This window comes from Streptomyces sp. BK79 (assembly GCF_044142145.1).
Taxonomy (GTDB): domain Bacteria; phylum Actinomycetota; class Actinomycetes; order Streptomycetales; family Streptomycetaceae; genus Streptomyces.
The window spans coordinates 1-115343 of record NZ_JBHVOC010000002.1 but is presented as its reverse complement, the minus strand read 5'-3'; the positions used below and the strand labels follow the sequence as shown (position 1 = coordinate 115343).

95 protein-coding genes, 1 tRNA gene and 1 pseudogene (1 of these 97 running past the window's edge) are annotated in these 115343 nt (G+C 74.0%); 49 read left to right on the top strand and 48 right to left on the bottom strand.

Annotated features, from left to right (window positions below; all coding sequences use genetic code 11):
• A protein-coding gene (locus tag ACFIF2_RS02560; protein ID WP_395570788.1) for an RNA polymerase sigma-70 factor crosses the window boundary here: on the top strand, positions 1–27 show its end. It extends 879 nt beyond the left edge of the window; only the last 27 of its 906 coding nucleotides appear in the window; its start codon lies beyond the left edge, outside the window; its stop codon occupies positions 25–27.
• A gap of 10 nt (positions 28–37) precedes the next feature.
• Here the strand turns inward: ACFIF2_RS02560 and ACFIF2_RS02555 are convergent, their stop codons facing one another.
• Both ACFIF2_RS02555 and ACFIF2_RS02550 read right to left on the bottom strand, forming a co-directional pair.
• Positions 38–832: an ArsR/SmtB family transcription factor gene (locus ACFIF2_RS02555; protein ID WP_395570787.1), complete on the bottom strand. Its 795-nt coding sequence runs from the start codon at positions 830–832 to the stop codon at positions 38–40.
• A gap of 242 nt (positions 833–1074) precedes the next feature.
• Complete coding sequence (locus ACFIF2_RS02550) at positions 1075–1485, bottom strand: ATP-binding protein (protein ID WP_395570786.1); 411 nt, start codon at positions 1483–1485, stop codon at positions 1075–1077.
• 217 nt (positions 1486–1702) lie between these two features.
• On the opposite strand from ACFIF2_RS02550, the gene ACFIF2_RS02545 reads away from it, so the two are divergent.
• Together ACFIF2_RS02545 and ACFIF2_RS02540 are read left to right on the top strand one after the other, a co-directional pair.
• Complete coding sequence (locus ACFIF2_RS02545; protein WP_395570785.1) at positions 1703–2539, top strand: helix-turn-helix domain-containing protein; 837 nt, start codon at positions 1703–1705, stop codon at positions 2537–2539.
• Complete coding sequence (locus tag ACFIF2_RS02540; protein ID WP_395571036.1) at positions 2536–2733, top strand: DUF397 domain-containing protein; 198 nt, start codon at positions 2536–2538, stop codon at positions 2731–2733. Before ACFIF2_RS02545 ends, ACFIF2_RS02540 begins: the two co-directional genes overlap by 4 nt.
• Here ACFIF2_RS02540 and ACFIF2_RS02535 read toward each other — a convergent pair.
• Positions 2730–3083 carry a Uma2 family endonuclease gene (locus ACFIF2_RS02535; protein WP_395570784.1) on the bottom strand — a complete coding sequence of 118 codons (354 nt, stop codon included), beginning with the start codon at positions 3081–3083 and terminating at the stop codon, positions 2730–2732. The two genes, ACFIF2_RS02540 and ACFIF2_RS02535, sit on opposite strands and share 4 nt — an antisense overlap.
• A gap of 66 nt (positions 3084–3149) precedes the next feature.
• On the opposite strand from ACFIF2_RS02535, the gene ACFIF2_RS02530 reads away from it, so the two are divergent.
• Positions 3150–5402: an ATP-dependent RecD-like DNA helicase gene (locus ACFIF2_RS02530; RefSeq protein ID WP_395570783.1), complete on the top strand. Its 2253-nt coding sequence runs from the start codon at positions 3150–3152 to the stop codon at positions 5400–5402.
• Between the two features lie 243 nt (positions 5403–5645).
• A complete protein-coding gene (locus ACFIF2_RS02525; RefSeq protein WP_310873321.1) occupies positions 5646–6935 on the top strand; it encodes a citrate synthase in 1290 nt (429 codons plus the stop codon).
• Positions 6936–7559: 624 nt separating this feature from the next.
• Here ACFIF2_RS02525 and ACFIF2_RS02520 read toward each other — a convergent pair.
• Both ACFIF2_RS02520 and ACFIF2_RS02515 read right to left on the bottom strand, forming a co-directional pair.
• Entirely contained in the window at positions 7560–9902 is a 2343-nt protein-coding gene (locus ACFIF2_RS02520; RefSeq protein ID WP_395570782.1) for a heavy metal translocating P-type ATPase, read from the bottom strand.
• Between the two features lie 84 nt (positions 9903–9986).
• Entirely contained in the window at positions 9987–10226 is a 240-nt protein-coding gene (locus tag ACFIF2_RS02515; protein WP_395570781.1) for a heavy-metal-associated domain-containing protein, read from the bottom strand.
• A 171-nt stretch (positions 10227–10397) separates the two neighbouring features.
• On the opposite strand from ACFIF2_RS02515, the gene ACFIF2_RS02510 reads away from it, so the two are divergent.
• Positions 10398–11435 carry a zinc-dependent alcohol dehydrogenase family protein gene (locus ACFIF2_RS02510; RefSeq protein WP_395570780.1) on the top strand — a complete coding sequence of 346 codons (1038 nt, stop codon included), beginning with the start codon at positions 10398–10400 and terminating at the stop codon, positions 11433–11435.
• Positions 11436–11453: 18 nt separating this feature from the next.
• Here ACFIF2_RS02510 and ACFIF2_RS02505 read toward each other — a convergent pair whose 3' ends face one another.
• A complete protein-coding gene (locus ACFIF2_RS02505) occupies positions 11454–11645 on the bottom strand; it encodes a helix-turn-helix transcriptional regulator (RefSeq protein ID WP_395570779.1) in 192 nt (63 codons plus the stop codon).
• Positions 11646–12556: 911 nt separating this feature from the next.
• On the opposite strand from ACFIF2_RS02505, the gene mmsA reads away from it, so the two are divergent.
• The gene (mmsA, locus tag ACFIF2_RS02500) at positions 12557–14059 is read left to right on the top strand and encodes a CoA-acylating methylmalonate-semialdehyde dehydrogenase (protein ID WP_395570778.1); all 1503 of its coding nucleotides are present in this window, start codon (positions 12557–12559) and stop codon (positions 14057–14059) included.
• Positions 14060–14123: 64 nt separating this feature from the next.
• Here the strand turns inward: mmsA and ACFIF2_RS02495 are convergent, their stop codons facing one another.
• The gene (locus ACFIF2_RS02495; RefSeq protein WP_395570777.1) at positions 14124–15008 is read right to left on the bottom strand and encodes a hypothetical protein; all 885 of its coding nucleotides are present in this window, start codon (positions 15006–15008) and stop codon (positions 14124–14126) included.
• A gap of 227 nt (positions 15009–15235) precedes the next feature.
• Here ACFIF2_RS02495 and ACFIF2_RS02490 point away from each other — a divergent pair, with 227 nt between their 5' ends.
• The 4 genes from ACFIF2_RS02490 to ACFIF2_RS02475 all read left to right on the top strand — a co-directional run bounded on the left by ACFIF2_RS02490 (position 15236) and on the right by ACFIF2_RS02475 (position 22643).
• Positions 15236–17887: an alpha/beta fold hydrolase gene (locus tag ACFIF2_RS02490; protein WP_395570776.1), complete on the top strand. Its 2652-nt coding sequence runs from the start codon at positions 15236–15238 to the stop codon at positions 17885–17887.
• On the top strand, positions 17884–18765 hold the full coding sequence (locus ACFIF2_RS02485; RefSeq protein ID WP_395570775.1) for an ABC transporter permease: 882 nt from the start codon (positions 17884–17886) through the stop codon (positions 18763–18765). Before ACFIF2_RS02490 ends, ACFIF2_RS02485 begins: the two co-directional genes overlap by 4 nt.
• A gap of 255 nt (positions 18766–19020) precedes the next feature.
• Entirely contained in the window at positions 19021–20613 is a 1593-nt protein-coding gene (locus ACFIF2_RS02480) for a von Willebrand factor type A domain-containing protein (RefSeq protein ID WP_395570774.1), read from the top strand.
• Between the two features lie 101 nt (positions 20614–20714).
• Positions 20715–22643: an AMP-dependent synthetase/ligase gene (locus ACFIF2_RS02475; RefSeq protein WP_395570773.1), complete on the top strand. Its 1929-nt coding sequence runs from the start codon at positions 20715–20717 to the stop codon at positions 22641–22643.
• 95 nt (positions 22644–22738) lie between these two features.
• Here ACFIF2_RS02475 and rdlB read toward each other — a convergent pair whose 3' ends face one another.
• Positions 22739–23143 (bottom strand): rodlin RdlB, encoded by a 405-nt coding sequence (rdlB, locus tag ACFIF2_RS02470; RefSeq protein ID WP_395570772.1) that lies wholly within the window; start codon positions 23141–23143, stop codon positions 22739–22741.
• A gap of 263 nt (positions 23144–23406) precedes the next feature.
• On the opposite strand from rdlB, the gene rdlA reads away from it, so the two are divergent.
• The 3 genes from rdlA to ACFIF2_RS02455 all read left to right on the top strand — a co-directional run bounded on the left by rdlA (position 23407) and on the right by ACFIF2_RS02455 (position 25209).
• Entirely contained in the window at positions 23407–23811 is a 405-nt protein-coding gene (gene rdlA, locus ACFIF2_RS02465; RefSeq protein WP_395570771.1) for a rodlin RdlA, read from the top strand.
• 287 nt (positions 23812–24098) lie between these two features.
• Positions 24099–24326 carry a chaplin ChpD gene (gene chpD / locus ACFIF2_RS02460; protein WP_395571035.1) on the top strand — a complete coding sequence of 76 codons (228 nt, stop codon included), beginning with the start codon at positions 24099–24101 and terminating at the stop codon, positions 24324–24326.
• Between the two features lie 148 nt (positions 24327–24474).
• A complete protein-coding gene (locus ACFIF2_RS02455) occupies positions 24475–25209 on the top strand; it encodes a chaplin (RefSeq protein ID WP_395571034.1) in 735 nt (244 codons plus the stop codon).
• Between the two features lie 494 nt (positions 25210–25703).
• Here ACFIF2_RS02455 and ACFIF2_RS02450 read toward each other — a convergent pair whose 3' ends face one another.
• Positions 25704–26996 (bottom strand): ATP-grasp domain-containing protein, encoded by a 1293-nt coding sequence (locus tag ACFIF2_RS02450; protein WP_395570770.1) that lies wholly within the window; start codon positions 26994–26996, stop codon positions 25704–25706.
• 144 nt (positions 26997–27140) lie between these two features.
• Between ACFIF2_RS02450 and ACFIF2_RS02445 the strand changes: the two genes are divergently transcribed.
• Entirely contained in the window at positions 27141–28370 is a 1230-nt protein-coding gene (locus ACFIF2_RS02445; RefSeq protein WP_395570769.1) for a glycoside hydrolase family 26 protein, read from the top strand.
• Positions 28371–28398: 28 nt separating this feature from the next.
• Here ACFIF2_RS02445 and ACFIF2_RS02440 read toward each other — a convergent pair whose 3' ends face one another.
• The 8 genes from ACFIF2_RS02440 to ACFIF2_RS02405 all read right to left on the bottom strand — a co-directional run bounded on the left by ACFIF2_RS02440 (position 28399) and on the right by ACFIF2_RS02405 (position 38319).
• On the bottom strand, positions 28399–29547 hold the full coding sequence (locus ACFIF2_RS02440) for a GNAT family N-acetyltransferase (RefSeq protein WP_395571033.1): 1149 nt from the start codon (positions 29545–29547) through the stop codon (positions 28399–28401).
• A 32-nt stretch (positions 29548–29579) separates the two neighbouring features.
• Positions 29580–30320, bottom strand: a complete 741-nt coding sequence (locus ACFIF2_RS02435) for a lipopolysaccharide biosynthesis protein (RefSeq protein WP_395570768.1) — start codon at positions 30318–30320, stop codon at positions 29580–29582.
• A complete protein-coding gene (locus ACFIF2_RS02430; RefSeq protein ID WP_395570767.1) occupies positions 30317–31477 on the bottom strand; it encodes a glycosyltransferase in 1161 nt (386 codons plus the stop codon). The genes ACFIF2_RS02435 and ACFIF2_RS02430 overlap by 4 nt, the downstream gene beginning before the upstream one ends.
• Before the next feature lies 1 nt (position 31478).
• On the bottom strand, positions 31479–32168 hold the full coding sequence (locus tag ACFIF2_RS02425; RefSeq protein WP_395571032.1) for a polysaccharide deacetylase family protein: 690 nt from the start codon (positions 32166–32168) through the stop codon (positions 31479–31481).
• Between the two features lie 109 nt (positions 32169–32277).
• Positions 32278–34155 (bottom strand): murein biosynthesis integral membrane protein MurJ, encoded by a 1878-nt coding sequence (murJ, locus tag ACFIF2_RS02420; protein ID WP_395570766.1) that lies wholly within the window; start codon positions 34153–34155, stop codon positions 32278–32280.
• Positions 34152–35495 carry an O-antigen ligase family protein gene (locus ACFIF2_RS02415; RefSeq protein WP_395570765.1) on the bottom strand — a complete coding sequence of 448 codons (1344 nt, stop codon included), beginning with the start codon at positions 35493–35495 and terminating at the stop codon, positions 34152–34154. Before ACFIF2_RS02415 ends, murJ begins: the two co-directional genes overlap by 4 nt.
• A gap of 5 nt (positions 35496–35500) precedes the next feature.
• Positions 35501–36928 carry an exopolysaccharide biosynthesis polyprenyl glycosylphosphotransferase gene (locus ACFIF2_RS02410; protein ID WP_395570764.1) on the bottom strand — a complete coding sequence of 476 codons (1428 nt, stop codon included), beginning with the start codon at positions 36926–36928 and terminating at the stop codon, positions 35501–35503.
• A complete protein-coding gene (locus ACFIF2_RS02405) occupies positions 36925–38319 on the bottom strand; it encodes a glycosyltransferase (RefSeq protein ID WP_395570763.1) in 1395 nt (464 codons plus the stop codon). The genes ACFIF2_RS02410 and ACFIF2_RS02405 overlap by 4 nt, the downstream gene beginning before the upstream one ends.
• Before the next feature lie 418 nt (positions 38320–38737).
• Between ACFIF2_RS02405 and chpG the strand changes: the two genes are divergently transcribed.
• The 6 genes from chpG (at position 38738) to ACFIF2_RS02375 (ending at position 42645) form a co-directional block, all read left to right on the top strand.
• Positions 38738–38977 carry a chaplin ChpG gene (chpG, locus tag ACFIF2_RS02400; RefSeq protein ID WP_361215037.1) on the top strand — a complete coding sequence of 80 codons (240 nt, stop codon included), beginning with the start codon at positions 38738–38740 and terminating at the stop codon, positions 38975–38977.
• A 274-nt stretch (positions 38978–39251) separates the two neighbouring features.
• Entirely contained in the window at positions 39252–40013 is a 762-nt protein-coding gene (locus ACFIF2_RS02395; RefSeq protein ID WP_395570762.1) for a hypothetical protein, read from the top strand.
• Between the two features lie 226 nt (positions 40014–40239).
• Complete coding sequence (locus ACFIF2_RS02390) at positions 40240–40521, top strand: hypothetical protein (protein ID WP_395570761.1); 282 nt, start codon at positions 40240–40242, stop codon at positions 40519–40521.
• An 83-nt stretch (positions 40522–40604) separates the two neighbouring features.
• Entirely contained in the window at positions 40605–41120 is a 516-nt protein-coding gene (locus ACFIF2_RS02385; RefSeq protein ID WP_395570760.1) for a hypothetical protein, read from the top strand.
• 150 nt (positions 41121–41270) lie between these two features.
• The gene (locus tag ACFIF2_RS02380) at positions 41271–41795 is read left to right on the top strand and encodes a tyrosinase family oxidase copper chaperone (protein WP_395571031.1); all 525 of its coding nucleotides are present in this window, start codon (positions 41271–41273) and stop codon (positions 41793–41795) included.
• Positions 41779–42645, top strand: coding sequence for a tyrosinase family protein (locus tag ACFIF2_RS02375; protein WP_395570759.1), 867 nt, complete (start codon positions 41779–41781; stop codon positions 42643–42645). The genes ACFIF2_RS02380 and ACFIF2_RS02375 overlap by 17 nt, the downstream gene beginning before the upstream one ends.
• Before the next feature lie 78 nt (positions 42646–42723).
• On the opposite strand, the gene ACFIF2_RS02370 is transcribed toward ACFIF2_RS02375, so the two are convergent.
• Entirely contained in the window at positions 42724–43029 is a 306-nt protein-coding gene (locus ACFIF2_RS02370) for a chaplin (protein WP_395570758.1), read from the bottom strand.
• A 289-nt stretch (positions 43030–43318) separates the two neighbouring features.
• Here ACFIF2_RS02370 and ACFIF2_RS02365 point away from each other — a divergent pair, with 289 nt between their 5' ends.
• Positions 43319–43894 carry a DUF2087 domain-containing protein gene (locus tag ACFIF2_RS02365; RefSeq protein WP_395571030.1) on the top strand — a complete coding sequence of 192 codons (576 nt, stop codon included), beginning with the start codon at positions 43319–43321 and terminating at the stop codon, positions 43892–43894.
• A 52-nt stretch (positions 43895–43946) separates the two neighbouring features.
• Here ACFIF2_RS02365 and ACFIF2_RS02360 read toward each other — a convergent pair whose 3' ends face one another.
• The gene (locus tag ACFIF2_RS02360) at positions 43947–44978 is read right to left on the bottom strand and encodes a D-2-hydroxyacid dehydrogenase family protein (protein ID WP_395570757.1); all 1032 of its coding nucleotides are present in this window, start codon (positions 44976–44978) and stop codon (positions 43947–43949) included.
• 31 nt (positions 44979–45009) lie between these two features.
• Positions 45010–45085, bottom strand: a tRNA-Arg gene (locus ACFIF2_RS02355).
• A 331-nt stretch (positions 45086–45416) separates the two neighbouring features.
• Here ACFIF2_RS02355 and ACFIF2_RS02350 point away from each other — a divergent pair.
• The 7 genes and pseudogenes from ACFIF2_RS02350 to ACFIF2_RS02320 form a co-directional block, all read left to right on the top strand.
• Positions 45417–47024: a dynamin family protein gene (locus ACFIF2_RS02350; RefSeq protein WP_395570756.1), complete on the top strand. Its 1608-nt coding sequence runs from the start codon at positions 45417–45419 to the stop codon at positions 47022–47024.
• 3 nt (positions 47025–47027) lie between these two features.
• Positions 47028–49445 (top strand): GTPase, encoded by a 2418-nt coding sequence (locus ACFIF2_RS02345; RefSeq protein ID WP_395570755.1) that lies wholly within the window; start codon positions 47028–47030, stop codon positions 49443–49445.
• Positions 49446–49824: 379 nt separating this feature from the next.
• Positions 49825–50292 (top strand): single-stranded DNA-binding protein, encoded by a 468-nt coding sequence (locus ACFIF2_RS02340; protein ID WP_395570754.1) that lies wholly within the window; start codon positions 49825–49827, stop codon positions 50290–50292.
• A 267-nt stretch (positions 50293–50559) separates the two neighbouring features.
• Complete coding sequence (locus ACFIF2_RS02335; protein WP_395570753.1) at positions 50560–51963, top strand: TQXA domain-containing protein; 1404 nt, start codon at positions 50560–50562, stop codon at positions 51961–51963.
• Positions 51964–52170: 207 nt separating this feature from the next.
• Positions 52171–52596 carry a hypothetical protein gene (locus ACFIF2_RS02330; RefSeq protein WP_395570752.1) on the top strand — a complete coding sequence of 142 codons (426 nt, stop codon included), beginning with the start codon at positions 52171–52173 and terminating at the stop codon, positions 52594–52596.
• A 768-nt stretch (positions 52597–53364) separates the two neighbouring features.
• The gene (locus ACFIF2_RS02325; protein ID WP_395570751.1) at positions 53365–54138 is read left to right on the top strand and encodes a hypothetical protein; all 774 of its coding nucleotides are present in this window, start codon (positions 53365–53367) and stop codon (positions 54136–54138) included.
• 410 nt (positions 54139–54548) lie between these two features.
• Positions 54549–54875 (top strand): annotated as a pseudogene (locus ACFIF2_RS02320) (UTRA domain-containing protein); the annotation flags it as partial.
• Positions 54876–54915: 40 nt separating this feature from the next.
• Here the strand turns inward: ACFIF2_RS02320 and ACFIF2_RS02315 are convergent.
• Positions 54916–55677 (bottom strand): DUF6928 family protein, encoded by a 762-nt coding sequence (locus tag ACFIF2_RS02315; RefSeq protein ID WP_395570750.1) that lies wholly within the window; start codon positions 55675–55677, stop codon positions 54916–54918.
• Positions 55678–55959: 282 nt separating this feature from the next.
• Here ACFIF2_RS02315 and ettA point away from each other — a divergent pair, with 282 nt between their 5' ends.
• Genes ettA through ACFIF2_RS02300 form a run of 3 tightly spaced genes read left to right on the top strand, consistent with a single transcriptional unit; the run spans position 55960 to position 58727 of the window.
• Entirely contained in the window at positions 55960–57624 is a 1665-nt protein-coding gene (ettA, locus tag ACFIF2_RS02310) for an energy-dependent translational throttle protein EttA (RefSeq protein WP_395570749.1), read from the top strand.
• Positions 57625–57630: 6 nt separating this feature from the next.
• Entirely contained in the window at positions 57631–58041 is a 411-nt protein-coding gene (locus tag ACFIF2_RS02305; protein ID WP_395570748.1) for an acyl-CoA thioesterase, read from the top strand.
• Positions 58038–58727: a hypothetical protein gene (locus ACFIF2_RS02300; RefSeq protein WP_395570747.1), complete on the top strand. Its 690-nt coding sequence runs from the start codon at positions 58038–58040 to the stop codon at positions 58725–58727. Before ACFIF2_RS02305 ends, ACFIF2_RS02300 begins: the two co-directional genes overlap by 4 nt.
• 28 nt (positions 58728–58755) lie before the next feature.
• Here the strand turns inward: ACFIF2_RS02300 and ACFIF2_RS02295 are convergent, their stop codons facing one another.
• The 4 genes from ACFIF2_RS02295 to ACFIF2_RS02280 form a co-directional block, all read right to left on the bottom strand.
• Entirely contained in the window at positions 58756–59745 is a 990-nt protein-coding gene (locus ACFIF2_RS02295) for an ABC transporter ATP-binding protein (protein WP_395570746.1), read from the bottom strand.
• A gap of 138 nt (positions 59746–59883) precedes the next feature.
• Positions 59884–62604 carry an FtsX-like permease family protein gene (locus ACFIF2_RS02290; RefSeq protein WP_395570745.1) on the bottom strand — a complete coding sequence of 907 codons (2721 nt, stop codon included), beginning with the start codon at positions 62602–62604 and terminating at the stop codon, positions 59884–59886.
• The gene (locus ACFIF2_RS02285) at positions 62601–66098 is read right to left on the bottom strand and encodes an FtsX-like permease family protein (RefSeq protein WP_395570744.1); all 3498 of its coding nucleotides are present in this window, start codon (positions 66096–66098) and stop codon (positions 62601–62603) included. The genes ACFIF2_RS02290 and ACFIF2_RS02285 overlap by 4 nt, the downstream gene beginning before the upstream one ends.
• A 198-nt stretch (positions 66099–66296) precedes the next feature.
• Complete coding sequence (locus tag ACFIF2_RS02280; RefSeq protein WP_395570743.1) at positions 66297–66710, bottom strand: globin; 414 nt, start codon at positions 66708–66710, stop codon at positions 66297–66299.
• 65 nt (positions 66711–66775) lie between these two features.
• On the opposite strand from ACFIF2_RS02280, the gene ACFIF2_RS02275 reads away from it, so the two are divergent.
• Positions 66776–67750: a methyltransferase domain-containing protein gene (locus ACFIF2_RS02275; RefSeq protein WP_395570742.1), complete on the top strand. Its 975-nt coding sequence runs from the start codon at positions 66776–66778 to the stop codon at positions 67748–67750.
• A gap of 15 nt (positions 67751–67765) precedes the next feature.
• On the opposite strand, the gene ACFIF2_RS02270 is transcribed toward ACFIF2_RS02275, so the two are convergent.
• The 11 genes from ACFIF2_RS02270 to ACFIF2_RS02220 form a co-directional block, all read right to left on the bottom strand.
• Positions 67766–69430 carry an FHA domain-containing protein gene (locus tag ACFIF2_RS02270; RefSeq protein ID WP_395570741.1) on the bottom strand — a complete coding sequence of 555 codons (1665 nt, stop codon included), beginning with the start codon at positions 69428–69430 and terminating at the stop codon, positions 67766–67768.
• Between the two features lie 46 nt (positions 69431–69476).
• Positions 69477–70823, bottom strand: a complete 1347-nt coding sequence (locus ACFIF2_RS02265) for a VWA domain-containing protein (protein WP_395571029.1) — start codon at positions 70821–70823, stop codon at positions 69477–69479.
• A 117-nt stretch (positions 70824–70940) separates the two neighbouring features.
• Positions 70941–72365 (bottom strand): PP2C family serine/threonine-protein phosphatase, encoded by a 1425-nt coding sequence (locus tag ACFIF2_RS02260; RefSeq protein ID WP_395570740.1) that lies wholly within the window; start codon positions 72363–72365, stop codon positions 70941–70943.
• 3 nt (positions 72366–72368) lie between these two features.
• On the bottom strand, positions 72369–75083 hold the full coding sequence (locus tag ACFIF2_RS02255) for a tetratricopeptide repeat protein (protein ID WP_395570739.1): 2715 nt from the start codon (positions 75081–75083) through the stop codon (positions 72369–72371).
• 33 nt (positions 75084–75116) lie between these two features.
• Positions 75117–76445 (bottom strand): hypothetical protein, encoded by a 1329-nt coding sequence (locus ACFIF2_RS02250; protein ID WP_395570738.1) that lies wholly within the window; start codon positions 76443–76445, stop codon positions 75117–75119.
• A gap of 56 nt (positions 76446–76501) precedes the next feature.
• Positions 76502–77542: a glutamate ABC transporter substrate-binding protein gene (locus tag ACFIF2_RS02245; RefSeq protein ID WP_395570737.1), complete on the bottom strand. Its 1041-nt coding sequence runs from the start codon at positions 77540–77542 to the stop codon at positions 76502–76504.
• 251 nt (positions 77543–77793) lie between these two features.
• Positions 77794–79272 (bottom strand): hypothetical protein, encoded by a 1479-nt coding sequence (locus tag ACFIF2_RS02240; protein ID WP_395570736.1) that lies wholly within the window; start codon positions 79270–79272, stop codon positions 77794–77796.
• A 164-nt stretch (positions 79273–79436) separates the two neighbouring features.
• A complete protein-coding gene (locus ACFIF2_RS02235; protein ID WP_395570735.1) occupies positions 79437–80408 on the bottom strand; it encodes an N-acetylglucosamine kinase in 972 nt (323 codons plus the stop codon).
• The gene (locus ACFIF2_RS02230; RefSeq protein WP_395570734.1) at positions 80399–81664 is read right to left on the bottom strand and encodes a 6-phospho-beta-glucosidase; all 1266 of its coding nucleotides are present in this window, start codon (positions 81662–81664) and stop codon (positions 80399–80401) included. The genes ACFIF2_RS02235 and ACFIF2_RS02230 overlap by 10 nt, the downstream gene beginning before the upstream one ends.
• 45 nt (positions 81665–81709) lie before the next feature.
• Positions 81710–82927 (bottom strand): ROK family protein, encoded by a 1218-nt coding sequence (locus ACFIF2_RS02225; protein WP_395570733.1) that lies wholly within the window; start codon positions 82925–82927, stop codon positions 81710–81712.
• A gap of 153 nt (positions 82928–83080) precedes the next feature.
• Complete coding sequence (locus tag ACFIF2_RS02220; RefSeq protein WP_395570732.1) at positions 83081–84175, bottom strand: mechanosensitive ion channel family protein; 1095 nt, start codon at positions 84173–84175, stop codon at positions 83081–83083.
• Between the two features lie 304 nt (positions 84176–84479).
• On the opposite strand from ACFIF2_RS02220, the gene ACFIF2_RS02215 reads away from it, so the two are divergent.
• Positions 84480–85016, top strand: coding sequence for an HNH endonuclease (locus tag ACFIF2_RS02215; protein ID WP_210962055.1), 537 nt, complete (start codon positions 84480–84482; stop codon positions 85014–85016).
• A 174-nt stretch (positions 85017–85190) separates the two neighbouring features.
• Here ACFIF2_RS02215 and ACFIF2_RS02210 read toward each other — a convergent pair whose 3' ends face one another.
• From ACFIF2_RS02210 to ACFIF2_RS02200, 3 genes are read right to left on the bottom strand one after another with little or no spacing between them, the layout of a single operon-like run.
• On the bottom strand, positions 85191–86552 hold the full coding sequence (locus tag ACFIF2_RS02210) for an FtsX-like permease family protein (protein ID WP_395570731.1): 1362 nt from the start codon (positions 86550–86552) through the stop codon (positions 85191–85193).
• Positions 86549–87256: an ABC transporter ATP-binding protein gene (locus ACFIF2_RS02205; protein ID WP_395570730.1), complete on the bottom strand. Its 708-nt coding sequence runs from the start codon at positions 87254–87256 to the stop codon at positions 86549–86551. Before ACFIF2_RS02205 ends, ACFIF2_RS02210 begins: the two co-directional genes overlap by 4 nt.
• Complete coding sequence (locus tag ACFIF2_RS02200) at positions 87253–87786, bottom strand: PadR family transcriptional regulator (protein ID WP_395570729.1); 534 nt, start codon at positions 87784–87786, stop codon at positions 87253–87255. Before ACFIF2_RS02200 ends, ACFIF2_RS02205 begins: the two co-directional genes overlap by 4 nt.
• Positions 87787–88074: 288 nt before the next feature.
• On the opposite strand from ACFIF2_RS02200, the gene ACFIF2_RS02195 reads away from it, so the two are divergent.
• The 3 genes from ACFIF2_RS02195 (at position 88075) to ACFIF2_RS02185 (ending at position 90846) form a co-directional block, all read left to right on the top strand.
• Positions 88075–88380 (top strand): hypothetical protein, encoded by a 306-nt coding sequence (locus ACFIF2_RS02195; RefSeq protein ID WP_019325427.1) that lies wholly within the window; start codon positions 88075–88077, stop codon positions 88378–88380.
• Between the two features lie 9 nt (positions 88381–88389).
• Entirely contained in the window at positions 88390–90492 is a 2103-nt protein-coding gene (malQ, locus tag ACFIF2_RS02190) for a 4-alpha-glucanotransferase (protein ID WP_395570728.1), read from the top strand.
• 72 nt (positions 90493–90564) lie between these two features.
• Positions 90565–90846, top strand: coding sequence for a hypothetical protein (locus ACFIF2_RS02185; protein ID WP_395570727.1), 282 nt, complete (start codon positions 90565–90567; stop codon positions 90844–90846).
• Between the two features lie 152 nt (positions 90847–90998).
• Here ACFIF2_RS02185 and ACFIF2_RS02180 read toward each other — a convergent pair whose 3' ends face one another.
• Complete coding sequence (locus ACFIF2_RS02180) at positions 90999–91511, bottom strand: MarR family winged helix-turn-helix transcriptional regulator (protein ID WP_395570726.1); 513 nt, start codon at positions 91509–91511, stop codon at positions 90999–91001.
• Between the two features lie 103 nt (positions 91512–91614).
• On the opposite strand from ACFIF2_RS02180, the gene ACFIF2_RS02175 reads away from it, so the two are divergent.
• The 3 genes from ACFIF2_RS02175 to ACFIF2_RS02165 are packed head-to-tail and all read left to right on the top strand — an operon-like array spanning position 91615 to position 94499.
• Positions 91615–92565, top strand: coding sequence for an EamA family transporter (locus ACFIF2_RS02175; protein ID WP_395570725.1), 951 nt, complete (start codon positions 91615–91617; stop codon positions 92563–92565).
• A 33-nt stretch (positions 92566–92598) separates the two neighbouring features.
• Positions 92599–93537, top strand: a complete 939-nt coding sequence (locus ACFIF2_RS02170; protein ID WP_395570724.1) for a DMT family transporter — start codon at positions 92599–92601, stop codon at positions 93535–93537.
• Positions 93538–93566: 29 nt separating this feature from the next.
• Complete coding sequence (locus ACFIF2_RS02165) at positions 93567–94499, top strand: LysR family transcriptional regulator (protein ID WP_395570723.1); 933 nt, start codon at positions 93567–93569, stop codon at positions 94497–94499.
• Here ACFIF2_RS02165 and ACFIF2_RS02160 read toward each other — a convergent pair.
• Entirely contained in the window at positions 94475–94801 is a 327-nt protein-coding gene (locus ACFIF2_RS02160) for a putative quinol monooxygenase (RefSeq protein ID WP_395570722.1), read from the bottom strand. The genes ACFIF2_RS02165 and ACFIF2_RS02160 overlap by 25 nt on opposite strands.
• Positions 94802–94864: 63 nt before the next feature.
• Between ACFIF2_RS02160 and ACFIF2_RS02155 the strand changes: the two genes are divergently transcribed.
• Positions 94865–95218, top strand: a complete 354-nt coding sequence (locus tag ACFIF2_RS02155; RefSeq protein ID WP_395570721.1) for a MerR family transcriptional regulator — start codon at positions 94865–94867, stop codon at positions 95216–95218.
• 53 nt (positions 95219–95271) lie between these two features.
• Here ACFIF2_RS02155 and pepN (ACFIF2_RS02150) read toward each other — a convergent pair whose 3' ends face one another.
• Positions 95272–97845, bottom strand: a complete 2574-nt coding sequence (gene pepN / locus ACFIF2_RS02150) for an aminopeptidase N (RefSeq protein WP_395570720.1) — start codon at positions 97843–97845, stop codon at positions 95272–95274.
• Positions 97846–97958: 113 nt separating this feature from the next.
• On the opposite strand from pepN (ACFIF2_RS02150), the gene ACFIF2_RS02145 reads away from it, so the two are divergent.
• A complete protein-coding gene (locus ACFIF2_RS02145) occupies positions 97959–98435 on the top strand; it encodes a DUF1203 domain-containing protein (RefSeq protein ID WP_395570719.1) in 477 nt (158 codons plus the stop codon).
• On the opposite strand, the gene ACFIF2_RS02140 is transcribed toward ACFIF2_RS02145, so the two are convergent.
• Positions 98432–99448, bottom strand: a complete 1017-nt coding sequence (locus tag ACFIF2_RS02140) for an aspartate-semialdehyde dehydrogenase (RefSeq protein ID WP_395570718.1) — start codon at positions 99446–99448, stop codon at positions 98432–98434. The genes ACFIF2_RS02145 and ACFIF2_RS02140 overlap by 4 nt on opposite strands.
• Positions 99449–99798: 350 nt before the next feature.
• On the opposite strand from ACFIF2_RS02140, the gene ACFIF2_RS02135 reads away from it, so the two are divergent.
• Positions 99799–100335: an RNA polymerase sigma factor gene (locus ACFIF2_RS02135; protein WP_395570717.1), complete on the top strand. Its 537-nt coding sequence runs from the start codon at positions 99799–99801 to the stop codon at positions 100333–100335.
• 1 nt (position 100336) lies between these two features.
• Positions 100337–101074, top strand: a complete 738-nt coding sequence (locus ACFIF2_RS02130) for a hypothetical protein (RefSeq protein WP_395570716.1) — start codon at positions 100337–100339, stop codon at positions 101072–101074.
• Positions 101075–101140: 66 nt separating this feature from the next.
• On the opposite strand, the gene ACFIF2_RS02125 is transcribed toward ACFIF2_RS02130, so the two are convergent.
• Positions 101141–104434: a S8 family serine peptidase gene (locus tag ACFIF2_RS02125; protein WP_395570715.1), complete on the bottom strand. Its 3294-nt coding sequence runs from the start codon at positions 104432–104434 to the stop codon at positions 101141–101143.
• Positions 104435–104684: 250 nt separating this feature from the next.
• Here ACFIF2_RS02125 and ACFIF2_RS02120 point away from each other — a divergent pair, with 250 nt between their 5' ends.
• A complete protein-coding gene (locus ACFIF2_RS02120; protein ID WP_395570714.1) occupies positions 104685–105170 on the top strand; it encodes an NUDIX hydrolase in 486 nt (161 codons plus the stop codon).
• Between the two features lie 95 nt (positions 105171–105265).
• On the top strand, positions 105266–106405 hold the full coding sequence (locus ACFIF2_RS02115) for a serine hydrolase domain-containing protein (protein WP_395570713.1): 1140 nt from the start codon (positions 105266–105268) through the stop codon (positions 106403–106405).
• A 103-nt stretch (positions 106406–106508) separates the two neighbouring features.
• On the opposite strand, the gene ACFIF2_RS02110 is transcribed toward ACFIF2_RS02115, so the two are convergent.
• Together ACFIF2_RS02110 and pepN (ACFIF2_RS02105) are read right to left on the bottom strand one after the other, a co-directional pair.
• Positions 106509–107573 (bottom strand): hypothetical protein, encoded by a 1065-nt coding sequence (locus ACFIF2_RS02110; protein WP_395570712.1) that lies wholly within the window; start codon positions 107571–107573, stop codon positions 106509–106511.
• A gap of 206 nt (positions 107574–107779) precedes the next feature.
• On the bottom strand, positions 107780–110362 hold the full coding sequence (pepN, locus tag ACFIF2_RS02105; protein ID WP_395570711.1) for an aminopeptidase N: 2583 nt from the start codon (positions 110360–110362) through the stop codon (positions 107780–107782).
• Positions 110363–110508: 146 nt separating this feature from the next.
• Between pepN (ACFIF2_RS02105) and ACFIF2_RS02100 the strand changes: the two genes are divergently transcribed.
• Positions 110509–111147 (top strand): DsbA family protein, encoded by a 639-nt coding sequence (locus tag ACFIF2_RS02100; protein WP_395570710.1) that lies wholly within the window; start codon positions 110509–110511, stop codon positions 111145–111147.
• A gap of 101 nt (positions 111148–111248) precedes the next feature.
• Positions 111249–112034, top strand: coding sequence for an SAM-dependent methyltransferase (locus tag ACFIF2_RS02095; RefSeq protein ID WP_395570709.1), 786 nt, complete (start codon positions 111249–111251; stop codon positions 112032–112034).
• Positions 112035–112157: 123 nt separating this feature from the next.
• Here the strand turns inward: ACFIF2_RS02095 and ACFIF2_RS02090 are convergent, their stop codons facing one another.
• Positions 112158–112799, bottom strand: coding sequence for a superoxide dismutase (locus ACFIF2_RS02090; RefSeq protein ID WP_395570708.1), 642 nt, complete (start codon positions 112797–112799; stop codon positions 112158–112160).
• Between the two features lie 177 nt (positions 112800–112976).
• Positions 112977–114359 carry an amino acid permease gene (locus tag ACFIF2_RS02085; protein ID WP_395570707.1) on the bottom strand — a complete coding sequence of 461 codons (1383 nt, stop codon included), beginning with the start codon at positions 114357–114359 and terminating at the stop codon, positions 112977–112979.
• Positions 114360–114699: 340 nt separating this feature from the next.
• On the opposite strand from ACFIF2_RS02085, the gene ACFIF2_RS02080 reads away from it, so the two are divergent.
• A complete protein-coding gene (locus ACFIF2_RS02080; RefSeq protein WP_395570706.1) occupies positions 114700–115281 on the top strand; it encodes a biotin transporter BioY in 582 nt (193 codons plus the stop codon).
• Positions 115282–115343 lie beyond the last annotated feature (62 nt).

Here is a 115343-nt window from a genome sequence, read left to right as displayed (position 1 = left end):
CGCCGGGAAACGGCCCTGCGCCGGTGAACTGGATGGTTTACCGGGGGTCCGGAAGCGTCTCACCGGTCTCCAGCAGCGTCTTGAGGCTGGACAGGAGGGCGGGCCAGCCGTGCTGAACCATCTCACGGGCGGTGCTGCCGGGCTCGAACCCGTCGTGGACGACGGTCAGCTTCACCGATCCGCCGCCGAGGTCCTCGATGTCGAACGTGACCTTCGACCGCCGCTCGGCGGAGAGCTTGGCGAGGGTCTCGTCGTCGATCCCGTTCGCCTCGGCCCATTGTGGCGTGAAGGTGTGCCAGGTGTACGACAGCCGCCGGTGCGGGTCGGACTCGAGCACGACCTGCTCGGGGTCGGCGGTCTCGGCCGCCCGCTCCTTCCACACCACGGGCGACCCGGCCGCCCAGTCGGTGGCGAACTCCAGCCCCCAGTAGCGCCGGGTGAACGCCGGGTCGGTCAACCCCTGCCACAGCTTCTCCGGCGTGGTCCTGATGTAGGTCGTGTAGACGAAGGCGTCGCTGTCCATGGCGGTGTCCTCCAGCGCCTGCTTGAGGTCGGCGAGTGCGTGCACCCGCTCCCGGTCGTAACGGCTGATCCAGCGTTCGGCGATGGCGTTGATCGGTTCGGCGTTGAGGTAGTGCAGCTTCTCCCGGCCCCGCCGGACGGTGGTGACCAGGTGGGCCGCCTCCAGCAGCGCCAGGTGTTTGCTGACCGACTGCCGGGCCATGTCCAGCCCGGCGCACAGCTCACGCAGGCTCTGCCCGTTGCGCGCGTTCAGGCTGTCCAGCAGCCGCCGCCGGCTGACGTCGGCCAGTGCCTTGAAGACCTCGTCCATCTCCGCCCCTCTGACATGCAGCCCATCGGCTGCCTATAACGTTAGGCAGCCGACAGGCTGCCCGTCAAGCGGGCGAAGTCGCGACGTGCGTGGCCGTCTAGGCCGGGCGGGAGGAGTGCGTCCTGTCGCTCAACCGCGAACATCTGGAGCGATGCTGTACTTGGCCCGCTCGGATGAGCGGGAGGTGGGCGGTTGGCCGGTGAGTGTCATCGCGCTGCGAGGGGCGGGGGTCTCTGGTGCGGTCAGGCGGCGGTCAGCTCGCACCATACGTACTTCCCCCGGTTGCCGTGCCGGGCCAGCGGATGCCACCCCCACACGTCCGCGCAGGCCCGCACCAGCGCCAGCCCCCGCCCCTCCTCCAGCTCTTCCACCCGCTCGAACCGCGCCGGCGGCTCGGGCGGCTCCGGGTCCGCGTCCCACGCCCCGATCCGCAGCGTCCCCGGCGGCGACCACCGGATGCGGAGGGCGGCGGGCCCCTTGGTGTGCCGTACGGCGTTGGAGACCAGCTCCGTCGCGAGCAGCTCGGCGACATCGACCAGCCGGATCAGTCCGTGCATGGTCAGGATCAGCCGCAGGGTGCGACGACTGACGGTCACCGCGCGGAGGTCGTTGGGGATGTACAGGGAGTACTCCCAGGACTCGGTCTCGGGCATGCGGAACTCCGTTTCGAAGGAGGGGAGTCGAAGGCGGTCCCGGTGTCATTGCCGCAGCCGTCATGGCAGGACGGGGCGGTGCGCTTCCGGTGACCCGGTGTCGCACGGTGTGCGTCGCGTCACTGACGGTAAATCTAAATTTAGGGACGCTGCAAGTCGATCGCGTAATCTGACGTCAAATGAGTCGCATCAACGAACGTGTGGAGAGGGCGAGTCGATGGTGAAGAGGCGCGAACCGACGGCGCGCCAGCTGCGGCTGGCAACCGAACTGCGCCGACTCCGCGAGGCGGCAGGGCTCAACTCCCGCCAGGCGGCGGAACTGCTCGGTGTGGCGCCCGCTCAGATCACTCACATCGAGTCCGCCCTCGCGGGTGTGAGTGAGCAACGGGTCCGTCGCCTCGCATCCCACTACGCCTGTACTGATGCGGCGTTCGTCGACGCACTCGTAGCGATGGCCGTCGAGCGGACGAACGGCTGGTGGGAGGAGTATCGGGGCTTGCTGCCCACGTCGTTCCTGGATCTCTCCGAGTTGGAGCACCACGCCCGCTATCTCCGCCACGTGGCAATCCTGTATGTGCCGGGGTTGCTCCAGACCGAGGACTACTCGCGCGCTGTCTTCTCCGCCAGGCTTCCGGAACTGACCGCTGAAGAGATCGAGTTGCGTATCCGGCATCGTGAAGCGCGCCAAAGATCCGTCGTCCCCTACGAATCGGTGATCCATGAGGCGGCACTCCGCATCAGAGTCGGCGACCGTGCCACCTCCAGGGCCCAACTCGCGAGGCTCCTGGAACTCTCCGAGGCGGACCACGTCACCGTGCGCGTCATCCCCTTCGACCTGGACGGTTTCGCGAGCGCCTCCAGCGCGATGACGTACGTGGGCGGCCCCCTGCCCAAGCTGGACACCGTGGTCCGTGACGCGCTGCACGGCTCGGCCTTCATCGACTCCGAGGCTCAGCTCACTACCTATCGAACGAGCTTTCGTAAGGTGGAGTCCGCATCACTCGACCCCGGACAGTCGCGTGACTTCATCCACCGGCTGACGAAGGAGCTCTGAGCAGCGTGGACACCTGGCGCAAGTCGTCCTACTCCGGCCCGGGCGACGGCAACGAGTGCGTGGAGATAGCGACGTCGACCACTCACGTAGCCGTCCGCGACAGCAAGGCCCCCACCCGAGCCACCCTCACCTTCCCGGCGAAGACGTTCGTCACCTTCCTAGAGGTACTCAAGGCGCAGTCGCCCCGCGACTAACCCTCCTTGCCGTACCTGCGGAACTCCGACGTCTCCACCGTCCACGGCCCGAAGGGCACCGTGTCGCCGAAGATGTACGGCTCCTTGCGGCTGTAGCGACCCTGGCACGGCTCGGAGTGCACCTGGATCGTGCCGGTGCGGGGGTCGACGATCATGTGGAGCGGGATGCCCATGGCCGGGTAGTCGGACAGCTTCTCGTCGTAGTCGTTGCCCGGGTTGGACGGTGAGACGATCTCGACGCAGGCCAGGACCTGTGTCGAGTCCCCGATCTCGCCCAGCCAGGTTCCATCGAGCCGCTCCGCGTACGCCCCGAGGTCTGCGGCGATGGCGCGCATCCTGGCGTAGTCCATGGCGCAACCCTACGGAGAAGCCGCTCCCGGCTGCCCCCTGTCACACCCCACCGGTACCGTCGGATCATGCCCAACCAGTCCGAGGCCGCCCCCGGTGAGCGGCGGCTCGCCACCCTCGAAGGCGTCCTGGAGCGGATCACGTACGCCAACGAGGAGAACGGCTACACGGTCGCCCGCGTCGACACCGGCAGAGGCGCCGGCGATCTGCTGACCGTCGTCGGCGCGCTGCTCGGCGCGCAGGCGGGGGAGTCCCTGCGCATGGAGGGCCGCTGGGGCTCGCACCCGCAGTACGGCAAGCAGTTCCACGTGGAAAACTACACGACCGTCCTCCCGGCCACCGTCCAGGGCATCCGGCGTTATCTCGGCTCGGGTCTGGTCAAGGGCATCGGGCCGGTCTTCGCCGACCGGATCACCCAGCACTTCGGTGTGGACACGCTCCAGATCATCGAGGAGGAGCCCAAGCGCCTCATCGAGGTGCCCGGCCTCGGTCCCAAGCGGACCAAGAAGATCGCCGACGCGTGGGAAGAGCAGAAGGCGATCAAGGAGGTCATGCTCTTCCTCCAGACCGTCGAGGTGTCGACGTCCATCGCCGTGCGCATCTACAAGAAGTACGGCGACGCCTCGATCTCCGTCGTGAAGAACCAGCCCTACCGCCTCGCCGCCGACGTCTGGGGCATCGGCTTCCTCACCGCCGACAAGATCGCCCAGTCCGTCGGCATCCCCCACGACAGCCCGGAGCGGGTGAAGGCGGGCCTCCAGTACGCCCTGTCGCAGGCCACCGACCAGGGCCACTGCTACCTCCCCGAGGAGAAGCTCATCGCCGACGCGGTGAAGCTGCTCCAGGTGGTCACCGGCCTCGTCATCGAGTGCCTCGCCGAGCTGGCCGCCGAACCGGAGGACGGCGAGGACCCCGGCGTCGTGCGCGAGAAGGTCCCCGACCCGCAGGGCGGCGACCCCGTCACCGCCGTCTACCTCGTCCCCTTCCACCGCGCCGAGCTGGCCCTGGCCGCCCAGCTGCGCCGCCTCCTGCGGACGGACGAGGACCGGATGCCCGGCTTCCGGGACGTGGCCTGGGACAAGGCACTCGGATGGCTCAAGGGCCGTACGGGCGCCGACCTCGCGCCCGAGCAGGAGGCCGCGGTGAGGCTCGCCCTCACCGAGAAGGTCGCCGTCCTCACCGGAGGTCCCGGCTGCGGCAAGTCTTTCACCGTGCGCTCCATCGTGGAGCTGGCCCGCGCGAAGAAGGCGAAGGTGGTGCTCGCCGCCCCGACCGGCCGCGCCGCCAAGCGCCTCGCCGAGCTGACCGGCGCCGAGGCGTCCACGGTCCACCGCCTGCTGGAGCTCAAGCCCGGCGGTGACGCCGCCTACGACCGGGACCGGCCGCTCGACGCCGACCTCGTGGTGGTCGACGAGGCGTCCATGCTGGACCTGCTCCTGGCCAACAAGCTGGTCAAGGCCGTACCGCCGGGCGCCCACCTGCTCTTCGTCGGGGACGTCGACCAGTTGCCGAGCGTCGGCGCGGGGGAGGTGCTCAGGGACCTGCTGGCCCCCGGCAGCCCCGTCCCCGCCGTCCGCCTCACCCGCGTCTTCCGCCAGGCCCAGCAGTCGGGGGTCGTCACCAACGCGCACCGGATCAACGCCGGGCAGCACCCGCTCACCGACGGCATGAAGGACTTCTTCCTCTTCGTCGAGGACGACACGGAGGAGGCGGGCCGGCTCACGGTGGACGTCGCGGCCCGCCGCATCCCCGCGAAGTTCGGGCTGGACCCGCGCCGGGACGTGCAGGTGCTCGCCCCCATGCACCGGGGCCCCGCCGGCGCCGGCGCGCTGAACGGGCTGCTCCAGCAGGCCGTCACCCCCGGCCGCCCGGACCTGCCGGAGAAGAGGTTCGGCGGTCGTGTCTTCCGGGTCGGCGACAAGGTCACCCAGATTCGCAACAATTACGAGAAGGGTGAGAACGGCGTCTTCAACGGCACCGTCGGCGTGGTCACCTCACTCGACCCGGTGGACCAGCGCCTCACCGTACTGACGGACGAGGACGAGGAGGTTCCGTACGAATTCGACGAACTGGACGAACTGGCTCACGCCTACGCGGTGACCATCCACCGTTCCCAGGGGAGCGAGTACCCGGCCGTGGTGATCCCGGTGACGACCGGAGCCTGGATGATGCTCCAGCGGAACCTGCTCTACACGGCGGTCACCCGGGCCAAGAAGCTGGTCGTCCTCGTCGGTTCCCGCAAGGCGATCGGACAGGCGGTGCGCACGGTGTCCGCCGGACGCCGCTGCACGGCGCTCGACTTCCGGCTGGCGGGCTCCTGACCCACAGGCTTTCCGGTGAACCTCGTGACCCCTGTGAAAAAAATGATCGATCAAACGAGTCGCAAAGGTCACAGAGCACTTCCGGAAGGGAAGGGGAGGGGGCAGGATGAGGAAGTTGGCGGCACTGAGTGCCGCCGATAGGCCCGATGGTCGACCCCGAGTGCACTCTCCTGAGCCAAGTGGGGGATGGTAGAGACAGTCAGGGCACCTCGAAGATGAGGCACTACGTCGGTGAGGGAAGACGTGAGCGACAACTCTGTAGTACTGCGGTACGGCGATGGCGAGTACACCTACCCGGTGATCGACAGCACCGTCGGCGACAAGGGCTTCGACATCGGGAAGCTCCGCGCCCAGACCGGTCTGGTCACGCTGGACAGCGGTTACGGCAACACCGCCGCCTACAAATCCGCCATTACGTATCTGGACGGCGAGGCGGGCATCCTCCGCTACCGCGGCTACCCGATCGAGCAGCTGGCCGAGCGCTCCTCGTTCGTGGAGGTCGCCTACCTGCTGATCAACGGCGAGCTGCCGACCGTCGACGAGCTCACCGCGTTCAAGAACGAGATCACGCAGCACACCCTGCTGCACGAGGACGTCAAGAACTTCTACAAGGGCTTCCCGCGCGACGCCCACCCGATGGCCATGCTGTCGTCGGTGGTCTCGGCCCTGTCGACGTTCTACCAGGACAGCCACAATCCGTTCGACGAGCGTCAGCGCAACCTCTCCACGATCCGGCTGCTCGCGAAGCTCCCGACGATCGCGGCGTACGCGTACAAGAAGTCGATCGGCCACCCGTTCGTCTACCCGCGCAACGACCTCGGCTACGTCGAGAACTTCCTGCGCATGACGTTCTCGGTGCCGGCCCAGGAGTACGAGCTGGACCCGACGGTCGTCGCGGCGCTCGACAAGCTCCTCATCCTGCACGCGGACCACGAGCAGAACTGCTCGACCTCCACGGTCCGCCTGGTCGGTTCCTCGCAGGCGAACATGTTCGCCTCGATCTCCGCCGGCATCAACGCCCTCTGGGGCCCGCTGCACGGCGGCGCCAACCAGTCGGTGCTGGAGATGCTGGAGGGCATCCGCGACGCCGGCGGTGACGTCGACTCCTTCATCCGCAAGGTGAAGAACAAGGAGGACGGCGTCCGCCTGATGGGCTTCGGCCACCGGGTCTACAAGAACTTCGACCCGCGCGCCAAGATCATCAAGGCCGCCGCGCACGACGTGCTCTCCGCCCTCGGCAAGTCCGACGAGCTGCTGGACATCGCCCTGAAGCTGGAGGAGCACGCGCTCTCCGACGACTACTTCGTCTCGCGCAGCCTCTACCCGAACGTCGACTTCTACACCGGCCTGATCTACCGGGCCATGGGCTTCCCGACCGAGATGTTCACGGTCCTGTTCGCCCTCGGCCGGCTGCCGGGCTGGATCGCCCAGTGGCACGAGATGATCAAGGAGCCGGGTTCCCGCATCGGCCGCCCGCGCCAGATCTACACGGGCGTCGTCGAGCGCGACTTCGTGCCGGTCGAGGAGCGCTGAGCGCCCTCTTCGAGGCTGGTGGGCCCCGTACGCGACGGCAACGGCGTCGCGTACGGGGCCTTCGCGCGTGCCGCGTCCCGGGGCGGAACAGCGAAAGGCGCCCTGGCGCCGGTCCCCCCACGGGCCGGCGAACCAGGGCGCCTTCCCATGTCCCGGTGCGGATTCCCCCCACGGGATCCGGCCGGGCGTCTGTGAGGACAGCGCCTGAATCGCTGTGTTGAGCACAACGAGCAGAACTCGCCGTACTACTGGGTGGTGCTGGTTACCGCTGTTGGTCACTGCTGTGGTGTGCGGTCTGCCGGGACAGCGCACGACCGGGAGGGCCGCTCAAAGCTTCCCGGTGTACGTGCCCCGGCAACGCAGCTCTGGGAAAGTCCCCCAAGACATCCCCAGACGCCAGGTGGCGCCCCCCAAGACGCTGCCTGACATCGCCAACTTAGACCTTCGAGCCCCTTCGATGGTTACGTTCGCATCACTGTGATCTGCGTCTCTTGCATATGTCCGTTAGGTGCGCAAGAGCCCCGATACGCCGACCGGGACCCAAGCGTAAGGAAGATGCGCGAGCCTTGTGAAGAGCTTATGTGAGGGACGTGCCGGACTCCAGAGGCTCCGGGCATCGAGACCTCAGCGAAACGCGCGCAGCCGCAGGCTGTTGGTCACCACGAACACCGAGGAGAAGGCCATCGCCGCCCCCGCGATCATCGGGTTCAGCAGCCCGGCGGCGGCCAGCGGCAGCGCCGCCACGTTGTAGCCGAAGGCCCACACGAGATTGCCCTTGATCGTGGACAGGGTCCGCCGGGACAGCCGGATCGCGTCGGCAGCCACCCGCAGGTCGCCGCGCACCAGCGTCAGGTCGCCCGCCTCGATCGCCGCGTCCGTCCCCGTGCCCATCGCCAGCCCCAGATCGGCGGTGGCGAGCGCGGCCGCGTCGTTGACGCCGTCGCCGACCATGGCGACGGTGCGGCCCTCGGCCCGCAGCCGCTCCACCACGGCGACCTTGTCCTCGGGCAGCACCCCGGCGATCACCTCGTCGATGCCGACCGCCGCCGCGACGGCCTCGGCGACGCGCCGGTTGTCCCCGGTCAGCAGGATCGGGGCCAGACCCAGCCGGCGCAGCTCGGCCACCGCCTCGGCGCTGGTCTCCTTCACCGCGTCCGCCACGGCCACGACACCGCGCGCCGCGCCGTCCCAGCCGACGACGACGGCCGTCCGGCCGGCCCTCTCGGCCGCTTCCGCGGCGCGGGACACCTCGGGCGGCAGCACGTCGTAGAGGCGCCCCACGGCCACCTCACGGCCCTCCACGCGCCCGCGGACGCCCCGTCCGGGGATGCTCTCGAAGTTCTCGACGCCGGGCAGCGCGCCTCTCCGCTCCTCGGCGCCGGTCGCGATCGCGCGGGCGACGGGGTGCTCGGAGGCGTGCTCGACGGCGCCCGCGAGCCGCAGCAGTTCCGCCTCGTCGGTGCCCTCGGCGGCGTACACCTCGTGCAGGGTCATGCGGCCCGTGGTGACGGTGCCGGTCTTGTCCAGGACGACCGTGTCGACGCGCCGCGTGGACTCCAGCACCTCGGGTCCCTTGATGAGGATGCCGAGCTGGGCGCCCCGGCCCGTGCCGACCATCAGCGCGGTCGGCGTGGCCAGGCCCAGCGCGCACGGGCAGGCGATGATCAGTACGGCGACGGCGGCGGTGAACGCGGCGACCGTGTCGCCGGTGGCGCCCAGCCAGCCGCCGAAGGTGGCGGCCGCGATCAGCAGGACGACGGGCACGAAGACGCCGGAGATCCGGTCGGCGAGCCGCTGCACCTCGGCCTTGCCGCTCTGCGCGTCCTCGACCAGTTTCGCCATCCGCGCCAGCCGCGTGTCGGCGCCGACCCGGGTCGCCTCGACGACCAGCCGGCCACCGGCGTTGACCGTGGCCCCGGTGACGGTGTCGCCGACGCCGACGTCCACCGGCACCGACTCGCCGGTCAGCATCGAGGCGTCCACGGCACTGGCGCCCTCGACGACGGCGCCGTCGGTGGCGATCTTCTCCCCGGGCCGTACGACGAACCGGTCGCCGACCGCCAGCCGGGCCACCGGCACCCGCACCTCGCGCCCGCCCCGCAGCACCGCGACGTCCTTGGCGCCCAGCTCCATCAGCGCCCGCAGCGCGGCCCCGGCGCTGCGCTTGGAGCGGGCCTCCAGCCAGCGGCCGAGGAGGAGGAAGGCGGTGACCCCGGCGGCGGCCTCCAGATAGATCGCGGAGGCGCCGTCCGCGCGGGAGACGGTGAGGTCGAAGCCGTGCCGCATGCCCGGCATGCCCGCGTCCCCGAAGAACAGCGCCCACAGCGACCAGCCGAACGCCGCGAGCGTGCCCAGCGAGACCAGGGTGTCCATGGTGGCGGCACCGTGCCGGAGGTTGGTCCAGGCGGCGCGGTGGAAGGGCAGGCCGCCCCAGACGACGACGGGCGCGGCCAGGGTGAGCGAGAGCCACTGCCAGTTGTCGAACTGGAGCGCCGGGACCATCGCGAGCAGCACGACCGGCGCGGCGAGCAGGGCGGAGACGGTCAGGCGCCCGCGCAGGGCGGACAGTTCGGCGTCGCCGGCGTCGCCGGCGTCCTCGCGGGGCACGTCCGCCGCGTCGGGTTCCGGTGGCGGCGCCGGTTCCTCGGCGGTGTACCCGGTCCGGACGACGGTGGCGATCAGATCGGCGACCGGGGTGGTGGCCGGGTGGCTGATCCGGGCCTTCTCCGTCGCGTAGTTCACCGTGGCGGTGACGCCGTCCATGCGGTTGAGCTTCTTCTCGACGCGGGCCGCGCACGAGGCGCAGGTCATCCCGCCGATGAGCAGCTCGACCTCGGCGAGGCCCGGCCCGGCGGCCGGGCCCCCGTCCGCGGGTGCCGCCGCGCCGGTGCCGGACGTGGTCGGGCCGCTGGACGGGGTGGTGCCGCTGGACGCGGTGGTGCCGCTGGACGCGGTGGTGCTGGTCATGGTCCGGACTCCAGACGGTCCGGCCGGACCGCGCGGCCTGGCCGGAGGGGCTGTGGGTGCTGCTGAGGCGCCGGGCGCCGGGGCTCAGGCCCTGCCGACGAGCTCGAAGCCCGCCTCGTCCACGGCGGCGCGCACGGCCTCGTCGTCGAGGGGCGCCTCGGAGACGACCGTGACCTCGCCGGTCGAGGCGACGGCCTGGACGGAGCCGACGCCCGCGATCTCGGAGATCTCGCCGGAGACGGCGCCCTCGCAGTGTCCGCAGCTCATTCCGCTCACCTTGTAGACGGTGGTGACGGAGCCCTGGGTGTCGGTCTGGGCGGTCATGTCGTTACTCCTCGTCGGGGCGTACGGTGCGGGTACCCCTGATCCGCCGGGGACTCCGGGGACTGGGACCCTTCACCCCCACTGTACCCCTAGGGGGTATGACTTCAGCTGGGCCTGCCGTGAGATGAGGGGCGGGAGGCGGAAACTCCGCTCCGGAAGTGAGGGTGACGGATGCGCGCGGTGGTGTTCGAGCGGTACGGGGAGCCCGCCGAGGTGCGGGAGGTGGCCGACCCGGAGCCCGCGCCGCACGGCGTCGTGGTCCGCGTCGAGGCCACGGGACTGTGCCGCAGCGACTGGCACGGCTGGCAGGGCCACGACCCCGGCATCACGCTCCCGCACGTGCCCGGTCACGAACTCGCCGGTGTCGTCGAGGCGGTCGGCGACCGGGTGGCCGGGTGGCGGCCCGGCGACCGGGTCACCGTGCCGTTCGTCTGCGCCTGCGGGAGCTGCGGGGCGTGCGCGGCGGGCGATCAGCAGGTGTGCGAGCGCCAGACCCAGCCGGGCTTCACTCACTGGGGCTCCTTCGCCGAGTACGTCGCGCTGGACCACGCCGACGTCAACCTCGTCGCCGTCCCCGAGGACATGTCGTACGCGACGGCCGCCTCGCTCGGCTGCCGGTTCGCCACCGCGTTCCGGGCCGTGGTGCGGCAGGGCCGCGTCGCGCCGGGGGAGTGGGTGGCGGTGCACGGCTGCGGGGGCGTCGGCCTGTCCGCGGTGATGATCGCCGCGGCCTCGGGCGCGCGGGTCGTCGCCGTGGACGTGTCGCCCCGGGCGCTGGAGCTGGCGCGGGCGTTCGGCGCGGCGGAGTGCGTGGACGCGGCCGGTGTGCCGGACACGGCGGGCGCCGTCCGCGACCTCACCGGCGGCGGCGCCCACCTCTCCCTCGACGCCCTCGGCTCGCCCGTCACCTGCGCCGCGTCCGTGAACGGCCTGCGCCGCCGCGGCCGGCACGTCCAGGTCGGGTTGCTGCCCTCGGCGGAGGGCACCACGCCGGTGCCGATGGCCCGCGCCGTCGCCCTGGAGCTGGAACTCCTCGGCAGCCACGGCATGGCCGCGCACGCCTACCCGCCGATGCTGGAACTGGTCCGCACGGGAGCGCTCCGGCCCGACCTGCTGGTGACGTCCACGATCGGACTGGACGCGGCCCCGGCGGCCCTCGCGGCGATGGGGTCCGCACCCGGCGCGGGGGTGACGGTCGTCCGGCCGTGAGACCGCCACCCGGACGGGCTACCGGTTCCGGTTGCGGGGGCGGGACGCCACCCAGGCGCGGATCGTGTCCGCGTACCAGTAGGGCTTCCCGCTCTCCACGTGGTCGGGTGGGGGCAGCAGCCCGTGCTTGCGGTACGACCGGACGGTGTCCGGCTGGACCCGGATGTGGGCCGCGATGTCCTTGTAGGACCAGAGCCTTCGGTCGGTCACGAACTGCACCTCCCCGCGCGCGCCGCGGCGGCGACCGGGGACGGCCGCCGGGGGGAGCCGGGCGCTGCGCTGGCGATCACCAAGCCTGTTCCGGGTGAACGACCCGGGGTGCGGGGCGGTCAGGGGCCGTTCCCGCGTGTGACGGAAGACCCGCGTGCGTGTGACACGCGTGACAGGACGGGGCTCTTTGTGACACGAGTGCCACGAAGGCGTACGCCGGAGTTCAGGCGCGGCGCGTTGACTTCCGGGGCGGGACGTGACCCGCGAGGGCGGAAGGACGGCCATCCGGAGCTTGTCGTCCGAATGTCCGGACAAAACATTGACAGTCCGCACGCGCGGGGCTAGAAACCGGGGAGACGCCTCGGCGGACAGCCACCACGGGCTCTACGGCTCTACGAGCTCCACGGGCTCGGCGGGCTCTACGGGCTCGGCGGGCTCGAGCGTGACGACGGCAGCACGGGTACGAAGGGGAACGCGATGGCGCACGACCCGGTCGCAGGGAGCCCGGAGTCCGCTCCCGCGGGCCCGAGGGCCGCTCCCGCCGTCGCCGGTTCCCCCACGAAACGCCTCCGGCGCGGGAAGGCCGCTTCGCCCTGGCAGGAGCGAAGCGCGAGTGCCCACTCCCCGCTCGCACCGGCCCCGCGCCGGAGGTTCCCGCGTCCCGTCCCGTCGCCGGCCGCCGACACTGCCCCACGTGTCTACGCGGACACCCAAACCGCAGACACAGTGTCGGGCCCGCCCGGAGCGCCCGGCTGGTGGGATGGACCCATGGCCGTCACCGCGACCCGATCATCGCCGACCGCGATCCGATCGACATCGACCGCGACCCGATCGTCGCCGGTCACGGCCCGTGAGCTGGACCAACGGCACGTGTCGACCCGTCGCCGCCATCTGTGAAGGAGTTCTCGGTCATGACGAACATCGTCAACCACTGGATCGGCGGCAAGACCGCCGAAGGCGCCTCGGGCACGTACGGACCGGTGACGGACCCCGCGACCGGCGAGGTCACCACCAAGGTCGCCTTCGCCTCGGTCGACGAGGTGGACGCCGCGGTCGCCGCGGCCAAGGAGGCGTACCTGACCTGGGGTCAGTCCTCGCTGGCGCAGCGCACGTCCATCCTGTTCAAGTTCCGGGCGCTGCTGGACGCGCACCGCGACGAGATCGCCGCGCTGATCACCGCCGAGCACGGCAAGGTGCACTCCGACGCGCTCGGCGAGGTCGCGCGCGGCCTGGAGATCGTCGACCTGGCCTGCGGCATCACCGTGCAGCTCAAGGGCGAGCTGTCGACGCAGGTCGCCACCCGCGTCGACGTGTCCTCGATCCGCCAGCCGCTCGGCGTCGTCGCCGGCATCACGCCGTTCAACTTCCCGGCGATGGTGCCGATGTGGATGTTCCCCCTCGCCATCGCCTGTGGCAACACCTTCGTGCTCAAGCCGAGCGAGAAGGACCCGTCGGCCTCGATGCGGATCGCGGAGCTGCTCGCCGAGGCCGGGCTGCCGGACGGCGTCTTCAACGTCGTGCACGGCGACAAGGTGGCCGTGGACCGCCTCCTGGAGCACCCGGACGTCAAGGCGGTCTCCTTCGTCGGTTCCACCCCCATCGCCCGCTACATCCACACCACCGCCTCCGCCAACGGCAAGCGCGTGCAGGCCCTCGGCGGCGCCAAGAACCACATGCTGGTGCTGCCGGACGCCGACCTCGACGCGGCGGCCGACGCGGCGGTGAGCGCGGCCTACGGCTCGGCCGGCGAGCGCTGCATGGCGATCTCCGCGGTCGTCGCCGTCGGCGCGGTCGGCGACGAGCTGGTCGAGAAGATCCGCGAGCGCGCCGAGAAGATCAAGATCGGCCCCGGCAACGACCCGGCGTCGGAGATGGGTCCGCTCATCACCAAGGCGCACCGCGACAAGGTGGCCTCCTACGTCGAGGGCGCGGCGGCCGAGGGCTGCGAGGTCGTCCTGGACGGCACCGGGTACACGGTCGACGGCCACGAGGACGGCCACTGGATCGGCATCTCCCTGCTGGACCGGGTGCCGACCACGGCCAAGGCCTACCAGGACGAGATCTTCGGCCCGGTGCTGTGCGTGCTGCGCGCGGAGACGTACGAGGAGGGCCTGGCGCTCATCAACGCCTCGCCGTTCGGCAACGGCACCGCGGTCTTCACGCGGGACGGCGGCGCGGCCCGCCGCTTCCAGCTGGAGGTCGAGGCCGGCATGGTCGGCGTGAACGTCCCGATCCCGGTCCCCGTCGGCTACCACTCCTTCGGCGGCTGGAAGGACTCCCTCTTCGGCGACCACCACATCTACGGCAACGACGGCACGCACTTCTACACCCGCGGCAAGGTCGTCACCACCCGCTGGCCCGACCCGGCCGACGCCCCGGCGGGCGTGGACCTGGGCTTCCCCCGCAACCACTGAGACCCCGCGCCACGTACGCACGGTGCCCGCGTCCCGGCCGGGACGCGGGCACCGTCACGCGCTCTCAGCCCTGCTGCGCCCCGGCGTCCTTCACTTCCTCCGTGAGGTCGCCGGTCTGCGCGGCGGGCGGGGCCACGATGTCCTTGGTGGCGCCGAACTTGTCGAAGTCCATGGTGACCTTCATCGCGCCGAACTCCTGCTTCAGGCGGACCGGAAGGTCCTTGCCGTCCACCCAGATGTCCATGGTGATCGAGTCGCCGCCGGCGGCGTTGAGCATGCTGTCGGCGCCGCTGAAGGCCTCCTTGAACTTGCCCATGTCCGCCTGGTCGAGCACCGCCCGGTAGTGGGTGGTGGACTTGCCGTTGACGGTCTCCTCGCCGAGGTCGTCGACGTCGCTCGCGTACTTCAGCCCCTTCATGGAGTCCGCCGGGCTGGCGCCACCGCCACCGCTCATCGCGGCGGCCCCCGCCTCGCCGAACACGGCCGACCCGTCGATCCTGATCCACTCCTTGCCCGCGAGCGGGCCGGAGGGCTGCGGATCGATGTCGTAGTAGTAGGCGCCGTCCACGAACAGGGTGCGCACGGTCGGGGAGTCCGTGAGCTCCTGCATCTGCACGGCCTCGGCGTCCATCTCGACGTCGAGGGCGTAGCCGTCGCCCCAGGAGTACGTGCCGTCCATCGCGACCGGCTCGCCGGTGCCGAGATCGGTCGTCGTCCTGACCTCGGCGGAGCCCAGCTCCTCGGTGCGGTCGGTGGCCCGCGAGAGCGCCGCCATGATGGCGTCGGCCGTGTCCGCGGTGCCGGCCTCCTTGTCGGCGGTCTCCGCGGCCGTCTCGGCGGTCTTCTCGGAGCTCTGCGAGCCCTCCGAGCCCCCCGAACCGCACGCGGTCGCCGCCACCATCGCCGCCGCCGTCAGCCCCACCCAGGCCGCCGTGTACCTCAGCTTCATGAGTCCCCACCCGTAGCTGTGATCGTGTGATGCGTCTGTGCCCAGGACTCTACCGGGCCCCACCGACAGCGGTCGGCGTCTCGGCGAGGCTCCCACCGACCCGGCGCACGCGACCGGCCCTACCGCGCCCGTGGTACGCGCCACCGGCCCCGTACTCCCGTGGGAGGGGCGGAGGTTCGGTCCCCGGGCTGCCCCGGTTGTCGGCGGCGGCCCGTACCGTTGTCGCCATGGATCTTCGACTGCCCCGCGTGCGAGGGCTGCTACGGGGGCCGCGGCGGACGCTCGCCGCCGCGGCCGCCGTCGTCGTGCTCGCCGGCGCCGGGACCTGGACGGCCGTCGCGGGTGACGACCCGGCCCCGGTCCGCCGCGCCGACCGGACCATGGCCGTGGGCGACGGGGTGCGCCTGGACACCTCGTACTTCACCGCGGGTTCCGGCGGCGACCGCCCGGCCGTCCTGCTGGCGCACGGCTTCGGCGGCAGCAAGGCCGACGTCCGCGACCAGGCCGAGGACCTCGCCCGGGACGGATACGCGGTCCTGACCTGGTCGGCGCGCGGCTTCGGCAAGTCCACCGGGAAGATCGGCCTGAACGCCCCGGACGGCGAGGTCGCCGACGTGTCCCGGCTGATCGACTGGCTGGCGAAGCGGCCCGAGGTCCGGCAGGACGGCGAGGGCGACCCCCGGGTGGGTGTGGCCGGCGGCTCCTACGGCGGCGCGGTCGCGCTGCTGGCCGCGGGGCACGACGACCGGGTGGACGCGGTCGCCCCCGCCATGACGTACTGGAACCTGGCGGACGCCCTCTTCCCGAACGGCGTCCTCAAGAGGCTGTGGGCCGGCATCTTCGTCAACCTGGGCGGCGGGTGCGACCGGTTCGAGGCCGAGCTGTGCCGGATGTACGAGCGGGTGGCCGAGTCCGGGGAGCCGGACCCCGCAGCCGTGCGACTCCTGGAGGAGCGCAGCCCGCAGGCCGTCGGGGAGCGCGTCGACGTGCCCACGCTGCTGATGCAGGGCCAGACCGACTCCCTCTTCCCGCTCGGCCAGTCCGACGCGGCCGCGCGGGCGATCCGCGCCAACGGCGCCCCCGTGCAGGTCGACTGGATCGCGGGCGGCCACGACGGCGGCGACAAGGAGACGGACCGCGTCGAGGCCCGCATCGGGGCGTGGTTCGACCGCCACCTGAAGGGCGACGAGTCGGCCGGCACCGGCCCCGCCTTCCGCGTCACCCGCACCGTCGGCACCGGCAGCGGCGACGGCGAACCCCGCCTGGAGGGCGTGAGCGCCGACTCCTACCCCGGCCTGACGAGCGAGCCCCGCGCGATCGCACTGCGCGGCCGCGAGCAGACCGTCGACAACCCGGCCGGCGCCAGCCCGCCCGCCGTCTCCGCCCTGCCCGGCATCGGCGGCGCGGGCGGCCTCTCCCAGCTCTCCTCCCTCGGCGTCGGAGTCTCCCTCGACTTCCCCGGCCAGCACGCCGCCTTCGAGTCGGCGCCCCTCCGGGAGGACCTCCGGATCACCGGCTCGCCGACCGCGACCGTCCACGTGAAGTCCACCGGCGACGACGCCGTGCTCTTCGCCAAGGTCTACGACGTCGGCCCGGGCGGCGCCCAGCAGGTGCTCCCCTCCCAGCTGGTGACGCCCCTCAGGGTGGAGGACGCCAAGGCCGGCAAGGACGTGACGATCACCCTCCCCGCCGTCGACCACGAGGTCGAGCGCGGCCACCGGCTGCGCCTGGTCCTGGCCTCCACCGACCTCGGCTACGCCTCCCCGGCCGCCCCCGCCACGTACACCGTCTCCCTCAAGGGCGACCTCCGCGTGCCGACGGCACTCGGCGACAGCGGCCAGGTGGCCGGGCTGCCCGCCTGGGTGTGGTGGGCGCCCCTCGGAGGCGCGGCCGTGGCCGCCGCCCTGCTGCTGACCGCCCGCCGCCGCACCACCGCGCCCCCGCCCGACCCGGCGCTGGCCGGCGTCCCGCTCCAGATCACGGACCTGACCAAGCGGTACGCCAGGTCCAGCGACCGGTACGCGGTGCGGGACCTGTCCTTCCGCGTGGAGCAGGGCCAGGTGCTCGGCCTGCTCGGGCCCAACGGCGCGGGCAAGACGACCACCCTGCGCATGCTGATGGGCCTGATCACGCCGGACGGCGGCGAGATCCGCGTCTTCGGCCACGCCATCGCGCCCGGCGCCCCGGTGCTCTCGCGGGTCGGCGCGTTCGTCGAGGGCGCGGGCTTCCTGCCGCACCTGTCCGGCCGCGAGAACCTGGAGCTGTACTGGCGGGCCACCGGACGCCCGCCCGAGGACGCCCACCTCGACGAGGCCCTGGAGATCGCCGGCCTCGGCGACGCGCTCGCCCGCGCGGTGCGCACCTACTCCCAGGGCATGCGCCAGCGCCTCGCCATCGCCCAGGCCATGCTGGGCCTGCCCGACCTGCTGATCCTGGACGAGCCGACCAACGGCCTGGACCCGCCGCAGATCCGCGAGATGCGCGAGGTGATGATCCGCTACGCCGCGGCCGGCCGCACGGTGATCGTCTCCAGCCACCTGCTGGCCGAGGTCGAGCAGACCTGCACCCACCTGGTGGTCATGGACCACGGCCGACTGGTCCAGGCCGGCCCGGTCGGCGAGATCGTCGGCTCCGGCGACACGCTGCTGGTGGGCACGTCCGCGCCCGTGGACGCCCCCCTCGTCGAGAAGGTCGCCGCCCTGCCGGGCGTGGCCTCGGCGGCGGCGGCCGACGGCGGCCTGCTGGTCCGGCTCGGCGCCGGGGGAACGGCCCGGGACCTGATCCCCGAACTGGTCCGCCTGGACGTGCCCGTGGAGTCGGTCGGTCCGCACCGGCGGCTCGAAGACGCCTTCCTCACCCTGATCGGAGACCCGGCATGAGCACGCTGGCCGACCGCGCCGCGCCCGCCGGCCCCCAGGAGGCCGCCGCCGGCTACCGCGCGGGCCGCACGCTGCCGCTGAGGGTGGAGCTGGTCCGGCAGCTCAAGCGGCGGCGCACGCTCGTCATGGGCGGCATCCTGTTCGCCCTGCCGTTCGTGCTGCTGGTCGCCTTCCGGATCGGCGGCGAGCCGGGCGGCGCCGGCAACCAGCTCAGTTTGATGGACTCGGCCACCGCGTCGGGCGCGAACTTCGCCGCGGTGAACCTGTTCGCCTCCGCGGGCTTCCTGCTCGTCGTGCCGGTCGCCCTGTTCTTCGGGGACACGGTGGCCTCGGAGGCCGGCTGGTCCTCCCTGCGCTACCTGCTCGCCGCGCCCGTGCCCCGCGCGCGCCTGCTCTGGTCCAAGCTGGTCGTCGCCCTCGGTCTCAGCCTCGCCGCGATCGTCCTGCTGCCGCTGGTCGCGCTCGCCGTCGGCACGGCCGCCTACGGCTGGGGGCCGCTGGAGCTGCCCACCGGCGGCAGCCTGCCCACCGGCACCGCGGCCGAGCGGCTGGCGCTGACGGTGGCGTACGTCTTCGTCTCCCAACTGGTCACCGCCGCGCTGGCGTTCTGGCTGTCCACCAAGACGGACGCGCCGCTCGGCGCGGTCGGCGGCGCGGTCGGCCTGACCATCATCGGCAACGTCCTCGACGAGGTGACCGCCCTCGGCGACTGGCGCGCCTTCCTGCCCGCGCACTGGCAGTACGCCTGGCTCGACACGGTCCGCCCCGAGCTGGACTGGACCCGCCTGATCCAGGGCACGTCGCTGTCGGTGACGTACGCGCTCGTGCTGTTCGCCCTGGCCTTCCGGGGGTTCGCCCGCAAGGACATCGTGTCCTAGGGGCCGCCCGGCGGGCAGCCTCGGGCCGCGGATCAGCAGCCCCTCACGACACCGGCCGCCTGACCGGCCACGCCTCCCGGACCCGCCTTCGCGCGAGGCTTCGACCAGGTCACCGGAGGGTCACCCACCGGTCTCGGCCGGCCGTCGCCGTGTCTGCTTCGAGACCCACCCGTGACGCCACCCGCCGCACGTTCCACCCCGCCGCGCCGTCACAGTCACGTACACCGGCGTCAAGGGAACCAGGGGGAACGGACGATGAAGCGGTACCGGACACGGCGGCCGGTCGGCGCGCTGCTCGCGCTCACGGCGGCGGGCGGCCTGCTGCTCACCGGCTGCGCGGGCGGGGGCGACGCGAGCGGCGGGACCAAGGACACCGCGGTCGACTCCCGGGGCGGCGGCCCGGCGCCGGTGCCGGCGCCCGACCGCCCCCGGGGTGAGGGCGGGCAGCGCCACGGCGGCGGCACGGCGACCGGGGAGGCGGGGGAGTCCGGGGACTCCCGCGAGGTGGCCCCGGACCCCGGCCGACTCTCCACCTTCGCCCTCGACGTCGACACCGCCTCCTACGGATACGCCCGGCGCACCCTGGCCGAGGGCCGCCTGCCCGACCCGTCGACGGTCCGTCCCGAGGAGTTCGTCAACAGCTTCCGCCAGGACTACGACCGTCCCGACGGCGACGGCTTCACGGTGACCGTGGACGGCGCCCGCACCGAGGAGGAGGACTGGTCGCTGGTCCGCGTGGGCCTGGCCACCCGCAGCGCCGGGCAGGAGGGCGAACGCCCGCCCGCCGCGCTGACGTTCGTCATCGACATCTCGGGCTCCATGGCCGAACCCGGCCGCCTCGACCTCGCCAAGGAGTCCCTGGGCACGATGACCGACCGGCTGCGCGACGACGACTCCGTCGCGCTCGTCACCTTCAGCGACGAGGCCGAGACCGTCCTGCCGATGACCCGGCTCGGCGACCGCCGCGGCCGCGTCCACGACGCGATCGACAGCCTGGAGCCGACCGACTCCACCAACCTCGGCGCGGGCGTCGAGACCGGTTACGACACCGCCGTCGAGGGCCGCCGCGAGGGTGCCACCAACCGCGTCGTCCTCGTCTCCGACGCCCTCGCCAACACCGGCGACACCGACGCGGACGCCATCCTCGAACGCATCGCGGACGAGCGCCGCGAGCACGGCATCACCCTCTTCGGCGTCGGCGTCGGCAGCGACTACGGCGACGCCCTGATGGAACGCCTCGCCGACAAGGGCGACGGCCACACCGCCTACGTCTCGGACACCGAGGACGCCCGCGAGGTGTTCTGCGAGCAGCTCCCGCGCCACGTCGAGCTGACCGCCCGCGACGCCAAGGCCCAGGTCGCCTTCGACCCCGAGACGGTCGCCGAGTTCCGTCTCGTCGGCTACGACAACCGCCGCCTCGCCGACGACGACTTCCGCGACGACCGCGTCGACGGCGGCGAGGTCGGTCCCGGCCACACCGTCACCGCCCTGTACGCCGTCCGCGTCCGGCCCGGCGCGGACGGCCACCTCGCCACGGCCACCGTCCGCTGGCTCGACCCCCGCACCCGGGCCCCGCACGAGGAGTCGGGCGACGTGGAGACCGGCGCCCTCGCCGGCTCCGTGTGGGACGCGGACCACGGCCTGCGGGTCACGGCGGCCGCCGCCTACTTCGCCGACGCCCTGCGCGCCCCGTACGGCGACGAGGGCGCCCCCTACGAGGGCGCCCTGCCCGGCGCACCGCGCCTCGGCGAACTCGCCGACCGTACCGACGCGCTGGCCGACCGCACGGAGGACCCGGACGTCGGGCGGCTCGCCGAGGCGGTCCGCCAGGCCGACCGGCTGAGCTGAAGCGGGGTCCGTTGACCCCTTACGCACAAGTAAGTTTACTCTCAAGTAAGTAACGGGAAGAGGCAGCTCAACACCACTCCGATCCGCGACCGGGAGCCGACATGGGCGTACGCAGGGACCTGAAACGGGCGAAACAGCGCGGCGGCCTGGCGTCCCGCACCCGGACCGAGACCGTCAGGGACGCGGACGGCACCGTCCGCGAGGCCCGCACCGAACCCCTCGCGCCCCGCCCCACCACGGGCAGCACCGCGGACATCCCGTTCACCAACGCGGCCGAGGCGCCCGACGCGGTCGTCCTGCGCCGCGAGGTGAACGGCGTCTGGCGGCCCGTCACCGCGGCGGAGTTCGCCCGCGAGGTGACCGCCGTCGCCAAGGGCCTGATCGCCGCCGGCCTGGAACCCGGCGGCCGGGTCGCCGTCATGTCCCGCACCCGCTACGAGTGGACGGTCCTCGACTTCGCGATCTGGACGGCCGGCGGTCAGACCGTCCCCGTGTACCCCACCTCCTCCGCCGACCAGGTCGAGTGGATCGTCCGCGACTCCGGCGCCCGCCACGTCGTCACCGAGACCGCCGCCCACACCGCCACCGTCGTGACCGGCACGGCCTCCCACCCCGAGCACCCGCGCGCCTGGGAGATCGACGCCGGCGCGCTCGCCGACCTCACCGCCCTCGGCCTCGGCGTGAGCGACGAGGAGGTCACCAAGCGCCGCACCGCCCTGACCCCGGACACGGTGGCGACCGTCTGCTACACCTCCGGCACCACCGGACGCCCCAAGGGCTGCGTCCTCACCCACGCCAACCTGCACGCCGAGGCCGCCAACACGGTCGAACTGCTGCACCCGATCTTCAAGGAGGTCACCGGCCAGAAGGCCTCGACCCTCCTCTTCCTGCCCCTCGCCCACATCCTCGGCCGCACGATCCAGATCGCCTGCCTGCTGGCCCGCATCGAGATCGGCCACTTCCCGAGCATCAAGCCCGACGAACTCCGCCCGGCCCTCAAGGAGTTCCGCCCGACCTTCCTGGTGGGCGTCCCGTACCTCTTCGAGAAGATCCACGACACGGGCCGCGCGACCGCCGAGAAGCTCGGCCGCGGCGCCTCCTTCGACCGCGCCCACCACCTCGCCGTCCGCTTCGGCGCCGCCCACCTGGAGCGCTTCCTCGGCCGCGGAAAGGGCCCCGGCCCCGCCCTGTGGGCCGGCTGGGCCCTGTACGACCTGCTGGTCTACCGCCGGGTCCGCAAGGAACTGGGCGGCCGGATGCGCTACGCCATCAGCGGCGGCTCCCCGCTCGAACGCGACCTCAACCTGTTCTTCTACGCCGCCGGAATCATGATCTACGAGGGCTACGGCCTCACCGAGACCACCGCCGCCGCCACCGTCATCCCGCCGCTCGGCCCCCGCCCCGGCACCGTCGGCCCGCCGATCCCCGGCACGTCCGTCCGCATCGCCGACGACGGCGAGGTCCTCATCAAGGGCGGCATCGTCTTCGGCGCCTACCGGAACAACCCCGACGCCACCGCCGCCGCCCTCGCCGACGGCTGGTTCGCCACCGGCGACCTCGGCTCCCTGGACGACGACGGCTACCTCACCATCACCGGCCGCAAGAAGGACCTCCTGGTCACCTCCGGCGGCAAGAACGTCTCCCCGGCCGTCCTGGAGGACCGCCTGCGCAGCCGCCCGCCCGTCGCCCAGTGCCTGGTCGTCGGCGACAACCGGCCCTACATCGCCGCCCTGGTCACCCTCGACCCGGACGCCGTCGCCCACTGGCTGGCGGTCCGGAAGCTACCCGCCGACACCCCGATGTCCGAGGTCGTACGGGACGAGCGGATGCGCGCCGACGTCCAGCGGGCCGTCGACCACGCCAACGCGGCCGTCTCCCGCGCCGAGTCGATCCGCGCATTCCGCATCGTCGAGGGCGAGTTCACCGAGGAGAACGGGTTGCTCACCCCGTCCCTCAAGGTGAAACGGCACGCGGCGGTGACGGCGTACGCGGACGAGATCGAGGCGCTGTACGCCACGCGGGGGCAGTGACACGAGGGCACTGAAAGCGGCGGCCTCGGCCCGGAGGACGGCACGCGAAAGGGGCGGGCCGCCGATGCGCTCGGCGGCCCGCCCCTCGGCGGGTGTCAGCCCTTGCCGCCGCCCTCCCCGTTGGAGGACAGGATCGAGACGTCCTCCAGGAGGTGCGCCAGCGCGCCGTCCCGCTTGGCCTGCGTGGAGTTCTCGGCGCACTGCTGGTTCAGGTCGTCCGACAGGATGTTCAGGTCCTGGATCGGGACCAGACCGATGACACTGACCGGGATGTCACTGACGGCGATGCAGGGCTTGTTGAACGAGCCCTGGATGAGCGCCATCTGCGGGCTCATGTTGCCGTGGGTCGCCGAGTTGCCGAAGTACTGCGACGCGCCGTTGCCGTTGGCGGAGACGGGGCCGCTGTCGTCGCCGATCGCCATCGCCTGCGGGGCCGCGGCAGCGGAGGCGCCCATGACGGAGGCGGCGATCGCCGCGTAGGCGACTACCTTCTTGATCATTTGGCCAGTCCTTTCTGAAGAAACCCCGTCCACCGGAGCGCTCTGGTCAACTCCGTGCACGCGGCCGGGTTTCTCCCGTTCACTCCGACGGCGGACAACGGCAAATGTGTACGGGTTCGCGGTCCGCCGCGATTTCCCGGCGAATTTCCCGGGTGCCCGGAGATCCCGTGCGGGCCAACCGGGTGAACGCCCGCAACCAATCCCCGCACACCGGGTTGATGAGGCCGTAGGACAGTGCGTCGCTACGACGAAAGGAACGCGAAGTGCTCAAGAAGGCAATGGTCGCCGCGGCGGCTGCCGCTTCTGTGATCGGCATGTCCGCTGCTGCCGCCCCCCAGGCCCTGGCCATCGGGGACGACAACGGGCCGGCCGTGGCCAACGGCAACGGCGCCTCGTCGTCGTTCGGCAACTCGGCGACCGACGGCGACATGAGCCCCCAGCTCTCGCTGGTCGAGGGCACGCTGAACAAGCCGTGCCTGGGTGTCGAGGACGTCAACGTCGCCGTCATCAACCTGGTCCCGATCCAGGACATCAACGTCCTGGCGGACGAACTGAACCAGCAGTGCGCGGACAACTCCACGCAGGCCAAGCGGGACGGTGCGGTCTCGCACGTCCTGGAGGACCTGTCGGTGCTGTCGGCGAACGGCGAGGGCGGCGGCAAGGGCTGAGCCCCGTCCGGCCCCGTCCGGGCGGCCCGCTGACTTCCCCGTGGGCCGCCCGGTCCTGTCTGGGCCGGGATCTCGCCGGGCGAGCGGAATGACGTCGTCGCTCTCCTGGGGGAACGGCCGTACCGATTCGTGTGGCATGCGAGTGACATTCTCGGGTTCCCGCGTTCGGTGGTTTCCCGGCCGTCAATTCCTCGTTTGCAGGCTGCAGGTCATGGTGCGAGCCGTCAATGCTGTGCTCGCGCGGTTTCGGCCGTCATTCAGGCATGACCGCAGAGAAGGGAAAGTTCATGAAGAAGAGCGCTGCTGTCGTCGCGGGCGCCATCCTGGCCCTCGGCATGGCCACCCCGGCTTTCGCCGACGCGGACGCCCAGGGTGCCGCCGTCGGCTCCCCGGGTGTCCTGTCCGGCAACGTCATCCAGGTTCCCGTGCACGTTCCCGTCAACGTGTGCGGCAACAGCATCAACGTCGTTGGTCTGCTGAACCCGGCGTTCGGCAACGAGTGCGAGAACGACTGACGTCGTTCCGCACCGACCGGCTGCGTCATGGCCGGCCTTGGCCAACTCGTTTGGTTCAGGGCCGGCTTTTCCCCTTTCCCGCAGCCGTTCTCCAGCCACCTCTACCAGCAGGAAGACAACCAGAGTGCGACAGACCCTGAGCAGGGGGATGGTCGCGGCAGCCGCCGCGACGGGCATCCTGTCCCTGTGCGGCAGCCCCGCCCTAGCCGATTCGCATGCGGACGGAGCCGCCAAGAACTCGCCGGGCGTCGCGTCCGGCAACGCCCTCCAGGTTCCGGTCGACGTACCGGTGAACGCCTGCGGCAACACCGTCGACGTGATCGCCGCGCTGAACCCGGCCTTCGGCAACGAGTGCGAGAACACCTCGGACGCCCCGGCCGGCGGCGGATACGGCAAGGACGGCGAGACCACGTCCGGTTCCTCCGCGGACGGCGCGGCCGTCGGCTCGCCCGGCGTCGGATCGGGCAACAACGCGCAGGTTCCGGTCGACGTACCGGTGAACCTCTGCGGCAACACCGTCGACGTGGTCGCCGCGCTCAACCCCGTCTTCGGCAACTCCTGCGATCAGGCCGAGGAGGCACCCCCGGGTTACGGCGAGGAGGAGCCGCCTCCCACCACGCCGCCGCCCGGCGAGGAGGAGCCCCCGCCCCCGGGCGAGGAGAAGCCGCCGCCGCCCGCCGAGGAGGAGGAGCCGCCGCCGCCCGCCGGGGAGAAGGAGACCCCGCCGGCCCCGCCCGCCCCGCCGACCCCGCAGGTGGAGCAGCCCCCGGTCCTCGCGGAGACCGGCGGTGAGGGCACGGCGTCCGCCGCGGCCGCCGGTGCCGTGCTGATCGCCGGCGGCGCGATCCTGTACCGCCGGGGCCGGGCCGCCGTCGGCCGCTGACCCCGGCCCACCCAGCCCCCTACGCCCCACCCCGACGCCCCCGGCCGACCCGTACGGTCCACCGGGGGCGCCGTACTGCCCGGCACGAGCGTCGGCACGGGCCACGGGGCCCCGGCCGTGACGTCCGGCCCCGGGCCCCCGCCCCCGGGCCCTCGGCCCCCGGGCCCTCGGCCCCCGGGCCCTCGGCCCCCTCGGCCCCCTGGGCCCCCGACCCCCTCGGTCCCCTGGGCCCCCGGGTCCCCTGGGCCCCCGGGTCCCCTGGGCCCCCGGCTCCCTGGGCCCTCGGCCCCCCGGGCCCTCAGCCCCCTGGACCCTCGGCCCCCCCGGACCCCCGGACCCCCCCGGGGGCCCCGGGCTGGCCCCCGCCGTGACGCCTTGCCGGATCCCCGCGTCAGCGGGCTCGCGGACGCTCGGGCGCTCGGGTCCCGGCCGTGGTGGGGGGCTCGCACGTGACCGCCGGGCGCGGCGCCGTGGCGGTGCGGGTGGGTGGCGGGTCAGTGGCTGCCCGCCCGGTCGTCCTCCGCCGGGCCGGGGCGGGCGGCGTGGTCGGGGGCGGCCGCCTGGCGCACCACGCGGGGCCGGGCCGGCCCGGCGGTGCCCTGCCGGGCGGCCCTGTGGCGCAGGCGGTCCAGCAGCCGGGCGGTCACATGGCGCCCCCACAGGGGCCACAGGGCCCGCCCCGGCGCCCGGTCGTCCGGGGCGTGCCAGGCCAGCTCGCGTCCGTCCGGGGCCCGGCGCAGGGCGCTCAGCGGCGCGTAGTTCTCCACCACGAACGCCCGCCCCGGCCGCGGGGCCCCGTCCGGCAGCGGGCGGTGGGTCAGGTCCAGGTGCAGGGCGCGTACGACGTCCAGTCCGGCGGTGTCCGTGAACAGCCGGAACTGGGCGCCGGGGCGCGGGTTGAAGTCGAGCAGGTGGTAGTCGCCGGTCGTGCCGCAGCGGCGGAAGTCGAGGTCGAGGACGCCCCGGTAGCCCAGCTCCGCGCAGAGCCGCTCGGCCAGTGCCTGGACCCGCGGGTTCGGCGTCCAGCGGCCGACCGCCGTCAGACCGGCGCCGCGCGGCCTGGCGCGGGTCTTGCGGCCGGGACCGCCCGCCCGGACCGCGCCGAAGCGGTCGGCGTACCCGTGGAAGAACCAGTCGCGGTCCGGACCCGGCGGCAGGAACGCCTGGAGCAGCAGCCGGCTGCCCGCCTCCTCCGCCCGCCGGTACAGCTCCCGCGCCTCCCCCGCCGAGCGGACCAGCACGGTGCTGCGCAGTCCGCCGCCCGGGGGCACCAGCCAGGGCCGGCTCCACTTGGCCACCACCGGCAGCCCCAGCCGCCACGCGGCACGGGCCGCCTCCTGAGGCCCGTCCGGGACCAGCGTCTCGGGGTGCGGGATGCCCAGGGACGCGCACACGCCGGCCAGCTCGGCCTTGTCGGCCACCCGCCCGGGCAGCGCGCCGGCCAGGTCCGGCAGCAGGTAGGACGGTGCCAGCTCCGCCCGCATCCGGCCCACGGCCACCGCGCACGCGTCGTCCATCGGGATCAGTACGGCCGGACGCGCGACCCGGGTGGCGACGCGGCGCAGGACCGCCGCGATGTCGGCGGGTGACGCGCCGGGCGGCGGGGGCGTGTGCAGCCGGGTCACGTAGCGGGACACGCCGACCGGGCTCTGCGCGCAGTCGGCGACCACGTGCACCTCCACGCCCGCGCGGCCGAGGGAGCGCACGGCACCCAGCGTGCCGTGGTGAAAGGGATTCCGGTCGGTCCGCAGCACGACGGCGGGGACGCGGGTGTCGAAGAGCGACACGGGGAACTTCCTTCGCATTCGATTCGATTCACCGGTGCGGGCGATCGGTGTACTCGAAAGCCCTAAGCGCGGTGGCGTGACGGCATTTCATATGACTGAGTGTCAGTAAGCAGTTGTGAATTCGCGGCGACGAAGGAGCCGGTCATGGCCGTACGGCAGTCACGGACCCGGTCCACGCGGCCGGCACGCGTCGCGGCGGTGATCGCGGCGGCGGCACTCCTGGCCGCGGTCCCGCGGGTCGCCGCCGGCGAACCGGCCCCGCCCGCACCGGCGCCACCCGCGCCGGCCCCCGCGGCCCCGGGCCGGACGCCCGGCGTCGCGCCCGCGTTCGGCGCGTACCTGGACTACGGCCCGCGCGGCGTGGCCCGGATGGCCGAGCTGAGCCACTGGCTGGGCGGCGCCGAGCTGCGGGTCGGTCACACCTACCTGCCCGGCGACCGCTGGAGCAACATCGCGGGCGCCCCCGGCTTCCTCGACGTGTGGGCCGACTGGCGCACCCGCGAGGCGGACCGGACGCTCGTCCTCAACGTGCCCATGATGGAGCGCAACGAGGAGGGCGTCGACGACGACGAGGTGCGCGAACTCCTGCGCCAGGGCGCCGCCGGACGCTTCGACCACCACTTCAGGGCCCTCGCCGAACGACTGGTCGAACTGAACGTCCCCGACACGGTCCTGGTGCTCGGCTGGGAGATGAACGGCACCACGTACACCCACCGGTGCGGACCGGACCCCGAGGCGTGGAAGACGTACTGGAACAGGATCGTCACCACCATGCGCGCGGTGCCGGGGCAGAAGTTCCGGTTCGACTTCACGCCGAGCCGCGGCCGGGACGCCGTGCCCTGGACGGAGTGCTATCCCGGGGACGCCACGGTCGACATCATCGGCATGGATTCCTACGACCAGCCGCGCGGAATGGCCTTCGACGAACAGGTGAGGGAACCGTACGGACTCCAGGCGCACGTCGATTTCGCCAAGGCGCACGGAAAGCCCATCTCCTATCCCGAATGGGGGCTGTTCCGCAACGGCGACAACGCCGAGTACATGCGGCGCATGCTCGCCTGGATGGACGAGCACAAACCCGTGTACAACACGGTCACCGACTACTGCCCGCACGGCGTGTGGCAGTGCGACGACAACCCCCGGTCCACCGCCGTCTACCGGTCCGTGCTCTTCGGCCGCACCGACGAACCCGCGCCCACGGCTCCGGAACCGACCACGCCGCCCGCGCCCACCGCACCGCCCGTGCCCGCGGTGCCGCCCACCGCGCCCGCGCCGGCGGCCGGCTGCTCGCCGCTGGAGCTCGGCGACTGGGTCGAGCACTGGCTCGGCGGGAAGCTCTGCATGCGCCTCGACTGGTACTCGCGAGGGAAGTAGCGGCCGCTCGCGGTGGCGGCGGCGCCGGTCAGGTGCCGCCGCCACCGGAGCGCTCCTTCCGCTCCCGGCCGCGCGCCAGCAGTTCCTTGCCCCGCCGCCGCGCGGCGACGTCGCACAGGGCCGCCGACAGCAGCGGGGCCGTGCGCCGGCGGGCCAGCAGCAGCCGCTGGTTGCGCACCGGCTCCGGGCGCCAGTGGTGCTTGTACGGCTCGTCGCCCCGCAGCAGGCTCAGCGTGCCGCGCCCCGGCGCCCGGGTGCGCTCGGCGCACGCCTCCAGCAGCATCACCGCCACGTCCGCCTTCCGTTCCCGCAGCCGGGGGTGGGCACCGTACAGGTAACCGCCCGCCAGTTCCCGCCCCAGCAGCGTCACGTCCACGGCCACCACCTCGTCGTCCATCCGGAACTCCGTGACCACCGCGTCCCCGGAGCGCACCATCGGCGCCACCGCGCGCACCAGGTGGTCGCGGAAGCGGGTGCGCAGGTGCTCGCCGGTCACCTTGCGCCCCTGCCACTGCAGCCGGTGCAGCTCCAGCAGCCGCCGCAGCGCCGCGTCCGTGTCGTCCGGGGGGACGGCGCGGCTCCTGATGCCGAGCGCGTCGAGCCTGCGCAGCTTGGCGCGCACCCGCTGCTGGGCCTTGGCCGAGGGCAGCCGGGCGACCAGCTCCTCCATGGGGGCCGACGGCAGCTCCAGGCAGAGCGAGTCGGGGACCCGTCGCCGGGGGCCGGGCCAGCGGTCGTGGACCCGTTCGGCGGCGGCTCCCGGCCGTACCTCGCGCAGGTCGATCAGGGCGGTGCGGGCCGCCGCCCACAGGGCGCCGGTGAGCGCGGCCACCGCGTCCGGGCCGCGTTCGTCGTCCAGCAGGACGTCCCCGTAGTCGGAGATCGCCCCGCCCAGCGGCACCAGCGCCGGCACCGGGTGGCGTACGCGCATCAGGGGGGCGGCGGCGACCAGTTCGCGGCCGTCGCGGGCCAGCACCAGCCGCAGCCGGCCGCGTCCGCCGTAGGAGCGCCACCACGAGTGCAGCCAGGCGTGGCTCTGGAACGGGGTCGCGGTGGAGCACCCGCGGTACAGCCGCTCCCAGTCCACCGCCAGCTCGGCGAAGCCGCGCTCGTGCGTGACCAGTTCGGTCGTGTACGCCGTCCCGTACGAGGCCGGGGCGGGGGCCGGGTGGGGCAGCGGGTGCGCGTCCGGGCGCGTCGCCGGGTACGTCACGGCCGGCCGCGGACGTCGGCCGCCGGGGCGGGTCCGGGCACGGCCGTCGCCGCGCGGTCGCCTTCCCGCGCGGGGCGGCGGGGCCGGACCAGCAGGGCCAGCCCGCCGAGCAGCCCGCCCGCGCTCGCGCCCACCAGCCCCGTCACGCCCGCCGACGCCGAGGACGCCTCGGTCGGCTCGGTGGCGCGGGCGAACTGCCGCAGCTCCACGTGGGTGTCGTCGGCGGAGGCCTCCGCGTGCCGGGTCAGCGCGCGGGCGACCGCGTCGGCCATGTCGGCGGCCTGGTCCGGGCGGGCGGAGGTGGCCGTCACGGAGACCATCGGCGCGTCCGGCGAGGTCGCCGCGCGGACGCTCTCCTCCAGCGTCGCCACCGGCACGCCCGCCCACACCTGCGCGTCCCCGAGCACCGCGAGCTGCGTGGCGACCCGCCCGTAGGCCTGGGCGAAGCCCAGCGCGGACGCCGGGTCGGACTCGTCGTCGGCGACGGCGACCACGTAACTCGTCGCCGTGTACCGCGGGGTGGCGGCCAGGCCGTAACCGGCGCCGAGCAGGCCGCCGGCCAGGACGCCGGCCGCGAGCGGGGTCCAGGGCGGCAGGGCACGGGCCCGGCCCAGGGCGGCCCAGGCGCGGCGCAGCACCTGGCGCAGGGCGGCCGGGGCGCGGCGGGGACGGGCGGGGGGCGCGGGGTCGTGCTCCGTCGCGGGCTCGGCCGGGGACTGGGTGAGGGCTTCGGTCATGGGGAACTCACTCCCTGGGGTGCCGGGGACAACGGGTGCGTGAGGGCGGTCGCGTACACGTCCATCAGCCGGGCGGCGCTGCGGGTGACGCAGTAGTGGCGGGCGGCCTCGGGCACGGTGCGCGGGCCGGGGCCCGGTCCGGCGGACGCGCGGACCTCGGCGAGGGCGCGGGCGAACTCCTCGTCACCGCCCGCGACACGCCGGGCCGTGGGCGCGGACCGGGGCGGCAGGTCCTCGATGGCCGGGCAGGAGGCGTACAGCACCGGCAGACCCGACGCGAGACCCTCAACGACCGCCAGGCCGAAGGCCTCCTCGCGCGACGGCGACGCCAGCACGTCCATCGCGCAGACCAGTGACGGCAGGTCGGGGCCGAGGGAGCCGTCGGGGACGTAGGGGCGTTCGCCGGTGAGCAGGACGCGGTCGGCGACCCCGGCCTCGCGGGCGGTGCGGCGCAGCACGTGCTCCTCGGGGCCGCCGCCGACCAGCAGCAGCCAGCAGTCCTCCGGGAGCCGGGCCAGGGCGCGGACCAGCACGTCGAACCGCTTGCCCGGCGCCAGCCGGCCGACGCCGCCGACGACGTACGCCTCCTGGGGCAGGCCGAGGCGGCGGCGGGTGCGCAGGCGGGCCACGGGGTCGAAGCGGAAGCGGGCCAGGTCGATGCCGTTGGGGACGACCTCGATGCGGGGCGCGGGCACCCCCCAGCGCTTCAGCCGGTCGGCGACGGTGGGGGAGACGGCGACCGTGGCGCTGCCCAGCCGCTCCCCGGCGAGGTAGAGGGCGCGGACGCCGGGGGTCAGCGGGCGGCCCTCCATCTGCGAGTCGCCGAGGGAGTGCTCGGTGGCGACGACCGCGCGCACGCCCGCCAGCCGCGCGGCGAGCCGGCCGTACAGGCAGGCACGGTAGAGGTGCGTGTGGACGAGGTCGTAACCGCCGGTGCGGATGAGGCGGGCGAGCCGGGGCAGCGCGGACAGGTCGCGGTTGCCGGTCATGCCGAGGTGGACGACGTGCACACCGTCGGCGAGCAGTCCGTCGGCGACCGTGCCGGGGTTGGTGAGCGTCACGACGTCGCAGTCGACGGGGAGGTGGCGCACGAGCAGCCGCAGTTGCTGCTCGGCGCCGCCGACGCCGAGACCGGTGATGATGTGCAGCGCCCTCACCTCACACCCCCGTCGCGGCGCGGCGGCGCAGGCGGTGCAGCCGGGTCTTCAGCAGCAGGCGTACGGCCGTGTCCCGCTCGCCCACGTGGACGCGGGGCAGGGCGTGCGGGCCGGTCAGCGGGCCGGGGTCGATGGCGCAGGCGTACGTGTAGCCGGCGGCGCGCACGGCGTCGGCGGCGCGGGCGTCGACCGTGCCGTAGGGGTAGCAGAAGCCGGTCACCGGCGCGCCGGTCAACTCCGCGAGCCGTTCCCTGCTCCCGGCTGTCTCGGCCTCCAGCGTGGCGTCGTCCGCCTCGGTCAGGTCGACGTGGGTGAGCCCGTGCGAGCCGATCTCGACGCCCTCGGCGGCGGCGTGCCGGATGCCGTCGGCGGTCAGCAGCGGCTTGCGCGGGCCCAGCGGGTCCCACGCGTTGTCACCGCCGAGCCGCCCCGGCAGGACGAAGAGGCTGGCGCCGCAGTCCCAGCGGCGCAGGCGGGGCAGGGCGTGCTCGACGAAGTCGGCGTACCCGTCGTCGAAGGTCAGCCCGACCAGGCCGGCGCCCTCGCCCCGGGCCCGGGCGGCCAGCAGCTCGGCGACCGACACGCCGCGCAGGCCGCGCCGCCGCAGCCAGCCGAGCTGCGCGTCCAGCCGGGCGGGCGTCACCGTGATGCGGTACGGGTCGTCCGAGCAGTCGCCGACCGAGTGGTACATCGCCACCCAGGGAACGGTGGCGGGGCGGGTGCGGGCGCCGGTGCGTCGGGGGGTGCCGGGGCGAGCGGGGGTTCCGGTGCGCGTGGGGGTGCCGGTGCGCGCGCGGGCGTCAACGGAATCTGCGGAAGCGGAAACGGCCATGGGAGAGCCTTCGTGTGACGAGACGGAGGGGGCGGAGGGGGCGGACGGGGCGGAGGGGGCGGAGGGGGCGGGTAGGACGGAGGGGACGTCGGTGGTGGAGGGTGCGGATGGAGGTGAGCGCCGGGGCGACGCCCTGGACGCCGAGGGCCAGGCCGAGCAGGGCGAAGACGCCTGCGACGGTCACCGCGCCGGCGGCCAGGGACAGGGCGGGAGCCGTGAACCGGGCCGCGACCAGCGCGCCCGCGACGCTCGCCCCGGCCGCCGCCAGCACCGGCCGGCCCAGGTCGCCCAGGACGCGCCGGACGCGGACCGGGACGCTGCGCGGGCCCATCCCGGCGAGCAGCAGGGCGGCGGTGACGGTGATGCCGGCGGCGTTGGCGGCGGCGATGCCGGTCACGCCCCACGGGCCGACGGCCCAGGTCCCGATGCCGGCGGTGGCGGCGATGCCGGCGGCCATCGCGGCGAGCGGGTACCAGCTGGCGCGGCCCGCCGAGAAGTAGGAGCGGGCCAGCGCGCCCACCACGGTCTGGCCGAGCAGCCCGAGGGCGTACACGCGCATGACGGTCGCGGTCGCGGCGGTGTCGGCCGCGGTGAACGCGCCGCGCTGGAAGAGGAGTCCGATCATCTGCGGGGCGCAGGCGACGACCGCTGCCGCGCCCAGCAGCACCAGGCAGGCCGCCAGCGCGACGTCCCGCTCGACGCGGTCGCGGGCCCGTTCGGTGTCGCCGTCGGCCATCGCGCGGGCCACCACCGGGAAGGTGACCGTGCACAGCATCAGCGACAGCGTCATCGGGATCTGGGCCACCTTCTGCGCGTAGTTCAGGTGCGAGATGGCACCGGAGGGGAGCGTGGAGGCGAGGTGGCGCTCGATGAGGACCTGGGACTGACGGCACAGCGCGAACAGCAGGACGGTCCCGAAGAGGGCGAGGACGAGGGGCCGCGCGGGGCTGCTCGCCGTCTGCGCCGGCTCGCGCTCGGTGTGGGGGGTCTGCGCCGGCTCGCGGTCGGTTTGAAGGGTCTGCGCCGGTTCGCGGTCGGAGTAAGTGGGCGGTGCGGGCTCGCGGTCGGTGTGGGTGGGCCGCGCGCACGTGTCGTCCCGTCGGCGCAGTTGCCGGAGCAGGGACGGCAGTTGTGCCGCCACCATCAGGAGACCGCCCGCCGCGACCCCCACCGCCGCCGAGCGCACCCCCCAGCGCCCGCCGAGGACGAACATCGCCGTGATGATGCCGGTGTTGTAGGCGACGTAGATCGCCGCCGGCGCGAGGAACCGCCGGTGCGCCCGCAGGGCCGCGCTGCAGTACCCGGCGAGCCCGAAGCTCAGGACGCAGGTGGCGGTGAGCCGGGTGCAGTCCACGGCGAGGGCGTGGTCCGGCAGCCCCGGCGCCAAGGCCCGGACCAGGTACGGGGCGCCCACGACGACCAGCGCGCCGGCCGCGACGAAGGCGAGGGCCAGCCGGGGCAGGGTGGCGGCGACCAGCGCGCGGACCGGGTCGGCGGGGGCGCCCCGCACACGGCGGGCCAGGGCCACGCTGAACATCGGCACCAGGGCGAAGGCCAGCCCGTCCTCGATCAGCAGCGTCGCCGCGAACTCCGGCACCGTCCACGCCACCAGGAAGGCGTCCGTCTCGCTGCCGGCCCCGAACAGCCGGGCCAGCGCTTGGTCCCGGGCCAGCCCGAGCACCGACCCGGCCACCGACAGGACGGCCGTGAGCAGCGCGGCCCTGGCGAGGAACCCCCCGGCGGACCGCCCGCCCCCGGCCGCCGCGCCGGGGCCCGCGTCGGGGGCGGCGGTGCGGGCCGGCGGGACGGACGCCTCGCCGGCCGCGGGGAGCGGGGTCGCCTTCACCGCGCCGGCACCTCCCGGGGACCGGAGGCGAGCGCCCACCAGGCCGCCAGTCCGAAGCACACCGCCGTCAGCACCGTCGAGGGTCCGCCGATGTCGGCGTACGCGAAGTCCGTCAGCTGCCACACCAGCAGCCCGCAGGCGACCAGCGCGCAGTCGGGCGCGGGCCGCCCGCGACGCCGTACCGCACGGAGCCGGCGCAGCCCCAGGACCAGCAGGGCCAGCCAGCTCCCCGCCAGCGCGAGCAGCCCGATCAGGCCCTGTTCGGCCAGGATCAACAGGTACATGTTGTGCGGGGAGAGCAGGGGCTGCCTGTGGTAGCCGGCGCCGGCGCCGTCGGTCTCGCTGCCCGAGGACAGCGCCAAGGAGGCGTACGTGTCCCGGTGTTCGGGGAAGCCCTTGAGGCCCACGCCGGTCAGCGGCCGTTCGCGCCACATGCCGGCCGCCGCCGCCCACATCGTGTAGCGGTCGGTCACCGACCGGTCGGGGGCGTCGGCGACGCGGGTGATGCTGCCGACCCGCTCCTGGAGCATCGCCGTACCGACCCCGAACCCGCCCACCAGCACCACGCTCGCCGCGATCGCGGCCGCCCCCACCGCCAGCGCCCTGCGCACCCCGGCGAGCAGCAGCTGGACCGCGCACGCCACCGCCGTCGCGATCCACGCGCCCCGGCTGAACGACAGGGCGAGCGGCGGCAGCAGGAGGACCGCGCACCCGGCGGCGCACGCCCGCTGCCGCCCCGAGGCCGTACCGGGGGAGTCCCCCGAGGCCCAGGACCGCCCCAGCGCCAGGCCCACCGCGCACACCAGCCCCAGGGACACCACGGTCGCCATCCCCATCACGTCCTGCGCGCCGAACGTGCCCACGGCCCGGACCGGCTCGCCCTGGTAGGAGGCGCCGGTCCCGGTGACGTACTGGTGCACGCCGACCGCCCCCTGCCACAGCGCCAGCCCCACCACCGACCAGGCGAGCAGCCGTACGTCACCCCGGTCGCGGACGAGCAGCAGCACGGCGGCGGGGACGAGGACGAAGACCTGGAGGTAGCGGCCGAGGCCGGTGAGCCCGGCCCCCGGCGCGTGCGCGACCGCCGCGGCGACGGCCAGCCCGAGCACGGGCAGACCCAGCACCACGGCCGCCGTACGGGACAGGGGACGCCGCCGGTCCCGCACCAGCCGCAGGGCGCAGTACAGCACCACCAGCGCGGAGAGCGCGTCGGCCGGCCCGGCACCGTCGCCGCCGGGGACGGCCGGCAGGGCGAGCAGCGCGACGACCGCGACCACGCCCAGCACGGGCGGCAGCCGCCGTACGCGCGCGGTGGACCACAGGGGCAGGGCGAGGGCCACCGCGGTCAGCTCCCCGTGGGGCGCACGAGCGCGACGGCGGTGCGCAGCAGGATGCACACGTCCTGCCACAGCGACCAGTCGTCGATGTAGGCGTTGTCGAAGCGGGCCCGGTCCTCGATGGAGGTGTCGCCGCGCAGCCCGTTGATCTGGGCCAGCCCCGTGATGCCGGCCGGCATCCGGTGGCGGGCCGCGTAGCCGGGGTAGGTCTGGCTGAACCGGGCCACGAAGTAGGGGCGTTCGGGGCGCGGGCCGACCAGGCTCATGTCGCCCCGGAAGACGTTCCACAGCTGGAGCAGCTCGTCGAGCGACGTGCGGCGCAGGAACCGGCAGAACCACGGCATCCGCCGCTCGTCCGCCACGCTCCACCGGGTCGCCGACTCGTGCGCGTCGGCCGGGCGGTGGGTGCGGAACTTCAGCAGCGTGAACGGCCTGCCGTCCTTGCCGACGCGCTCCTGCCGGAACACCACACCGGGCCCGCCGACGAGCCGCAGCACCGCCGCGCAGGCCGTCAGCAGCGGGCTCAGCAGCAGCAACAGCGCCCCGGAGACCGTCACGTCCAGCACCCGCTTGCCGGCCCCGCCCGGCCGCCGCGCCCCCGGCTCCAGACGCCGGCAGGAGAACCCGGCGAGCCGGTCCGCGCCCGCGGCCGAGGGGGCGTCCGCGTCGACCTCCCACACCGCGCAGCCCGACTCGGCCAGCGCGCGCAGCAGGGGCGCCTGCCGGGTCCGTACGGACGGGTCCACGGTCAGGACGTCCCGTACACCGTTCTGCACCACCGCGCGGCGTACCTCCTCGGCCGTGGTCAGCACCGGCAGGCCGGGCGTGCCGCCGCTCTCGCCGGCGACGATCCCGACCGGGCGCACCCCGCAGCCCGGGTGGCGCAGCACCGCCGAGGCCACGCGCTGGGCGGTGTCCGCGGCGCCGACGACGAGGGCCGCGCGCGGGCGGTTCAGCAGCGCGGTACGCCGCCGTCGGTGGACCACGCCCCGGCCGGCGCAGCCCGCCACCGCGTGCAGCAGGAAGCCGGCGAGCAGTGTGCGCGCGGACAGCGCCTGGTGCGGGGCGTACGCCGCGACGAGCGCCGCCAGGGCCAGCCAGACCACCGCGATCCGGCCGCACAGGGCGGGCAGGTCGTCCAGCGCGCCCGGCAGCCGCCGGGCCGGCCGCGGGTGCAGCACCACCGAGGCGGCGACCAGCAGGGCCGCGAGCAGCGGCTGGTGCGGGGTGCCGGTGAGGACCAGCGAGCCCGGCACCGCCGCCGCCGTACCGTCCGCGACGAGCAACGGCAGCGGGGAGCCGGGACGCGGTGCGGGGCGCCCGGCGGGGAACGGGAGGTCCGCGGTGCCGACGCGCTGCGACAGCACCGAGACGGGGGAGGAGCCGAGGTCGCGCGGCTGGCCGGCGGGGGTGGGGACGGTGCTTTCCGCGGTCACGGGTGCGTGGACTCCCTGTACTCGATGGGTACGACGGCCGACCGCCCCACCGCTGCGGTCCGGTCGCCGGGGGCGGCGAGGGTGCCGGGTGCGGTCGGCCCGTGGTGCGGGGCGGCGTGCGGGGCGGTGGGGCGCCCGGTGCCGAGGAGTTCGCCGTACAGCGCCGCGACCGCGGCGGCCGTGTGCCGTACGTCGTGCCGGGCGAGGACGTGCGCGCGTCCCCGGCCGCCCAGCGACGTGCGCAGCGGGGCGTCGAGGAGCAGGCCGGTGACGGCGCCGGCCAGCGCCGCCGGGTCGCGCGGGGGCACCAGGCAGTGCGGCACCAGAGCGGGCGGCAGGCACTCGCGGGTCCCGTCCACGTCGGTCACCACCACGGGCCGCCCGCACGCCATCGCCTCCAGCGGGGCCAGCGCCATGCCCTCCCAGCGCGACGGCAGGACGACCAGGTCGGCGGCGCGGTACCAGGCGGCGGCGTCCGCGACGGCCCCCGCGAACAGCACGGACGCCGGGGCGCCCGCGGCCGGGCGGACGCCCTCACCCGGAAGGCCGGCCCTCACCGGATCCGGCGCGGGACGGCCGGGGCGGCGGCCGTGCTCCCCCGCGCCGCCCAGGAATCCGTACGCCCCGGCACGCGCCGTGAGCCGCGCGCGCTCCGGGCCGTCGCCGACCAGGACCAGCCGGGCGCCCGGCACCCGCGCGAGGACCGACCCCCAGGCGTCCAGCAGCACGTCCTGCCCCTTCTGCCGGCACAGCCGCCCCACGCAGACCACCAGCGGGGCTCGCGGACCGGCGCCGGGAGCGGGCGGCCGTGCGCCGGCCGGGCCCGCAGCGTCCATCGGGGCGGACGTGCGGAACACGCCGGGGTCGACGCCGTTGGGGATCACCGTCCACCGCCCGCGGATCCCGGCCCGCACCCCCCGCAGCCGCTCCGCCTCGCTCACGCACACCGTCCGCGCCGCCCAGCGCGCCGCGTACCGCTCCCAGCCGAGCGCGAGGACCGCGGCGGCCCCGCCGACCGCCTCGAACGACCAGGCGTGCGGCTGGAACACGGTCGGGACCCGCCCCCGTACGGCGAGCCGCCCCGCGAGGCCGGCCTTGGCGCTGTGCGCGTGCACCAGATCGGGCCGTACGTCGTCGATCACCCGGGCGAGCCGCCGCACCTCCGCCACCAGCGCGGGGCCCGGCGACCGGGTCGCCGGCCAGTGCCGCACATCGGCGCCCAGGGACCGCAGCCCGGCCGCGAGGTCCCCGTCGGGACAGGCGACGGCGACGCGCAGTCCGGCGGCGAGCTGAGCCCGCGTCAGGTCCGCCACGACCCGGGCCACCCCGCCGTCCACCGGCTGGGTGACGTGCAGAACCCTTGGCCGGGACTGCGTCGGTGGCAGGTGCATGCGCGTTTCCTCGCTCACGGAAGTGCTCGGGACGGGCGGGAACGTGTCGCACCGCGGGGCGCCGGCCGCGACGCGACACACGCCGCCGCACGCCGCCGCACGCCGCCGCACGTCGGCGCACGCCGCGTCCCGCCGCGGACGAGCGGGAAGACCGGCTGGTCACCGCCGCGTTCGGAGCGCTCGGAGAGTTCCCCTGGCCGATGTCCCGCGAGAGTGCAAAGGGGATACGTCGGTTGGAGTGGGACTCTAGCCGCTATCCGTACTAATACGGTGAAACCGGGTAAGTGTGTTGGATTTGTGAATGCCACTCTTTCGGGAGATCACCCCTTTGGCGGCACAACCCGCGTGCCTGCCACGCGTTGACACTGCGCCGGGCACCCGCCCGGATGTTTGTGTCAACCCCAAGGAGCACCTCTCCATGTCGCGTATCGCGAAGGGCCTGGCCCTGACCTCCGTCGCCGCCGCCGCGGTGGCGGGCACCGCCGGTGTCGCCGCTGCCGACGCCGGCGCGCAGGCCGCCGCCGCTCACTCCCCGGGCGTCCTGTCGGGCAACGTGCTGCAGGTTCCGGTCCACGTGCCGGTCAACGTCTGCGGCAACACGGTCGACATCATCGGCCTGCTGAACCCGGCGTTCGGCAACGAGTGCGAGAACGACTGACCGTCGGCTCGAACCCCTGCACCGGCCGTCCGTACCGCGGTTCCTCCGCGAGCGGGCGGCCGGTTCGCGTTGCCGCACGGACGGCGGTGTGCTGCCCCGAATGGGGGGTGCGGGCGCCGACACGGCGCGCGGACCTTGACAGGGCGTCTCACCAGGCAGGACGCCGGAGCGCGGAGAAGCGGTCCGGGGCGGAGGGTGAACGATCGGTTGCACAGCGCCACGGGCGCTTCCACGGTGGGCACAAGATCCGACGCACCACCGAAAGGAACCCCCCATGCGTCTGCCCGCACGGCGAATCGCCACCACCGCTCTCACCGCCGGCCTCCTGATCGGCCTGTCCGGGCCGGCGGTGATGGCGGCCGATGGCGAATCGGTCCGGGAACGCACCCACGCGGCGTCCCGCGCCCCCCTCCCCGACGTCGCCGAACTGGAGAGCCAGGTCGGCAGCCTGGCCGGTCTGGGCGGCGTGCTCACGCCGGTCAGCGACCTGCTCGACGCCGTCCTCAAGGCGGACAGCGGCCGGCTCTCCGAGACGGACGCGGACAAGCTCGCCGCAGCCGTCAAGGAAGCCCTCGCCAAGGCCGACGCGGCGGACGCCGACGCGGACGACGTGGCGACCACCCCCGGCACCACCACCCCCGGCACCACGACGCCCGGTACGAGCACCCCGGCCCAGCCGCCGGTCGTGACCGCGCCGGAGGCCGAGACGCCGGTCACGCTGCCGGCGCCCGTCACCCTGCCGGCGCCCGCCGCGGCGCAGGACGGCGACGCGACCGCCGCCGCGGACGACCTGGCCGCCCAGGCGCACGCCGCCCTGCAGAAGCAGATCGACGCCCTGGTCAAGGCCAGCACCTCCGGCACCGCCGAACAGGTGACCCCGGCCGTCCAGGAGGTGGTGACCGGCGTGGTCAACGTCGTCGCCGCCACGCTGGTCGCCAGCGGGCTGCCCGCCGCGGACCTGGCCGGCCTGCCCGCGCTGCCGAGCGCACCGGAAGCCGCCGTACCGGCCAACCCGGCCCCGGCGAACCCCTCCTGACGCCCCACGGCGTCCCGGGCCGTCGCGCCACCCCCTCCGGGGTGGCACGGCGGCCTTTCGCGTTCCGTCCCCCCCCGGATCCCCCCGCTTCATTTCTCCGATCCCCTCCGGAGATCTCATATGTCTTCCGGGCTCGTGGTTTCCGTGCGCGGCACAGGTCGTTACGCATGGCGTCCGCATGTGCTCCGGTGACACGAGTCGCCGAGCCACCGAGGAAAGGAACACGATGAAGTCCCTCAAGGCCGCCGCCGTCGTCGCCGGGTCCCTGGTCGCCGCGGGCTCCGCCGCGCCCGCGTTCGCCTACGACGCCGCCGACATCACGCCCACCAGCCTCAACGGCGCCGTGAACGCGCTCACGTCGGAGCCCATCGACGTCATGCCGCTCAAGCACCAGTCGGACGCGCTCGACACCGAGAACAAGGACTCCGTGCTCCACACCGTGAAGGGCGCGACCGCCGACCTGAACTCCAAGGGCGGCCTCCTCGGCGGCCTCCCGCTGGGCCGCTGACCCGGCCCGCCCTCTCCCGCCCTCTCCCTCCGTCGCGTCTCCCCGCCAGCCTTCCCGCCTTTCCGAAAGGGACCGTGCCTGACATGAAGTCGACCACCAGACGAACCCTGGCCGCCGTCGTCACCGGTGTGGCGGCCGCCCTGGGCGCCGCCGCGACCCCCGCCGCGGCGGCAGGCGCGATCCCCGTGCCGGTGCCGCTGGACGGCGCGGAGACGGCCCTCGGCATGGAGCTGCCGGAGGTGGCCGGCGAGCTGCCCGTACTGACGCCGGGCGCCCCCGAGGGGCCCCGGTACGTCGAGGGCCGGCTGCTGCCGGAGCGGACGCTTCCGCAGTTGCCGGTGAGCGGCGGACTGCCCGGCGTCGACGTGCGCCAGCCCCTTCCGCACGTCCTCGGGGACGACTTCGACCACGCCGCCGTCGACGCCCCCGCCGCCGGGCTGCGGGCCCTGGCGCCGGGACTGTCCCTCGACGCCCCGCTCAGCGCCCCCGACGGCGAGGGTGCCGGTCTGCCGACCACCAAGCTCCCCCAGGCGGGCGTACTCGCCCCGGTGGTCCAGACGGTGCCGACGGCCGGCCTGGGCGTCGGACCAGGGCTGTGACGGCTCCGTAGTCCGTAGCGCGTAGCCGGTAGCCGGCAGCCCGTACGCGGCCCCAGGCGGCCGGTGCTCCGTGTGGCCCTGCGCGGGGTGACCGAGAGGCCCTCCGCCCGGTTGGTGGTGCGGATCACCGAACCGGACGAGGAGCGAGCCATGGTCGTCAACGCGGGTGGAGCAGCGAGCGGCGCGGAGCGGGAGGCGGGAGGCCCGGCGAGACGCGGACCGGGACCGGGGACCCGGCGGCAGGTGCTGCGGGGGCTGCTCGCCCCGGCCCTGGCCCTGGGCGGCCTGGCACCCCTGGTGGCCGCCTCCCGGCCCGCACCGGCGTCCGAGGCGCCGGGGGCGGCCGGGCATCCCGGGCCGCACGGTGCGGAGCCGGCCGAGGGCACGTCGTTCGACGAGACCTACCGGGGCCGCCGCATCCGCGGCATCCGCTCCGCCGCGGGCCGCGCCGTCGGTGCCGGCACCTGGCACGTCACCGTGGACGGCCGGCCGCTGCACCTGATGCGCCGGGCCGACGGCAGCTGGCTGAGCATGATCGACCACTACCGGTCGTACCCCACCCCGCTCGCCGCGGCCCGCGGCGCCGTCGACGAACTCGGTCCCGGCGAGCACCTGCGCGACACGCCGTCCGCCGACCAGGATCACTCCGGGGGGCACCGTGGCGTACACGCGTAAGAACGTCAGCAAGCTGACCCGCACCGAGAAGCGACGGTTCGTCGACGCGCTGCTGGAGATCAAACGGCGCGGGGAGTACGACGAGTTCGTGCGAACCCACATCGAGTACTACGTCTCCGACGGCGAGGACGGACTGCGTACGGCGCACATGGCGCCCTCCTTCCTGCCCTGGCACCGCCGGTTCCTGCTGGACCTGGAGGAGGCGCTGCGCCGGGTCGACGACTCGGTCACCGTGCCGTACTGGGACTGGACGAAGGACCGCGCCACCACCTCCGCGCCCTGGACGGCGGACCTCCTCGGCGGCACCGGACGGCGCTCCGACCACCGGGTGACCACCGGACCGTTCGCCCACGCGGAGGGCAACTGGACCCTCAGGGAGAACGTCACCGACACCGAGTACCTCACCCGGGACCTCGGGCGGGCCGCCGACCCCATCAAACTGCCCACGAAGAGCGACCTGGAGTGGGCGCTCGACGATCCGGCGTACGACAGCGCTCCCTGGGACTCCACGGTCCGCAAGGGATTCCGGAACAAGCTGGAGGGGTGGGGGACCGGGCGCGGCAGCGTCTCCTGGCGCAACCACAACCGCGTGCACCGCTGGGTCGGCGGGGCCATGGTCGGCGGCGCCTCCGTCAACGACCCGGTGTTCTGGCTGCACCACGCCTTCGTGGACCTCCTGTGGTCCCGCTGGCAGGCCCGGCACCGCGGCGCCCGCTACCTGCCCGCCGAGCCCCCCGGCCGGGGCAGCGCGCAGCGCGGACGGATCGTCGCGCGGCACGAGAGGCTGCCGCCGTGGGACGTGACGCCGGACCAGTTGGAGGACCACAGCCGGCTCTACCGGTACGCCTGAGCGCCCGCCCGGCGTCCGGCGCGGACACGGGAAGAGCCCCGGCCGGGAAGGCCGGGGCTCTCCTGGTGCGGGCGTGACTCAGCTGCCGTAGCCGCTGTTCTTGCCGTCGTCGCCGTGCTTGTCGCTCTCGTCCTTCTTGTCGTCGTCGCCGTTTTCGCAGGCGTTGCCGAAGGCCGGGTTGAGCAGACCGATCACGTTGACGGTGTTGCCGCACACGTTGATCGGCACGTGGACCGGGACCTGGACGACGTTGCCGGACAGGACGCCGGGCGAGCCGATGGCCGCCGCTTCGGCACCCGCGTCCGCCATGGCCAGACCGGTGCCGCTGAGCACCACGGCACCGGCGCCGAGAGCGACGCCGGCGGCCTTCGCGATGCGAGACATCACGTTCTCCTTCTCACTCGGGGAGCACGGCGGCAGGACGCGCCACCGCACTCGCGGTTCAACGGGGCAGGTCGTGAGGGAGTCACGGGGGGAATGTGAGTATCACCCGTTTTGAACGGATCGGTGGTGCGGGTGGCGGGTGGCGGGTGCCGGGTGGCGGAGGGCGGAAAACCGCTCCGCGCCGGGCGGGGGCGTCCACTAACCTCCGGACATGGTTGACGATCGAACCGACCGAAACGACCCAACCGACCGATTGTCCGAAGCACAGGAACCGCCGTCCGTGCCGTCCGTGGCGGCCGCGTTGTCCGTGCTGCCCGGCCTGTTCGCCGAGGAGGGCCGGGTGCGCGCCTTCGCGGCCGTGGCGCTGGGGGCGGGCAGCGCGGGGCGGGTGGCGGAGGCGGCGGGCCTGTCCGCGAAGGACACGGCCGCCGCGCTGCGCCGGCTGCGCGAGGAAGGCGTGGTGACGTCCGGGGGCGACGGTGAACTCGTCGTCGCCCACGACCGTTTCAGGGAGCTGGCCAGGGCGGGCCGGCCGGTGGCGCGCGGCGACGCCGACGCCGGGACGGAGGACGACCGGGCGGCCGGCATGATCGTGCGGACCTTCGTCAAGGACGGGCGGCTGGTCCGGCTCCCCGCGCGCTGGACGCGCAAGAAGGTGGTGCTGCGGCACATCGCCGAGCGGACCTTCGCCCCCGGCGTCGAGTACCCGGAGCGAACCGTCGACGAGAAGCTGCGTGCCTGGTGCGAGGACGGCGACGTCGACCATGTGACGCTCCGGCGGCACCTGGTGGACCTCGACCACCTGCGCCGGAGCGGCGGAACCTACTGGCGTCCGGCCGAGTCCGCCCGGACGGGCATCGCCTGAGCGGCCGGGGGCGCTTCCGGCTCTGCGCGGCGTTGCGTGGCTCTACGCGGCTCTACGTCGCGTTCCGAGCCGGAGCCGGAGCCGGAGCCGGAGCCGTCCCCGGAGCCGTCCCGGGTGGCGGCGATGCGGGCAGGCGGCGTACGGGTGCGCCGTCCAGGTAGGCCCGGATCGCCTCGACCGCCTGGCCGTAGTACGTGGCGTAGTTGGCGTGTGAGACATAGCCGAGGTGCGGTGTCGCGAGCAGGCGGGGCGCGGTGCGCATCGGGTGGCCGGCGGGCAGCGGCTCGGTGTCGAAGACGTCCACGCCCGCACCGGCGATGCGGCCCTCGTGCAGCGCGGCGAGCAGGGCCTCCTGGTCGACGATCGCCGCGCGCGAGGTGTTGATGAGGTAGGCGGTCGGCTTCAGCAGGGCCAGTTCGGCGGGGCCGAGCAGGCCGCGGGTGCGGTCGCCGAGCGCCAGGTGGACGGAGACGAAGTCGGCCGTGGCGAGCAGCTCCTCCTTGGAGGGGGCGAGTTCGACGCCGACCTCGTCGGCGCGCTCCCGGGTGAGGTTCTGGCTCCACGCGCTCACCCGCATGCCGAAGGCGAGGCCGACCCGCGCCACGCGGCTGCCGATCTTGCCGAGGCCCAGGAGTCCGAGCCGGCGGTCGTGCAGGTCGGCGCCGACCGTCTGCTGCCAGGGGCCGCCCTCGCGCAGGGCGGTGCTCTCGGGGACGATGCCGCGGGCCAGGCCCAGCAGCAGGGCCCAGGTCAGTTCGACGGGCGGGGTCGAGGAGGACGCCGTACCGCACACGGTGACGCCGTACGCCTCGGCGGCCGCGTAGTCGATCACGCTGTTGCGCATGCCGGAGGCGACGATCAGTTTCAGCCGGGGCAGGCGGGCGATCAGCGACGCGGTGAAGGGCACGCGTTCGCGCAGGGTGACCACGATGTCGACGTCGGCGAGCGCCGCCGCGAGGGCGTCCTCGCCGGTGTGGTGGGTGGCGAAGGACACGACGTCCACGTCGTCCGCGACGGGGGACCAGTCGGCGATCCCGGTCGCCACCCGCTGGAAGTCGTCCAGCACCGCGCAGCGCAGTCGCACGTCGTTCCGGTCCCTCCCGCCACACGGGCAGTGGCGCCCCCGGCAGGACTCGAACCTGCGGCCAAGCGCTTAGAAGGCGCCTGCTCTATCCACTGAGCTACGGGGGCCTGGTGTGGTGGCCTCGGTCGTGGTGCCCTGGGTGTGGGCTGATCCGTGACAGTGCCGGGGACAAGGATAGGGCTCCCGGTTCCCTGTCCCTGATGCTTCGCCTCCGTGGCTCGATGTGGAGGTTCGGTGAAGCGGTCCTGATAATCGCAGGCAGGTACGAATCGTGCATCGCTTTTGGCGTCTCGCGCATCGGGTGTTGTGCACTCGTTATGCCTGGACTGTGCTCGCGCCCCAGTAGTCCCTTCCGTCCGGAGTGTCCGGTCGGCGCGCAGACATGCTCATCATGCTCATATGCTTCAGAATTCCCCTAAAATTGGGCATTCTTCACATGTGGTGACCTTGGACGTACGGCCTCAGCTGCTCGACGCACTCTCCGCCCTGCGCGACCGTGTCGCGGCCGCACGCTTCCCGCTGCCCCTGGCGGGGGCCCCACGCGCGCGTGCCAACCGCGACGAACTGCTCGCCCAGCTCGACGACTACCTGGTGCCCCGGCTGAAGGAGCCCGAAGCGCCCCTGCTGGCCGTGGTGGGCGGCTCCACCGGCGCCGGTAAGTCCACCCTGGTGAACTCCCTGGTGGGACGGAGGGTCAGCGAGGCGGGCGTGTTGCGGCCCACGACCCGGACGCCGGTGCTGGTGTGCCATCCGGAGGACCATCACTGGTTCAGCGGCATGCGGGTGCTGCCCGATCTCACGCGCGTGTGGGTGCCCCACCGGGAACCGGACGACGACCTGCTCCTGCCGGGCGAGAACCCCGCGCGCGTGCTGCGCGTCGAGACCGCCGACAGCCTGCCGCCCGGCATCGCCCTGCTCGACGCGCCCGACATCGACTCCCTCGTCGCCGACAACCGCGTCCTGGCGGCCGAGCTGATCTGCGCCGCCGACATCTGGGTGATGGTCACCACGGCCGCCCGGTACGCCGACGCCGTGCCCTGGCATCTGCTGCGCACCGCGAAGGAGTACGACGCCACCCTGGTCACCGTGCTCGACCGGGTGCCCCACCAGGTGGTGTCCGAGGTGTCGCGGCAGTACGGGGCGCTGCTGACCAAGGCCGGACTCGGCGAGGTCCCCCGCTTCACGGTGCCCGAACTGCCCGAGTCGGCCTGGGGCGGCGGACTGCTGCCGGCCAGCGCGGTGGCGCCGCTGCGGTCCTGGCTCGTCCACCGGGCCCAGGACCTCGCCGCCCGGCACGACGCCATGGCCCGTACGGCCCACGGCATCCTGGACTCCCTCAAGTCCCGGATGCCGGAACTGGCCGGTGCCGCCGCCGCGCAGTACGCCGCCGCGCTCCGGCTCACCGCGGCCGTGGACGCCGCCTACGACGGCGAGCACGCGCGCGTGCGGGGCCGTTTGCAGGCGGGGGCCGTGCTCGCCGGGGACGCGCTCAAGCGGTGGCGGGCCTTCCCGCTCGACTGCTCCTCCGAGGAACTCCTCGACTCGCTGGTGGAGAGCCTGGCCGCGCTGCTGCTGTGCGCCGTCACCGCCGCCGACGAGCACGTCGACGAGGCGTGGCGGCGCGAACCGGCGGCGGGCGCCCCGGAACTCGCGGTCCGCGACCCCGCCCCCGAGAGCGCCGAGCACCGCATCGGGATGGCCGTACGGCGGTGGCGGCGGGAGCTGGAGGAGTACGCCGAGGAGGAGGTGCGCGAGCTCGACCGGAACCTGGCACCGGACCCCGGCATGGTCGCCGCCCTGGTCGCCACCGTGCTGCTCGGCGGGCGGCGGGCCCGCAGCGCCGGGGAACGGCTCGCCGAGCGGATCGGAGCCCACGGCGCGCTGCGGCTGCGCGACCGGGGCGGGCGGCTGCTCGACGAACACGTGGACCGGGTCGTGCACGCCGAGCGCGAACGCCGGCTCGCGCCGCTCGACCGGCTGGAGGTCCATCCCGAGCCCCAGGCAGAACTCATCGCCGCGCTGTCCGTACTGCAGAAGGAGAGGTGACCGGTGACCGCCGTCACTGACCAGGACCCCACCGAGCACACCGACCACCCGACGGAGGAGGCAGGCCAGACAGGTCAGGGGGGCCGCGCGGACCGGACGGAACGGGCGGAAAGAGGGGAACGGGCGGAGCAGGCGCGCGCCGGGGACGGTTCCGGGGACGGTCCTGGGGGCGGCCCCCGGGACGGCCGGAGCCCGCGGCGGGCCGCCGAGTCGGACGCCGCGCGGGAGCACGCCACCGGCGACGACGGACAGGAGCGGGCGGCCCGCCCGCAGCAGCGGGAGCGCGGCCGCGTACGCGGCTCCCTCGCGCGCGTGCGGGACGCCGCGGGGCCCGGCCGTACCGACCGGGACGACTCGGAGCGGGACCACGGGAAGGGCGAGCGCGTGGAGCGGGGCAGGGACCGCGAAGGCGGGGACGACCGCAGGGGCCGGGAGCGCGAGGGTCGTTCGGATCGCGGGGGCCGTTCGGATCGCGGAGGAGCCGTGGCAGGCCGGGATCGTACCGAGGGTGCCAAGGGCAGTGATCGTACCGGCGGTGATCGTACGGGCAGGGATCGTACGGAAGGCGCGGGCGGTGGCCGGGAGCCTGGGGAAGGCGTGGGCGGACGGGAGCGCGCGAACGGCGTGGGTGGCCGGGAGCGTGCGGCGCGGGCCGAGCGACCGGTGAGCGGCGCGTCGGGCGGCTCCGGGGGCAGGGGCGCGGCCGGGGACGGCGACGGCGTCTGGGGTGACGGGCTGATCGCGCGGCGGGTGGACGAGAAGGGCGGGGCGGAGCAGTTCGCCGCCGCGCAGAGCAGGCCGGCCGCATCCTCGGCCGCCCTGATGCCGCTGGCGTACGACGGGCACCTCAGGTCGCGGCTCGACGCGCTGCGCGAGCTGGTGGGGCTCTCCCGTACCCGGCTCGACAGCGGGACGCTGGCCGAGGCGGGCCGGGTCCTCGACGAGGCCGCCGCGCGGCGCAGGCTCTCCGGGCAGCACACCGTCGTCGCCATCGCGGGCGCGACCGGCAGCGGCAAGTCGCAGCTGTTCAACACGCTCGCCGGGGTGACGATCTCCGAGACGGGCGTCCGCCGGCCGACCACCGCCGCGCCCATCGCGTGCAGTTGGAGCGACGGCGCCGCCAGCCTCCTGGACCGGCTCGGCATCCCCGGCCGGCTGCGCCGCCGCCCCCTGCAGCACCCGGACGCCGAGTCGTCGCTGCGCGGGCTGGTCCTGATCGACCTGCCCGACCACGACTCGGCGGCCGTGCAGCACCGCGAGCAGGTGGACCGCATCCTGGCGCTCGTCGACGCCGTCATCTGGGTCGTCGATCCGGAGAAGTACGCCGACGCCATGCTCCACGAGCGCTATCTGCGGCCGATGGCGGGCCACGCGGAGGTCACCTTCGTCGTCCTCAACCAGGTCGACCGGCTGCCCGGGGAGGCCGCCGAGCAGGTCCTCGACGACCTGCGGCGCCTGCTCGACGAGGACGGCATCGCACTCGGGGAGCACGGCGAACCCGGCGCGACCGTCCTCGCCCTGTCCGCGCTCACCGGGGAGGGCATCGGCGAACTGCGCGAGGTCCTCGGCCAGTTCGTCGCCGAACGGCAGGCCCCGGCGCGCCGCATCGCGGCCGATGTCGACGCCGCCGCCTGGCGGCTGCGCCCGGTGTACGTGACCGGGCGGCGGACCGGGCTCAGCGAGGAGGCACGGGAGGAGTTCGCCGACCGGCTCGCGGACGCCGTGGGTGCCACCGCGGCGGGCGAGGCCGCCGAACGCGCCTGGCTGCGCAACGCCAACCGCGCGTGCGGCACCCCCTGGCTGCGCCTGTGGCGCTGGTACCACGACCGGCGCGAACCCCCCACGGGCCGCCTGTCACTGCGCGCCCAGGCCGACGAGGAGGCCACCGCCCGTCAGCGTGTCGAGCAGGCGGTGCGTACGGTGTCCGACCGCGCGTCGGCCGGGCTGCCGGCGCCGTGGGCGCAGGCGATGCGCGAGGCGGCCGTACGCGGCGCCCAGGGCCTGCCGGAGGCCCTCGACGAGCTGGCGGTGCGCACGGGGCTGCCGCCGGGGCGTCCGCCGCGGCCGGGCTGGTGGCCGGTGGCCGTGCTGGCGCAGGCGTCCATGACCCTGCTGCAGGTGGTCGGCGGGCTGTGGCTCCTCGCCCAGATCATCGGCTTCCTGCCGCCGAACCTCGGGGTGCCGGTGCTGCTGATGCTGGCCGGCATCATCGGCGGCCCTCTCATCGAGTGGAGCTGCCGCATCGCGGCGCGCGGCCCGGCCCGGCGCTACGGCCACGAGGCGGAACGCCTGCTGCGGGAGGCGGCCGCGGGGTGCGGCCGGGCCCGGGTGCTGGATCCGCTGGCGGCGGAGCTGCTGCGGTACCGGGAGGTGCGGGAGCAGTACGGGAAGGTCACGGGGGTGGGGGCCGCGGCGAGGTAGCGGGTGGGCATCGGCCTGGTAGCGGGCGGCGGCGAGCCGGAAGCGGGTGGGCATCGGGCCGGTAGCCCGGCAGCGGGTCGGCAGCGGGCTCGCTGCCGGCGTGGGCTCGTACACGGATGGTTCTCTCGGCGCCGGCGTCCCTCTCTCCTCCTCCCCCCCCCGGTCTTCCCCCCCCCTCCCCCCCTACGGGTGACGGAGTTCTCCACAGCCCCGGAGGCGGTCCACAGCCTCCGGCGGGCCGGCCCGGACGGAGGCAGTCTGGCCTCGCGGCGATCGCGACGGACGCGGTCGTCACGGCAGCGGCGGCCCGCACGGACGTGGCGCTGCCGCGCCGGAGGCAGCCGTACGGGACGCGCCCGTACGGGAGGGAGGACTCGCGATGAACGAGACGATGATCTGCGCCGTGGGCAATGTGGCGACCCAGCCGGTCTTCCGCGACCTGGCGAACGGGCCGTCGGCCCGGTTCCGGCTGGCGGTCACCGCGCGCTACTGGGACCGGGAGAAGGGCGCGTGGACGGACGGCCACACCAACTTCTTCACCGTGTGGGCGAACCGGCAGCTCGCCACCAACGCCTCGTCGTCGCTGACGGTGGGCGACCCCGTCGTCGTCCAGGGCCGCCTGAAGGTGCGCACGGACTCGCGCGAGGGGCAGAACTGGACCTCGGCGGACATCGACGCGGTGGCGATCGGGCACGATCTGGCGCGCGGCACGGCGGCGTTCCGGCGCACCGGCAGGACGGAGGCACCGGCCTCCCCACCGCAGCCGGAGCCCAACTGGGAGACACCGGCGGGGGAGTCGTCGGATCCTGCCGCCGAGCAGCCGCAGGAGCCCGTCGCGGTGGCATGACGCCGGCTGTCCGCCCCGAGTGACCCGTGACTGAAGTGCGGCTTATCGGCGAGTGCGTCCCGGACCGTGCCGGGTGGATTTGTCGATAAGCCCTGCTCAGGACGCTCCGGGCGATAACGATTCCGATTCGGATCACCCCGTGGGCCGACAACCCCGGCAGGCGCGGCGTGTCAGGTCCTTAGGATGCCGAACGAGCCCTGAGGGGCTGCTGATTCTGCTGGTGGGACCGTTCCCCCACATCAACGGGTCCTGCTCGAAGGGGATTTGGTGTTTTCTTCGCTCACTGCACGGTCGCTGCCCGGTCGAGGAGCGGCGCGCCTCGCCGTCGCGGCGCTGGTGTCCGCGCTCGCCGCCACCGGCGTGGTGACCGGTGCCGGCCCGGCCGCCGCCCAGGAGGCACCGGCGCGGGGACAGGGCGGGGCTACGGCCACCATAGGCGGCCTCAAGACGCACGGCACCGCGGTCATCCGCGGTGAGGACGGCGACCAGGAAGTACCGGCCGGCCTGTTCGAGATGTCCGTCGAGGGCGGCGGGATGCTGCAGACGTACTGCGTCGACATCCAGAACCCGACGCAGACGGACGCCAGGTACCGCGAGACGCCCTGGAGCGGCACGTCACTGGGCACCAACAAGGACGCCGGCCGCATCCGCTGGATCCTGCAGAACTCCTACCCCCAGGTCAACGACCTCGCCGCGCTCGCCAAGAAGGCGGGCGTCCGCGGCGGGCTCACCGAGCAGGACGCGGCGGCCGGCACCCAGGTGGCCATCTGGCGCTACTCGGACGACACGGACGTCGACGCCGTCGACCCCCAGGCCGAGCGGCTCGCCGACTACCTGGAGAAGGGCGCCCGCCACCTCCCGGAGCCCGCGGCCTCCCTCACCCTGGACCCGCCCGCCGTCTCGGGCCGCCCCGGCGAGCGGCTCGGCCCGGTGACCGTGCACACCGACGCCGGCGGCGCCACGGTGACACCCCCGGTGGACGCCACCGCGGGCGGGGTGCGGATCGTCGACGAGAAGGGCGAGCCCGTCACGTCCGTCACCGACGGCACCCAGATCTACTTCGACGTGCCCGAGGACGCGGCGGCCGGTACCGCCGAGCTGTCCGTCCAGGCCTCGACCACTGTGCCGGTCGGCCGGGCCTTCGCCTCCGAGAGCCGCAGCCAGACCCAGATCCTGGCCGGCTCCAGCGAGTCCACGGTCGCGGCGACGGCGACCGCCACCTGGGCGGACCAGGGCCCGATACCGGCCCTGTCCGCGACGGAGAACTGCGCCGAGGGCGCCCTGGACATCACCGCGCTCAACAAGGGCGACGAACCCTTCACCTTCCAGCTCCTGGACACCGAGTACACCATCGCGGCCGGCGAGTCCCGGACGGTGAGGGTCCCGCTGCCCGAGGACCGCGCCTACGACTTCACCATCCGCGGCCCGGCCGGCTTCGAGCAGCGCTTCGCCGGCGTCCTCGACTGCCGCACCCAGAGCGCGGCCCTGGCCGACACCACCCACACCCTCGGCGAACCGGCCCCCACCCCGGTCGTCACCCCCACCCCGAACCCCAACCTCGCCGCCACCGGAAGCTCCGGCACCACCCCCCTGATCGGCGGCACCGCCATCGGCCTGGTCGCCATCGGCGGCACAGTCCTGCTGCTCCTCCGCCGCAGGAACGAACAGTGACCAACTCATCACCCTCCGCGAAATCGAGGGCCCGCCCGTAACGGCACCCCTGGAGTACTGGTTCCCGTCCGGGGGTGGCGGTGCGGCCAGGCGGGGTGTTTCTCGCCCTGACCGGGAGCCGCAGTGACTAGCCCATCGAGCGATTGTGGGCACTCCGCGGGCACGGTACGTTCCCGCTCACGGATCGATGTAGCTCAGGGGGCGGGGATGCCTGGATACGGCCGCGCGCATAGTGAATGGGAAGAGCTTGTACATGCCGGTCGTGGCTTCCTCGTCGAGCGAGCGAAGCTGGGCAAGCTCACCTCGTACACGGAGCTCAACGCGACTCTGGCCAGGCGAACCGGCTGCCGTCCCTTCGACTTCGAGCGTGCTGACGAACGGGCCGCCATGGGACATCTGCTCGGACTGATCGTGGAACGAGACCAGGAGATCGCCCCCTCAGACCCGCCTGTCATGCTCTCGGCCCTGGTGAACTACCTGGGTGCCAACGACGCTGGCTCTGGCTTCTACCAGTTGGCCAAGGAGCTTCAGCTTCTGCCTATGAGTGCTTCGGCCGATGAGAAGTTCGGCTTCTGGGTCAAGCAAGTGAAACAGCTCTACGGACGCCATGGAGCTGGTCCAGCAGAGGTCTGAGATCAAGCACCTTGAGTGTCCAACTGCGTGACAACGCCGACGGACAGCGACGGAGGAGCGCGGACCCATTAGTGCAGGTGAACGGCAAGCCACCCTAGGTGTCACGCCTGCCGAAGTTGCTTCGGGACAAAGCGGTCACCACGCAAGGTCTGCCCGCTGTGCTTCCGTCGGCGCGGCTGGCTCGGGTCGACGGCAAGCAGCGTGGCTAATGCCGGTGGGGGTGCGTCGAGGCACACGCGTGCGTGATCGGTCGGCGCACCCACCTTCGTGGCTGACCGTCGTCGGCTGAGGTTCAGGCACTCCGGGTCCCAGCTCCGTCCGTGACGTTCGAGGCGAAGAGAGCATGCCATTCGCGTGCCAGGTCGTGCGGGGAACAGCGAGGGCTGACCACGGGTGCGATCAAGGTTGCAATACCGTTTCGTTGCAGGTCAGCCCAGCAGCCACCGCCAAGGGACTCGAGCTTCCCAAGCTGAGAGTCTGAGGCCCAGAAGCTCGCGTTGGCAGCGGATCGATCCGTCGCGCATGACCCACCAGAACCCAGCGGATCGCTGGGCACACGCCGGGATACGCTCACGGCTTTGGCTTGGGTCAGCCACTTCAATTCCGGGGGGAATTATGACGATTTCATTGCGTGGTTGTGTACCACTCAGAGTGGCGAGCGCGACCTTCGCCGCTGTGCTGCTCGCTGGGGGAACGAGTGCCTGCGGAGAGGGCCCGGCGAGTAACTCTCCGAATCAGGGCTCGTCCAGGGTGACGCCCGCTACGGCCGTGGCGAAGGCGGCGACGAACTCCGAGCGCATCACGTCACTCCACTACCGGGTCACCGGGACCGTGCCGGATAAGGGCCGGCTGGAGGCCGAGGCATCCATGAAGACGGAACCCCTGACCATGAGTATGAAGATGAACGCGACCGACCAGGGCAGAGACGGCCAGCTGGAGGTCCGGTTCGTCGATGAAGTGATGTACGTGAGCGGGAGTGCGATCGACTTCGAGATGCTGGACGGCAAGAGCTGGTTCAGCGCCGACCCGGCTGTATGGGGACGCAGCGTGGTGGACAACCAGTCCTACGGCATACTGCCGCGTCAGATCGAAGGCAACCCAGCCGTGCAGTCCACGATCCTGACCGCATCCAAGGACGTGCGAAGCATCGGGACGGAGACGATCGACGGGACCCGGACCACTCACTACAGAGGAACGGTCACCGGTAGCGGCATCGGCGCCGCCCGTGACGCTGCCGCCAGCGAGGCGGCTCGGGAGCGCCACATCAACAGCCTTGATCAGTTCACAGCGCTACGCATCGAGGGCACGCTCACCATGGATCTGTGGATCGGCGACGACAACCACACCAGGCAGTTCCGCATGCGGGGCGATACTTACGCCACACGGAGCGGCGAGGGCAAGCCGCTCGAGTTCGTCGACGGCGAACCCCTCGACTTGACCTTCACCTTCCTCGACGTTGACCAGCCGGCGACCATCAAGGCACCACCACCCGCAGACACCGTTGACCTCGGCGCACAGGCGGACGGAACACAGGCAGGATGAGCAACACCCGGGAGGGCTCGCCTGCCCCCCGCCGTCTCAGTTTCCGTCCCGTTCGGCGCCGTTCACGACCGTTCAGGGATGACTCGTCCGGGGCGTGCCGGGTGGTTACCGGATCTGGGACAACCGGGGACGTCGTTGGTGGGGCGATCTCTACGAGTTGTGTCCTGACGATCTCGTGGCCGAGCTCAACGGCCAGGCCTACGTACGGATCACTGCGCTGATGAAGCGCTAGCGGGCGCAGAAGCGGTGGGTGGCCTAGAGCGTGGATGACGAGCGGCGCGCACCGCAACCGCACCTGATCTAGCGGGGAACAGGGGGAGATTCCGGGGAAAGCAGTCGAGCCCGACGAGGCCGCGCCTCGACCATTCACCCAGGTCAGCGCCCGAACCGGCCGCAAATGATCCCAGCTTCCCAAGCTAAGGTCGACGAGTTGGGAGCCGTACGATCTCACCGCTGGCACTCTCGTCGTTCTCCCCGAGGGAGGGCCGCACGCTGGAGCGGGCGTCGTGAACCGTATGGCCGCGATCGGCATCACGGTCAGCCATGCCGTGGAGCAGCCAGAGCCGAGGCAGGCGACCACCGAGGAGGCGTCGCTACTCGGCTTCCAGAAGGCCGCCCTCGTCACCCACATCCGGCGGACGTACTACAGCGACGACGGTCGGCCCGTGGAGACAGCCGACATCGTGGTGCCCGCGGCTCACTGCGAGATCGTCTACGAGATCCCGATCACTCGGTGAAGGAACTCCGCAGAGACTCAGCAGAAGAAACTTGATCGCGTCAAGGGCCTGACCGCTCGATCAGCGCGCCGTCAGGCCCCAGGGTGTAGAAGCGTGGCGGTTCCATGGCTGCCGCGGCCCTGTGTAGTTCTGCTTCCTGTCCGGGGGCGGAACCGAGCCCATGCGGCTGCCTTACATGGAATCCATGCAGTCTGATGGCATCCGCGTCGACGTCGTCAGGTTCGGGTCGGCCCTCCTGGACGAAGCCGCAGAGCGCGCGCAACGCGTCCTCGCTCAACTCCAAGGGGTGGAAGGGTAGGGCGTACGGCTCTTCCTCCTCGCCGGGCCAGGGGACGATGTCCGCCGGACGGTCTCCGGCCCAGTAGGGCAGCTCGAAGGGGAGCGGTTCGCCGATGTTCTCCATGACGCCGCTGTCCGGCGACAGGCTCAGCGAGCGGACGAGGCGTCCGTCCTCCCACACCGCGAACGCCAGCCAGTCGACGACGCTGTGCATGGCATGCAGGACGAGCCGTCGGCCGGCGCTCGCCGCCACCAGGTGTTCCGGAAGCTCGGAGGGGCTGTCGATCATCAGACTCTGGTCGCCCACGACCTCCACGCCGGGCCAGCTGGCCGCGTACACCGTCCCTTGCGGCGGGTACACGCCGTCCGAGAGGTTCGAACCCTCGCACTCATCGATCTCGCAGCCCGGATAGAGCCGCCGCAGCATGGCCTTCGTCCGTACGAGGTCAGCCGCCCCCACTTGACGCAGCATTCCCGCGGCGTCCCCGTCGGCGCACACCAGCAGTCCCGTCTTGGCTCCCACAGGCCCTCCCCAGAGCGTCGCCCTTCATGGCGAACGCACCATAACCGCAGGGACTGACACTGGAGAGGCCTCGACCACGCGTCCGGCTGGGCCGCCTCTGGGCCGTGCGAGGGGGCCCGAGGCCGATCGACGGCGAGCGGCAGTGACAGGTGAGGGTCAGGCGGCATCCAGGAAAGGCCAGGTCAGCGCCCCCGCTCGGAACGCGTTTCCTTGCAGGGGTGGCGGTGCGGCAAGATGGGGTGTATCTGCCCACTGCCTGATCAAGCTGCCGGACGGTTTCTCTTGGCTGAGTACATTTACACCATGCGCAAGGCGCGCAAAGCGCACGGCGACAAGGTGATCCTCGATGACGTCACCCTGAGCTTCCTGCCCGGCGCGAAGATCGGTGTCGTCGGTCCGAACGGTGCCGGTAAGTCGACCGTTCTGAAGATCATGGCGGGCCTCGAGCAGCCGTCGAACGGTGACGCGTACCTGTCGCCGGGCTACACCGTGGGCATCCTGCTTCAGGAGCCCCCGCTGAACGAGGACAAGACCGTCCTGGAGAACGTCCAGGAGGGTGTCGCCGAGGTCAAGGGCAAGCTCGACCGGTTCAACGAGATCGCCGAGCAGATGGCGACCGACTACTCGGACGCGCTGCTGGAGGAGATGGGCAAGCTCCAGGAGGAGCTGGACCACGCCAACGCGTGGGACCTCGACGCGCAGCTCGAGCAGGCCATGGACGCGCTGGGCTGCCCGCCCGGTGACTGGCCCGTGGTGAACCTCTCCGGTGGTGAGAAGCGGCGTGTGGCGCTGTGCAAGCTGCTGCTGGAGGCCCCCGACCTGCTGCTGCTCGACGAGCCCACCAACCACCTCGACGCCGAGTCGGTGAACTGGCTGGAGCAGCACCTCGCCAAGTACGAGGGCACCGTCGTGGCCGTGACCCACGACCGGTACTTCCTGGACAACGTGGCCGGCTGGATCTGCGAGGTCGACCGCGGTCGCCTGCACGGCTACGAGGGCAACTACTCCAAGTACCTGGAGACCAAGGCCACCCGCCTCAAGGTCGAGGGCGCGAAGGACGCCAAGCGGCAGAAGCGCCTCAAGGACGAGCTGGAGTGGGTGCGGTCGAACGCCAAGGGGCGGCAGGCCAAGTCCAAGGCGCGTCTGGCGCGGTACGAGGAGATGGCGGCCGAGGCCGACAAGATGCGGAAGCTGGACTTCGAGGAGATCCAGATCCCGCCGGGCCCGCGCCTGGGCAACGTCGTCGTCGAGGTGAACAACCTCAGCAAGGCGTTCGGGGACAAGGTCCTCATCGACGACCTGTCGTTCACGCTGCCGCGCAACGGGATCGTCGGGATCATCGGCCCCAACGGCGCCGGCAAGACCACCCTGTTCAAGATGATCCAGGGCATCGAGGAGCCGGACTCCGGCTCCATCAAGGTCGGCGACACCGTCAAGATCTCCTACGTCGACCAGAGCCGCGAGAACATCGACCCGAAGAAGACCCTGTGGGCCGTCGTCAGCGACGAGCTGGACTACATCAACGTGGGCCAGGTCGAGATGCCGTCGCGCGCCTACGTCTCCGCCTTCGGGTTCAAGGGCCCGGACCAGCAGAAGCCGGCCGGCGTGCTCTCCGGCGGTGAGCGCAACCGCCTCAACCTCGCGCTCACCCTCAAGCAGGGCGGCAACCTGCTGCTCCTCGACGAGCCGACCAACGACCTCGACGTCGAGACCCTCGGCAGCCTGGAGAACGCGCTGCTGGAGTTCCCCGGGTGCGCCGTGGTCGTCTCCCACGACCGGTGGTTCCTGGACCGGGTCGCCACGCACATCCTCGCCTACGAGGGCGAGTCCAAGTGGTTCTGGTTCGAGGGCAACTTCGAGTCGTACGAGAAGAACAAGATCGAGCGCCTCGGTGCGGACGCCGCGCGTCCGCACCGCGCCACCTACAAGAAGCTGACCCGGGGCTGATCGATCTTGCGGCACATCTACCGCTGCCCACTGCGCTGGGCGGACATGGACGCGTACGGCCACGTCAACAACGTGGTCTTCCTCCGCTACCTGGAGGAGGCCCGTATCGACTTCCTGTTCCGCCCGGACAAGGACTTCCAGCAGGGGTCGGTGGTGGCGCGCCACGAGATCGACTACAAGCGGCAGCTCGTCCACCGGCACCACCCGGTCGACGTCGAGCTGTGGGTCACGGAGATAAGGGCCGCGTCGTTCACGCTCACCTACGAGGTCAAGGACGGGGACGTGGTCTACGTCCGCGCCTCGACGGTGATCGTGCCGTTCGACTTCGAGGCCCAGCGGCCCCGCCGGATCACCGCCGAGGAACGGGAGTTCCTCGAGGAGTACACGGACGCCAAGGAGGGGGCCGTCGCCGCATGACGGTCCTCCACCTCGCCGACGAGGGGGAGGCCGCGGATCTCGCGGCCTTCCTCTCCAGGCTGCTCCACTACGACCGTTCGGCGGCCGTGCGGCTCCAGGCGGCCGGCACGGCCCTCGCCGTCTTCGGCCGGCCGCCCTCCTTCGAGGTGCTGGCCGTGCGCACGGCGCGGCTGGCCAAGCCGTACGAGAACGGGCTCGACGTCACGCTGGACGTGACCGTGTCCGCCGGTGAGCTGCTGGAGACGGTGGACGAGGCGGCGGCCACCGCCGGTGTTCCGGGCGCCGTGACCGGCCCTCCGTGGGCCGGGGTGCTGCCGCCGCGCGGCGGCTGGCGGCCCGAGCCGGGGCTGCCCGCCCCGGACGCCCTGCGCGCGCTGGTCGCGGCGGCGGTGGCGGAGTTCCGGTCGCGTACGGGTGAACTGGCGCCCGAGGAGCGTACGCGGGCCGAGCTGGACCGGATCGGGCGGGAGATATGGTCCCGGACGGTCGGGGAGACCGGGCTGCCGGTGCGGGCCGTGCACGCGGCCCAGTCCCTGGGCTTCCTGCGGCCCTCCGGGGCGTCCGGTTCCGGCGGGGACGCGCCGACGCTGTTCTCCTCGGGCACGTGGCTGCGGCTGCGTACGCCCTACGGGTCCGTGGCCCTGCGCCGGGCGGGCACCGGCGCCCTGGGCATCAGCGTGCGCTGAGTCGGCGCGCGCCGAACCGGGCCGCCGGTCACTCGGTTCCCCTCGCTGTCGTGCGGTTTCCCTCGCTGTCGTCCGGGCGTACCGCTATGTGGTCGGGTTCCAGTTCCAGGGCCACGCGGTCGCGCATGTCCAGGGCCCGGGTGTACTCGGCGGGCAGCTGGAGCCGGCCCGCGCGGTCTAGCATCGCGTACTCCCGGGCCACCACACGCTCGTCGCCGGTCGCCGCGTCGACCTCGCTGCGGCGCAGGACCTCCGTGGAGGTGCGGCCGTCGCGGATGGCGACCGTGCGGCTGACCTCGCCGGCCACCGCCTGGTCGTGGGTGACGAGGACGACGGTGGTGCCCAGGTGCTCGTTCGCGGTGCGGAAGGCGCCGAAGACCTGTTCCGCGGTGTGCGAGTCCAGCTCGCCCGTGGGCTCGTCGGCGAGCAGCACCGCGGGGTCGTTCGCCAGGGCCACCGCGATGGCGACCCGCTGCTGCTGCCCGCCGGACATCTGGTGCGGGCGGCGGTCGCGGCAGTCGGCGATCCCCATCAGGTCGAGGAGTTCCAGCGCCCGCGCGGCGCGTGCCGCGCGCCGTCCGCCGGTGCCGGCCAGCTGCATCGGCAGGACCACGTTCTGGGCGGCCGACAGGTACGGCATCAGGTTGCGGGACGTCTGCTGCCAGACGAAGCCCACCACCGAACGGCGGTAGGCCAGCCGGTCCTTCGCCGTCATCGCCAGCAGATCCCGGCCCGCGACCCGGGCGGCGCCGGCGGTGGGGGTGTCCAGGCCGGCCAGGATGTTCATCAGCGTCGACTTGCCGCTGCCCGAGGCGCCCACCAGCGCCATCAGCTCGCCCTCGCGGACCAGCAGGTCGAGTCCCTGGAGGGCCTGCACCTCCACACCGTCGGTGCTGAAGACGCGGACCACGCGGTCGCAGGTGATCAGGGCGTCGTGACCGTAGGCGGGACGGCCGCGGGACGCGGTGGCGCGGTCGGCCAGCTCGGCGAGGGTGGGGTCCGGGTCGGTCGTCGTCATCGGGGTCTCGCTCTCCTCGTCGCTGCTCGTCGCTGCTCGTCGCTGGTCACCGGGATCACCGGTGAGCGCCGCGGTCCTCGGTCCGGCCCGCTCGTCGAGGTCTCCGGGAAGGGGCCGCGGTGGGGCGGGCCGGCGTGGTCATCGCGTGTCCCCCGCCCGCAGTTCCGCCACCGCACCGCGTCGGCCCGACCACCACGCCTGTCCCGCCGCCACCCCCACCGTCAGCAGCAGCACCGCGACCGCCAGGACGGCCAGCGACCACGTGTCCGGGCGGAGCTGGACGCGGCCCGCCGGGGACGAGGACGCCGTCAGGGCGATCACGGTCAGGTCGACGCCGGGGGAGAGCAGCCGGATCGCCGCCCAGCCGGTCAGCACGCCCCCCACGACGGCCGGCACGGCCTGCGGCAGGGACTCCAGGACCAGCAGGCGCCGGCCCTGGGCCGGGGTGAGGCCCATGGTGCGCAGGCGGGCGAGGAGGGCGGCGCGTTCGGGGGCCGCCCCGGCGAGGGACAGCAGCAGGGCCAGGGCGGCGTAGCCGGCGCCGGCCAGGGCGGCGGCCGTGTAGACGTGCGTGGCGCCGGACTGGAGGGGCGAGTCGACGTACCGGGCGCGCTCCTCGGACCGGAGCTGCACGAGAGGGGCGTCGCCGGCCGCGCGGCGCAGCGCGTCCGCGTCCGGGTGGCCGCCGGACAGCAGCAGCGCGGTCGGCCGGGCCGCCTCGGCGGAGAGCCCGGCCCGGTCCACGACCAGGAAGTCCTCACCAGAGACCGCCGGGGTGCGGTCGCGGACGAGGACGATTCGGAGGGTGACGAAGGTGCCGTCCTCCATGCGGACCGGGAACGGCCCGGTGCCGAACCGTTCCGCGACCGCCGGGGAGGCCAGCGCCGGCAGCGGGTCCCGCGCGCCGCCCCGCCGCACCAGCTCCCCCTCGGGGAACTCCCCGAGCCCCGTCCGCGCCGCCAGCGCGGCATAGGCGCCGGGGCGCACGCCCGCGACCGGCAGGGACCGGCGGCCTTCCGCCGCCTGGGCCTGGTAGGCGACGCTCACCTCGGTCAGCGCGCGCACCCCGGGCGCCCGCGCGACGCGCTCGCGCAGGCCGGACGGCAGCGGGCCGTGCGACTCGACGCGGGCGTCGGCGCCGACCGCGACCAGCGCGGCCCGGTCCCGGGCGTCCGACACGCCGGCCAGGACCGACCCGCCGAACGCCGCCGTGGTGAACGCGGTCAGCAGCGCGAGCAGCGGCAGCACGGCGGAGGCGGACGTACGGCCCGCGCGGGCCAGCGCCAGGTGCCCCACCGCGCCGCGCAGCCGCCCGGCCGGCCGGGCCAGGCCACGCAGCGCCGGTGGATGCAGGCGGACCAGCACCAGCGCGGCGACCACCCCCACCAGCACCGGCGCGAGCGAGACCAGCTCCCCCGAGGTGCCCGCCGTACCGCGCCGGCGCAGCATCTCGACCGCGCCCAGCGCCAGCGTCACGGTCGTCAGCTCGGCGACCGTACGGCGCCGGGACGCACGCGAGGACGCCGCGTCCCGGCGGCCACCGGGCAGCCGTACGGCGCGGTGCGCGGCGGCGGCCCGCAGCGGCGGCGCGAGACAGGCCACGGCGGTGACCGCGCCCGCCGCCCAGAGCGCGGGGGCCAGCCGGGCGCCGGGCAGCGCGCACACCGCCACGGCCAGCCCGAGGGCGCCCGCGGGCAGGGCCACGACCGCCGTCTCCGCCAGCAGCCGGCCCGTCATCCCCGGCAGGGACGCGCCGCGGGCCCGCAGCAGGGCGAGTTCGGCGCGGCGCCGTTCGGCGGCCAGGGCGCCCGTCATCAGCAGTACGACGGCGGCGACCGTGCCGGAACCCGCCGCGGCGACGGCGACCAGCGGGGCGATGTCGCCGCGCAGCCGGTCGTAGGTGGACAACACGTCGTCGAGGCCGGTCTCGATCTCCGTCAACGGGCTGATCATCGCGCGCAGTCGCTCCGCGCCCGGGCCCGACTCCAGCGCGGCCACGGCGGAGTTCAGCCCGTCGAGGTCGCGGGCGTGCAGCGCGTCCGTGTCGGGCACCAGGTGCCAGTAGCGGACGGGGTCGCCGTCCGTGCCCAGCAGCGCGGGCCCCGCCTCCGGGGCGAGCAGCAGGCCGCCGCGCCAGAAGGTGCGGGCGTCCGGGCCCTGGGCCCCCGGCTCCCGCAGCAGCGAGGGGGTGCGCAGCACCGGCCACACGGACCAGTAGGCACCGTCGGGTTCACGGGGCGCGACGACGCCGGTGACGTGGACGGCCAGCCGGCTGCGCCCGGGCACGTGGACGACCGAGCCGACCTCGATGTTCAGGGCGCGGGCCGTCTCCTCGGTCACCGCGGCCTCCACCCGGGCGGTCGAAGCGGTCACCGGGCCGCCGCCGGTCCGGGGCAGCCGGCCGGAGCGGAGCCGGGCGTGGTCGGCGAGGCCCCGCGGTGCGGCCAGCACCAGCTGCGCGGGCAGTCCGTCGGGCCGGGCCAGCCACTTCTCCGGCGCCGACAGCGGTGACGTGGTGCGCACCCCGTACGCCGACCGCGACTCGTCGATGACCAGGGGGTGTTCGACGGCGTCCAGGATCGACCCGTAGTAGGCGGTGAGGTCCTTGGGGCCCAACTCGGCCTCACGGTAGGCCGGGTCGTCGTTCAGGCCGGGGCCCGCGGACACCAGGACGCTGCTCCGGTCGGGGTGCGACTGTCCGACGGCCCGGGTCAGGCCGTCGTCCGTGTACCGGTCCACCGCCCGTGGGAACGCGGCCGCCAGGCACGCGGTCAGCGCCACCAGCAGCGCCAGCGCGCCCGCGGCGCCGGGGGCGGCCCGCAGCCGGGTGCGTACCCAGGGGGCGGTCACCGGGCTCACCTTCCGCCACCTCCGTGCTGCTTGAGCGTCACCGTCGGATCCGTCCGGCGCAGCGCGAGCGCCGCGGTCACCAGCAGCGGGGCGAGCACCGTCGCGGCCAGCAGGACGGCGACCCGGTCGGACGGCAGGGTCACGTGCACGCCGGGCACGGGCCGGGCGGCCTGCGGGGTCAGCACGGTCAGCGGGATCACCGCCCGGGTCAGGACCGCCCCCAGGGCGGCGCCGGTCAGCAGGGCCAGGCCGACCAGCACGCCCTGCTCGACGGCGACCGCGCGGGCCAGCCGCGCGCGGGAGGCGCCGAGGGCACGCAGTACCGCGAACTCGGTGCCCCGGTCCCGCAGCGAACCGGCGGCGCTCACCGCGACGCCGAGCGCGGCCAGTGCCGCCGCGACCCCGGCGGCCGCCGCGAACGCCGCGCCGGGACCCGCGCCGAACGGGTCGTCGCGCAGCCGGTCGGCGACCTCGTCGCGCACCAGGACCCGGGACGGCGAGGTGTCCGGGAAGGCCCGCAGCGCGGCGACGGCCTGCTCCGTCCCGCCCGGCGCGGTCCGCAGCCACCACTCGGAGGGCGGGAGGGCTGTCCCGTACCGGCTCTGGAGCACCTGGTTCACCGCCCGCAGATCCAGCAGCAGGGCACCGCCGGAGCGCGTGGGGGAGGTGTCCTGGGCGGCGGTCGGCAGTTCCCGCACCGCGCGCACGATCCGCACCGGCACGCGCTCGCCGCCGAGCGTCACGCCGACGCGCTGCCCGGTGCGGGCGCCCGCCGAGGCGAGGAAGCGATCGGTGGCGACGGCGGTGACCTCGGGCGGCCGGGGCCCGGAGACCCGCAACCGGACGGTCAGCGCCGACGGCGTCGTGTACCGGTCCTCCGTGCGGCCGGTGGAGTACTCGACGGCGAACGGCGCCGACGGCAGCACCCGCGGCGGGGACGGGCCACCCGCCCCGGCCGGTACGGCGGCCGGCCCGGACACGTCGGAGTGCCCGGTCCAGCGGCCGGGCAGCGGCACCCGCCGCACGGCCCCGCCGGTGGCCGTGGCCGTCACCTCCCGTACCGTCAGGCGGTGTTGCTCGTCCTCGCCCGACGGCTGGGTCATGACCAGCTCCATCCCCGTCAGGGTCAGGGGGACGGCCGAGACGTCCACGGTGAGCGGGTGCTCCAGGCCGTCGGCGGCCAGCCGGCCGGCCGGCAGCCGGTACGGGGTGCCCCAGCGGTCCTCGACGGTCACCCACACGTCCGCCGCCATCGCGGACGGGGACCGGCCGAAGGCGGGTCCGGCGTCGGTGGGGGCGGTATCGGCGGGCCCGGCGTCGGTGGGGGCGGGTCCGGCGTCGGTGGGGCCGGTATCGGCGGGGTCGTCCGGCGAGGTGGGGAAGCTCCGGCCGGACAGGGTCGCCGTCAGGGTCAGGGCCGCCGTACCGGACGGCACCTCCACGCCGGTGGACGGCCGCGCGGGGGCCAGCCCGGACAGCAGCTCCGGCAGGGGCTCGTCCGCGAGGTCCGGGCGCATCAGCACGGTGTCCGCCGCGCGGGAGGTGTCCAGGGCCAGCACGGTGGCCGTCCGGCCGCCGGACAGCGACAGCGTGGTGCGGGCCGCCGGGGCGACCTCCGCCACGCCGGGGACGGCCGCGACGCGGTCGGTGCGGCCGGGTGCCGTCTCACCGGCGGCGAGCACCCGCACCGGAGCCCCCGTACGGAAGTCGGCCTGGTCGTCCTGCGAGCGGTACCAGGAGGCGCTCTGCCCGATCGCCATCGTGCCGAGCGCGACGGCGAGCACCAGCAGCAGCACCGGACCGGCTCCCCGCATCGGGCGGCGGCTCAGCTGCCAGCCCGCCAGCGCCGCCGTCAGCCCCCGCCCGCTCGCCGCCCGGCGGTCGGCCAGGCGTGCCACCAGCGGCAGCAGCCTGAGCGCCAGTACGGTCCCGGCCAGCAGCGCCAGCGCGGGCGTCACGACGAGCAGCGGATCGACGCCCAGCGTGCCGGGGTCGCCGCCGGACCCGGCAACGGACCCGGACCCGGCGCCCGGCCCGGCACCGGACGCCGACATGGTGCCGACGCCCGTGCCCGTGTCGACGCCCCCGCCCCCGCCCGTGCCGGTGCCGGTGCCCGGGTCGGAGGTCTGCCGGTCCAGTTGCCAGTAGGCGATCCCGGCGAGCACCAGCAGCGCCACGTCCGCGCCCGCGCGCAGCGGGGCCGGCAGCGGCTTCGCCCGGCCGCGGGCGCCCACCGCCGAGGACAGCGCCGGCAGCGTCACGGCCAGCGTGCACCCGAACGCCGCCACCGCCGCCACCAGCCACACCGCGCCGTCACCGTCGGCGGCGGCGTCCCACCGCAACCCGGTCCGGGCCAGGGGACCCTGCCCGGCCAGCAGCCGGATCAGCGGCCCGGCGAGCAGCGGCGCACAGAGCAGCGCGGGCCCGGCCAGCAGCAGCGCCTCCAGGGCGGAGACCCCGGCGAGTCGGACCCGGGAGGCGCCCCGCGCCCGCAACAGCCCCAGCTCTCCCGCGCGTTCGACGCTCAGCAGCCGGGCCACCAGCAGCAGCGCGCCGCCGGCGAGCAGCGCGAGCTGGAGGGCGATGACGAGGACGGTGGACCGGGACACCACCAGCGCGCGCTCGAGGCGGTCCAGGATCTCGGGCAGGGCGGTCGTCGCCGCGGTCGTGCCGCTGAGCACGGGCCGGCCGCGCAGCCACGTCGTGCCCTCGTGCGCCGCGTCCCGCAGGGCGTCCGTCCGGCCGGCCGTCAGCGACCCGTAGTCCGCCGTCACCAGCCACCCCGAGGGGCCCGCGCTGACCCGGCCGCCGTTCAGCACACCGGCCGGGGCGAGCAGCGGCCCGTACGTGGTGAAACCGCCCTGCTCGACGCCGCGCCCGTCCAGGTCGTCCAGCCGCCAGTACGGTGCCCCGCCGTCGGCCGGCCGGTACAGGCCGGTGACCACCACCCGCACCGCGGGACCGTCGAGGCGGTCGGTGAGCGTGAACCGGTCGCCGGGCCGTACGCCGAGCCGTTCGGCGGCGTTCACCGGCAGCGCCGCCTCCACGACCCCGTCGGCCGGCTCACGGGGCATCCGTCCTGCGTCGATCCGGACCTGGGTGCCGTCGAGGGCCGCGAAGTACGTCAGGTCGGGGTCGCCGGACCGCTCGGACCGGGGTCTCGCGGCGGACGGCAGCGCGTACGGGCCCGAGCGGACCAGAGTGCGCACCGTGTGCGGCAGGCCGTCGAAGGTCCTCGCGGCCCCCTCCCGCACGGCGGCGCCGGCGGCGGACCGCTGCCCGGCCGGTACCTCCGCCTTCACGACCAGCGCGGCGTCGGCCGCGTTGCCCGGGTCGGTCAGGGCGTGCCGCAGTGCGGCGTCCCCGACGGCGCCGGAGAACGCGGTCAGGGTGGCCAGTACCGTCGTGGTGAGCAGCACCGTGAGCAGGGCGGCGGCGAGCAGCAGGCGGTGCGCCCGCGCGCGCAGCAGCACGAACCCCGCGAGTCCCCCGAACCCCGCCACCCGGCCCCCCACCGCCCGGCCCCCCGGCCTCGTCCCGGCCTCGTCCCGGCCTTCGGGCGAGGATGGCAGAGGGGACGGGCCGCGGGTAACCGTTCGCGACGCGGACTTGACCGGATCGTGACCGGATTCCGGCGCCGGACGGCCGGAATCCGCGCATCACAGCCCCTGGAAGGCGCGCTCAGCCCTCGGAAGGCGCGCTCAGCCCTCCGTGTTGACCATCGAGGCCGCCGCGTACGTCAGGTACTTCCACAGCGTCGCCTCGTGCTCCTCGGAGAGCCCCAGCTCGTCCACGGCGACCCGCATGTGCTTCAGCCAGGCGTCGTGCGCCGCCCGGTCGACGGCGAACGGCGCGTGCCGCATCCGCAGCCGCGGGTGGCCGCGGTTGTCGCTGTACGTCGTCGGGCCGCCCCAGTACTGCATCAGGAAGAGCGCGAACCGCTCCTCGGCCGGTCCGAGGTCCTCCTCCGGGTACATCGGCCGCAGGATCGGGTCCTCGGCCACCCCCTGGTAGAAACGGTGGACGAGCCGGCGGAAGGTCTCCTCCCCGCCGACCTGCTCGTAGAAGGTCTGCTCCTGTAGCGTGCCGCGCCGAATCTCATTCACGCCGTCCATGGTCTCAGACGGGTGGACATAGGACTCGAGGCTTAGGACCGCCGCCGGGCCCGTACCGTGGAGGCATGGGCGGGCACCCGGAGCTGGACGGCCTCGCCGCCTCCGCGCGGGCGGAGCTGGTGCGGGAGATCGAGCTGAGCGGCGCCTGGACGGCCGACCCGGTCTGGCGGGAGTCCTTCGCGACGGTCCCGCGCCACCTCTTCGTGCCGTACTACTACGTCGGCGTCCGGGGCGGCTACGAACGCCGGTGGGGCGAGCACCCCGACCCCGGCGCCCGCGAGCGCTGGGTGCGCGGCGCCTACGCCGACGCCCCGCTGGCCACCCGGCTGCGCGACGGCGAACTGCTCTCCTCCAGCAGCCAGCCGTCGCTGATGGCCGAGATGCTGGTGGAGCTGCGCGTCACGGACGGCGACCGGGTCCTGGAGATCGGCGCCGGCACCGGATACAACGCCGCCCTGCTCGCCCACCGCCTCGGCGACGACGGCCTGGTCACCACCGTCGACCTGGACCCCGACATCACCGAGTCGGCCCGCCGGCACCTGGCCGCCGCCGGGTACCACCCGGCCGTCGTCACCGGCGACGGCGCCCGGGGCGTCCCCGAACGCGCCCCCTACGACCGCGTCCTCGCCACCTGCGCGCTGCCCTCGGTGCCGCGCGCCTGGCTCGCCCAGTGCCGCCCCGGCGGCCGGATCCTGACGCCGCTCGCCACCGGCCTGGTCGTCCTCACCGTCCGCGACGCGGAGCACGCCGAGGGGCGCTTCCTGCACACCCCCGCGTACTTCGTCCCGCTGCGCGGCGCGGAGCGGGACGAGCCGCAGACGCCGGGCCTCGGCGGAGTGCCGCGCCGGGCCCGGGAGGACGACCTGTTCCGTTTCCTGCTGGCGCTGAGCCGGGGCAGCCTCGACCCGCAGGAGGCGTACGCCCTCTGGGACCGCGAGGGCGCCCCGGGCCGCGAGCGGTACGGCATCACCGTCCGCGGCGAACGGGCCTGGGCGTGGCTGGACGACCCGGAGGGCCTGTACGCCTGGCCGTTCACCTGACGGACGGCGCCGGGGTCACCCCCGGCGGATGGTGATCGTCGTCCAGGCGCCGACGTGCACCCGGTCGCCGTCCTGGAGCGGTACCGGCACGAAGGGCTGGATCGGCTCCTCGCCGCCGTTGACCGTCGTGCCGTTCGTCGAGTTCTGGTCGACGACGGCCCAGTTGCCGTCCGGCTGCTGCACCAGCACCGCGTGCTGGTGCGAGACGCCCGGGTCCTCCGGCGGGACCGCCAGATCGATGTCCGGGGTGTCGCCGGTGGAGTGGCGGCGGCGGCCGATGGTGATCTGGTTGCCGGTGAGCGCGCGCTGCTGCTCGGGCGAGTACGCGGGCAGGTTCAGGCCCGCGGCCTCGGGGCCGGAGCGCTGCATCATCGCCATGAAGTAGTCGCGGTCCGGGCCGATGGTCGCCGTCCAGGTCGCCGGGCCCTGAGGCCGCTGCGGCTGCTGCCGCTGCGGGTGGTGGGGCTGCTGGGACTGCTGGGGCTGGTGCGGGAAACCGTAGCCGCCGCCGGGCGGGGGCGGCGGGGCCTGGCCGGCGCCGGGCTGGGGGTAGCCGTAGCCGCTGCCCTGGGCCGGACCCGGGCCGTTCGGGCCGCCGGGGCCTCCCGGTCCCCCCGGTCCTCCCTGTCCGGTGGACGGCGGGGAGAGCACCCAGTCGTCGTCGCCGCCGAAGGAGGGGCCGCCCTGCTGCGGACGGCCGGTCTCCTGCGGGAAGGCGGGCGGGGCGGGCGAACCGGACTGCTGGTACCCCTGCGGGGCACTTCCCGGCCCACCGGGTCCCGGGGGCGGCGGAACGGGCCCGGGCGGCGGCGGGACCGGCCGCGACGGGTCGGCTCCGAAGCCGGGCGGGGCGGCGGGCGGACCGGAGGGACCGTTCGGCCTACCCGGGCCGCCGGGGCCGCCGGGGCCGCCGGGGCCGCCGGGGCCGCCGGAGTTGAAGGGGTTGGAGGGACCGTTCGGGCCGCCGGGACCACCGGGGTTGAACGGGCCACCCGGACCGTTGGGACCACCCGGGCCGTTGGGGCCACCCGGACCGTTCGGACCGTTCGGACCGTTCGGACCGCCCGGGCCACCGGGACCGCCGACCGGACCACCCGGGCCGCCGGTCCGACCGCCGGGACCGCCACCCGGGCCACCCTGACCCGACGGGTCGCCGCCGAAGGGCGGGCCCGGCGGGATCGGCTCGGCGGGACGGTTCATCTGGGACGGGCGGGAGCCCTGGTAGTCGAAGGAGTCACCGCCGCCGTACGACGGACCCGTCGGCGGCTGCGGGAAGCGCCCGCCAGGACCGCCGGGACCGCCGCCGGGACCACCGCCGGGACCGCCAGGGCCCTCCGCACCGCCCGGGCCACCGGAGGCCGGCGGACGCGGGGCGGCGGGGGTGTACGACGTCGCGGTGTTGGTCAGGAAGTTCCACCGGCACTCCTCGCAGAACGGCGCCCCGCCCTCACGCGGCGTGCGGCACTGCGGGCACAGCTGAGGCTCGGCACCCGGGCCGCCCGGGCCACCGGGAGCACCCGGGCCGCCGCCCGGACCACCGGGGCCGGCGGGCGGCGGGAAGCCGTAGCCACCGCCCGGGGGCGGCGGGGGAGGGGGCGGCACGGCACCGGCCATGCGGTGACCGCAGACCTCGCACCAGTCGTCGGAACCCGACTGGTGTCCGTTCGGGCAGGTCGGCATGTCGGAGCTTCCCCCTCTTGCGGGCTGTGGACTCTGTTGTCCTGCGTCACTTCTTCACACGAACAGTCTTCGTCGACCGGGTCTCGAGAGTCATCTCGTCGGCCTCCTCGACCTTCGCTTTGAGTCGCACAGTACCTGCCGCCGCGTCGACCACGTCCACCACCTTCGCAAGCAGTTTCGCGGTATCCGCGTTTCCGGAGGCTCCCGCGAGCTGAACCGCCCGGCCCAGTTTGGCCGTTGCTCCGTCGATGTCTCCCGATTTGCGCAGATCGAGCCCCTGTTGGATGACTTGTGCCAGTTCCGCCTGCCCGGTGTAGTGGGCGACCTGGGGGTTGATCGACGTCGAGGCGGCCATGTCGTCCGTCCACACGGCCCGTACGAGACCCTGCGCGCCGAGGTTCTGCACACTGCCGTCGGGCTCGGGGATGACCAGGGAGACGCGGGCGGCCAGCATCTCCTGGCCGATGTTCGCGGCCGGTACCTCCACGCAGACGTGGTAGTCGCGGGACTCGTCGCCCCAGGAACCGGTGGGGTAGTCCCCGGCGCGCGGGCCCGCCTCGGTGCGGCGGCCGGTCAGCTCCTCGACCGTCGGGGCGACCTGCTTGACGAACTTCACGGTGGTGCCGACCGGGGTCCACAGGCGCAGGGCGACGTCCGCGACCTCCTTGCCCATGGCCGTCTCCATCATCCGCGTGAAGTCGGCGGCGAGACCGGCCGGATCGGCGACGATGTCCGCGGTGCCGAGCAGGGCGGAGGCGATCCCTGTGACTTCTTTCACTTCCCAGTCGGTGCCCACGCCCCGGGCGTCACAGGTGAAACGCCCGGCGCAGGCGTCCAGCGCCGCCTTCAGGTCCTCGGGCGACTCGTGCTCGTTGCGGCCGTCGGTGAGCAGGATGCCGTGCCGGATGGCGACGTCCGCCGACGACAGCAGGCGGTCGGCCAGCCGCAGCCACGTGCCGATCGCGGTGCCGCCGCCCGCGCTCAGCCTGCGCAGCGCCTGCTTGGCCTGCTCCCGGGTGGTGGCGTCGGCGACCGCGAGCCGGCCGCCTCCGGGGTAGACCTCCTTGGCCACGTGCGTGCCGCCGACCACCGCGAAGTGCACGCCGTCGCGCAGGGTGTCGATCGCGGCGGCCGTCGCGTCGCGGGCGTTGCGCATCTTGGTCGGCGGGTAGTCCATCGAGCCCGAGCAGTCGACCATGAGCGCCACGGCCGCGGACGGGCCCTGACCCGGCGAGTACAGGTGGGGCGCGGCGACCGCGCTCCCGATCGTGCCGCCGCCGGTCGCGGTGACCGTCACGATGGCGTTGACCTCACGGCCGCCCTCGGGCAGGTACTCGTTCTGGTAGACGTCCACCGAGAACTGCGGCACGTTCGACTTCGAGAAATTGGCCATGCCGGTTCGCATCCCCCTCTACGTCCCCACGGTGGTGGGGTGATGGCTGCTGGCGCGGACCGCCCCCTGCGGCCCGCGAGGCCACCGCGCGCGTACCCCGTGCCCTCGCGGGGGGCCTCAGGCCGATCCTGCCCCCTGCGACGGCGCCGGGAACGGCAGGAGGGCCACTGTTACGTTGTCGTGGCCCCCGCCGTCCAGGGCGTGGCCGACCAGGACGCGGGCGCTGTGCAGCGGACGGGTGGCGGCGTCGAGGGGCACGGCCTCGGCCATCTCCTCGGCCGACTCCGCGTAGTTCCACAGGCCGTCCGTGCAGACCACGACGACGCCGGGACGGTCCGGCTTGAAGGACGCGGTGTGCGGCTCCAGTTCGTACGCGTCGGCGCCGAGCCAGCCGGTGATCGCGTGGGCGCGTTCGTCGGCGTACGCCTCGGCCTCGCTCATCAGGCCGGCGGCGACCATCTGCGCGGCCCACGAGTCGTCCTCGGTGAGCCGGGCGGGCGGGGTGCCGCGGTCCACCGGCACCCAGTAGACGCGGCTGTCGCCGACCCAGCCGACGACCAGCAGGCCGGCGGTGACCACGGCGCCGACCAGGGTGCAGGCGGGGGCGTTCTGGTGCGGGGCCTGTTCGAGTGCGGTCCTCGGCTCCTCGGCCAGCGCGTTGACGGCGCGCGAGGCGGCGAGGATCGCGTCGTGCATGGCCTGCTGCGGATGCGTACCGCGCGGCAGGGCGCCGAGCAGCGACTCGCCGGCCGCCCGGGACGCGGCGAGCGAGGCGTCGTCGGGGCGGGTCGCGGAGGACACGCCGTCGCAGACGATCGCCACGGAGGCGGGCGCGCCGTCGGGCAGGGCGGTGCAGCCGACGGAGAACGCGTCCTCGTTGCGGTGGTGGCGCAGCCCGCGGTCGCTGACCGCGGCGACGGGGCCCGACTCCTGCTCCATGTGGTCGCGTTCACGGGGCTGGGCGTGCCCGCAGTTCTCGCAGTAGCCGTCGTCGTCGACCCGGCCCGTGCGGCACGCCACGCACACCTTCTCGGCCCCGGACGGAGCATTGGCCCCGGACGGTGCCGCCGCCCCGGAGGCCGTCGGCGGCTCGGCGGGGACCGGCGGCTCGGCGGCCGACCTCGGGTCCGGCGCCTGGAGCGGGTACTCGTCGGGCTCGCGCGGCCCTTCGGGGTGGTCGAACCGCACGCCGGGCGCGGCGGATTCCGGCGGGACCGCCGGCATCGGCGGCGCGGCCCGCGGAGGCGGGGGCGGCAGCGGGGAGCCGCCCGAGTCGGTGCCCGGCACCTCGGCGGCCACGTGCGGCGGGGCGGGCCGGCCGAAGCCGTCCGAGTCCCGGGCCGCGGGCCAGTCCACGCCGTCGCGCGCCGGTGACGGCGCGGGCACCACGCCGTTCATGGCGATCGTCGGGCTGTCCTCGGGCCGCGCGGGCACGGCGGACAGGTCGTATCCGCACGCACCGCAGAAACGGTCGCCCGACTCGAGGGGTTCCTCGCAGCTCGGGCACTTCGACACAGCGGCCTGCTGGGGCATCTGCGACATCAACTACACCCACGTCCGGGGGCGGTAACGATTGGCACGTTCCACCAGGTCGATCCTCTCCTCGCCGCCCCGCGCCAGACGGGCCAGCGTGCGGTACGAACGCTCCAGGCCGAAACGCAGACCGCGTTCGTCCAGGCCGCTGCCGAGCAGCGTCCGTCCCCCGGCGGCGGGAGGGACGGAACCCCGACCTCCGGAGAGTACCCAGTCCAGCGCGCAGCCGAGGACCTCCGCCGACAGCTGCTCGCGCCGCGCCGGGTCCAGACCGTACACGTCCAGCGCCTCGACCTGCCGCGCGGCGGCCAGCAGATCGTCCAGGAACGCCAGGTCGCCGGCGCTCGCCGTGCGCTGCCGCAGCCGGGCCCGGACGGCCGCCACGCGCGCGGCCGTGCAGTGGACGGACGACTCCGGCACCGACTCCAACGTCCGTACGGCACCCGTCCGGTCGCCCCCGGCGAGCTGGACCCGGGCCAGCCCGAACGCGGCGCTCACATGGCTCGGGTCGGACGCCCACACCAGGCGGTAGTACTCGGCGGCGTTGTCGAGCTGACCGAGTACCTCCGCGCACAGGCCGAGCGCCAGCTTGGGCGCGATCTCGCCCGGGAAGGCGTCGTAGACCGCGTCGAAGGCCAGGGCGGCGCCCTCGTGGTCGCCGGTCACCAGTCCGGCCAGCCCCCGGTACCAGACCACCCGCCAGTCGTCCGGGTGTTCGCCCTCCAGCGTCCGGAGGGACTCCAGCGCGCCGGGCGCGTCGCCGCTCTCCAGCAGGGCCCGGACCTGCCGCAGCCGGGTCTCGGTGGACGGCGCCGGCGCGGCGGCCAGCGCGGGCAGCAGCTCGGCCGGCGCGGACGCCATGAGCCCGGCCAGGAACCCCGCGTTGGGGTCGCCCGCGTCGACGCGGGGCACCGGCAGCGCGAGGGCGGCGGTGGGCGCGTCGGCGGGCTTGACCAGGCCCCCGGGGGGCTCGCCGACGCCGCCGACCGTGCTCACGGCGCCCGGCAGCGCGGCGCTCGCACCCGCGCCGACGGCACCCGCGCCCGGCCCGCCCGCACCCGCGCCGGTGCCGCCGGACACGCCGACGTCCGGGCCCGTACCGCCGGGCGCGCCGACGACCGCGTGGGTGCCGCCCGGCAGCGCGGGCAACGCGCCCTGGCCGGCCGGCTGCGGGGCCGCCGTACCGCGGGCGCCGCGGCGCTTCGAGCGGGTCGGCCGGGCCCCCAGCCGCGACACCTCGCCGTCCAGTCGCGGGAACAACTCCGTGTCCGTCACCCGGACCTCCGGCCCGAACAGGGTCGACACGGCGGGCCGGGCGCGGCCCGTCTGGAGCGAGACCACCTCGCGCAGCACACCCGTCAGCTGTTCCGCCATCTCCCGCGCGGAGGCGAACCGGCGGGCCGGGTCCGGGTCGGTCGCCCGCACCAGCAGGCGGTAGAACGACTCGTACCGCCGGAATACGTCGATGCTGTCGGGGTCCGGCAGCGAGTCGGCGTAGACGTTGGTGTAGCCCTGGAAGTCGAAGGTCAGCACGGCGAGCGTGCGGCCGACGGTGTACAGGTCGGACGCGACCGACGGGCCGACGTCGGCGACCTCCGGCGCCTGGTAGCCCACCGTGCCGTAGATGGCCGACTCGTCGTCGTCCATCCGGCGCACCGCGCCCATGTCGATCAGCTTGAGCTGGTCCTCGGTCTGCAGGGCGTTGTCGACCTTGAAGTCGCAGTAGAGCAGGTTGCGGCTGTGCAGGTGGCCGAGCGCCTCCAGGGCCTCGATGCCGTACGCGCAGGCCTGCTCGACCGGCAGCGGGTCGCGTCTGCCCTCGGGGGAACGGCGCGCGTTGGCGATCTCCTTCAGCGACTTGCCGCCCACGTACTCCATGACGATGTAGCCGTCGAGGGAGCCGGTGCGCTGGTCGAGGTGCTCGACGAAGTTGTAGATCCGCACGATGTTGGCGTGCTCGATCTCGGCGAGGAACCGCCGCTCGGAGATGGCCGCCGCCATCGCGTCCTGGTCGCCGGTGTCCAGCAGGCCCTTGAGGACCACCCAGCGGTCGGAGACCGCCTTGTCGACGGCGAGGTAGATCCAGCCGAGCCCGCCGTGCGCGAGGCAGCCCACCACCTCGTACTGGCCGTGCACGACGTCCCCGGCCTTCAGCTTGGGCACGAACGAGTACGGGTGCCCGCACTTGGTGCAGAAGCCCTCGGTCCGCCCCGGCCGCTCACCGCGGGCGCGCCCGACCGGCGCCCCGCAGTCCGAGCGCGAGCAGAACCGCTTGCGCTCGGGCACCTCCGGGTTGTCCAGGACCATCGCGCGCGGATCGGGCCGCGGGATCGCCGGGACCTCGACCAGGCCGGCGCCGAGGCGCCCGCGCGTGGAGGTCCCCGCGCCGGAACCCGAGCTGCGCACCGACACCGAACGGCCCGTGGAGCGGCCCGACACCGACCGCGAGAGCCGCCCCGACACCGAGCGCCTCGACTTCGACGACTGCGACGACGTACGCGAACTGCGGGCGCTGGAACGGGAACTGCCGCTGCCCGCCGAGCCGCGGGACCCGCGCGAGCCCTTCGCGCCGCCGCCGGTGACGCCGGTCGGGGCCGAGCCCACCATGCCGCCCGCGGCGACGACCGGAGCCAGGCCGCACGTGTCGCAGTACAGCTCGCCGCCGCCCATGTCCTCGTAGGTCCCGCCGCAGCCGGGACGCTGGCACGTCCGCCCTGCCTCACTCATGCCGTCCCCTCCCCCTCGTCTGCGCCGCGTCGCTCATGCGCCGGGCCCCGTCCGGTCGACCGGCCCGCCCTGGCCGGGCACGCGCGGGGCGGAGCCGAGCAGGTCGGCCGCCGCGTGCTGGTAGCGCAGCACGGCCTGCTCGGCGACGCGCAGGTCGCAGGGCGCGCTCCACAGCATGCGGCGCGCCTTCTCGTACTTCTCGACCAGCTCGGGATCCTCGGCGTGGCCGAGCCGGGCCACCTTCGCCTTGTACGCGTCGAGCCGGCCGCGCAGCTCGGCGCGGACCGCGAGCGGCGCGGTGACCGCCGTCAGCGACTCGCGGGCCCGCAGCAGCTCGTCCTCCGCCTTCTCCTCCAGGGACTCCAGCAGCGGGGACAGCCGGTGCCACTGCGCGTGCCGGCGGTACTCGGCGGCCGCCGCGAGCTGCTCCTGGAGCGCGGTCGGCGGTCCGCTGACCACCGGCACCTCCGTCGCCGCGATCTTCGCCAGCACCTCGCCGCGCGCGGTGCGGGCCTCGGCGAGGGTGCGGTCCGCTCGGGAGAGCACGTCCCGCAGCCGCACGATCCGCTGCTCGGCGTCCTGGCGCACGGCCAGCACGGCGTCGATCTCGCGGCGCACGTCCTCCAGGGCGCGCGCCTCCCGGTCGTACACCGTGGTGTCCGGACGGCCGCCGCCCGGCGCGGAACTGCCCTCGGCGGGCAGCCAGTGGGCGAGCGGGTCGGACACCACCCGTTCGCGCAGCTTCGTCAGGGTGCGGGTGATCCGCTCCAGGTCGTCGCCCGCCGGGTGCTCGCCGGGGCGGACGCCGACGGAGTGCGCGAGCCGGCGGGTGCGCTGGAGTTCGGCGGCGAGCAGGTCGATCCGCGCGGGCAGTGCCGACCACACGGCGTCGGCGGCGACCACCATGTCGAGGGAGGTCGCGTACAGCTGGTTCATCCGGTCCACCAGCGCCGCCAGCGAGTACCGCTCGCTGAGCCGGCCGGGGCCGCCCCGCGGGTCGGGCGCGCCCCCGGCGGCGGCGCCGGAGACCGTGACGGCCTCGCCGCGCAGCAGCTCGGTCAGCTCGGCCAGGTCCTCGCGGCTGGACCAGCGGCGCCGGGACCGGATCTCGCGGGCGGTGCGCAGCGCGCCCGCGTACGCGTCGAAGTACGCCCACAGCAGCGTGATCGACGCCTCCGCGGCCTTCCAGCGCTCGGCGGTCACTCCGGTGAGGTCGGCGCCCTCGAGGAGTCTGCGGCCCGCGTGGTCCTGGAGGGCCAGGAGCGAGGTCTCGATCGCCTCGTGCTCCGCGCCGAGCCGCGCCAGCGCACGGTCCACCTCGTCCCGGTCCATCACCGGCCCGGTGGGTCCCGTGTCGCCCATCGATCACCTTTCGCTGTCGCGGACTTGCGTGCTGTCTGCCTGCGGTGCGGCCCTCGTCAGGTGTCGCGCAGGTACTGCGGGGCCGGCGGCTTCGACTTCGCCGAGTCCTGGCCCATGGTGGGGGACAGCCACTCGTCGTAGGAGTGCTGCCAGCCCCTGGTCCGGTCCGCGCGCCACTCCTCGAGGATCCGGTTGACCCGGCGTACCAGATCGTCGGCGTCCTTCTTCATCGCCACGCCGTAGTACTCGGTGGTGAAGGCGTCGCCCTTCAGTTCGACCGTCGGGTCCTGCGCCGCCTGGCTGGCGGCGAGCGCGCCGTCGGTGACGATCGCGTCGGCCTCGCCGAGCTGCAGCCGTACCAGGCAGTCGAGTTGGCTGGGCACGGTGATGCTCAGGTCGGCGTCCAGGCGGCCGTCCTCCTTGTCCTGCTCCAGCGTGCTCAGCGCCGTCGAACCCGCCGCCGTGCAGATCCGCTTGCCGGTCAGGGTGTCGTCGTACCCGGTGATGTCCGGGGACTTGGGCGCCAGCACCTGCTGGCCGGTGCGGAAGTAGGGCGCCGAGAAGGCGACGTCCTGGACGCGGTCGCAGTTGATGGTCATCGTGCGGACCACCATGTCGACCCGGCCGTCCTGGATCGCGGGTATGCGCTGGTCGGTCGGGATCGCCTTGAACTGCACGGCGTCCGCGTCGCCGAGGATGTCCTGGGCGATGCGGTGCACCAGGTCGATGTCGAAGCCCTCCAGCTCGGCGCCGCCGCCGCTGTTCGGGTCGCGGTAGCCCCAGCGGTAGCTGTTCTGGTCGACGCCGACGACCAGCTTGCGCTTCTCGCCCTCGCGGCTCTGGATCTCGTCGATGGTGGGGCCGTCGGCGGCGGAGGGGGCCAGGGTCTGCTTCTCCGGGGCCGTGCACTGCTGCGCGGCGCGGGCCTGGCTGCCGTGGCCCGGGCGGTGCCCGCCGGTGCCCGTGCCACCGCCCTCGCCGTGCGAGCGGACCGTGGGCAGGAGCAGGGCGAAGAGCACCGCGAGGGCACAGGCGAAGGCCATCGCCCCCACCCCGCCCCAGCCCTTCAGGCCGGCTCGCAGTCGTCGTGCGCGCATCCTCACGCCCCCTTCCACGTCCACCAGGACCCTTTCCCACCCGTTAGGGCGTGTCGTTCGGATCATGCCGGGGTCGCGGGGCCTGGCACGCGCATCTGCGGCGTTGTCGTCGGTTGCCAGGGCTCCGCCCTGTCGCCCTCCTCCGCCTTGCAGCCGCACGCACCAGACCCCGCTCGAGTCGGCCACAAGGCGCCGTGGCTTGGAGCCGGCCTGATCCAAACGACACCCCCTCGCCGGGCCCGCTTCCCGCCTCACCGGTACTCCGAGAGCCTGCGTCCGATGCCCAGCAGCGCGCCGGCCGCGCCGAGTCCGGCGAGGACACCGGCGCCCTGCGGCAGGTACTGCATCGCGTCGAGGCCGTCGCCCGCCGCCCGCTCGAACTCCCGCTCCTCGTGCGCGATGGCGGCGGCGAGCGAGGCGTCGACGCCGTCGAAGCACTCGACGGTGGCGCCCTTGCCGCCGATCACCAGGTCCAGCGCCTGCCGGTAGTTGCCGTTCTCGTCCTGCTCACGGGCGGTCGCGTGCCGCTTCTTCCACTCCGCCATGTCGCCGCTCGCCGCCTCGACGGGTCTGCCGCCCGCGTCGTCGTCGGCGAGCCGGTCCGCCTCGGCGAGGCTGTCGCCGAGGACCTTCATGTTCTTCCCGAAGGCCAGGTCGTAGGCGTCGTACGACTCGTCCCCCACCTTGGTGGTTTCCGCGCCGCGGGACACCAGGGTGAGGTTCTCGTTGCCCCGGGCCTTGAGGGAGGCGATGCGGGCCTCGTGCAGCGCGTTCAGGGAGTCGGCGCCGTGCCGGAAGGCGTCGTTCAGGTTGGACCGGGCGACGCCGTGGCCGACGACCAGCCAGAGCAGCACGAGGCCGGCGGTGGCGGTGGCGGCGACCAGGCCGTGGTTCAGGACGCGGTTGGTGCGCCGGTAGGTGCGGTACTGCGCCCAGCCCAGCGCGGCGAGCGCGAGGAGACCGAGGGCGATGGCCGCCCACGGGTAGGGCCGGGCGTCGCCGTGGTCGGCGCCGAGGCGCTGGTTCTCCTTCTTGTAGAGATCCTCCGCCGCCGGGAGCATCTCCTTCTGCATCTTCTCGTTGGCGTAGCGCAGGTAGGCGCCGCCGACCGGGAAGCCCTGGCGGTTGTAGGTGCGGGCGCGCTCGATGAGGCCCTTGTACTCGGGCAGCAGGCGGTTGAGCCTGCCGATGGTCGCCGCGGCGGGGGAGTCGGCGTCGGAGTTGGCGGCGGCCTTCACGAGGCCCTCGGCGGCCGCGCGGATGCCGTTGTTGTACCGGTCGCGGGAGTCCTTCGTCTCCTGGCCGCCGGCCAGGAAGCCGCTGGAGGCCGCCGTGTTGGCCTCGGCGAGGGAGCGGTAGATGCCGGCCGCGGCCGAGCTGAGCGGCTGGCTGCTGGTCAGCACGTCGTCGGCCGCCGAGGCCCGCTCGTTCATCTGCCAGGCGGCGACGGCGCCGAAGGCGACGACCAGGGCGGCGAGCAGGGCGCCGATGATCCGCAGCCGCCCCGGCTCGGTGACGGCCGCCGCGCGCAGCCGGTCCACGCCCTCGGCGAACGCCGTGCGCCGCGGCGGGGGCGGCGGTGACGTGGCGAGGGCGCCGCCACCCGGGTCACCCGCCCGCTGCGCCGGCACCTGCCCGGCACGCGGCGGGGACTGCGGCGGTACGGCGGGGCGGGCGGGCGCGCCCGTGCCGGGCGGTGGCGCCGCGCCGCCCTTCGGCGGTTGAGTCACTGCTGACCTCCCCCGTGGTCATCCGTCGCCGCAAGTATCGCTGTCCGCACCGACATTCGCACCGGCCTTCACCCGATCTTGATCCGATCCGGGTGCAACGCACCACCCCTGCCCATGAATACGCCACCGGAACCGGTGCGGTTCCCGCCCGGACCGCCGCGGACTCAGGCGGCGAAGTGCCGCCGGACCCGCGCGTGCGCCCCGGGGCCCGCCCCCGTCCGGTCCAGACCCAGCAGAACCGCGCCCAGCACGGGCGGCTCCGTCACCACCGTCGGCACCGCCTTCGGGGCGCGGGCGGCCAGCAGCTCCCGTACGCGGTCGTCGAGTTGCGGGTGGCGCGCCGCCAGGACGCCGCCGCCCAGCAGTACCGGCGTCCGTTCGCCCAGCAGGTCCAGCCGGGTCAGCGCGACCACGGCCATGGCCACCACCTCGTCGCCCTGCCGGTCCACGATCGCCCGCGCGACCGGGTCGCCGCCGGCCGCCGTGGCGAACAGCACCGGGGTCAGCTCGTGCCGCCGTACGGGCTCGACGCGGCGCAGGTGCAGCGCCTCGACGAGGGCGTACATCGAACCGAGCCCGAAGTGGTCCGGGAGGGTGCGGGCCAGCTCCGTGGGCTCCCCGCGGCCGTCCTCCGCCCGCGCCGCGTGCCACAGCGCCTCCTCGGCCAGCCCCCAGCCGCCGCCCCAGTCGCCGGAGACGCGCCCGAGGGCGGGGAAGCGGGCGGTGCGGCCGTCGGGGCGCATGCCGACGCAGTTGACGCCGGCCCCGCACACGACGGCGACCCCGCGCGGTTCGGCGACGCCGGCCCGCAGGACCGCGAACGTGTCGTTGCGCACGTCCACGCTCGTGCCCCACGCGCGCGCGTGCAGCGCGGCGGCGAGCCGCTCCTCCTCCACGGGCAGGTCGGCGTTGGCCAGGCACGCCGAGACGTGCCCGACCGAGGTGACACCGGCCGCCGCGAAGGCCCGCGCCACCGTCTCCCCCAGGGCGTCCACCGCCCGCTCGACCCCCACGGCGGGCGGCCGGAAGGCGCCGCCGCGGGCCGTGGCGAGCACCTCCCCGCCGGCGGTCACCACGGCCACGTCGGTCTTGCTGTTGCCCGCGTCGACGGCGAGCAGGCTCGCGCTCACGCCCACGTCAGGTGCTCCCGGTTGTGCGCGAGCAGCAGGTCGGTGAGCCGCTCGGCGTAGGTGTACTGGCCGACCAGGGGGTGGGCGAGCAGTGCCCGCAGCACCCGGTCCCGGCCGCCGCGCAGGGCCGCGTCCAGGGCGAGGTCCTCGTACGCCGTCACGCTCGCCATCAGCCCCGCGTACAGCGGGTCGACGGCCGCCACCGGCAGGGGGGAGGCGCCCTCGGCGCCCACCGCCGCCGGCACCTCGATCACCGCGTCGTCGGGCAGGAAGGGCAGCGTGCCCCGGTTGTACGTGTTCACCACCTGGTACGGAGAGCCCGCGCCGCCGAGCAGGGCGGCGGCCAGGTCCACGGCCGCCTCGGAGTAGTAGGCGCCGCCGCGCTCCGCCAGCAGGGCGGGCTTCTCGTCCAGGGCCGGGTCGCCGTACATCTCCAGCAGGCGCCGTTCCATCTCCGCCACCTCGGCGGCCCGCGACGGCTTGGCGCGCAGCTCGTCCACGACCTCGTCGTGCGCGTAGTAGTAGCGCAGGTAGTAGGAGGGGACGACGCCCAGGCGGTCCAGGAGGGGGCGGGGCAGGCGGAGGCGGGCGGCGAGCGCGTCCCCGTGCTCGGCCAGCAGCCGGGGCAGGACGTCCTCGCCCCCGGGGCCGCCGAGCCGGACGCCGGTCTCCCAGGTGAGGTGGTTGAGACCCACGTGGTCCAGGTGGACGTCGGCAGGTGCCACGCCGAGCAGCGCGGCGAACGTCCGCTGGAGCCCGATCGCCACGTTGCACAGGCCGACCGCCCGGTGCCCGGCCCGCAGCAGGGCGCGGGTGACGATGCCGACCGGGTTGGTGAAGTCGATGATCCAGGCGTCCGGGTTGGCCCGGCGGACCCGCTCGGCGATGTCCAGCACCACCGGCACCGTGCGCAGCGCCTTGGCGAGGCCGCCCGCGCCGGTCGTCTCCTGGCCGACGCAGCCGCACTCCAGGGGCCAGGTCTCGTCCCGCTCGCGGGCCGCCTGGCCGCCCACGCGCAGCTGGAGCAGTACGGCGTCGGCGCCGTCGACGGCCGCGTCCAGGTCGGAGGTGGTGACGACGCGGCCGTCGTGGCCCTGCTTGGCGAGGATGCGGCGGGCGAGGCCCCCGACCAGCTCCAGCCGGTCCGCCGCGGGATCGACCAGGACCAGCTCGTCCACCGGCAGGGTGGCCCGCAACCGGGCGAAGCCGTCGATCAGTTCGGGTGTGTAGGTCGAGCCGCCGCCGACCACGGTGAGCTTCATGCGGAGATCAACCCTTCCTTCGGGCGCCGGGGGTCCCGGAGCGCTTCAGCGCGAGGTGTTGAAGACCTCGTCGCGGGTGGTCGCCAGCGCGCTCTCCAGCGCGCCGCGCAGTACGGGGTGCTCGGTGACGTCACCGACGACGAGCCGGGGCCTGGACGCTGCCAGTTCCGCCAGCTCTTCCTGGACCAGGGCGCGCAGCGCCTCGCCGCCGGCGGTGAGCGAGGTGCCGCTCAGGACCACCAGCTCGGGGTCCAGGACGGAGACGAGGGAGGCCAGGCCGGTGGCGAGGCGGGTGGCGTAGGCCCGCAGGAACCGGCGGTGCGGGCCGTCGCCGTCGTCGGTCCGCGCGGCGCGGGCGACGAGGCCGGCGGCGGCCTCGTGGGAGGGCCCGGACGGCACGGAGGTGACGCCGAGCTGCCGGGCCAGGGCGGGCAGGGCCTGGGAGCCGGCCAGCTCCTGGAAGCCGCCGCTGCCGGTGCGGCTCACCTGGCGGGCCAGCGGCGCGCCCGGCACCGGGAGGAACCCGACCTCGCCCGCGCCGCCGGTCCAGCCGCGGTGCAGCCTTCCGCCGAGGACCAGGGCGGCTCCCAGGCCCTGCTGGTTCCACAGCAGGACGAAGTCCTCGTGGCCCCGGGCCGCGCCGAGGCGCTGTTCGGCCACGGCGGCGAGGTTCACGTCGTTCTCGTACTCGACGGGCATCGGCAGGGCGGCGGCGAGTTCGCCGAGCAGGGCGGGGGAGTGCCAGCCGGGCAGGTGGGAGGCGTAGCGCAGCCGCCCGGTGCCCGGGTCGAAAGCGCCCGGGGTGCCGATGACGAGGCGGCGGACGTCGTCCCGGGCCAGCCCGGCGGCCTCGACCGCGCCGTCGAGGGCGTCGGTGACCTGCCGGACGACCGGGATGGCGGCGCGCGGGCCCGGGGTGGGCAGCTCGTAGCGGCCGACCGTGCGCCCGGTGACGTCGGCGACCGCCGCGAGGAGACGGTCCGCGGTGACGTCGAGCCCGGCGGCGTACGCGGCGGCCGGGTTGACCTCGTACAGCTGGGCGCCCGGGCCCGGGCGGCCCTCCGTGGTGCCGCCGGCCAGCACCAGCCCCGCCGCCTCCAGGCGGGCCAGCACCTGGGAGGCGGTCGGCTTCGACAGGCCGGTGAGCCCGCCGATCCGGGTGCGGGACAGCGGCCCGTGCTCCAGCAGGAGGTCGAGCGCGGCCCGGTCGTTCATGGCGCGCAGGACGCTCGGGGTGCCCGGAGAGCCGGCGATTCCCGCCACGGATGCCTCACTCGCGTCTGTTAGGAAACTTTCCTGTCAGACGGGAAACGTAGGCCGACGGACGGGGGCCGTCAAGAGGCCGCCCCCGGGGGCGACGGGGTCGTCGACTCCGGGGGCAGGGCGGGCGGTCGGGAGGAGCGGTGGGGTGTCCCGTTACTTGCTGGTGCTCGGCGGGGTGATCGGCGAGGCCGCGACGGACTGCGGCGACACGGTGCTCGCGTAGGCCGACGGGGCGGCCATGCCCGCGGTCGGGTCCGGGGTGCCGGCCGGCTGCCCGGGGACCTCGGGGCCGCCGACGATCTGGATGCCGGCCGAGTCGAAGGCCCGCTTGATCCGCCAGCGCAGTTCACGCTCGACGGTGAGGGACTTGCCGGGCATCGTCTTCGCCGAGACCCGCACCACCATGGAGTCGAGGAGTACGGAGTCCAGGCCGAGCACCTCGATCGGGCCCCAGAGCATCTCGTTCCAGGGCTCCTCCTTGCTCATCCGCTCGCCGACCCCCGCGATGGTCTCCCGCACCTTCTCCAGGTCCTCGTCGGAGCGGACGGTCACGTCCACGCCGGCCGTCGACCAGCCCTGGGAGAGGTTGCCGATCCGCTTGACCTCGCCGTTGCGGACGTACCAGATCTCGCCGTTGTCGCCGCGCAGCTTGGTCACCCGCAGTCCGACCTCGATGACCTCGCCGGAGGCCACGCCCGCGTCGATGCTGTCGCCGACGCCGTACTGGTCCTCCAGGATCATGAAGACGCCGGAGAGGAAGTCGGTGACCAGGTTGCGGGCGCCGAAGCCGATCGCGACACCGGCGACACCGGCGGACGCGAGCAGCGGGGCCAGGTTGATCTGGAAGGTGCCCAGCACCATCAGGGCCGCGGTGCCGAGGATGAGGAAGCTGGCCACCGAGCGCAGGACCGAGCCGATGGCCTCCGAGCGCTGACGGCGCCGCTCCGCGTTGACCAGCAGGCCGCTCAGCGCGGTGCTGCCCGCCGTGCCGGTACGCCGGTTCATGCGGTCTATCAGCTTGGTGATCGCCCGCCGCACCACGGCCCGGAGCACCACCGCTATCACCACGATCAGCAGCACCCGCAGGCCGATCGCCAGCCACGTCGACCAGTTCTCCTCGACCCAGCCCGCGGCGTTCGTCGCGCTCTCCTGGGCCTCCCGCAGCGAGGGGACCGCCGGGGCCGTCGGGGACGGCGAGGGGGACGGCGACGAACCGGCGGCCGACAGGACGGCGGCGGACAGGGACACGGCGGATACCTCCAGATGCGGCGGCCCGTCCTCCGAGGTCCGGTCAAGGTCACGGAAAGGTCACCGGACGGGCAGAAGCACCACACTAACGGGGCACCGGGCGCGGTTCGGCCCGAAATGGGCGGGAGAGACGGTACTCACCCGCCCATGGACTGGTCACCGTCCCGGGGACGCGTGCCGTGTGGTCGAAAACACTCCCAGCCCGTTACCGGGACATGGTGGCGCTTCCACCAGCCATGAGGGGAGACTGACTACGGATCGTCCCGGCGCGAGCCACGCGCCGCCGGCGTACAAGGAGGCATCCGTGCCGCATGTCCTGGTTCTCAACGCGTCGTACGAGCCGCTCGGCGTCGTACCGCTCCGCCGCGCGCTCGTCCTCGTCCTCGAGAACAAGGCGGTGTGCCTCGAGGAGTCCGGCGCCTACCTGCACAGCGCGACGGTCACCGTGCCCGCACCCAGCGTGGTCCGGCTCAAGCGGTTCGTGCGGGTGCCCTACCGGGGGCCCGTCCCGCTCACCAGGCGGGCGCTGTTCGCCCGCGACGGGGGCCGCTGCATGTACTGCGGCGCCGTCGCCACCAGCGTCGACCACGTCGTCCCGCGCAGTCGCGGGGGCCTGCACGCGTGGGACAACGTCGTGGCGTCCTGCCGCCGCTGCAACCACGTCAAGGCCGACCGGCACCTCGGCGAGATCGGCTGGCGCCTGCGCCACAAACCCGCCCCGCCCACCGGCCTGGCCTGGCGCATCATCGGCACCGGCCACCGGGACCCGCGTTGGCTGCCGTACCTGCAGCCGTACGGCGCGGAGGACGCCATGGCCCGGATCGACGGCATCTCCGCCTGACGGTCCGGGCCTTCGTGTACGCCGGCTCGGGCCCGCTCGGCGCACCCGGTTCTTCGGCGGCCCGCCGTCGGGGCGGGCGCGGCCCTCGTGGCGGGTGCCGCTGATCAGGCCCACTGCGGGGTTCGATCGCCCAGCGTACGGCGCGTACGGCGCATCCGACGGCCCCTCGGGCACTCACGCGTACCGCAGCTCCCCCGGCCGCACCGACCGGCCCAGCAGCGGAAGTGCCGTCGCCGCCGCCAGCAGGCAGGAGGCGTACACCCCCGGTGCGACCAGCACCGCCGTCCACGGCACCGAGCCGGCGCCGGTGAGGGACGCGTACCAGACGCCGACCGCCAGGCCGCCGGCGCCGGCCAGGAGGAGGGCGGGGGCGAGGGGGAGGGCCGTCTCCAGGAGCAGGGCCCGGTTCAGGACCGTGCGCGGCACTCCCGCCGCGACCTGGGCGGCCAGCGCCCGGCGGCGGGTGGTCAGGGACTCGGCGGTGCCCACGGCCAGCCCGGAGAGAGTGATCGCGAGGGCGACGAGGACGGCGGCGCCGGCCAGGTCGAGGCCGGTGGTGTAGTAGTCCAGGTCGGCTCCGAGGCGCCCCTCGCGGGAGCGCAGCTCGGTGAGCATCGCGTGCCGGACGCACAGGAAGGCCGTACCGGCGACCGTGACCAGCAGGACGGCGGCGTGGGTGCGGGCCGCCGCCCACGGGTCGTCGCGCAGCCGTTCCGCCGCGATCAGCGGTGCCGCCGTCCGGGCCCGGCCGGCGAGCAGGCGCCCGGTGAGCCGTGCGGTGGTCCCGGACAGCCACACCGCGCCGGCACCGACCGCGATGACCAGGGCGAACACGGTCAACGGGCCCTGGTGGTGGTCCCGGCCGCCCGACCCGGAGCCGGTGGCGGCCACGGCGAACGGCGCCGCGACCGCGACCAGCAGCAGCGCGCCCAGGAAGAGGCGCCCCGGGCCCCGGCCCGTCGTCGGCCGGGTCCGGCGCACCCAGCCCAGCGGGGAGGCCACCACCCGGCGCAGCGCCAGCGCCCCCGCCGCCGCGCCCAGCACCGGCACACCGACGGCGACCAGGGCGATGCCCGCCCAGGTCAGCGCGGTCGGCCGGCTCCACAGGCGCAGCAGGAGCAGGACGGAGAAGACGGTCACCACCGCCGAGCCCGCCAGACACGCGAGCCCGGTCTCCAGCGCCGCGATCCGCCGTACCTGCCAGGGGGTCGCCCCGGCCAGCCGCAGCCCGGCCAGCCGCCGGTCGCGGTGCACGGCGCCGATGCGGGCGCACTGGCCGAGGAAGCCCAGCACCGGCACCAGCGACAGCAGCAGACTGACGATCACCCCGGACCGGGTGCCGGGCTCGTCCAGCAGGCCGTGGCCGACGGAGACGGACAGGCCGCCCCGCAGCGACGCGAGCGTGGCGGCCGCCAGAGCGAAGCCCGTCGCCAGTGCCGCCCCCGTCGCCGTGAGCGTGATCCGCCACCACTCCCGCCGGTCCGAGCCGCGCAGGAGCTGCCGGGCCAGCCGGAGGTCCGCGGTCACCGTGCTCACGCGCTCACCCCCAGCGGGGCCACCGCGCCGTCGCGCAGCCGGACCTCGCGGTCGGCGTACGCGGCCACCTGGGCGTCGTGCGTGACCAGCAGTACCGCCGTGCCCGACTCCCGGGCCGTGTGCGCGAGCGCCGTCATCACCTGCTCGCCCGCCAGGGAGTCCAGCGCCCCGGTCGGCTCGTCCGCGAACACCGCCTTCGGCCCGGTGACCAGGGCCCGGGCGAGTGCCGCCCGCTGTGCCTGCCCGCCGCTCAGCTCGCCGGGCCGCAGCTCGCCCTGCCCGCGCACCCCGAACCGCTCCAGCCACTCGCCGGCCCGCGCCCGCGCCTCGGCGCGCGCGGTGCCGGCCAGCATCAGCGGCAGCGCCACGTTGTCCAGGGCGGTCAGCTCCGGGATCAGCTGGCCGAACTGGAAGACCACCCCGAAGTCGGTGCGGCGCAGCTCGCTCAGCCGCTTCTCCGGCAGCCGGTCCAGCCGCTGCCCGTCGTACGTCACCGCACCGGCGTCCGGCCGGACGATCCCGGCCAGGCAGTGCAGCAGCGTCGACTTCCCGCTGCCGCTGGCGCCGGTGACGGCGAGCATCTCGCCGGCCCGCAGTTCGACGCAGGCGCCGCGCAGGGCCTCCGTCCTGCCGTGGGCCTTCACCAGGTCGCGGGCCGCGAGCAGCGGCCGCGTCGCGATCCCGGTCGTGTCGCCGTTCGTCATGCTGTGCGGACCTCCGCGGTCAGGGTGGTGAGCCGGGCCGCCGTCGTGGTCATCCAACGGAGGTCGGCGTCGAGGTGGTTGAGGGCGTAGTCGGCCGACAGCACGGTGGCCAGGTCCGTGCCGGGTGCCGTCTTCACCGCCGTGAGCTGCCGCATCCGCTCCATGTGGGCGGCGCGCTGGGCCGTCAGGTAGGCGGCCGCGTCGCCGCCGGTGAGGATCGAGACGACGACCTTGGCGAAGATCTCGTTCGTCACGAAGGGCGCGGGCGGGGCGGGCTGACCGGCCCACCGGGCCAGTTCGCGCGCGCCCTCGTCCGTCGTGCGGTACGCCGTCCGCTCCGGGCCGCCCTCCGACGCGGTGCCGTCGACCTCCGCGAGGCCGTCCCGGACCAGGCGCTGGAGAGTCGTGTAGACCTGCCCGTAGGCCAGCGGCCGGGCCTCGGGAAAGCGGGCGTCGTGGCGCCGCTTCAGGTCGTAGCCGTGGCTCGGCCCCGAGGCGAGCAGCCCCAGCAGGATGTGACGGGTACTCATGGCGCACAGTATTCACCGCGTACATGTACTGAGTGAATAGCTGGCGGGGATGATTCCGCGGACGCCGGCGCGACTGTCCGCGGGCGGTGCGACCGGTTTGCGTGATCTTGGAACGGGTTAGGTGACTGATCTGCCCGGATTCGCGGAGATTTCTCGACGGAGAGATGTGACCAGGGCCACGTTGTCGGTGCCGGGGCGTCTGTCCTCGCGAGGACTGGGTAGGGCTGCCGTAACCCGCCAGAAGCGTTCCCGACGAAGCTCGACGAATCCTCGACGAAGGAGACCCCCGTGGCTGCACCGGCACCCCTGCTGCTCCCGGCCCCGTCCAAACCCGTGGCGGAGCCGTCCACACCGTGGGCAGAGCCCTCCGCCGCCTCCGACACCCCGCACTACTGCGTCTTCGGCGCCACCGGCAGCTGCGCCGAGACCCCGCTCACCAGCGAGCCGCCGCTGCCCGACGCCGAACCCCTCACCAGCGAGTCGCCGTTCGCCGACGCCGTACCGCTGACCAGCGAGTCCTCGCCCGAACTCACGGCGGACGTGCCGGAGCAGGGCGGACCCTCCTTCGCCGTCCCCGAACCCACGAGGTCGTAGAGGTCAACGATGCCAGCAGCCCGGCCGGCCGAGCCCCGTACCGAGGACCTTCCCGAGGATCTGACCCGGCTCGCCGCCCTGCACGGCGTCGCCACCTCCTACAGCCCCTCCCCGGACCACACGGTCGCCGCGTCGGTCACCGCCGTCACCCGCGCGCTGGCCGCCCTCGGTGTGGACGCGGGCACGCCCGAGGCCGTCCGCGCCGCGCTGGCCGCCCGGAAGGCGGAGCTGGACGCCCGTCTGCTGCCGCCCACCGTGGTCGCCTGGAGCGGTGGCCCGGCACCGGCCGCGCTGGCCGCGCTGCCCGAGGGCACCCGGCTGCGCGTCGACACCGAGCAGGGCGACACCCGCGACGGCGTCCGCGAGCTGCCGCCGGGCGTCCACCGCCTCACCGCCACCGCGCCCGACGGCCGGACCGCCCGCGCCCACCTGATCGTCGCGCCCGCCCGGCTGCCCGTCCCCGAGGGCCGCTCCCACGGGCTCCTCGTCCAGCTCTACTCCCTCCTGTCCCACCGCTCCTGGGGCATGGGCGACCTCGGCGACCTGCGCGAACTGGCCGACTGGGCCGGACGCGCCCTCGGCGCCGGGTTCGTCCAGGTCAACCCGCTGCACGCGGCCGTGCCAGGCGCCCCCACCGACCCCTCCCCGTACCGGCCCTCCTCGCGCCGCTTCCCCGACGCCGTGCACCTGCGGATCGAGGAGGTGCCCGAGTTCGCGTACGTCACCGGCCCCGAGCGCGCACAGGCGCTGCGCGAGCGGGCCGGGCGCCTGCGCGAGGCCGTCCTCCACCAGGGCGCCCTCATCGACCGGGACGCCGTGTGGGAGCTGAAGCGCGAGGCGCTCGAACTGCTCCTGGAGGTCCCCCTCGGACCCGGCCGGCGCGCCGCCTACTGCGACTACCTCGCCGAACAGGGCACCGCCCTGGAGGACCACGCCACCTGGTGCGCCCTCGCCGAGGTCCACGGCCCCGACTGGCACCGCTGGCCCGAGGGCCTGCGCGACCCGCGCTCGGCCGACACCGACCGCGCCCGCACCGAGCTGATGGACCGCGTCGACTTCCACTCCCGCCTCGCCTGGCTCGCCGACACCCAGCTCACCGCCGCCCAGCACACCGCACGCGAGGCCGGCATGCAGGTCGGCGTCGTCCACGACCTCGCCGTGGGCGTGCACCCGAGGGGCGCCGACTCCTGGGCCCAGCAGGAGTACTTCGCCGCCGGCATGTCGGTGGGCGCGCCGCCCGACGCCTTCAACGCCCGCGGCCAGGACTGGGGCCTGCCGCCCTGGCGCCCCGACCGCCTCGCCGACTGCGGCTACGCCCCCTTCCGGGGCCTGCTGCGCGGCCTGTTCCGTTATGCCGGAGCCCTGCGCATCGACCACGTGATGGGCCTGTTCCGGCTCTGGTGGGTCCCCGAGGGCCACCCGCCCACCGAGGGCACCTACGTCCGCTACGACGCCGAGGCCATGCTCGCCGTCCTCGTCCTGGAGGCGTCCCGCGCCGGCGCCCTGGTGATCGGCGAGGACCTGGGCACCGTGGAGCCCGGCGTGCGCGAGGCGCTGCGGGCGCGCGGAGTGCTCGGCACGTCGGTGCTCTGGTTCGAGCGCGACTGGGAGGGCGACGGCCGCCCGCTGCCCCCCGAGCGCTGGCGCGCCGACTGCCTGGCCACCGCCACCACCCACGACCTGCCGTCCACCGCCGCCCGCCTCACCGGCGAACACGTCGAACTGCGCGAGCGGCTCGGTCTGCTGACCCGCCCGCTGGAGGAGGAGCGGGCCGAGGCGTCGGCGGACACGGCGGAGTGGCTGGACGTCCTGGCCCGGCTCGGCCTGCTGCGGGGCACCGGCGGTGACACCGGCGCCCCCTCCGAGGAGGCCGGCATCCAGGCCGTCCACCGCTTCCTGCTGCGCACCCCCGCCCGGATGACCGGCATCTGGCTCCCGGACGCCGTCGGCGACCGCCGCCCGCAGAACCTCCCCGGCACCTGGGACCAGTACCCGAACTGGCGGCTGCCCGTCGCCGACGCCGAGGGCCGCCCGGTGACCCTGGAGGACCTGGCCGCCTCACCCCGGCTGCACGCCCTGATCGACGCCGTACGGGAACACGGGGGCGGCTGAGCGCGGCGCCCGCGGGACCCGTACGGGCACCCCGGGCGCGCGGCCGCCGCGGCCGTTCGCTAACTTTGCACCGTGGACAAGAAGAACGCCCTGCGCGCCGGCGCCCTGGCAGCCGGTACGACGCTGATGATGCTGCTCATGTCGTCCCCCGCGCTCGCCCTGACGCGCGACGACGGTGACGACCCCGGCACGGGCCTGAGCGTCATCGAGACGCTGGGCCTCTACGTCGTGGCCCCGATCGTGCTGTTCGCGGTCATCGCCGGCCTGGTGATGGTCCTCGACAAGTCCAAGGAGGAGCACCGGGTGACCTCCCGCAACATCAAGACCCGTCCCAAGGCCGACGCCAAGGCCTGACGGCTCACCGCCGCTTCACCGAGGGCGCCGGGCCCCCGCGCACGTACGCACGTCAGCCGTACGCGCGGGGCCCGGCGCCCTCGCCGTGCGTGCGGGGCGGTGCCGGGCACGCCCCGTCGTCCGGCGCCGGCGCCGGGTGCGCCGCCGTCCGGCTACCGCTCGGTCGCGGCCAGCAGGTCGCGCAGCAGGCCGGCCAGTTGGGCGGCCCGCCCGGCGTCGAGCCCGGCGGACAGCGCCTCGGTCTGCACGGCGAGGCCCGCACCGACCGCCTCGTCGACCAGTGCCAGCCCCTTGTCGGTGAGCGTGACCCTCAGTCCCCTGCGGTCGTGCGGGTCGGGGGAGCGGTGCAGCAGCCCGGCGCGCTCCAGCTTGTCGAGGCGGCCGGTCATGCCGCCGGTGGTGAGCATCAGGGTCGCCGAGAGCTGCCGGGGCGAGAGCGCGTACGGCTCACCGGAGCGGCGCAGCGTCGCCAGGACGTCGAACTCCCCGCGCGCGATCCCGAACCGCGCGTAGGCCTTCTCCATCCGCTCGCCGATGGCGCGCGAGAGCCGGTTGACGCGGCCGAAGACCTCCATCGCGGTGGTGTCCAGGTCGGGCCGGACCGCTGCCCACTGGCCGATGATCGCGTCGACCGGGTCCGGGTGCTGCTCGGGGCGCTCGCTCATGGGACGAGTATCGGCCGCGGACAGGTCGGCCGCAAGAAAGTTGCTTGCCGATAAGTAGCTTAGCGGTAAGCTACTTGCATCGTCCTGATGGAAGGGGCCTCCCATGGCCGCGAACCGCCCCGCACTCATCGCGCTCACCGCCCTCGCCCCCGTCTCCTGGGGCACCACCTACGCCGTCACCACCGAGTTCCTGCCGCCCGACCGACCCCTGTTCACCGGGCTGATGCGGGCCCTGCCCGCCGGCCTGCTGCTGCTCGCCCTCGCCCGGGTGCTGCCGCGCGGCGCCTGGTGGTGGAAGGCGGCGGTGCTGGGCGCGCTGAACATCGGGGCCTTCTTCCCGCTGCTGTTCCTGTCCGCCTACCGGCTGCCCGGCGGCATGGCCGCCGTCGTCGGCTCGGCCGGCCCGCTCCTCGTCGTCGGCCTCTCGGCGCTGCTGCTCGGGCAGCGGCCCACCGCCCGCTCCGTGCTCACCGGCGTCGTCGCCGCGTTCGGCGTGAGCCTGGTGGTGCTGAGGGCGGCCGGGGCGCTGGACGTCCTCGGCGTGCTCGCCGCCCTCGCCTCCACCGCGTCCATGTCCGCCGGCACCGTCCTCACCAAGCGGTGGGGCCGCCCCGACGGCGTCGGCCCGCTCGCCCTCGCGGGCTGGCAGCTGACCGCCGGCGGCCTGCTCATCGCGCCGCTCGCCCTGCTGGCCGAGGGCGCCCCGCCCGCGCTGGACGGCCCGGCGGCCGGCGGCTACCTGTACCTGGCGCTCGCCAACACGGCGGTGGCGTACTGGCTCTGGTTCCGCGGCATCGGCCGGCTCTCCGCGGCCCAGGCCACCTTCCTCGTCCCGCTCTCGCCGCTGACCGCCGCCGTGCTCGGCTGGGCGGCCCTGGGGCAGACGCTGACGCCGGTTCAGCTCGTGGGCATGGCCCTGGCGTTCGGGGCGACCGTGGCGGGACAGCTCGCGTCACGGGCCGAGCCGGTCGTGCCCGGCCGACCTTTCAGTTCTGCTTCACGAAACGGTCGAAAAGATTCGATGGACCTGACACGAGCCGGTGCGCGACGGTAGAGGCCCCGCGACCGTCGCCCCGAAAGGACCTCCGTGGCCGTAGCCGACCGCCGGACCACCACCCCCGCCCGCCGCGCCGACGGCGCGAGCCCGGTCCCGAGGGCGACGGCCACCCCCGTCGCCCTCGGAATCGGGCTCGCCGCACTCGCCACCCTCGTCTGGTCCGGCAGCTTCGTCACCTCCCGCGCCCTCGGCGACAGCGTCCCGCCCGTCCAGCACGCGTTCTGGCGCTGGGTGGTGGCCCTCGCCGTCGTCGCCCCCTTCGGCGCCCGGCGGGCCTGGCGGCAACGGGAGCTGATCCGGCGCCACCTCGGCTTCGTGCTCCTCGCCTCCCTGCTCGGCGTGACCGTCTACAACACCCTGGTCAACCAGGCCGGCGTCACCACCCCCGCCGCCAACATGGGCATGATCATGGCGGCGTCCCCCGTCCTGATGGCCGTCCACGAACGCGCGGGCGGCGTACGGCTCGGCGCCCGCCGCGTCGCCGGGCTGCTCACCGCCTGCGCCGGCGTGCTGCTGCTGGTCGGCGGCGGGGCCTCCTTCTCGGCCGGCGACCTGTGGATGATCGCCGCCGCCTGCTGCTTCGGGTCGTACAGCGCCCTGCTGCGCCGCCGGCCCGCCGGTCTGGACGGGGCCGGGTTCCTCTTCACCACGTTCCTGTTCGGCACCGTCCTGCTGCTGCCCGCGCAGGGCGTCAGCCTCGCCGTGCAGGGCGGCTTCAGCCCGACGCCGGACACCGTGCTGCCCCTCCTCTACGTCGGCGTCGCCTCCTCCGCGCTCGCCTTCTTCGCCTGGAACAAGGCGATCTCGCTCATCGGACCGACCCGCGCCGGGATCGTCTACTACCTCCAGCCCGTGTGCGTGGCCCTGCTCTCCTGGGCGCTGCTCGCCGAGCCGACCGGCTGGGCGCAGGCGGGCTGCATGGCGCTGATCCTGGGCGGCGTGGTCCTGGGCGCGGGGTCGCGCGGGTAGGGGCGGGGCGGCGCGGATAGGTTGCCGCCATGGCCGACTGGGACATCCGCAAGCTCCACATCCTGCGGACGCTGCGCGAACGGGGCACGGTGACCGCGACCGCCGAGGCGCTGCGCATGACGCCGTCCGCCGTGTCCCAGCAGCTGACGAACCTCTCCCGGCAGCTCGGGGTGGAGCTGCTCCGGGCCCAGGGCAGGCGGGTCCGGCTGACCGACGCGGCCCGGCTGGTGCTGCGGCACGCCGAGGCCGTCTTCGAGCAACTGGAGCGCGCCGACGCCGAGTTGGCGGCCTACGTCCACGGGGACGCCGGCGAGGTACGGGTCGGCGCCTTCTCCACCGCCGTACCGGCCCTCGTCGTACCGGCCGTCACCGCGCTGCGGGCGACGCACCCCGGGATCGCGGTGCGGGTGCGGGAGGCCGAGGCGCAGGAGGCGTACGAGCTGCTCGCCGCCGGGGAGGTGGACCTCGCGCTGTCGCTGGCCGCGCAGGCGCCGAGCGCCGCCGACCCGCGCTTCACCCGCGTCCCGCTGCTCGCCGACCCGCTGGACGTCGCCCTGCCCGGCGACCACCGGCTGGCCCGCGCGGACGGGCTCCGGCTGGCCGACCTCGCCGCCGAGCCGTGGATCTTCGGGGGCAGCGGGCCCTGGTCCGACATCACCCGGGGAGCCTGCGAGACGGCCGGTTTCCGCCCGCACCAGGCCCACGCGGCGGCGGGCTGGACGGCGATCCTCGCGATGGTCGAGGCGGGCATGGGCGTGGCCCTGGTGCCGCGGACGGCGGCGGTGCCCCGGGACGGCGTGGTGATGCGCGAACTGCGTGCGGACCGCCCGGTCCGGCACGTGGTCGCGGCGGTGCGCAGGGGCGCGGAGGAGAGGACGGCGGTGGGCCGGGTGCTGGACGCGCTGCGGACGGCCGCCGCGCTCCGCCCCGGCGGACCTCAGGTGCCGTCGGCCGCCGGATAGGCGCTCAGCATGGTGTCGAAGTACCCCTCCACCTCGCCCTCCAGGTACTCCGGCAGGCGGTCCAGGAACGCCCGCAGGGCCGGGAGGGCGTTGTGCCGGTCCAGGTCGGCCTGGGAGCGCCAGACCTCGTAGAGAAAGAACCGGCCGTCGTCGTGCTCGTGCAGGTGGTACTGGAGGTTGCCTTCCTCGCGCCGGGTGGGCTCGACGAAGGAGGTGAGGATCCGCCTGACCTCGTCGGCGCGTTCCGGCCTGGGGCGCAGGAAGCCGTAGAGGGACAGGGGCGTTCGCGGTGAGGTGGTCATGGGGCGACCGTAGGATCTCTCATCGATGTGAGGTTCAAGGCCGTCGAGTGTGAGGTGGGGCACATGAGGATCGGTGAACTGGCACGGGCGACCGGGGTGAGCGTCCGTCTGCTGCGCTACTACGAGGAGCAGGAGCTGCTCGCTCCGCGGCGTGACGCGGGAGGCCACCGCCGGTACCCGGCCGAGGCCGTCACCGAGGTCGCGCGCATCCGCACGCTGTTGGCCGCCGGGCTCCCGACGCGGGTCATCCGCGAACTCGTCCCGTGCGTCCTGGGCGACGGCCCCGAGGTCGACGTCTGCGTCCAGGACCTGCTGCGGGAGCAACTGGCCGAAATGGACACGCGGATCGCCCACCTGCGGCAGGCCCGCGCGGCGCTCGGCGAGCTGCTGGACGCCTCCGTGCGCGCGGCGGCCTGACGCACACAGGGGCGCCCGGTGCGGGACCGGACGCCCCCTGTCGTGCGTACCGGCTACTCGGACGCCGCCGCGTCCGCCGCCTGGGCGCGCAGGGCGCGTTCCACGCCCGAGCGGGACTCCGAGACCAGGCGGCGCAGGGCCGCGTTCGGCTCGGCGGAGGAGAGCCAGACGTCCGTGCGGTCCAGGGTCTCCCGGGACACCTGCACCGCCGGGTACAGGCCGACCGCGATCTGCTGCGCCATCTCGTGCGAACGGGACTCCCAGACACCCTTCAGCGCCTCGAAGTACCGCTCCGTGTACGGCGCCAGCAGCTCGCGCTGGTCGGTCTGGACGAAGCCCGCGATGACCGCCTCCTGCACGGCGTTCGGCAGCTTGTCGGACTCCACGACCGACTCCCAGGCCTCCGCCTTGGCCGCCTCCGTCGGGCGGGCGGCACGCGCGGTGGCGGCGTGGCGCTCACCGGCGGCCGTCCTGTCCCGCTCGTACTCGCTCTGGATCTCCGAGCCGCCGAACCGGCCCACGGCCGCCAGCCGCTGCACGAACGCCCAGCGCAGCTCGGTGTCCACGGCCAGGCCCTCGATGGTCTGCGTGCCGTCGAGCAGCGCGTCCAGCAGGTCCAGCTGCTCCGGCGTCCTGGCCGTCGCCGCGAACGCCCGCGCCCACGCCAGCTGGTGGTCGCTGCCCGCCTCGGCGGCCCGCAGGTGGGCCAGGGTGGCCTCGGTCCAGCGGGTGAGCAGCGCCTCGCGGGCGGCGGGGGCGGCGTACTGGTCGATGGCCAGCTTCACCTGGCGGTGCAGCGACTGCACGACACCGATGTCGGACTCCTTGCCGATGCCCGACAGGACCAGGGAGAGGTAGTCGCGGGTCGCCAGCTCCGCGTCCCGGGTCATGTCCCAGGCGGACGCCCAGCACAGGGCGCGCGGCAGCGACTCGGTGAAGTCGCCGAGGTGCTCGGTGACGACGGCGAGGGACTGCTCGTCGAGGCGGACCTTGGCGTACGACAGGTCGTCGTCGTTGAGCAGCAGCACCGCCGGGCGGGGCTTGCCGACGAGCTGCGATACGGCCGTCAGCTCGCCGTCCACGTCCAGCTCGACCCGGTCGCCGCGCACCAGCTTGCCGCCGGCGTCGAGGTCGTAGGCGCCGATCGCGATCCGGTGCGGGCGCAGCGTGGGCTCGCCCTTCGCGCCGGCCGGGAGCGCCGGGGCCTCCTGGCGGATGGCGAAGGACGTGACGACGCCCTCGCCGTCCGTCTCGATCTCCGGGCGCAGCACGTTGATGCCGGCCGTCTCCAGCCACGCCTTCGACCAGGTCGTCAGGTCGCGCCCGGACGTCTCCTCCAGCGCGCCCAGCAGGTCGGACAGGCGCGTGTTGCCGAACGCGTGCCGCTTGAAGTACGCCTGGACGCCCTTGAAGAACGCCTCTTCACCGACGTACGCGACGAGCTGCTTCAGCACGCTCGCACCCTTGGCGTACGTGATGCCGTCGAAGTTGACGAGCACGTCGTCCAGGTCGCTGATGTCCGCCATGATCGGGTGCGTGGACGGCAGCTGGTCCTGCCGGTACGCCCAGGTCTTCATCTGGTTGGCGAACGTGGTCCACGAGTGCGGCCACTTCGAGCCCGGCGCGGCGGCCTGGCAGGCGGCCTCGGCGTAGGTGGCGAACGACTCGTTCAGCCACAGGTCGTTCCACCACTCCATGGTGACCAGGTCGCCGAACCACATGTGCGCCAGCTCGTGCAGGATCGTCGCCGCCCGCACCTCGTACGCGGCGTCCGTCACCTTCGAACGGAACACGTACTGGTCCCGGATGGTCACCGCGCCCGCGTTCTCCATCGCGCCCGCGTTGAACTCCGGCACGAAGAGCTGGTCGTACTTGGCGAAGGGGTACTGGTAGTCGAACTTCTCCTGGAACCACTCGAAGCCCTGCCGGGTCACCTCGAAGATGGCGTCCGCGTCGAGGTGTTCGGCGAGCGAGGGACGGCAGTAGATGCCGAGCGGGACGGACTGGCCGTCCTTCTCGTACACGCTGTGCACCGAGTGGTACGGGCCGACGATCAGCGCCGTGATGTACGACGAGATGCGCGGGGTCGGCTCGAAGGCCCAGACGTTGTCCTGAGGCTCCGGGGCCGGCGAGTTGGAGACGACCGTCCAGCCCACGGGCGCCTTCACGGTGAACTGGAAGGTCGCCTTGAGGTCCGGCTGCTCGAAGCTCGCGAAGACGCGGCGCGCGTCCGGCACCTCGAACTGCGTGTACAGGTACGCCTGGTCGTCGACCGGGTCGACGAAGCGGTGCAGGCCCTCGCCGGTGTTGGTGTACGCGCAGTCGGCGGCCACGCGCAGGATGTTGCGGCCCGGCAGCAGCCCCGGCAGGGCGATGCGGGAGTCCTGGAACACCTCGGCGGGGTCGAGGGCGTCGCCGTTGAGCGTCACCTCGTGGACCGTCGGCGCGACCAGGTCGATGAACGACTCGCCGCCGCCCTCGGCGACGTCGAAGCGCACCGTGGTCACGGACCGGTAGGTGCCGCCCTCCTGCGCGCCGGTGAGGTCGAGATCGATCTCGTACGAGTCAACGGTCAGCAGCGTCGCCCGCTGCCGCGCCTCTTCGCGAGTCAGGTTTGTGCCAGGCACGCGGTCATCTCCTCGTGATGTGTGGGTCGCGCCATCCTTCCACGTGGCCGGTACGGAACGCGATGTCCATTTCCCGCCGGTGTGCGCGGCGGGCGCGCGCGAGCCTTGGGCCCATGCAGCACTACACCGCACGCCCCATTTCACCGGCCGTCCTGAAGGAACTGCGCACCGCCGACGACGCCGGCCGCGCACCCGTCCCGCTGACCGACGACGAGGGCGGCGCCCCCCTGCGCTGCTGCCTGCGCCGCAGCCGCCCGGGGGAGAGGATCACGCTCGTCTCGTACGCCCCGCTGCGCCGCTGGGCCGCCCAGACCGGCGCCGACCCGGGCGCCTACGACGAGCAGGGCCCGGTCTTCGTCCACGCCGAGGAGTGCGCCGGACCGGAGACGGACGGGCTCGCCTTCACCAACTCGCACCGCGTCCTGCGCCGCTACGGTGCCGACGGGCACATCCTCGGCGGGCGGCTGATCGGGGACCCCGGCGCCTTCGCCTACGCCCTCCGGGAAGCGTTCGACGACCCGGCCGTGGCACTCGTCCACGTCCGGGCCGTCGAGTACGGCTGCTTCCTCTACGAGGTCGGGCGGGACTAGCCCTTCAGCTCCGCCGCCACCAGCTCCGCGATCTGCACCGCGTTCAGCGCCGCGCCCTTGCGCAGGTTGTCGTTGGAGACGAACAGGGCGAGGCCGTTGTCCACGGTCTCGTCCTGGCGGATGCGGCCCACGTACGAGGGGTCCTGCCCGGCCGCCTCCAGCGGGGTCGGCACCTCGGTGAGCGCCACGCCGGGGGCGCCGGCCAGCAGCTCCTTGGCGCGCTCGACGCTGATCGGGCGGGCGAAGCGGGCGTTGATCTGCAGGGAGTGGCCGCTGAAGACGGGCACCCGCACGCAGGTGCCGGAGACCTTCAGCTCCGGGATCTCCAGGATCTTGCGGGACTCGTTGCGGAGCTTCTGCTCCTCGTCCGTCTCGTGCGAGCCGTCGTCGACGATGGAGCCGGCCAGCGGCAGCACGTTGTACGCGATCGGCGCCACGTACTTGTCCGGCTTCGGGAACTCCACCGCCGAGCCGTCGTGGGTGAGCTTGGGCGCGTCCGCGCCGACCTTCTGGACCTGCTCGAACAGCTCGTCCACGCCCGCCAGACCGGAGCCGGACACGGCCTGGTAGGTGGCGACGACCAGCGCTTCGAGGCCCGCCTCGGCGTGCAGCGGACGCAGGACCGGCATCGCGGCCATCGTGGTGCAGTTCGGGTTGGCGATGATGCCCTTGGGGCGGTCGGTGATCGCGTGCGGGTTCACCTCGGACACCACCAGCGGCACCTCGGGGTCACGGCGCCAGGCGGAGGAGTTGTCGATCACGACCGGGCCCTGGGAGGCGACCTTCTCGGCCAGCGCCTTGGAGGTGGCGCCGCCCGCGGAGAACAGCACGATGTCCAGGCCGGAGTAGTCGGCGGTGGCCGCGTCCTCCACCGTCACACCGTCCAGCTCCTTGCCGGCGGAGCGGGCCGAGGCGAACAGGCGCAGCTCGGTGACCGGGAAGTTCCGTTCCGTGAGGATCCTGCGCATGACCGTGCCGACCTGACCGGTGGCTCCGACGATTCCGACCCTCACGGTGACTCCTTCTGGCGTTCGTGCGCGTGTCTTCACGCGTGCTTTGCTCGGCCGAGACTTTTCCATCATGGGGCGAAGCCCGGCCCACCTGTCCAATTCTTTGCGCGGGGTGCCCGCGCCCGGGGACGAGGCGGCTCGGCCCGCGGCCGCGGTCCTTCGGTGACAACCCCGCCTGAGCTGCAGATATTCACCCGGACCGGCCCCCGCGCCGCAAGCTGTGCTGTTCCGACCCTGCCCATCCCGTCCCGCCCCACACGGCGGTGTGACGTACGCCTCGCGCCGGGACGCGGCGGCCGGCCGAACGTTTCGGGCCCCGCCGGCGTCCTAGGGGAAACGCGGTGAGGGGAGGGGTGGCTGTGCTGCGCGGGAGGAGCCGCCGCGGCCAGGGGGACGCCGTACGGGACGACCCCCTGGACGCGGCGCAGGAACGCCGGGTGCGGGCGGTGCTCGCCCTGGGCGGGGTGCCGCAGGCGGACCTGCCGGACGGGGTGCAGCAGGTCCGCCTGCGGTTGCTGGAGCGGACGGCGAAGGGCCAGGAGGCGCCGCGCGACGTGTCCGCGTGGGCGGCGGTCGTCGCCTCCAACCTGGCCATGGACTGGCACCGGGCCAGGCGCCGCCAGGACCGGCTGGGTGAACGCCTGGCCGCCCTGCGCCAGACGGACCATCCCTCCGGCGAGGAGACGAGCCTGCTCTCCCTCGCCGTCGCCCAGGGCCTGGACGAGCTGCCCGACGCCCAGCGCCAGGTCGTCGTCCTGCGGTTCTACGCCGACCTGCCGGTGCGCGGCATCGCCGAGGAGCTGGGCATCCCCGAGGGCACGGTCAAGAGCAGGCTGCACACGGCGGTACGGGCACTGCGGGCCCGCCTGCACGAGGACGAGGTGGTGTGAGATGGCCGCCGAGCACCCCGGTGGGGGCGACGCGCTGATGGCCGCGATCACGGGCGAGCCGATGCCGTCCGGGGCGGACCCGGACGCCGAGGCCGCGTACCGGTCGGCCGCGGCCGACGTGGCGCTGCTGCGGGAGCAGCTGGGCGTCATCGGCCGGACGCTGGGCGAGCCGCTCCCCGCCCCCGAGGCCCCTCCGGTGGCACGGTCCGCCCGCCGCCCCCGGCGCCGCCCGTTCGCCCTCGCCCTCGGCGCGCTCGCGGTGGCCTGCGCGAGCACGGTGGTGGCGGGGCTCGGGTGGCTGGTGGTGCGGGGAGCGGGCGGCGACGACACGGCGAGCGGCAGCGCGGCGGCGAGCGACAAGCGGGCCAAGGCGCCCGAGTCCGGCGGCGTCGCCTTCGGTGGCCCCCGCTACCTCGCCTGCGCCCGGGTGGTGGCCGAGGGCACGGTGACCGGCGCCGAGCCCCTGCCGGGGACGGGGCAGCACCGGATCACCCTGGAGGTGACCCGCTCCTACAAGCCGGGGAAGGAAGAAGGCGGGGCGGGGAAGGAGGACGAGGCGGTCACGTTCGTCCTGGACGACACCACCGCCCGGCTCTCCGTGGGCGACCGCGCGCTGATCGGCGTCCCGCGGCACGGCGACACCCCGGACACCGTGATCACCGGCGAGCGGGCCATCGCCGCCGAGCGCGCCTGGATCACCGCGTCCCTGCCCGAGTCCCGCACCCTCGCCTGCGACTGACCCCGGGGCACGCGAAGGGCGGGCGCCCCGAGAAGCGCCCGCCCCTGGTCCACGTGCCGTACCGGACTACGGCACGACCGTCCCGATCCGTACGCTGCCCAGGCCCGCGGCGGTGCCGTGGGCGTTCACCAGCTGGACCCGGCCGAAGAACTCGCGGCCCTCGGGCGCGGCGGCCAGCGCGGTGACGCTGCCGGAGACCGTCGCCGAGGCACCCGTGCCGAGCTTCACCGGCGCCGAGCCGTCCACGGAGACCGAGCCGAGGGACGCGGCGAAGTACACGTCCCGGTAGTCGTACGCCGTGCTGCCCGACGGGACCGCGTAGCCCACGACCTCGACGGTGTAGGCGCCGGCGGCCGGCTTCGGCACGGAGACCGACTCCTCCGAGTCGCCGTCGGCGGACTGGCCGACGACGTTGCCGTCCTGGTCGTAGACCGTCAGGTCCAGGTCGGCGGCCGTGTCGGAGACGCCGCCGATGGCCACGTCCAGCGACTCGGCACCCGCGGGCACCTCGACCGTCGACGTCTTCTTCTGGCCCTGCGCGATCGTCGGACGGGACGTCTCGGCCGAGCCGAGCGGGCCGCCGACCAGCTTGCCCTCGATCGGGGCGTACCGGTTCGTCACCTTCCAGGAGGCGTCGGCCGGGGCGCCGACCTTCGCCTCGGGCACGGTCACGACCTCCGGGTCGAAGTCCGCGCCGAGGACGGTGACGTCCAGCTCGTACGGGTTGTCCAGCAGCGGCGAGGTGCGCCGCGACTCGACCTCGATCTCCCAGACGCCGGGCTGCGGGTCGGCGTACGCGCGCACGTCGGGCCGGCAGCCGTTGCCGTCGAGGTAGTTGTTGTAGCAGTACGGCGTGGAGGTGGTGTCGACCGGGACGCCGTACGGGTGCAGGGAGATGAACCGGGTCTGGCTGCCGTCCTTCAGCCCGCTCATCGCCACCTGAAGCGCCTTCGCGCCCTCGGGGACGGTCACGAAGTACGACTGGGTGTCGTTGCGCTGCACGGAGCCCCGCGCGGAGAAGTCGTACTCCAGCGGGGCGGAGGCCACGACCGTGGTGAGGACCAGCTTGTCGGTGCCCTCGGTGCGCGGGTCGTCGACCTCCAGGATCGCGCTCTTGAGGCCCTCGGAGCGCGGCTTGGCCTGCACCTTCACCGTCACCGGCTGGTTCAGCGGCAGCCGCACCTCGTCGGAGCCCACGATCCGGAAGGTGCCGCCGGCGTTGTTCTCGAAGTGCAGCTCGTGCCGGATCGCCCGGTCCGCGCCGGAGGTGCGGGTGAGGGTGATCTCGTACGTCTTGCGCTCGCCCGCCTTCAGGCCGCCCTCGCGGTCGTAGAGGCCGGTGCCGAAGCCCGGGGTCTTCAGGAACTGGTCGATCGCGGTGTCGACCGGCGCCTTGACCGTGTACTCGTGGGCGGTGGCGCCCGCGCGGATCGCCCGCCAGGCGTCGGGGACGTTGATCAGGCCCGCGCCCTCCTCGTACGCCTGCACACCCTTGATGTGGTCGGCGGTGGAGGTCAGCGCCGTGCGCAGCGTCGCCGGCGTGAGGTCGACGTCCGCCTGCTTCGCGGCCGACAGCAGCAGCGCGGAGGCGCCGGCGGCCTGCGGGGACGCCATCGAGGTGCCCTGGAGCATGCCGTAGCCGGCCGGGAGCGTGTAGCCCGCCTCGGCGACCGGGGCGCCCGGCATCCAGGTCTGGATGGTGTTGATCGCCGCGCCGGGCGCGGTCAGCGTCGGCGTGAAGCCGCCGTCCTCACGCGGGCCGCGCGAGGAGAACGGCATCATCGCGTACTCGGTCTTCACCGCGGAGCCGTAGTTGGCCGCCCAGGTCTCCTTGGAGATGGACGCGCCGACCGAGATCACCTTGTCGGCCAGCGACGGGTCGCCGATGGTGTTGGCGCCGGGGCCGGAGTTGCCCGCGGAGATCACCAGCTGGACGCCGTAGGTGTCGATGAGCCGGGTGTACAGCTCGGCGCGCGCGTTGTTGCCGTCGTTGAGGGCCGGAAGGCCGCCGATCGACATGTTGACGATGTCGACGCCCCGGTTGACGACGAGGTCGATCATGCCCTCGGTGAGCGCGACGTTGGTGCAGCCGCCCGTCCAGGTGCAGGCGCGGGACGAGACGATCTTCGCGCCGGGCGCGGCGCCGTTCATCCGGCCGCCGAACAGGCCGTTGGCGGCGGCGAGGCCGGCCACGTGCGAGCCGTGCGAGCCCTCGATGACGCCGATGTTGACGAAGTCGGCCTTGGCGCCGGCCGCGTTGTACACGACGTCCTTGCGGATCTCGATGACGAACGGCTGGCGTTCGGCCACGTCCGTCTTCGGGTCGTCGGTGCCGAAGTACCCGATCTGGAAGCCGTCCTTGTAGGGCTTCATCGGGGTGTCGTCGGCGAAGTCGCTGTTGTTGTTCAGGTCGACGCGGACCGTGCCGGCCGCCTTGTCGTACAGGACACCCCAGGAGTCGGTGGTGTCGCCGTCCCGGTTGGCGTCGCCGGCGGCGTCACCGCCGGTGGTGTACGACTCCAGGAAGGTGCTGACCTGGTAGGAGCCCGCGGGCGCCGTCCACGTCCGGCCGCCGTAGGTGAAGGTGGGGCCGGAGACCGAGGTGAGCATCGGGCGCCAGGTGCGGTCGCCGTCGACGACCGGGTCGGTCGCGGTGACCCAGTCGACGATCTTGCGTTCGCCGGTGGTGGTCTTCTGCAGCGCCGGGTGGGCGAGGTCGACGCCCGAGTCGAGGATGCCGATGGTGACGCCGCGGCCGTCCGCCTTCGGGTACTTCTTCACGAAGTCGACGGCGCCCGTCTCGAAGGACGGGTTGTACGGGTTCTCGGCGGGGGTGCGGCGGTCCGGCGCGGGGTAGGAGGAGCCCTTGCCCCGCTCGGCGCCCTTCGCGCGGTCCGCGCCCGGCGTCGGGTCGTCCAGCGGGATCTCGTCGCGCAGGTCGATGCCGTGCACGGAGGAGAGCTTGGCGGCGGCGGCGATGGCCGCGTCCGCCTCGGCGGTCGGCACGGTGGCGCGTACGTAGCCGAGCTCGTCGTAAGTCCGGCCTACGGAGCCGCCGCCGACCGCGTCCAGTTCCTTCGCCACCTGCTCGGTCCGCCCCGGTGCGGTGGCGACCATCAGCGTGATGTTCTTCGTGCCGTCGGCCTTCGCCTCGGCGAGCAGGCCGGCGTCGTGCGAACCGAGCTTGTCGTGCGCCGACTTGGCGGAGGCGTCGGCGGGGGTCGTCGCCGGGCCGTCGGCGGCGAGGGCCACGGGTATCGGCCCGACCGCGCAGAGCGCGGCGACGAGGCCCGTGGCCACGGCCAGCCGGGCCGCGCGTCTCGCGCCCGGTATCGGTTCGCGCTGAGGGGTGTGGGTCATCGGCATCCCTTGCGAGTAAAGGAACGTGCGTGAACGACCGGGGCCGATCGGTCCTGGCCGCGACAGTCCGGAATACGATCCCGAACGACCGCTCAGCCTTACGCAAGGGCCCACTGTTTGGGGAGAGTTGTCCGAGACGGGGTGGAGGCGTGGCGTACTTCCGCCATACGCCATCGGGGACACAGGGGGCACTCCCCGACAATTCCCTGTCTCACGCCGTGGTCCGGGCCCGTCGGGTTAACGTCCCGTCGTGCGCCGAAAGCTCAGGGTGGCGGCCTACGCCATGTGCGTCCGCGACGGACAGGTCCTGCTCGCCCGGTCCCCGGGCCCGGGTGGCGTCCCCGAGTGGGTGCTGCCGGGCGGCGGCGCGGAACACGGCGAGGACCCCTACGACACCGTCGTCCGCGAGGTCGAGGAGGAGACCGGCTACCGCGTCGAGCCCACCTGCCTGCTCGGCGTCGACGCGCACCGCGTGACCCGCCTCGACCACTTCGGCCCCCGCGGGCTCCTGCGCCGGCCCGTCGACCACCACGGCGTACGGCTCGTCTACGAGGTCCGGATCACCGGCGGTGACCTGCGGTTCGAGGTCGGCGGCTCCACGGACCTGGCGGCCTGGCAGGACCTGGCCGCCGTCCCGGGGCTGACCCGGGTGCCGCTGGTCGACGCCGGGCTGCGGCTGTGGCGGGAGAGACCGCCGGCCGGGCGTCCGACGCCGCCCGGGTCACCGAAAGGCTGAATGCGGCTCAACCGCCCCGGACCAGGGCAACCGGCACACCGCCGTCCAGGGTCCTTCCCCCCGACCGGACAGCGCGGAAGATGGGGGAAGAAGACATGACCGTACGCGTACGCACCACCCTGGTGGCGGCCACCGCCGTGGCCCTGTCGCTGGCCGTGGCGGGTCCCGCCGTGGCGGCGCCCGCCGCCGGTGACGGCCACGACGCGACCCGCCGTGCCCTGAAGGCCGCGGTCGCGGACGGCGTGCCCGGCGTGACCGCGGCGGCTCGGGACGGCCGCGCCACCTGGTCCGCCACCGCGGGGGTGGGCGACCTGCGAACCGGCGCACCGCGCTCGGAGCGGGACCGCTACCGGGTCGGCAGCATCACCAAGACCTTCGTCGCCACCGTCCTGCTCCAGCTGGAGGCCGAGGGCCGGCTCTCGCTGGACGACACGGTGGACGCGTGGCTGCCCGGCGTGGTCGAGGGCAACGGCCACGACGGCCGCCGCGTCACCCTGCGTCAACTCCTCAACCACACCAGCGGCATCCACGACTACACCTCCGACGAGGAGTTCGTCCGCACCTACTTCCTCAAGGACGGCTTCCTCGCCCACCGCTACGACACGCTGACCCCCCGCGAGCTGGTCGGGATCGCCATGTCCCACGAGCCGGACTTCGCGCCGGGCGCCTCCTGGAACTACTCCAACACCAACTACGTCCTGGCCGGCATGGTGATCGAGGAGGTCACCGGTCGCCCCTACGGCGAGGAGGTGCGACGGCGCGTCGTCGAGCCGCTGAGGCTGAGCGCCACCTCGGTCCCGGGCACCCGGGTCACCCTGCCCCGGCCCAGCAGCCGCGCCTACTCGAAGCTGGCCGAGACGGCGACGGGACCGACGTACGACGTCACCCGGCTCAACCCGTCGCTCGCCGGCGCCGCCGGGGAGATGGTCTCCAGCTCGGGCGACCTCAACCGCTTCTACACCGCCCTCCTGCGAGGCCGCCTGCTGCCCGCCGAGCAGCTGCGGGAGATGACCACGACGGTCCCCGTGGAGGCGGGCGCCGGATACGGTCTCGGCCTGATGAAGCGGGACCTCCGCTGTGGCGTGACGGTCTGGGGGCACGGCGGCGGCATCCACGGCTCCTCGTCGCAGGCGGTGACGACGAAGGACGGCCGGCACGCGCTCGCCTTCAACTTCAACGGCGACTGGGCGGGCGACAGCCAGGCGGTGATCGAGGCCGAGTTCTGCGACGAGTGACGCGGACGCGAGCGGTGACGCGGACATGAGGAGGGGCCGCCGGGCGGTCGTGCCCCGCGGCCCCTCCTCTCCCCTCCGGTCGTGGTGCCGTCCCGGTCCGTCACTACCGGGGCGACACCACGACGTACGCAGCGGGTTCCCTGTCTCCGGCCGCCATCAACGCCGTACGGACGACGGTCGCCTGATGTTCCGTGGAGTCCCGCAGCTTGCGGGGCGTCAGGTGTACGACCGTGATGCCGAGGCGCTCCAAGTGCTCCCGCTTGCGCACGTGTTCCGCCCACACCGCGTCGTCCTCCTGCTGCCGGTGGGCGCGGGTGTCCAGCTCCAGCGCCACCGAGTGCTCGGGCCAGAAGGCGTCCACGCCACCGAGGAGGGGGCCGCCGGGCAGACGCAGGTCGACGTTCCAGACCGGTTCGGGCAGGCCGTGCTCGCGCACCATGCGGTACAGGCGCTGCTCGGCCAGCGCCCGCCCCTCGGCGACCAGCGAGTCCACGGCGTCCACCACGTGCGGGCGGCTGAGCAGCCGGGCCCGGTTCAGTTCCCGTACCACCGCCGCCGGTTCGCAGTGCCCGCCGCGCACCGCCTCGGTCAGCAGCCGGCGCACGACCCCCGCGTCCGTCAGCTCCGCCACCGCGTCCGCCAGGGCCCGCGCCACCGGCGCCGCCGGTACGCCGGTGACCCACACGGCGGTGGGCAGGGCGGTCGTCCGGACGATCCGCGCGCAGCCCGTCGTGCGCAGCCGGCGCAGCCGGGGGACCAGGACGTCGATGGCGTCCAGGGAGGGCAGCGGGGGAGCGGCCGAGAAGCCGTGCAGCGTCAGTGCGGCCAGGCCGGTGATCACCGCCTCGGCGTAGGCGGGCGCCGGGGCCTCCTCCCGGCCCGGCTGTACGGGCACGGAGGCGGTGGCGCCGGCGGCCGGCCGTTCGGTGCGCTCCCGCGCCGCGTACAGCAGCACCGCGTGCAGGCGCTCCTCGCTGGTTGGCGGGCCCGGGTGGAGCAGGACGACGTTCGGCAGGAGCCGCTGCCAGGGGCCGCCGGGCCGGCACTGCTCGTCGGTCTCGGCGGCCGAGACGCCGTGCGCCCGCAGCTGGGCGACCGTCATGAGCCGGCGCCGGCCGTCGGCCAGGTGGTGGAGCGGGCGGGGGGAGAGCGGGGTGTTGTGCGTCATGACCGGGGACTTCCCGCGCCCGATCATCCCTTTAACCGCTGTTACACGCTCATCGACGAATCAGGACAAGCCCGCCCTAAAGGACGGGTGTTCGGATGCCGAAAACCCCTGGTCCGCCGAGGTGCGGCCAGGGGTTACGGCTGCTCGTGACCGGATTCCGTAACGATGACGGAACGCCCAATCATTGGCCAGAGGTCAGGGTGGGCTCAGCGGCCCGCCGCCGCCGAGTCGCACGCCTGTCCCCGCAGCGCCCGCGCCAGGTCGTCCCGCGCCTCCAGGACCAGCCGGCGCAGCGCGGGCGCGGCGTCCTGGTGGGCGGACAGCCACGCGTCCGTCGCGTCGAGGGTGTCCTGGGAGTCGCGCAGGGAGGGGAACAGGCCCCGGACCACGTCCATCCCGATCTGGATGGACCGCTCGGCCCACACCCGCTCGATCGCCGCGAAGTACTTCCGCGCGTACGGCGCGACCAGCTCCCGCTGCGAGGGCTGCGCGAAGCCCGCGATGGTCGCCTCCACCAGGGCGTTGGACAGCGCGTCCGACTCCACGACCTGCGCCCACGCCTGCGCCTTGACCGCCGGTGAGGGCCGGGCCGCCAGGCAGCGCACCTGGTGCCGCTTGCCGGAGGCCGTGTCGTCGCGCGCCAGCTCGGCGGCGAGCGCGGCCTCGTCGGCGGCGCCGTGCGCGGCGAGCGGCTCCAGGAACGCCCAGCGCAGCTCCTGGTCCACGTCCAGGCCCTCGATCTTCTCCGTACCCTCCAGCAGCCCGCGCAGCAGGGCCAGTTCCGCCTCGTCGGACGCCACGGCCGCGAAGAACCGCGCCCACGCCAGCTGCTGCTCACTGCCCGGCGCCGCGTCCCGCAGCTCGCGCAGCGCGCCCTCGCCGAGCAGCCGGCCGCCGGTGGCGCGCCAGTCGGGTGCCGCGTAGTGCACGAGCGCCGAGTTCGCCCAGGCGTGCAGCATCTGCAGGACGCCGATGTCCGACTCGCGGCCCGCGAAGCGCAGCACCAGCCCGGTGAAGTCCCGCGCCGGCAGCAGCGCGTCCCGGGTCATGTTCCACAGCGCCGACCAGCACAGGGCGCGGGCCAGCGGGTCGGTCAGCGCGCCCAGGTGCTCGCGCAGCGTCGCCAGCGAGGTCTCGTCGAAGCGCGTCTTGCAGTACGTCAGGTCGTCGTCGTTGACCAGGACCAGTTCGGGCGCCTCGGCCCCGGCCAGCTCCGCCACCACCGTGCGCGGACCGTCGACGTCCACCTCGGCGCGCGCGTACCGCTCCAGGGCGCCGTCGCCCGTACGCCGGTACAGGCCCACCGCGACGCGGTGCGGGCGCAGTTCGGGGTGCGATTCGGCGGCCTCCTGCACCACCGCCAGCTCGTCGACGCGGCCCTCGGCGCTCAGCAGCACCTGCGGGGTCATCGCGTTGACGCCCGCCGTCTGGAGCCAGGACCGCGCCCAGGCGCTCATGTCCCGCCCGCTGGTCTCCTCCAGCACCGCCAGCAGGTCGCCGAGGCGCGTGTTGCCGTACGCGTGCCGCTTGAAGTAGCGCCGGGCGCCCTCCAGGAACGCGTCCTGACCGACGTACGCCACGAGCTGCTTGAGGACGGAGGCGCCCTTGGCGTACGTGATGCCGTCGAAGTTGAGCTTGGCGTCCTCCAGGTCGCGGATGTCGGCCGTGATCGGGTGGGTGGAGGGGAGCTGGTCCGCCCGGTAGGCCCAGGCCTTGCGGCGGTTGGCGAAGGTGATCCAGGCGTCCTTGAAACGGGTCGCGCCGACGTTCGCGAAGGTGCCCATGAAGTCGGCGAACGACTCCTTGAGCCACAGGTCGTCCCACCACTCCATGGTGACCAGGTCGCCGAACCACATGTGCGCCATCTCGTGCAGGATCACGTTGGCGCGGCCCTCGTAGGACGCCTGCGTCACCTTGCCCCGGAAGATGTACTCCTCCCGGAAGGTCACCAGACCCGGGTTCTCCATCGCGCCGAGGTTGTACTCGGGGACGAACGCCTGGTCGTACTTCCCGAAGGGGTACGGGTAGTCGAAGTGGTCGTGGAAGAAGTCCAGGCCCTGCTTGGTCACCAGGAACACGTCGTCGGCGTCGAAGTGGGGGGCGAGCCCCTTGCGGCACATCGCGCCGAGCGGGATCGTCAGACGCGTCCCGTCCTCGAACACGCGCTCGTAGGAGTCCGTCACGTAGTGGTACGGGCCCGCGACGACACACGTGATGTACGTCGAGATCGGCTTCGTCTCCGCGAACCGCCACACCCCGTCGGCGCGTTCGCCCGCGCCGTTGCTCCACACCGTCCACTCCTCGGGCGCCCGGACCTCGAAGCGGAAGGGCGCCTTGAGGTCCGGCTGCTCGAAGTTGGCGAACACCCGGCGGGAGTCGGCCGGCTCGTACTGGGTGTAGAGGTAGACCTCGCCGTCCTCGGGGTCGACGAAGCGGTGCAGGCCCTCGCCGGTGCGGGAGTAGGCGCACTGGGCGTCCACCACCAGCTCGTTGTCGGCGGCCAGGTCCTCCAGGGCGATCCGGGAGCCGTCGAAGACCTCGCTCGGGTCGAGGTCGCGGCCGTTGAGGGACACGGCGGTCACGCTCGGCGCGACCAGGTCGGCGAAGCTGCTCGCGCCGGGCTCGTTGCAGCGGAAGCGGATCGTGGTGACGGAGCGGAAGGTGCGCGGACCGTCGCCCTGGGCCGCACCGGTGGCCGAGCGCACGTCGAGGGACACCTCGTACCCGTCGACGGACAGCAGGGCGGCCCGCTCCCGGGCCTCGTCGCGGGACAGATTCTCACCGGGCACGGGCGGCACTCCCTCGGGTGGTGTTCAGCATGCGGACAGCACCGATCCTGCCATGTGGCCCTGACACGCGGCAGCCGGGAATGGTCACGGCACCGGGCCGGTTGCCAGGAGAAAAGGCTCGGCCCCGTTGCCTCCCGAGGAGAGACATGTCGGAGAAGACCCCCGTCGACTTCTGGTTCGACCCGCTGTGCCCCTGGGCCTGGATGACCTCCCGCTGGGTCCTGGAGGTGGAGAAGGTCCGGGACATCGAGGTCCGCTGGCACCTGATGAGCCTCGCCGTCCTCAACGAGGACAAGATCGACGAGCTGCCCGAGGAGTACCGGGAGCTGCTCGAGACCAAGGCGTGGGGGCCGGTCCGGGTCGTCATCGCCGCCCAGGAGGAGCACGGCGCCGAGGTGCTCGGCGACCTCTACACGGCGCTCGGCACCCGCATCCACAACCAGGGCGAGGGCCCGGAGAAGGAGACGGTCGCCGCCGCCCTGAAGGACGCCGGCCTGCCCGAGTCCCTCATGGACCACTGGGACTCCACCCCGTACGAGCCCCAGCTGCGCGCCTCGCACAAGGAGGGCATCGACAAGGTCGGCCAGGAGGTCGGCACCCCGGTCATCGCCGTCCCCGGCGCCGACGGCGGGCAGCTCGCCTTCTTCGGCCCGGTCGTCACCCCGGCGCCCAAGGGCGAGGACGCGGCCCGGCTCTGGGACGGCACGCTCGCGGTCGCCTCGGTCCCGGGCTTCTACGAGATCAAGCGCACCCGCACCAAGGGCCCGGACTTCAGCAACCTGTAGGGAGCGCCGTCCCGCGCGGCGCCGTGGCCGTTGTGCCGCGCGGGACCCCCCGGACGTAGCACCATGTGTCGAACACCGACCCTGGAGGCGAGTCCCACCCCATGACGGAGATCGACACCTCGGTGCCGCACTCGGCCCGGATCTGGAACTACTGGCTCGGCGGCAAGGACAACTACCCCGTGGACGAGGCGGCCGGCGACGCCTACACCGCGGTCTTCCCCGGCATCGTCACCATCGCCCGCGGCAGCCGCGCCTTCCTCGGCCGCAGCATCCGGTACCTGGTGCGCGAGGCGGGGGTACGGCAGTTCCTGGACGTCGGCACCGGGCTGCCGACCGTCGACAACACCCACGAGGTCGCCCAGCGGTACGCCCCCGAGGCGCGGATCGTCTACGTCGACAACGACCCGCTGGTCCTCGCGCACGCCCGCGCCCTGCTCACCTCCAGCGCCGAGGGTGCGACGGCCTACGAGGACATGAGCCTCTTCGAGCCCGAGGCCATCCTCGAAGCGGCCGCGCGGACCCTCGACCCGAGCCGTCCCACCGCCCTGATCCTCAGCGGCATCCTCGGCCACGTCGCCGACCACGACCTGGCCCGCGACCTCGTGCGCCGTCTGATGGCCGGCCTGCCCCCGGGCAGCCACCTGTGCGTCAACGATGGCTCGCGCGGCACCGACCCGGACTACGAGGCGGCCCAGGACGGCTACAACGAGACGGGCGCCGTGCCGTACTTCCTGCGCCCGGTGGAGCAGATCGAGGCGTACTTCGAAGGGCTCGACCTGGTCGACCCCGGCGTGGTCTCCGTCCCGTTGTGGCGGCCGGACCCGGCCCCGGACGGCACCGAGCCCCGCCCCATCGGCCAGCACGGCGGTCTCGCCCGCAAGCCCTGACCCGCCCCCACGCGCGGGAAGCCCCCGCGAGTCACGTCCTCGCGGGGGCTTCCCTCATTCCGCCCGCCGCCGTGAAGGGTGAGAAGACGATCACGAGGCGGGACGACTCGGGCGGTCAGGCGTTCACGGCGCCAGCAGCAGCGTGTTCGTCCGGGACTTCGCGGCCTCGTAGCGCTTCGCCACGTCCTGCCAGTTGACGACCGCCCACATCGCCTCGATGAAGTCGACCTTCTGGTTCTTGTACTGGAGGTAGAAGGCGTGCTCCCAGGCGTCGAAGACCAGGATCGGGGTGGCGCCCTGGCCGACGTTGCCCTGGTGGTCGTAGACCTGCTCGACGATCAGGCGCCCGCTCAGCGGCTCGTACGCCAGTACGCCCCAGCCGGAGCCCTGGGTGGTCGCGGCGGCCTTGGTCAGCTGCGCCTTGAAGCCGGCGAAGGAGCCGAACGACTCGGCGATCGCGTCGGCCAGCTCGCCCACGCCGTCCGCCTCCAGCGGCTCGCCGCCGCCGTCGCCGGTCATGTTGTGCCAGTAGATCGAGTGCAGGATGTGGCCGGAGAGGTGGAAGGCCAGGTTCTTCTCCAGGCCGTTGATCGATCCCCACGTCTCCTTGTCGCGCGCCTCGGCGAGCTGCTCCAGCGTGTCGTTGGCGCCCTTCACATAGGCCGCGTGGTGCTTGTCGTGGTGCAGCTCGATGATCTCGGGGCTGATCACGGGGGCCAGCGCGGAGTAGTCGTACGGCAGTTCAGGAAGCGTGTACACGGGCATGGCGGATCCCCTCCGACCTCTTATTGCAAAAGGCTTGCAAGTGCACGCTAGCAGCAACAGTGCCGGGAGGGGTGGGGCGGAGGGGTGTTCGGGCGTGCCGGGCGCACGACAAGGGCCCCCGTACGGATCAGGTTCCGTACGGGGGCCCTCGGGGAGCCGGGGGAGGGGTGGAGGGCGCTAGCCGCGCGCCCGCCGCCGCTGCCAGGCGTACCCGGCGGCCGCCAGGGCCAGCGTCATCGCGCCCGTCGAGTACAGCTGCACCCGGGTGTCCGGCTCGCGGGCCATCAGCACGAACACCGCGGCCATGCCCGCCAGCGCCACCCACGTCAGCCACGGGAAGCCCCACATGCGCACGACCAGCTTCTCGGGCGCCTCCCGCTCCAGGCGGCGCCGCAGCCGCAGCTGGGAGACGGCGATGAAGATCCAGACGACCAGGATGACCGCGCCGATCATGTTCAGCAGCCAGGCGAAGACGTCGTCCGGCCGCCAGTAGCTGAGCAGCACGCAGCCGAAGCCGAAGAGGGAGGAGACCAGCACCGCGACCCGCGGCACCCCGCCCGACACCCGGCCCAGCGCCTTCGGGCCCTGGCCGCGCTCGACCAGCGAGTAGCCGATGCGGGAGGCGCCGTAGATGTTGGCGTTCATCGCGCTCAGCAGCGCGACCAGCACGACGACGTTCATGAGCTGACCGGCGCCGGGGATGCCCAGTTCGTCGAGGGCTGCGACGTACGGGCCCTTCTCGACGACCTCCTTGGAGTCCCAGGGGACCAGGGTGACGATGACCGCCATCGAGCCGATGTAGAACAGCGCGATCCGCCACATCGCCGTCCGCACCGCGCTCGCCACGCCCTTGACCGGGTTCTCCGACTCGGCCGCCGCGATGGTCACCGTCTCCAGGCCGCCGTAGGCGAACACCGAGGCGAGCAGGCCGATGATCAGGCCGTTGCCGCCGTTGGGCAGGAAGTCACTCAGGTGCGAGGTGCCGGGGGAGTCGGTGCCCGGCAGGACCCCGGCGATCGCCAGCACGCCCAGCACCAGGAACAGGGTGATCGCGCCGACCTTGAGGGCGGCGAACCAGAACTCGAACTCGCCGAAGTTCTTCACCGCGGCCAGGTTCGTCCCGCAGAACACCACCATGAACAGCGCCACCCACACCCACTCGGGCGTGCCCGGCAGCCAGCCGTGGACGATCGCCGCGGCGCCGATGCCCTCCAGCCCGACGGCGGTGCACAGCAGCACCCAGAACGCCCAGCCCGCGGTGAAGCCGGCCCACGGACCGATGGCCCGCTCGGCGTGCGCGGAGAAGGAGCCCGACGACGGATACGCCGCCGACATCTCGCCCAGCATCCGCATCACCAGCATCACGAGGAGGCCGGAGAGGGTGTAGGCGACGACGATCGACGGCCCGGCGGCGGCGATGCCGGCCCCGGAGCCGACGAACAGCCCGGCGCCGATCACCCCGCCGAGGGCGATCATCGACAGGTGGCGCTGCTTGAGGCCGTGGGAGAGGGCGGCGCCGGACGACTCGGGCGGCGCCTCGGTGGTGGTGCTGTTGGACATGGAGCGGCTCGTCCAATGCGTGGGGGGCGGGTACAGGGGCAAAAACGCCCACAGTCTCGGCGCTCGCGCCCGTCGGCGACACCGGTTGCCCACGATGCGGACGGAACAGATACGGAACGTGATCGTCCGAATGCGGAGTTCCGCTTCCCGCCGGGTCCCGTGACGCTCGCCTCGCCCGCTCGGTGACCGGAGTCACCCGCAAGCGCGTGTAGCCCGCTTCCGTTGTCGGGAGCCCACCAAGTCCGCGAGCCGCCCTTTGTCGAACGCTGCTGGTGATCGGCCCGACGCGCTGGGATAGCGTCGCGGTGTTCCGACATGTCCACACCACCGCGGAGTCCCCATGAGCACCGCCGCCGCCCCCGCCCGTACCGGGCAGGTCCTCGCCGACCTCATCCCCTCCTCCCGAGTCCGGGACGTCGCGCTCGTGGCCGGCGGTGCCGTGCTCACCGGCCTCGCCGCCCAGATCGCGGTGCCCGTGCCGGGCTCCCCGGTGCCGGTGACCGGCCAGACCTTCGCCGCGCTGCTCGTCGGCACCTCGCTCGGCGCCCGCCGCGGCATGCTCTCGCTCGCGCTGTACGCGCTGGTCGGCATGGCGGGCGTGCCGTGGTTCGCGGAGGGCGGCTCCGGCACCGGCGCCCCGTCCCTCGGCTACGTCTTCGGTATGCTGCTGGCCGCCACGGTCGTGGGCGCCCTGGCCCGCCGCGGCGCCGACCGCTCGATGCTGCGCACGGCCGGCACGATGCTGCTCGGCGAGGCGATCATCTACGCCGTCGGCGTCCCGTACCTGGCCCTCGCCGCCGACATGTCCCTGACCGCCGCCGTCGCGGCCGGCCTCACCCCGTTCCTGATCGGCGACGCGCTGAAGGCCGCGCTGGCGATGGGCCTGCTGCCCGCCGCCTGGAAGCTGGCCGACAAGCGGTAGGACCGCCGCGGTCGCGCGAGAAGGGGGGGGGGGGGGGGGGGGGGGGGCCCGGCCCCCCCCCC

Excerpts from the sequence above, each read along its gene's own strand:
- ACFIF2_RS02555 (WP_395570787.1), bottom strand. The coding sequence starts at position 832 with ATGGACGAGGTCTTCAAGGCACTGGCCGACGTCAGCCGGCGGCGGCTG.
- ACFIF2_RS02550 (WP_395570786.1), bottom strand. The coding sequence starts at position 1,485 with ATGCCCGAGACCGAGTCCTGGGAGTACTCCCTGTACATCCCCAACGAC.
- ACFIF2_RS02545 (WP_395570785.1), top strand. The coding sequence starts at position 1,703 with ATGGTGAAGAGGCGCGAACCGACGGCGCGCCAGCTGCGGCTGGCAACC.
- ACFIF2_RS02535 (WP_395570784.1), bottom strand. The coding sequence starts at position 3,083 with ATGGACTACGCCAGGATGCGCGCCATCGCCGCAGACCTCGGGGCGTAC.
- ACFIF2_RS02530 (WP_395570783.1), top strand. The coding sequence starts at position 3,150 with ATGCCCAACCAGTCCGAGGCCGCCCCCGGTGAGCGGCGGCTCGCCACC.
- ACFIF2_RS02520 (WP_395570782.1), bottom strand. The coding sequence starts at position 9,902 with ATGACCAGCACCACCGCGTCCAGCGGCACCACCGCGTCCAGCGGCACC.
- ACFIF2_RS02515 (WP_395570781.1), bottom strand. The coding sequence starts at position 10,226 with ATGACCGCCCAGACCGACACCCAGGGCTCCGTCACCACCGTCTACAAG.
- ACFIF2_RS02510 (WP_395570780.1), top strand. The coding sequence starts at position 10,398 with ATGCGCGCGGTGGTGTTCGAGCGGTACGGGGAGCCCGCCGAGGTGCGG.
- mmsA (WP_395570778.1), top strand. The coding sequence starts at position 12,557 with ATGACGAACATCGTCAACCACTGGATCGGCGGCAAGACCGCCGAAGGC.
- ACFIF2_RS02495 (WP_395570777.1), bottom strand. The coding sequence starts at position 15,008 with ATGAAGCTGAGGTACACGGCGGCCTGGGTGGGGCTGACGGCGGCGGCG.
- ACFIF2_RS02490 (WP_395570776.1), top strand. The coding sequence starts at position 15,236 with ATGGATCTTCGACTGCCCCGCGTGCGAGGGCTGCTACGGGGGCCGCGG.
- ACFIF2_RS02485 (WP_395570775.1), top strand. The coding sequence starts at position 17,884 with ATGAGCACGCTGGCCGACCGCGCCGCGCCCGCCGGCCCCCAGGAGGCC.
- ACFIF2_RS02480 (WP_395570774.1), top strand. The coding sequence starts at position 19,021 with ATGAAGCGGTACCGGACACGGCGGCCGGTCGGCGCGCTGCTCGCGCTC.
- ACFIF2_RS02475 (WP_395570773.1), top strand. The coding sequence starts at position 20,715 with ATGGGCGTACGCAGGGACCTGAAACGGGCGAAACAGCGCGGCGGCCTG.
- rdlB (WP_395570772.1), bottom strand. The coding sequence starts at position 23,143 with ATGATCAAGAAGGTAGTCGCCTACGCGGCGATCGCCGCCTCCGTCATG.
- chpD (WP_395571035.1), top strand. The coding sequence starts at position 24,099 with ATGAAGAAGAGCGCTGCTGTCGTCGCGGGCGCCATCCTGGCCCTCGGC.
- ACFIF2_RS02455 (WP_395571034.1), top strand. The coding sequence starts at position 24,475 with ATGGTCGCGGCAGCCGCCGCGACGGGCATCCTGTCCCTGTGCGGCAGC.
- ACFIF2_RS02445 (WP_395570769.1), top strand. The coding sequence starts at position 27,141 with ATGGCCGTACGGCAGTCACGGACCCGGTCCACGCGGCCGGCACGCGTC.
- ACFIF2_RS02435 (WP_395570768.1), bottom strand. The coding sequence starts at position 30,320 with ATGACCGAAGCCCTCACCCAGTCCCCGGCCGAGCCCGCGACGGAGCAC.
- ACFIF2_RS02425 (WP_395571032.1), bottom strand. The coding sequence starts at position 32,168 with ATGTACCACTCGGTCGGCGACTGCTCGGACGACCCGTACCGCATCACG.
- ACFIF2_RS02405 (WP_395570763.1), bottom strand. The coding sequence starts at position 38,319 with ATGCACCTGCCACCGACGCAGTCCCGGCCAAGGGTTCTGCACGTCACC.
- chpG (WP_361215037.1), top strand. The coding sequence starts at position 38,738 with ATGTCGCGTATCGCGAAGGGCCTGGCCCTGACCTCCGTCGCCGCCGCC.
- ACFIF2_RS02395 (WP_395570762.1), top strand. The coding sequence starts at position 39,252 with ATGCGTCTGCCCGCACGGCGAATCGCCACCACCGCTCTCACCGCCGGC.
- ACFIF2_RS02390 (WP_395570761.1), top strand. The coding sequence starts at position 40,240 with ATGAAGTCCCTCAAGGCCGCCGCCGTCGTCGCCGGGTCCCTGGTCGCC.
- ACFIF2_RS02385 (WP_395570760.1), top strand. The coding sequence starts at position 40,605 with ATGAAGTCGACCACCAGACGAACCCTGGCCGCCGTCGTCACCGGTGTG.
- ACFIF2_RS02380 (WP_395571031.1), top strand. The coding sequence starts at position 41,271 with ATGGTCGTCAACGCGGGTGGAGCAGCGAGCGGCGCGGAGCGGGAGGCG.
- ACFIF2_RS02370 (WP_395570758.1), bottom strand. The coding sequence starts at position 43,029 with ATGTCTCGCATCGCGAAGGCCGCCGGCGTCGCTCTCGGCGCCGGTGCC.
- ACFIF2_RS02340 (WP_395570754.1), top strand. The coding sequence starts at position 49,825 with ATGAACGAGACGATGATCTGCGCCGTGGGCAATGTGGCGACCCAGCCG.
- ACFIF2_RS02330 (WP_395570752.1), top strand. The coding sequence starts at position 52,171 with ATGCCTGGATACGGCCGCGCGCATAGTGAATGGGAAGAGCTTGTACAT.
- ACFIF2_RS02300 (WP_395570747.1), top strand. The coding sequence starts at position 58,038 with ATGACGGTCCTCCACCTCGCCGACGAGGGGGAGGCCGCGGATCTCGCG.
- ACFIF2_RS02295 (WP_395570746.1), bottom strand. The coding sequence starts at position 59,745 with ATGACGACGACCGACCCGGACCCCACCCTCGCCGAGCTGGCCGACCGC.
- ACFIF2_RS02280 (WP_395570743.1), bottom strand. The coding sequence starts at position 66,710 with ATGGACGGCGTGAATGAGATTCGGCGCGGCACGCTACAGGAGCAGACC.
- ACFIF2_RS02275 (WP_395570742.1), top strand. The coding sequence starts at position 66,776 with ATGGGCGGGCACCCGGAGCTGGACGGCCTCGCCGCCTCCGCGCGGGCG.
- ACFIF2_RS02270 (WP_395570741.1), bottom strand. The coding sequence starts at position 69,430 with ATGCCGACCTGCCCGAACGGACACCAGTCGGGTTCCGACGACTGGTGC.
- ACFIF2_RS02265 (WP_395571029.1), bottom strand. The coding sequence starts at position 70,823 with ATGGCCAATTTCTCGAAGTCGAACGTGCCGCAGTTCTCGGTGGACGTC.
- ACFIF2_RS02260 (WP_395570740.1), bottom strand. The coding sequence starts at position 72,365 with ATGTCGCAGATGCCCCAGCAGGCCGCTGTGTCGAAGTGCCCGAGCTGC.
- ACFIF2_RS02255 (WP_395570739.1), bottom strand. The coding sequence starts at position 75,083 with ATGAGTGAGGCAGGGCGGACGTGCCAGCGTCCCGGCTGCGGCGGGACC.
- ACFIF2_RS02250 (WP_395570738.1), bottom strand. The coding sequence starts at position 76,445 with ATGGGCGACACGGGACCCACCGGGCCGGTGATGGACCGGGACGAGGTG.
- ACFIF2_RS02245 (WP_395570737.1), bottom strand. The coding sequence starts at position 77,542 with ATGCGCGCACGACGACTGCGAGCCGGCCTGAAGGGCTGGGGCGGGGTG.
- ACFIF2_RS02230 (WP_395570734.1), bottom strand. The coding sequence starts at position 81,664 with ATGAAGCTCACCGTGGTCGGCGGCGGCTCGACCTACACACCCGAACTG.
- ACFIF2_RS02205 (WP_395570730.1), bottom strand. The coding sequence starts at position 87,256 with ATGACGAACGGCGACACGACCGGGATCGCGACGCGGCCGCTGCTCGCG.
- ACFIF2_RS02200 (WP_395570729.1), bottom strand. The coding sequence starts at position 87,786 with ATGAGTACCCGTCACATCCTGCTGGGGCTGCTCGCCTCGGGGCCGAGC.
- malQ (WP_395570728.1), top strand. The coding sequence starts at position 88,390 with ATGCCAGCAGCCCGGCCGGCCGAGCCCCGTACCGAGGACCTTCCCGAG.
- ACFIF2_RS02180 (WP_395570726.1), bottom strand. The coding sequence starts at position 91,511 with ATGAGCGAGCGCCCCGAGCAGCACCCGGACCCGGTCGACGCGATCATC.
- ACFIF2_RS02175 (WP_395570725.1), top strand. The coding sequence starts at position 91,615 with ATGGCCGCGAACCGCCCCGCACTCATCGCGCTCACCGCCCTCGCCCCC.
- ACFIF2_RS02165 (WP_395570723.1), top strand. The coding sequence starts at position 93,567 with ATGGCCGACTGGGACATCCGCAAGCTCCACATCCTGCGGACGCTGCGC.
- ACFIF2_RS02160 (WP_395570722.1), bottom strand. The coding sequence starts at position 94,801 with ATGACCACCTCACCGCGAACGCCCCTGTCCCTCTACGGCTTCCTGCGC.
- ACFIF2_RS02155 (WP_395570721.1), top strand. The coding sequence starts at position 94,865 with ATGAGGATCGGTGAACTGGCACGGGCGACCGGGGTGAGCGTCCGTCTG.
- ACFIF2_RS02145 (WP_395570719.1), top strand. The coding sequence starts at position 97,959 with ATGCAGCACTACACCGCACGCCCCATTTCACCGGCCGTCCTGAAGGAA.
- ACFIF2_RS02130 (WP_395570716.1), top strand. The coding sequence starts at position 100,337 with ATGGCCGCCGAGCACCCCGGTGGGGGCGACGCGCTGATGGCCGCGATC.
- ACFIF2_RS02125 (WP_395570715.1), bottom strand. The coding sequence starts at position 104,434 with ATGACCCACACCCCTCAGCGCGAACCGATACCGGGCGCGAGACGCGCG.
- ACFIF2_RS02115 (WP_395570713.1), top strand. The coding sequence starts at position 105,266 with ATGACCGTACGCGTACGCACCACCCTGGTGGCGGCCACCGCCGTGGCC.
- ACFIF2_RS02110 (WP_395570712.1), bottom strand. The coding sequence starts at position 107,573 with ATGACGCACAACACCCCGCTCTCCCCCCGCCCGCTCCACCACCTGGCC.
- ACFIF2_RS02100 (WP_395570710.1), top strand. The coding sequence starts at position 110,509 with ATGTCGGAGAAGACCCCCGTCGACTTCTGGTTCGACCCGCTGTGCCCC.
- ACFIF2_RS02095 (WP_395570709.1), top strand. The coding sequence starts at position 111,249 with ATGACGGAGATCGACACCTCGGTGCCGCACTCGGCCCGGATCTGGAAC.
- ACFIF2_RS02090 (WP_395570708.1), bottom strand. The coding sequence starts at position 112,799 with ATGCCCGTGTACACGCTTCCTGAACTGCCGTACGACTACTCCGCGCTG.
- ACFIF2_RS02085 (WP_395570707.1), bottom strand. The coding sequence starts at position 114,359 with ATGTCCAACAGCACCACCACCGAGGCGCCGCCCGAGTCGTCCGGCGCC.
- ACFIF2_RS02080 (WP_395570706.1), top strand. The coding sequence starts at position 114,700 with ATGAGCACCGCCGCCGCCCCCGCCCGTACCGGGCAGGTCCTCGCCGAC.